The organism is Nocardioides sp. SYSU D00038, from assembly GCF_016924665.1.
Taxonomy (GTDB): domain Bacteria; phylum Actinomycetota; class Actinomycetes; order Propionibacteriales; family Nocardioidaceae; genus Nocardioides.
Genome location: NZ_JAFFJT010000014.1, coordinates 114754 through 227642 on the forward strand (window position 1 = coordinate 114754; position 112889 = coordinate 227642).

110 protein-coding genes and 2 riboswitches (2 of these 112 only partly in view) are annotated in these 112889 nt (G+C 73.3%); of the genes, 46 read left to right on the forward strand and 64 right to left on the reverse strand.

The genetic code is table 11. The annotated features are described in order from the left end of the window. The 4 genes from JT721_RS07495 to JT721_RS07510 all read right to left on the reverse strand — a co-directional run. Positions 1 to 754, reverse strand: partial view of a metalloregulator ArsR/SmtB family transcription factor gene (locus JT721_RS07495; protein ID WP_307827940.1) — the 5' portion only. The gene continues 74 nt to the left of window position 1, outside the view; 754 of the gene's 828 nt are visible here — the first part of the coding sequence; its start codon is at positions 752 to 754; its stop codon lies beyond the left edge, outside the window. Positions 755 to 1141: 387 nt separating this feature from the next. After that, the gene (locus JT721_RS07500; protein ID WP_307827941.1) at positions 1142 to 1642 is read right to left on the reverse strand and encodes a sortase domain-bontaining protein; all 501 of its coding nucleotides are present in this window, start codon (positions 1640 to 1642) and stop codon (positions 1142 to 1144) included. Positions 1643 to 1910: 268 nt separating this feature from the next. Continuing rightward, positions 1911 to 2774, reverse strand: coding sequence for an LLM class F420-dependent oxidoreductase (locus JT721_RS07505; protein ID WP_205472330.1), 864 nt, complete (start codon positions 2772 to 2774; stop codon positions 1911 to 1913). Between the two features lie 69 nt (positions 2775 to 2843). After that, a complete protein-coding gene (locus JT721_RS07510) occupies positions 2844 to 3632 on the reverse strand; it encodes a pentapeptide repeat-containing protein (RefSeq protein WP_307827942.1) in 789 nt (262 codons plus the stop codon). An 82-nt stretch (positions 3633 to 3714) separates the two neighbouring features. On the opposite strand from JT721_RS07510, the gene JT721_RS07515 reads away from it, so the two are divergent. Continuing rightward, the gene (locus JT721_RS07515) at positions 3715 to 4800 is read left to right on the forward strand and encodes an alanine racemase (RefSeq protein WP_205472331.1); all 1086 of its coding nucleotides are present in this window, start codon (positions 3715 to 3717) and stop codon (positions 4798 to 4800) included. Positions 4801 to 4823: 23 nt separating this feature from the next. Beyond that, positions 4824 to 5546, forward strand: a complete 723-nt coding sequence (locus JT721_RS07520; RefSeq protein ID WP_205472332.1) for a peptidylprolyl isomerase — start codon at positions 4824 to 4826, stop codon at positions 5544 to 5546. Here the strand turns inward: JT721_RS07520 and JT721_RS07525 are convergent. Beyond that, a complete protein-coding gene (locus tag JT721_RS07525) occupies positions 5533 to 6438 on the reverse strand; it encodes an oxidoreductase (RefSeq protein ID WP_205472333.1) in 906 nt (301 codons plus the stop codon). The genes JT721_RS07520 and JT721_RS07525 overlap by 14 nt on opposite strands. Beyond that, a complete protein-coding gene (locus tag JT721_RS07530) occupies positions 6438 to 6935 on the reverse strand; it encodes an OsmC family protein (RefSeq protein WP_205472334.1) in 498 nt (165 codons plus the stop codon). The genes JT721_RS07525 and JT721_RS07530 overlap by 1 nt, the downstream gene beginning before the upstream one ends. A 109-nt stretch (positions 6936 to 7044) precedes the next feature. Here JT721_RS07530 and JT721_RS07535 point away from each other — a divergent pair, with 109 nt between their 5' ends. The 5 genes from JT721_RS07535 (at position 7045) to JT721_RS07555 (ending at position 15322) form a co-directional block, all read left to right on the forward strand. Then, positions 7045 to 7341, forward strand: a complete 297-nt coding sequence (locus JT721_RS07535) for a Fe-S cluster assembly protein HesB (RefSeq protein ID WP_205472335.1) — start codon at positions 7045 to 7047, stop codon at positions 7339 to 7341. A 408-nt stretch (positions 7342 to 7749) separates the two neighbouring features. Next, positions 7750 to 10218: an aminopeptidase N gene (gene pepN, locus JT721_RS07540; protein ID WP_205472336.1), complete on the forward strand. Its 2469-nt coding sequence runs from the start codon at positions 7750 to 7752 to the stop codon at positions 10216 to 10218. Further along, positions 10215 to 11039 (forward strand): formate dehydrogenase accessory sulfurtransferase FdhD, encoded by an 825-nt coding sequence (locus JT721_RS07545; RefSeq protein ID WP_205472337.1) that lies wholly within the window; start codon positions 10215 to 10217, stop codon positions 11037 to 11039. The genes pepN and JT721_RS07545 overlap by 4 nt, the downstream gene beginning before the upstream one ends. Positions 11040 to 11153: 114 nt before the next feature. After that, positions 11154 to 12326, forward strand: coding sequence for an exonuclease SbcCD subunit D (locus JT721_RS07550; RefSeq protein ID WP_205472338.1), 1173 nt, complete (start codon positions 11154 to 11156; stop codon positions 12324 to 12326). Then, positions 12326 to 15322: an AAA family ATPase gene (locus JT721_RS07555; RefSeq protein WP_205472339.1), complete on the forward strand. Its 2997-nt coding sequence runs from the start codon at positions 12326 to 12328 to the stop codon at positions 15320 to 15322. Before JT721_RS07550 ends, JT721_RS07555 begins: the two co-directional genes overlap by 1 nt. Positions 15323 to 15540: 218 nt before the next feature. Here JT721_RS07555 and JT721_RS07560 read toward each other — a convergent pair whose 3' ends face one another. Then, a complete protein-coding gene (locus tag JT721_RS07560; protein ID WP_205472340.1) occupies positions 15541 to 16230 on the reverse strand; it encodes a sulfotransferase in 690 nt (229 codons plus the stop codon). A 76-nt stretch (positions 16231 to 16306) separates the two neighbouring features. Here JT721_RS07560 and JT721_RS07565 point away from each other — a divergent pair, with 76 nt between their 5' ends. Beyond that, positions 16307 to 17836, forward strand: a complete 1530-nt coding sequence (locus tag JT721_RS07565; protein ID WP_205472341.1) for a TldD/PmbA family protein — start codon at positions 16307 to 16309, stop codon at positions 17834 to 17836. Continuing rightward, positions 17836 to 19266, forward strand: a complete 1431-nt coding sequence (locus tag JT721_RS07570) for a metallopeptidase TldD-related protein (protein WP_205472342.1) — start codon at positions 17836 to 17838, stop codon at positions 19264 to 19266. The genes JT721_RS07565 and JT721_RS07570 overlap by 1 nt, the downstream gene beginning before the upstream one ends. A gap of 54 nt (positions 19267 to 19320) precedes the next feature. Here JT721_RS07570 and gcvP read toward each other — a convergent pair whose 3' ends face one another. The 12 genes from gcvP to JT721_RS07630 all read right to left on the reverse strand — a co-directional run bounded on the left by gcvP (position 19321) and on the right by JT721_RS07630 (position 31278). Beyond that, positions 19321 to 22188: an aminomethyl-transferring glycine dehydrogenase gene (gcvP, locus tag JT721_RS07575; protein WP_205472343.1), complete on the reverse strand. Its 2868-nt coding sequence runs from the start codon at positions 22186 to 22188 to the stop codon at positions 19321 to 19323. A 72-nt stretch (positions 22189 to 22260) separates the two neighbouring features. Further along, positions 22261 to 22367: riboswitch (glycine riboswitch) on the reverse strand. Positions 22368 to 22464: 97 nt separating this feature from the next. Then, positions 22465 to 23025, reverse strand: a complete 561-nt coding sequence (locus JT721_RS07580; protein ID WP_275898769.1) for a MerR family transcriptional regulator — start codon at positions 23023 to 23025, stop codon at positions 22465 to 22467. 396 nt (positions 23026 to 23421) lie between these two features. Further along, positions 23422 to 23889: a bifunctional nuclease family protein gene (locus tag JT721_RS07585; RefSeq protein ID WP_205472345.1), complete on the reverse strand. Its 468-nt coding sequence runs from the start codon at positions 23887 to 23889 to the stop codon at positions 23422 to 23424. A 427-nt stretch (positions 23890 to 24316) separates the two neighbouring features. Beyond that, positions 24317 to 25054, reverse strand: coding sequence for a MerR family transcriptional regulator (locus JT721_RS07590; protein WP_205472346.1), 738 nt, complete (start codon positions 25052 to 25054; stop codon positions 24317 to 24319). A 3-nt stretch (positions 25055 to 25057) separates the two neighbouring features. Further along, complete coding sequence (locus JT721_RS07595; RefSeq protein WP_205472347.1) at positions 25058 to 25573, reverse strand: FHA domain-containing protein; 516 nt, start codon at positions 25571 to 25573, stop codon at positions 25058 to 25060. Positions 25574 to 25695: 122 nt separating this feature from the next. After that, positions 25696 to 26082 carry a glycine cleavage system protein GcvH gene (gene gcvH / locus JT721_RS07600; RefSeq protein ID WP_205472348.1) on the reverse strand — a complete coding sequence of 129 codons (387 nt, stop codon included), beginning with the start codon at positions 26080 to 26082 and terminating at the stop codon, positions 25696 to 25698. Between the two features lie 37 nt (positions 26083 to 26119). Next, positions 26120 to 26887: a DUF881 domain-containing protein gene (locus JT721_RS07605; RefSeq protein ID WP_307827943.1), complete on the reverse strand. Its 768-nt coding sequence runs from the start codon at positions 26885 to 26887 to the stop codon at positions 26120 to 26122. Next, positions 26880 to 27212, reverse strand: a complete 333-nt coding sequence (locus tag JT721_RS07610) for a small basic family protein (RefSeq protein ID WP_205472349.1) — start codon at positions 27210 to 27212, stop codon at positions 26880 to 26882. The genes JT721_RS07605 and JT721_RS07610 overlap by 8 nt, the downstream gene beginning before the upstream one ends. Then, complete coding sequence (locus JT721_RS07615; RefSeq protein ID WP_205472350.1) at positions 27209 to 28132, reverse strand: DUF881 domain-containing protein; 924 nt, start codon at positions 28130 to 28132, stop codon at positions 27209 to 27211. The genes JT721_RS07610 and JT721_RS07615 overlap by 4 nt, the downstream gene beginning before the upstream one ends. Position 28133: 1 nt before the next feature. Next, positions 28134 to 28733, reverse strand: a complete 600-nt coding sequence (locus tag JT721_RS07620; RefSeq protein ID WP_205472351.1) for a CDP-alcohol phosphatidyltransferase family protein — start codon at positions 28731 to 28733, stop codon at positions 28134 to 28136. 80 nt (positions 28734 to 28813) lie between these two features. Further along, on the reverse strand, positions 28814 to 29884 hold the full coding sequence (locus tag JT721_RS07625; protein ID WP_205472352.1) for a hemolysin family protein: 1071 nt from the start codon (positions 29882 to 29884) through the stop codon (positions 28814 to 28816). After that, on the reverse strand, positions 29881 to 31278 hold the full coding sequence (locus JT721_RS07630) for a hemolysin family protein (RefSeq protein ID WP_240340308.1): 1398 nt from the start codon (positions 31276 to 31278) through the stop codon (positions 29881 to 29883). Before JT721_RS07630 ends, JT721_RS07625 begins: the two co-directional genes overlap by 4 nt. Positions 31279 to 31585: 307 nt before the next feature. Between JT721_RS07630 and JT721_RS07635 the strand changes: the two genes are divergently transcribed. The 3 genes from JT721_RS07635 to JT721_RS07645 all read left to right on the forward strand — a co-directional run bounded on the left by JT721_RS07635 (position 31586) and on the right by JT721_RS07645 (position 35573). Further along, positions 31586 to 33160, forward strand: coding sequence for a DUF1800 domain-containing protein (locus JT721_RS07635; RefSeq protein ID WP_205472353.1), 1575 nt, complete (start codon positions 31586 to 31588; stop codon positions 33158 to 33160). A 5-nt stretch (positions 33161 to 33165) separates the two neighbouring features. Next, entirely contained in the window at positions 33166 to 34419 is a 1254-nt protein-coding gene (locus JT721_RS07640; RefSeq protein WP_205472354.1) for a DUF1501 domain-containing protein, read from the forward strand. A gap of 98 nt (positions 34420 to 34517) precedes the next feature. Continuing rightward, a complete protein-coding gene (locus JT721_RS07645) occupies positions 34518 to 35573 on the forward strand; it encodes a dihydrodipicolinate reductase (protein ID WP_205472355.1) in 1056 nt (351 codons plus the stop codon). Between the two features lie 300 nt (positions 35574 to 35873). On the opposite strand, the gene JT721_RS07650 is transcribed toward JT721_RS07645, so the two are convergent. Next, positions 35874 to 36440, reverse strand: coding sequence for a C40 family peptidase (locus JT721_RS07650; RefSeq protein ID WP_205472356.1), 567 nt, complete (start codon positions 36438 to 36440; stop codon positions 35874 to 35876). A 608-nt stretch (positions 36441 to 37048) separates the two neighbouring features. On the opposite strand from JT721_RS07650, the gene JT721_RS07655 reads away from it, so the two are divergent. Further along, on the forward strand, positions 37049 to 37345 hold the full coding sequence (locus JT721_RS07655) for a hypothetical protein (protein ID WP_205472357.1): 297 nt from the start codon (positions 37049 to 37051) through the stop codon (positions 37343 to 37345). A gap of 87 nt (positions 37346 to 37432) precedes the next feature. Further along, positions 37433 to 37497: riboswitch (guanidine-III (ykkC-III) riboswitch) on the forward strand. A 12-nt stretch (positions 37498 to 37509) separates the two neighbouring features. Next, entirely contained in the window at positions 37510 to 37824 is a 315-nt protein-coding gene (locus JT721_RS07660; RefSeq protein WP_205472358.1) for a multidrug efflux SMR transporter, read from the forward strand. Between the two features lie 33 nt (positions 37825 to 37857). Here JT721_RS07660 and JT721_RS07665 read toward each other — a convergent pair whose 3' ends face one another. From JT721_RS07665 to JT721_RS07675, 3 genes are all read right to left on the reverse strand, one after another. After that, the gene (locus JT721_RS07665) at positions 37858 to 38379 is read right to left on the reverse strand and encodes a dual specificity protein phosphatase family protein (RefSeq protein ID WP_205472359.1); all 522 of its coding nucleotides are present in this window, start codon (positions 38377 to 38379) and stop codon (positions 37858 to 37860) included. 53 nt (positions 38380 to 38432) lie between these two features. Beyond that, positions 38433 to 39560, reverse strand: coding sequence for a hypothetical protein (locus JT721_RS07670; protein ID WP_205472360.1), 1128 nt, complete (start codon positions 39558 to 39560; stop codon positions 38433 to 38435). Between the two features lie 73 nt (positions 39561 to 39633). Further along, positions 39634 to 40197 (reverse strand): hypothetical protein, encoded by a 564-nt coding sequence (locus JT721_RS07675; protein WP_240340309.1) that lies wholly within the window; start codon positions 40195 to 40197, stop codon positions 39634 to 39636. 63 nt (positions 40198 to 40260) lie between these two features. Here JT721_RS07675 and JT721_RS07680 point away from each other — a divergent pair, with 63 nt between their 5' ends. Further along, positions 40261 to 41019, forward strand: coding sequence for an endonuclease/exonuclease/phosphatase family protein (locus tag JT721_RS07680; protein WP_205472361.1), 759 nt, complete (start codon positions 40261 to 40263; stop codon positions 41017 to 41019). Between the two features lie 295 nt (positions 41020 to 41314). Here the strand turns inward: JT721_RS07680 and JT721_RS07685 are convergent, their stop codons facing one another. Beyond that, the gene (locus tag JT721_RS07685) at positions 41315 to 41821 is read right to left on the reverse strand and encodes a DUF2243 domain-containing protein (RefSeq protein WP_205472362.1); all 507 of its coding nucleotides are present in this window, start codon (positions 41819 to 41821) and stop codon (positions 41315 to 41317) included. A 67-nt stretch (positions 41822 to 41888) separates the two neighbouring features. Between JT721_RS07685 and JT721_RS21330 the strand changes: the two genes are divergently transcribed. Beyond that, positions 41889 to 42776: a GyrI-like domain-containing protein gene (locus tag JT721_RS21330; RefSeq protein WP_307827944.1), complete on the forward strand. Its 888-nt coding sequence runs from the start codon at positions 41889 to 41891 to the stop codon at positions 42774 to 42776. A gap of 4 nt (positions 42777 to 42780) precedes the next feature. Here the strand turns inward: JT721_RS21330 and JT721_RS07695 are convergent, their stop codons facing one another. Next, positions 42781 to 43368 carry a TetR/AcrR family transcriptional regulator gene (locus JT721_RS07695; protein ID WP_205472363.1) on the reverse strand — a complete coding sequence of 196 codons (588 nt, stop codon included), beginning with the start codon at positions 43366 to 43368 and terminating at the stop codon, positions 42781 to 42783. Positions 43369 to 43448: 80 nt separating this feature from the next. Between JT721_RS07695 and JT721_RS07700 the strand changes: the two genes are divergently transcribed. Continuing rightward, on the forward strand, positions 43449 to 43820 hold the full coding sequence (locus JT721_RS07700) for a VOC family protein (RefSeq protein WP_205472364.1): 372 nt from the start codon (positions 43449 to 43451) through the stop codon (positions 43818 to 43820). 89 nt (positions 43821 to 43909) lie between these two features. Next, positions 43910 to 44398: an ATP-binding protein gene (locus JT721_RS07705; protein ID WP_205472365.1), complete on the forward strand. Its 489-nt coding sequence runs from the start codon at positions 43910 to 43912 to the stop codon at positions 44396 to 44398. Positions 44399 to 44472: 74 nt separating this feature from the next. On the opposite strand, the gene JT721_RS07710 is transcribed toward JT721_RS07705, so the two are convergent. The 3 genes from JT721_RS07710 to JT721_RS07720 are packed head-to-tail and all read right to left on the reverse strand — an operon-like array spanning position 44473 to position 47886. Next, entirely contained in the window at positions 44473 to 45903 is a 1431-nt protein-coding gene (locus tag JT721_RS07710; RefSeq protein WP_307827945.1) for an alpha-N-arabinofuranosidase, read from the reverse strand. A gap of 10 nt (positions 45904 to 45913) precedes the next feature. Further along, a complete protein-coding gene (locus tag JT721_RS07715) occupies positions 45914 to 46741 on the reverse strand; it encodes an SDR family oxidoreductase (protein WP_307827946.1) in 828 nt (275 codons plus the stop codon). Then, positions 46738 to 47886: an amidohydrolase family protein gene (locus JT721_RS07720; RefSeq protein ID WP_205472366.1), complete on the reverse strand. Its 1149-nt coding sequence runs from the start codon at positions 47884 to 47886 to the stop codon at positions 46738 to 46740. Before JT721_RS07720 ends, JT721_RS07715 begins: the two co-directional genes overlap by 4 nt. A 103-nt stretch (positions 47887 to 47989) precedes the next feature. Here JT721_RS07720 and JT721_RS07725 point away from each other — a divergent pair, with 103 nt between their 5' ends. The 4 genes from JT721_RS07725 to JT721_RS07740 all read left to right on the forward strand — a co-directional run bounded on the left by JT721_RS07725 (position 47990) and on the right by JT721_RS07740 (position 50960). Next, positions 47990 to 48340 carry a Rieske (2Fe-2S) protein gene (locus JT721_RS07725; protein WP_240340310.1) on the forward strand — a complete coding sequence of 117 codons (351 nt, stop codon included), beginning with the start codon at positions 47990 to 47992 and terminating at the stop codon, positions 48338 to 48340. A gap of 10 nt (positions 48341 to 48350) precedes the next feature. Further along, the gene (locus tag JT721_RS07730; RefSeq protein WP_205472368.1) at positions 48351 to 48776 is read left to right on the forward strand and encodes an RbsD/FucU family protein; all 426 of its coding nucleotides are present in this window, start codon (positions 48351 to 48353) and stop codon (positions 48774 to 48776) included. Between the two features lie 120 nt (positions 48777 to 48896). Continuing rightward, on the forward strand, positions 48897 to 50111 hold the full coding sequence (locus tag JT721_RS07735; RefSeq protein ID WP_205472369.1) for an endo-1,4-beta-xylanase: 1215 nt from the start codon (positions 48897 to 48899) through the stop codon (positions 50109 to 50111). A 126-nt stretch (positions 50112 to 50237) separates the two neighbouring features. Then, a complete protein-coding gene (locus JT721_RS07740; RefSeq protein WP_205472370.1) occupies positions 50238 to 50960 on the forward strand; it encodes an endonuclease domain-containing protein in 723 nt (240 codons plus the stop codon). 46 nt (positions 50961 to 51006) lie between these two features. Here the strand turns inward: JT721_RS07740 and JT721_RS07745 are convergent, their stop codons facing one another. The 9 genes from JT721_RS07745 to uvrC all read right to left on the reverse strand — a co-directional run bounded on the left by JT721_RS07745 (position 51007) and on the right by uvrC (position 59734). Then, on the reverse strand, positions 51007 to 51366 hold the full coding sequence (locus tag JT721_RS07745) for an RNA polymerase-binding protein RbpA (RefSeq protein ID WP_205472371.1): 360 nt from the start codon (positions 51364 to 51366) through the stop codon (positions 51007 to 51009). An 82-nt stretch (positions 51367 to 51448) separates the two neighbouring features. Next, complete coding sequence (secG, locus tag JT721_RS07750; RefSeq protein WP_205472372.1) at positions 51449 to 51682, reverse strand: preprotein translocase subunit SecG; 234 nt, start codon at positions 51680 to 51682, stop codon at positions 51449 to 51451. A gap of 30 nt (positions 51683 to 51712) precedes the next feature. After that, positions 51713 to 52507, reverse strand: a complete 795-nt coding sequence (tpiA, locus tag JT721_RS07755; RefSeq protein ID WP_205472373.1) for a triose-phosphate isomerase — start codon at positions 52505 to 52507, stop codon at positions 51713 to 51715. 3 nt (positions 52508 to 52510) lie between these two features. Beyond that, on the reverse strand, positions 52511 to 53710 hold the full coding sequence (pgk, locus tag JT721_RS07760) for a phosphoglycerate kinase (RefSeq protein ID WP_205472374.1): 1200 nt from the start codon (positions 53708 to 53710) through the stop codon (positions 52511 to 52513). Position 53711: 1 nt separating this feature from the next. Continuing rightward, positions 53712 to 54710 (reverse strand): type I glyceraldehyde-3-phosphate dehydrogenase, encoded by a 999-nt coding sequence (gene gap, locus JT721_RS07765; RefSeq protein ID WP_205472375.1) that lies wholly within the window; start codon positions 54708 to 54710, stop codon positions 53712 to 53714. A 100-nt stretch (positions 54711 to 54810) separates the two neighbouring features. After that, positions 54811 to 55797: a DNA-binding protein WhiA gene (gene whiA, locus JT721_RS07770; RefSeq protein WP_205472376.1), complete on the reverse strand. Its 987-nt coding sequence runs from the start codon at positions 55795 to 55797 to the stop codon at positions 54811 to 54813. 63 nt (positions 55798 to 55860) lie between these two features. Continuing rightward, a complete protein-coding gene (gene yvcK, locus JT721_RS07775) occupies positions 55861 to 56832 on the reverse strand; it encodes a uridine diphosphate-N-acetylglucosamine-binding protein YvcK (RefSeq protein ID WP_205472377.1) in 972 nt (323 codons plus the stop codon). After that, a complete protein-coding gene (gene rapZ / locus JT721_RS07780; protein WP_205472378.1) occupies positions 56829 to 57698 on the reverse strand; it encodes an RNase adapter RapZ in 870 nt (289 codons plus the stop codon). Before rapZ ends, yvcK begins: the two co-directional genes overlap by 4 nt. Further along, positions 57698 to 59734 carry an excinuclease ABC subunit UvrC gene (gene uvrC, locus JT721_RS07785; protein ID WP_205472379.1) on the reverse strand — a complete coding sequence of 679 codons (2037 nt, stop codon included), beginning with the start codon at positions 59732 to 59734 and terminating at the stop codon, positions 57698 to 57700. Before uvrC ends, rapZ begins: the two co-directional genes overlap by 1 nt. Before the next feature lie 102 nt (positions 59735 to 59836). Here uvrC and JT721_RS07790 point away from each other — a divergent pair, with 102 nt between their 5' ends. Next, the gene (locus JT721_RS07790) at positions 59837 to 61144 is read left to right on the forward strand and encodes a pyridine nucleotide-disulfide oxidoreductase (RefSeq protein ID WP_205472380.1); all 1308 of its coding nucleotides are present in this window, start codon (positions 59837 to 59839) and stop codon (positions 61142 to 61144) included. Between the two features lie 22 nt (positions 61145 to 61166). Here the strand turns inward: JT721_RS07790 and JT721_RS07795 are convergent, their stop codons facing one another. Both JT721_RS07795 and uvrA read right to left on the reverse strand, forming a co-directional pair. Next, positions 61167 to 61646 carry a ubiquinol-cytochrome c reductase iron-sulfur subunit gene (locus JT721_RS07795; protein ID WP_205472381.1) on the reverse strand — a complete coding sequence of 160 codons (480 nt, stop codon included), beginning with the start codon at positions 61644 to 61646 and terminating at the stop codon, positions 61167 to 61169. A 128-nt stretch (positions 61647 to 61774) separates the two neighbouring features. Continuing rightward, entirely contained in the window at positions 61775 to 64855 is a 3081-nt protein-coding gene (uvrA, locus tag JT721_RS07800; protein ID WP_205472382.1) for an excinuclease ABC subunit UvrA, read from the reverse strand. Between the two features lie 182 nt (positions 64856 to 65037). Here uvrA and JT721_RS07805 point away from each other — a divergent pair, with 182 nt between their 5' ends. Both JT721_RS07805 and JT721_RS07810 read left to right on the forward strand, forming a co-directional pair. After that, the gene (locus JT721_RS07805) at positions 65038 to 65781 is read left to right on the forward strand and encodes a maleylpyruvate isomerase family mycothiol-dependent enzyme (protein ID WP_205472383.1); all 744 of its coding nucleotides are present in this window, start codon (positions 65038 to 65040) and stop codon (positions 65779 to 65781) included. Then, positions 65778 to 66449 carry an MBL fold metallo-hydrolase gene (locus JT721_RS07810; protein ID WP_307827947.1) on the forward strand — a complete coding sequence of 224 codons (672 nt, stop codon included), beginning with the start codon at positions 65778 to 65780 and terminating at the stop codon, positions 66447 to 66449. The genes JT721_RS07805 and JT721_RS07810 overlap by 4 nt, the downstream gene beginning before the upstream one ends. Before the next feature lie 10 nt (positions 66450 to 66459). On the opposite strand, the gene JT721_RS07815 is transcribed toward JT721_RS07810, so the two are convergent. Next, the gene (locus tag JT721_RS07815) at positions 66460 to 67431 is read right to left on the reverse strand and encodes a hypothetical protein (RefSeq protein WP_205472384.1); all 972 of its coding nucleotides are present in this window, start codon (positions 67429 to 67431) and stop codon (positions 66460 to 66462) included. Between the two features lie 359 nt (positions 67432 to 67790). Between JT721_RS07815 and JT721_RS21670 the strand changes: the two genes are divergently transcribed. Continuing rightward, entirely contained in the window at positions 67791 to 68402 is a 612-nt protein-coding gene (locus JT721_RS21670; protein ID WP_205472385.1) for an SHOCT domain-containing protein, read from the forward strand. Between the two features lie 84 nt (positions 68403 to 68486). Here JT721_RS21670 and JT721_RS07825 read toward each other — a convergent pair whose 3' ends face one another. Further along, positions 68487 to 69041 carry an RNA polymerase sigma factor gene (locus tag JT721_RS07825; RefSeq protein WP_205472386.1) on the reverse strand — a complete coding sequence of 185 codons (555 nt, stop codon included), beginning with the start codon at positions 69039 to 69041 and terminating at the stop codon, positions 68487 to 68489. An 87-nt stretch (positions 69042 to 69128) separates the two neighbouring features. On the opposite strand from JT721_RS07825, the gene JT721_RS07830 reads away from it, so the two are divergent. Continuing rightward, positions 69129 to 69878, forward strand: a complete 750-nt coding sequence (locus tag JT721_RS07830; protein ID WP_205472387.1) for a hypothetical protein — start codon at positions 69129 to 69131, stop codon at positions 69876 to 69878. Between the two features lie 190 nt (positions 69879 to 70068). On the opposite strand, the gene JT721_RS07835 is transcribed toward JT721_RS07830, so the two are convergent. The 6 genes from JT721_RS07835 to JT721_RS07860 all read right to left on the reverse strand — a co-directional run bounded on the left by JT721_RS07835 (position 70069) and on the right by JT721_RS07860 (position 76348). Next, positions 70069 to 71943 carry a hypothetical protein gene (locus tag JT721_RS07835; protein WP_205472388.1) on the reverse strand — a complete coding sequence of 625 codons (1875 nt, stop codon included), beginning with the start codon at positions 71941 to 71943 and terminating at the stop codon, positions 70069 to 70071. A gap of 58 nt (positions 71944 to 72001) precedes the next feature. Beyond that, entirely contained in the window at positions 72002 to 72778 is a 777-nt protein-coding gene (locus tag JT721_RS07840; RefSeq protein ID WP_205472389.1) for a spermidine synthase, read from the reverse strand. A 23-nt stretch (positions 72779 to 72801) separates the two neighbouring features. Further along, on the reverse strand, positions 72802 to 73389 hold the full coding sequence (locus JT721_RS07845; RefSeq protein ID WP_205472390.1) for a dihydrofolate reductase family protein: 588 nt from the start codon (positions 73387 to 73389) through the stop codon (positions 72802 to 72804). A gap of 214 nt (positions 73390 to 73603) precedes the next feature. Next, positions 73604 to 74707, reverse strand: a complete 1104-nt coding sequence (locus tag JT721_RS07850; protein WP_205472391.1) for a ferredoxin--NADP reductase — start codon at positions 74705 to 74707, stop codon at positions 73604 to 73606. Between the two features lie 119 nt (positions 74708 to 74826). Then, positions 74827 to 75117, reverse strand: a complete 291-nt coding sequence (locus JT721_RS07855) for a hypothetical protein (protein ID WP_307827948.1) — start codon at positions 75115 to 75117, stop codon at positions 74827 to 74829. Between the two features lie 16 nt (positions 75118 to 75133). Continuing rightward, positions 75134 to 76348 carry a Rieske 2Fe-2S domain-containing protein gene (locus tag JT721_RS07860; RefSeq protein WP_205472393.1) on the reverse strand — a complete coding sequence of 405 codons (1215 nt, stop codon included), beginning with the start codon at positions 76346 to 76348 and terminating at the stop codon, positions 75134 to 75136. Between the two features lie 75 nt (positions 76349 to 76423). Between JT721_RS07860 and JT721_RS07865 the strand changes: the two genes are divergently transcribed. The 5 genes from JT721_RS07865 (at position 76424) to JT721_RS07885 (ending at position 83265) form a co-directional block, all read left to right on the forward strand. Further along, positions 76424 to 77611: an acyl-CoA dehydrogenase family protein gene (locus JT721_RS07865; RefSeq protein ID WP_205472394.1), complete on the forward strand. Its 1188-nt coding sequence runs from the start codon at positions 76424 to 76426 to the stop codon at positions 77609 to 77611. A gap of 20 nt (positions 77612 to 77631) precedes the next feature. Continuing rightward, a complete protein-coding gene (locus JT721_RS07870; RefSeq protein ID WP_205472395.1) occupies positions 77632 to 78735 on the forward strand; it encodes an acyl-CoA dehydrogenase family protein in 1104 nt (367 codons plus the stop codon). A gap of 10 nt (positions 78736 to 78745) precedes the next feature. Beyond that, positions 78746 to 80368: an AMP-binding protein gene (locus JT721_RS07875; RefSeq protein WP_205472396.1), complete on the forward strand. Its 1623-nt coding sequence runs from the start codon at positions 78746 to 78748 to the stop codon at positions 80366 to 80368. A gap of 49 nt (positions 80369 to 80417) precedes the next feature. Then, positions 80418 to 82031 carry a fatty-acid--CoA ligase FadD1 gene (gene fadD1, locus JT721_RS07880; RefSeq protein ID WP_205472397.1) on the forward strand — a complete coding sequence of 538 codons (1614 nt, stop codon included), beginning with the start codon at positions 80418 to 80420 and terminating at the stop codon, positions 82029 to 82031. 118 nt (positions 82032 to 82149) lie between these two features. Beyond that, positions 82150 to 83265, forward strand: a complete 1116-nt coding sequence (locus tag JT721_RS07885) for a glycoside hydrolase family 6 protein (RefSeq protein ID WP_205472398.1) — start codon at positions 82150 to 82152, stop codon at positions 83263 to 83265. 51 nt (positions 83266 to 83316) lie between these two features. On the opposite strand, the gene JT721_RS07890 is transcribed toward JT721_RS07885, so the two are convergent. Beyond that, positions 83317 to 84414 (reverse strand): nitronate monooxygenase family protein, encoded by a 1098-nt coding sequence (locus tag JT721_RS07890; RefSeq protein ID WP_205472399.1) that lies wholly within the window; start codon positions 84412 to 84414, stop codon positions 83317 to 83319. A 28-nt stretch (positions 84415 to 84442) separates the two neighbouring features. Next, positions 84443 to 86086, reverse strand: a complete 1644-nt coding sequence (locus JT721_RS07895) for an acyl-CoA synthetase (protein WP_205472400.1) — start codon at positions 86084 to 86086, stop codon at positions 84443 to 84445. A gap of 46 nt (positions 86087 to 86132) precedes the next feature. Between JT721_RS07895 and JT721_RS07900 the strand changes: the two genes are divergently transcribed. Then, entirely contained in the window at positions 86133 to 86984 is an 852-nt protein-coding gene (locus tag JT721_RS07900) for a crotonase/enoyl-CoA hydratase family protein (RefSeq protein WP_205472401.1), read from the forward strand. 6 nt (positions 86985 to 86990) lie between these two features. Here the strand turns inward: JT721_RS07900 and JT721_RS07905 are convergent, their stop codons facing one another. Continuing rightward, entirely contained in the window at positions 86991 to 88331 is a 1341-nt protein-coding gene (locus JT721_RS07905; protein WP_205472402.1) for a PQQ-binding-like beta-propeller repeat protein, read from the reverse strand. Positions 88332 to 88392: 61 nt separating this feature from the next. Between JT721_RS07905 and JT721_RS07910 the strand changes: the two genes are divergently transcribed. Next, positions 88393 to 89091 (forward strand): DUF3137 domain-containing protein, encoded by a 699-nt coding sequence (locus JT721_RS07910; RefSeq protein WP_205472403.1) that lies wholly within the window; start codon positions 88393 to 88395, stop codon positions 89089 to 89091. Continuing rightward, complete coding sequence (locus JT721_RS07915) at positions 89088 to 89651, forward strand: LemA family protein (protein WP_205472404.1); 564 nt, start codon at positions 89088 to 89090, stop codon at positions 89649 to 89651. The genes JT721_RS07910 and JT721_RS07915 overlap by 4 nt, the downstream gene beginning before the upstream one ends. A 20-nt stretch (positions 89652 to 89671) precedes the next feature. Here the strand turns inward: JT721_RS07915 and JT721_RS07920 are convergent, their stop codons facing one another. Genes JT721_RS07920 through JT721_RS07935 form a run of 4 tightly spaced genes read right to left on the reverse strand, consistent with a single transcriptional unit; the run spans position 89672 to position 94227 of the window. Continuing rightward, positions 89672 to 90256 carry a cytochrome b/b6 domain-containing protein gene (locus JT721_RS07920; RefSeq protein WP_205472405.1) on the reverse strand — a complete coding sequence of 195 codons (585 nt, stop codon included), beginning with the start codon at positions 90254 to 90256 and terminating at the stop codon, positions 89672 to 89674. A 46-nt stretch (positions 90257 to 90302) separates the two neighbouring features. Then, positions 90303 to 91541, reverse strand: coding sequence for a hypothetical protein (locus tag JT721_RS07925; protein WP_205472406.1), 1239 nt, complete (start codon positions 91539 to 91541; stop codon positions 90303 to 90305). A 3-nt stretch (positions 91542 to 91544) separates the two neighbouring features. Then, positions 91545 to 93134: a fatty-acid--CoA ligase FadD8 gene (fadD8, locus tag JT721_RS07930; RefSeq protein ID WP_205472407.1), complete on the reverse strand. Its 1590-nt coding sequence runs from the start codon at positions 93132 to 93134 to the stop codon at positions 91545 to 91547. 49 nt (positions 93135 to 93183) lie between these two features. Further along, entirely contained in the window at positions 93184 to 94227 is a 1044-nt protein-coding gene (locus JT721_RS07935) for an LLM class F420-dependent oxidoreductase (RefSeq protein WP_205472408.1), read from the reverse strand. A 59-nt stretch (positions 94228 to 94286) separates the two neighbouring features. Between JT721_RS07935 and JT721_RS07940 the strand changes: the two genes are divergently transcribed. The 4 genes from JT721_RS07940 (at position 94287) to JT721_RS07955 (ending at position 97901) form a co-directional block, all read left to right on the forward strand. Next, the gene (locus JT721_RS07940; RefSeq protein WP_205472409.1) at positions 94287 to 95243 is read left to right on the forward strand and encodes a Zn-ribbon domain-containing OB-fold protein; all 957 of its coding nucleotides are present in this window, start codon (positions 94287 to 94289) and stop codon (positions 95241 to 95243) included. A gap of 27 nt (positions 95244 to 95270) precedes the next feature. Next, positions 95271 to 96338 carry a thiolase domain-containing protein gene (locus tag JT721_RS07945; RefSeq protein ID WP_205472410.1) on the forward strand — a complete coding sequence of 356 codons (1068 nt, stop codon included), beginning with the start codon at positions 95271 to 95273 and terminating at the stop codon, positions 96336 to 96338. After that, positions 96338 to 97501, forward strand: coding sequence for a thiolase domain-containing protein (locus JT721_RS07950; protein WP_205472411.1), 1164 nt, complete (start codon positions 96338 to 96340; stop codon positions 97499 to 97501). The genes JT721_RS07945 and JT721_RS07950 overlap by 1 nt, the downstream gene beginning before the upstream one ends. 82 nt (positions 97502 to 97583) lie before the next feature. Continuing rightward, entirely contained in the window at positions 97584 to 97901 is a 318-nt protein-coding gene (locus JT721_RS07955; RefSeq protein WP_205472412.1) for a helix-turn-helix domain-containing protein, read from the forward strand. Between the two features lie 3 nt (positions 97902 to 97904). On the opposite strand, the gene JT721_RS07960 is transcribed toward JT721_RS07955, so the two are convergent. Genes JT721_RS07960 through JT721_RS07970 form a run of 3 tightly spaced genes read right to left on the reverse strand, consistent with a single transcriptional unit; the run spans position 97905 to position 99894 of the window. Further along, the gene (locus tag JT721_RS07960) at positions 97905 to 98687 is read right to left on the reverse strand and encodes a maleylpyruvate isomerase family mycothiol-dependent enzyme (RefSeq protein ID WP_205472413.1); all 783 of its coding nucleotides are present in this window, start codon (positions 98685 to 98687) and stop codon (positions 97905 to 97907) included. Next, positions 98684 to 99298 carry a ClpP family protease gene (locus tag JT721_RS07965; RefSeq protein WP_205472414.1) on the reverse strand — a complete coding sequence of 205 codons (615 nt, stop codon included), beginning with the start codon at positions 99296 to 99298 and terminating at the stop codon, positions 98684 to 98686. Before JT721_RS07965 ends, JT721_RS07960 begins: the two co-directional genes overlap by 4 nt. After that, on the reverse strand, positions 99295 to 99894 hold the full coding sequence (locus JT721_RS07970; RefSeq protein WP_205472415.1) for a ClpP family protease: 600 nt from the start codon (positions 99892 to 99894) through the stop codon (positions 99295 to 99297). Before JT721_RS07970 ends, JT721_RS07965 begins: the two co-directional genes overlap by 4 nt. A gap of 92 nt (positions 99895 to 99986) precedes the next feature. Between JT721_RS07970 and map the strand changes: the two genes are divergently transcribed. Continuing rightward, positions 99987 to 100754: a type I methionyl aminopeptidase gene (gene map / locus JT721_RS07975; RefSeq protein WP_205472416.1), complete on the forward strand. Its 768-nt coding sequence runs from the start codon at positions 99987 to 99989 to the stop codon at positions 100752 to 100754. A gap of 35 nt (positions 100755 to 100789) precedes the next feature. Here the strand turns inward: map and JT721_RS07980 are convergent, their stop codons facing one another. After that, a complete protein-coding gene (locus JT721_RS07980) occupies positions 100790 to 101356 on the reverse strand; it encodes a TerD family protein (protein WP_205472417.1) in 567 nt (188 codons plus the stop codon). 96 nt (positions 101357 to 101452) lie between these two features. After that, complete coding sequence (locus JT721_RS07985; protein ID WP_205472418.1) at positions 101453 to 102691, reverse strand: cytochrome P450; 1239 nt, start codon at positions 102689 to 102691, stop codon at positions 101453 to 101455. Between the two features lie 110 nt (positions 102692 to 102801). Here JT721_RS07985 and JT721_RS07990 point away from each other — a divergent pair, with 110 nt between their 5' ends. Further along, on the forward strand, positions 102802 to 103965 hold the full coding sequence (locus JT721_RS07990) for a steroid 3-ketoacyl-CoA thiolase (protein ID WP_205472419.1): 1164 nt from the start codon (positions 102802 to 102804) through the stop codon (positions 103963 to 103965). A 9-nt stretch (positions 103966 to 103974) separates the two neighbouring features. Here JT721_RS07990 and JT721_RS07995 read toward each other — a convergent pair whose 3' ends face one another. The 3 genes from JT721_RS07995 to JT721_RS08005 are packed head-to-tail and all read right to left on the reverse strand — an operon-like array spanning position 103975 to position 106852. Further along, the gene (locus tag JT721_RS07995) at positions 103975 to 105162 is read right to left on the reverse strand and encodes a serine hydrolase (RefSeq protein ID WP_205472420.1); all 1188 of its coding nucleotides are present in this window, start codon (positions 105160 to 105162) and stop codon (positions 103975 to 103977) included. A gap of 19 nt (positions 105163 to 105181) precedes the next feature. Then, the gene (locus JT721_RS08000) at positions 105182 to 106063 is read right to left on the reverse strand and encodes an SDR family oxidoreductase (RefSeq protein ID WP_205472421.1); all 882 of its coding nucleotides are present in this window, start codon (positions 106061 to 106063) and stop codon (positions 105182 to 105184) included. A 42-nt stretch (positions 106064 to 106105) separates the two neighbouring features. Beyond that, on the reverse strand, positions 106106 to 106852 hold the full coding sequence (locus JT721_RS08005) for an SDR family oxidoreductase (RefSeq protein WP_205472422.1): 747 nt from the start codon (positions 106850 to 106852) through the stop codon (positions 106106 to 106108). A gap of 38 nt (positions 106853 to 106890) precedes the next feature. Here JT721_RS08005 and JT721_RS08010 point away from each other — a divergent pair, with 38 nt between their 5' ends. Genes JT721_RS08010 through JT721_RS08025 form a run of 4 tightly spaced genes read left to right on the forward strand, consistent with a single transcriptional unit; the run spans position 106891 to position 110363 of the window. Then, a complete protein-coding gene (locus tag JT721_RS08010; RefSeq protein ID WP_205472423.1) occupies positions 106891 to 107646 on the forward strand; it encodes an enoyl-CoA hydratase family protein in 756 nt (251 codons plus the stop codon). Continuing rightward, a complete protein-coding gene (locus JT721_RS08015; RefSeq protein ID WP_205472424.1) occupies positions 107643 to 108548 on the forward strand; it encodes a CoA transferase subunit A in 906 nt (301 codons plus the stop codon). The genes JT721_RS08010 and JT721_RS08015 overlap by 4 nt, the downstream gene beginning before the upstream one ends. After that, entirely contained in the window at positions 108545 to 109303 is a 759-nt protein-coding gene (locus JT721_RS08020) for a CoA-transferase subunit beta (protein ID WP_205472425.1), read from the forward strand. Before JT721_RS08015 ends, JT721_RS08020 begins: the two co-directional genes overlap by 4 nt. Continuing rightward, positions 109296 to 110363, forward strand: coding sequence for a nitronate monooxygenase family protein (locus JT721_RS08025; protein WP_205472426.1), 1068 nt, complete (start codon positions 109296 to 109298; stop codon positions 110361 to 110363). Before JT721_RS08020 ends, JT721_RS08025 begins: the two co-directional genes overlap by 8 nt. A gap of 21 nt (positions 110364 to 110384) precedes the next feature. On the opposite strand, the gene JT721_RS08030 is transcribed toward JT721_RS08025, so the two are convergent. Both JT721_RS08030 and JT721_RS08035 read right to left on the reverse strand, forming a co-directional pair. Continuing rightward, on the reverse strand, positions 110385 to 111380 hold the full coding sequence (locus JT721_RS08030) for a GNAT family N-acetyltransferase (RefSeq protein WP_205472427.1): 996 nt from the start codon (positions 111378 to 111380) through the stop codon (positions 110385 to 110387). A 246-nt stretch (positions 111381 to 111626) separates the two neighbouring features. Continuing rightward, the gene (locus JT721_RS08035) at positions 111627 to 112739 is read right to left on the reverse strand and encodes an epoxide hydrolase family protein (protein WP_205472428.1); all 1113 of its coding nucleotides are present in this window, start codon (positions 112737 to 112739) and stop codon (positions 111627 to 111629) included. A 62-nt stretch (positions 112740 to 112801) separates the two neighbouring features. On the opposite strand from JT721_RS08035, the gene JT721_RS08040 reads away from it, so the two are divergent. Continuing rightward, a protein-coding gene (locus JT721_RS08040) for a YafY family protein (protein ID WP_205472429.1) crosses the window boundary here: on the forward strand, positions 112802 to 112889 show its 5' end (the start). The gene runs 875 nt beyond the window's last position; the window shows 88 of its 963 coding nt (coding positions 1-88); its start codon is at positions 112802 to 112804; the stop codon falls past the right edge of the window.

Here is a 112889-nt window from a genome sequence, read left to right on the forward strand (position 1 = left end):
CGAGCAGCGACTTGAGGTTGGCGAGCACGGCCGGCCAGCCCGAGGAGATCCCGTCAAGCATGGCGCGGTTGGGCAGGTTCTCGTGGGTGACGGTGAGCCGGACGATGCCTCCATGGGGGTCGACCTGGAAGGTCACGACCGACGGCCCGTCGGGGCGCTCCTCCCCCGGTGAGTCCTCAAAGGTCACGACCAGCCGGCGAGGCGGGTCGGTCTCGAGCACGGTGCCGACCACGTCGACCACGCCGCTGTCGTCGCTGCGGCGGTGCTCCCATGACGACCCGACCGCCCAGTCGGAGACGTTGCGGTGGTGCCAGTACTGAGCCGTGACGTCGGCGTCGGTGAGCGCCTGCCACACCTGCTCGGCAGTGGCGCGGATGTAGGTGACGTAGACGTAGCTGGGCACGGACCCAGTGGTGTCGTTCATGGCGAGCTCCTCTGCTGTGTGCTTGATGGCGCGGATGGCTTGCAGCCGCGGTCGGTCGAACTCCGAGATCCAGCGCTGCTCGATCTCGTGGATCGGGGCCGGGTTGAGGTGGTGCCGCCGCTCCCTCCCCCGCCGGACGACGGTGACGAGCCCCGCCCCGACCAGCAGGTCGAGGTGCTGCGTGACCGACTGCCGGGTCATGCCCAAGTGCTGGGACAGCTCGGTCAGGGTCTGGCCGTCCTGCGTGCGCAGCCGGTCGAGCAGCTGCCGCCGGGTGGGGTCGGCCAGCGCCTTGAAAGCCGCGTCCATCGATCCCGGGTCGGTGCTCACGCCACCAATATGCAGGTAAATGCCTGCATGTGCAAGACGGAAGTGTGCGGTTTGGTCACAAACCGCGCCTATTCGGCCTCGTCACGTGCGGTTGGTGACCAAACGGCGGGCCTCTCCCGGTGGTGCTGCGGCCGCGGGCGCGCCCGGCTTCCGGGTGGTCGCCGGTGCGCGGTTTGGTCACAAACGGCATGAACCCGTCCCTGGGACGTGCGGTTGGTGACCAAACCGCGGGCCCCACCCGGATCCGGCTCCGGGCGCCGGACGTGCCTGGTGCTCAGGCCGAGCGCCGCGCGGTCTGGTCACAAACCGCAGGAAATTCGCCCCGGATCACGCGGTTGGTGACCAAACCGCACCCCCACACACACAGCCCTCGCCCCCGGCCGCACCTCAACCCCGGCGAGGGAGCCGCCGCACGGCGACCAGCACGCCGACCTTGTCGATCCGGTGCTCGGGGTTCTTGAACTCGTCGGACCAATAGTTGCCCTCGGCGTGGTCCTCCGCGGTCGCGCAGGTCGAGAGCGTGATCATCGCCCGGGTGGCAGTGACCCCGGGCCGGCCGGGCACCGCCGCACGCTGCTCGCGCAGCGACCGGGCCGAGCGGAACGACGTCTCGCGGGTCCTCGTCACCCGGTAGACGTAGCGCGTGCGCCCCACGTCGACCAGCACCCGGTCACCGCGGCGCAGGTCGGGCAGGAACTCGAAGGCGCGGGTCGAGGAGGTGCGGTGGCCGGTGACCTGGTAGTTGCCGACGCCGCCCGGTCCGGTGCCGCCGCGCGGGCCGTACGGGCTGGCCAGCCGGCCGCGGTCCTGGATGGCCGTGCCGGGGGCGTCGTCGGTCCAGCCCCGGTAGGGGACGACGACCAGCCGGTCCAGACCGAGGCGCGGCACCGAGAGCAGGGCGCGCCGCGGACGACCGTCGCTCGGAGCGGGCCTGGGGGCGCGGGCCGGGGACGTGGTCGTGGACGTGGTCGTGGACGTGGTCGTGGGCGGCTCCCCCGACGCCGTCTACGCCGGGCTGCTCGATGCCGAACCCCCGCCGAGGCCCTCCTCCGGAACGGTCCCGGCCGACGACCGCTCGGTGTCGGTGCAGCCCGCCACCGCGCCGACGAGGAGCGCAAGCCCGGCGGCGACGGCGGCGAGGTTGCGCACGGTGTGCCTAGAGCCCGGCCAGGGCCGGCACGGCGCTGTCCACCGCGGCCCGGGTCCACGCGACCGGGTCGTCGGTCACCGGCGAGACCGTCACCAGCCCGATGCCCAGGTCGGCGTACGGCTTCATGGTCTCGGCGAGGCCCGCGAGCTGGTCGTCGGAGACGGTGGTGATCACGCTCTTCTCGATCGCGTCGTAGTCCGTGCCGAGCCGCTCGCAGTGTCCGCGCAGCACCTCGAGCTTGCGCCCGACGAACTCCGGGCTCTCGCCGAAGATGTTGCAGGCGTCGGCGTACTGGGCCACCATCCGCAGCGTCTTCCGCTCGCCACTGCCGCCGATCATGATCGGCAGCCGCCCCTGCACGGTGGGCGGCACGTTGACGGTCTCGGCGAGCCGGACGTGCTCCCCCTCGAACGGCCCGTCGTCGTCGCTCCACATCTGCCGGCAGATCCGCAGCGTCTCCTCCAGCCGCTCGAACCGCTCGGCCATCGGCGGGAACGGCACACCGAGGCCGAGGTGCTCGCGCTCGTACCAGGCCGCCCCGATGCCGAGCACGGCCCGGCCCCGCGACAGCACGTCGAGGGTGGTCACGGTCTTGGCCAGCAGGCCGGGGTGGCGGTACGTCGCGCCGGTGACCAGCAGCCCGAGCCGCACCCGCTCGGTGACCGCCGCCAGGTGCCCCAGCGTGGTGTAGCCCTCGAGCATCGGCTCGGGCGGCCCGCCCAGGTCCTCCATCTGGAACCAGTGGTCCATCACGGTCACGATCGAGACCCCGCCCTCGTCGGCCGTCCGCGCGGTCTCGACCAGGCGGTCGACGAGCGTGTGCTGCCAGTCGGGGTGGCTGAAGTTCGCGTAGTGCACGCCGAGTTCCATGCCCCCGAGCCTAGGCCGGGCCCGGAACGCCCACTCCAGCCCAGTGCGCCGCTCAGCCCAGTGGCCGGCTCAGGCCCAGTGCGCCGGCCGGTCCAGGTGCGCAGGCAGCACCGTGGCGTCGTCACCGCGGGCGGCGTTGACCTGCGGCTGGGTCACGAACAGCGCGTCGGCCAGGTCGGTGCCGCGGACGTCGGCGTCGCGCAGGTCCGCGCCCAGCAGGTCGGTGAGCCGCAGCGACGCCCCGCGCAGGTCGGCGGCGACGAGCAGGGCGCCGCGCAGGTCGGCGCGGTCGAGGTCGCGCCCGGACAGCTCCGCCCCGAGCAGGTCGCGGCGGGACAGGTCCTGTCCCCCGCCGCGCACCGCCCGGCTGGCCCGGCCCAGCAGGTCGCCGGCCCGACCGCGCAGCGCGTCGAGGTCCGTGGCGAGGACGACGGCGGGCGGCGCCGCGTCGAGGGCGGCCAGCTCCGCGGCCACCGCCTCGAGCTCGGCCAGCGGACCCGCACCGGCGGTGCGTACGGCGGCGGCGGCGGCCACCACCGCTGCCGCCACCTCGTGCACGCCGCGCAGCGCGCGGAACACCGCGAACACCTCGGCGGCCAGGTCGGGGTGCTCGCGCCAGGACCGCCCGGCGTAGGTGACCTGCACGACCTGCTGGCCGGCGCCGAAGCACTCGAAGACGGTGCACGACGGGTACCCCCGCTCACGCAGCTCGGCGTGGATGCCGCAGCCCGCGGCCGGCGTCAGGTGGTGGCAGGGGGTGTCGGCCGGCTTGTCGTGGCCGAACCCACCGCCGCGCGTGAACGCCATCGCCGCACAGCACAGCCCCTCGCAGCGCGCACAGTCCGAGGCCAGCTCCACGACGCCACCGTACGGCCGACCCCTCCCGCGGCGCAGGCACCGACCGGCACCGAGCCGGGCCGCGACTGGCTAGCGTGCAGCCATGCCCACGCCGGCCACCCCCTACCTCGTCGTCGACGTCGACCGCCTGCGCCGCAACGTGCGCCGCGCCGCCGACCGGGCCGCGGTCACCGGCACCGCGCTGCGTCCCCACGCCAAGACCCACAAGTCCCCCGAGATCGCCCGCCTCCAGCTCGCCTCGGGCGCGGTGGGGCTCACGGTGGCCACCCTCGGCGAGGCCGAGCTGTTCGCGCGGCAGGGCTGCACGGACCTGTTCCTCGCCTACCCGGTGTGGGTCGACGAACGATGCGCCGAGCGGCTCACCGAGCTGGCCAGGGTCACCACGCTGGCGATCGGGGTCGACTCCGTCGAGGGGGCGGCCCGCGCCGGCCGGTCGGTGGGCGGCACCGGCATCGAGGTGCTGGTCGAGGTCGACTCCGGACACCACCGCACCGGCTGCCCGCCGGAGCGGGCCGGCGAGGTCGGGGCGGTGGCGCGGCGCGCGGGCCTCGAGGTGCGGGGCGCGTTCACCTTCCCGGGGCACGCCTACGCCCGCGGGGGCGCCATCGCCGCCGCCGACGGGGAGTCGCGGGCACTCGCGGTGGCCGCCGAAGCGCTGCGCGCGGCCGGCGTGGAGCCGCGGGTGCTGAGCGGCGGCTCCACCCCCAGCCTCGAGCTAGCCGACACCGACGTCGTCACCGAGCTGCGCCCCGGGGTCTACGCCGTGGGCGACGCCCAGCAGTGGGAGCTGGGCGCGATGGACCCGGGCGACCTGGCGCTGACCTGCCGGGCCACCGTGGTCAGCCACGCCGGCGGTCGGGCCGTCCTCGACGCCGGCAGCAAGGTGCTCGGCGCCGACCGCGCGGCGTACGCCACGGGGTACGGGCGGCTGCTCGCCGAGCCGGGCGCGCGGATCGTCTCGCTCTCGGAGCACCACGCGGTGGTCGACCTCGCCGGCGCCCCGCTGCCGCCGCTCGGCAGCCAGGTCGACGTCGTGCCCAACCACTCCTGCGCCGCGGTCAACCTCGTCGACCGCCTGTGGGTGCGCGGCACGGGCGGCCCCGGCGGTGCCGGCAGTGCGGCCGGCCCGACCTGGTGGCCGGTCGCCGCCCGCGGACTCAACGGGTAGGGCCCTCCCCTACGATCGGGGTCATGCTCAAGCGCCCCCTGGCCGTCCTGACCTGCCTGCTCGCCACCTCCGTGCTCGCCGCCTGCGGCGGCGACGGCGGGGACGACGAGGCCTCCGACCCGACCACGCCGAGCGAGAGCACCTCGCAGTCGGCCGACGCCGGCGACGAGGGCACCGCGGCCGGCGGCGGCTCCTGCGACTTCGCCGAGGACCCCGCCGGGGCCGCCAAGGAGGTCGACCCGCCCGGTGACGAGGTGCTGTCGGGCACCGTCGAGGCGACGATGGCCACCAGCATCGGCGACCTCGTGCTGCAGCTCGACGCCGACGCCACCCCGTGCACGGTCACGTCGTTCGTCTCCCTCGCCGAGCAGGGCTACTTCGACGACACCACCTGCCACCGGCTCACCACCGAGGGGATCCTGGTCCTGCAGTGCGGCGACCCCACCGGCACCGGCACGGGCGGTCCGGGCTACACCGTCCCCGACGAGCTGACCGGCGCCGAGACCTACCCGCCCGGCACCCTGGCGATGGCCAACACCGGCGCACCGAACTCCGGCGGCTCGCAGTTCTTCATCGTCTACGGCGAGACCCCGCTGCCGCCCAGCTACACCGTGTTCGGCACCGTCGAGCCCGCGGGCATCAAGCTCGTCTCCCAGGCGGCCGAGGCCGGCACCGACAACGCCAACGGGCCCGGCGACGGCGCCCCCAACACCCCGGTCGACATCTCCGCGGTCACCGTCGGCTGACGGCCTCCTCCGGGAACTCCACACCGGTCAGGCGCTCCGACTCCGACCACACGGCCTTGGCCAGGTCGGGGTCGAGCGCCCGCCGGTCGCGCCCGACCGCGGTCGGCCAGCCGTTCATCTCGCGGAACCGGTGGGGACCGACGTAGGTGTTGCCGGGCACGTCCATCGTGGCCGCGAAGAGCGTGCTCAGCGCCCCCCGGGCCGGGCTCATGCCCACCAGCCTGATGCCGTGCCGTCCCACGAACGTCTTCAGCCGGCTGCCGGTGTTGGCCGTGACGTCGGTGGCGGTCGATCCGGGGTGGGCGCCGGTGGCGCGCAGCGTCGAGCCGGCAGCGGTCAGGCGCCGCTGGAGCTCGGCGAGGAAGAGCAGGTTCGCCAGCTTGGAGGCGGCGTACGCGGCGTACGGCCGGTAGGGGCGACGCTGCCAGAGCAGGTCGTCGACGTCGATGCGTGCCCCGCGGTGCGACGCCGAGCCGACCACCACCACGCGGTCGGTGATCGTGGGCAGCAGCAGGTTGGCCAGGGCGAAGTGGCCCAGGTGGTTGGTGGCGAGCTGCAGCTCAAACCCGTCTGCGCTGAGCCGGTACGGCGTCGCCAGCACCCCGGCGTTGTTGACCAGCACGTCGACCGGGCCGACCGCGGCGGCGAAGGCGCGCACCGAGGAGAGGTCGGCGAGGTCGAGCCGGCGCACCTCGGCCGAGCCGTCGAGCCCGGTCAGCGTCGCCGCGGCCTGCTCCCCCGCCTCCACCGAGCGCACCGCCAGCACGACGTGCGCGCCGGCGGTCACCAGCCCGCGCGCCGTCTCCAGGCCCAGACCTCGGGCGCCGCCGGTGACGACGAAGCGGCGGCCGTCCTGCCGCGGCACCTGCTGCCACGGCTCGACCCGCGCCATCAGGTCCCGGAGGGGGCGTGCAGCCCCGCGTCGACCGGCTCGCCGACCGCGCTCTCGACGTAGGCCACCGGCTCGCCGAGCGCCACCGTGCGGCCCACGGTGCACAGCCGGTCGCGGATCTGGTCGAGGGTGCGCGGCACCACCGCGCGGGCGGCGTCGCCGGCCTCCCCCTCGGGAAAGGTGACCTCGAAGGTGACCCGCAGGTCGACCAGGTGGTTGCCCGACCCGTCACGCACCTTGTGCCCCTCGGCGCGGGCCCGGAAGCTCTCGAACTCGGCGCGCTTGCGCGTGATCAGCTCCAGGTCGACGGCGCCGCAGCCAGCCAGCGCGACCAGCAGCAGCTCGACCGGCGTGAAGTCGGGGTCGTCGCGGGTGCCCGAGCCGACCGCGAGGTGGCCTCCGCGCCGGTTGGTGGCCTGCCAGCGATCCTCGCCGAGCTTGTGGAGGTCGATCGCGCGCAGCGTGTCCGGCCCGGTCACGGGCGTGGTGTCGGTCATGGCGCCCAGCCTGCCAGAGCCGCGACACGCCCGGGATCACCGTTTCCTTGAGCGATCGCCCATCAGCGGCAACGGTGGAGAGGTACTGACCGCGATCAGAGAGAGAGCCATGCTCACCCTCACGGACAACGCCAGCACGATCGTCAAGAACATCATCGACAGTAGGATCGACGCCGACGGCGTCGAGGCCACCACGGGGCTGCGGATCAGCTCCGACGAGGGCCCCCAGCCGGGGTTCGCCGTCCAGGCCGCCACCCAGCCCGAGCCCGGCGACCAGGTCGTCGAGCAGGCGGGCGCCACCGTCTACCTCGACGAGCAGGCCGCGGTGCAGCTCGACGACAAGGTGCTCGACGCCGCCGTCGACGAGAGCGGCCGCGTGGAGTTCGCGCTCGGCATGCAGGCCTGACGGCCCGGCCGACCCGGGCCGGCCGGCGGGCCATCCCCCCTCCCCCCCCGCCGGCCGGCCCCGCCGTCTCCCTCGGTCCCTAGGCTGCGGGGCCGACCCAGCGGTGGTTGACGAAGTTGCGGTGGCGACCCGCCGGTGGTTGAGGAAGTTGCGCTAGCAACTGTCTCGAAACCCCGTACGGCGAAAGCCCTCCGTCCCCACCGGACGGCTTGCGTCCCACCAGGTAGTGAGTGAGGACTTCGTCCTTCCTCAACCAACGAGCACCGGTGGGGAACCGGGCGGAAAAGCCCGGCGGGCCGGGAGCTGGACAGCCCCGGCCCGCCTCTCGTGGGTAGGGCCAGCGTAGCCCGCACTAGCCGGCCAGCACACCCCTGCCGAACCGTTCACGGCCCCGCCTAGGCTGGCCGGGTGGCCCCCTCGAGCTCCGACGCCCCCGTCGCTCCCGCCGCCTCGCTGCAGCACCGCGAGGCGGTCGCGCGTTTCGACCTCCTCCGCGTGACCTCCTACGACGTCGAGCTCGACCTCGCCGGGAGTCCCGAGACGTTCCGGTCGGTGACCACGATCGTCCTGGTCAGCAACGGCGGCTCGACGTTCCTCGACGTCAAGCCGGTGCAGCTGCACGCCATCTCGGTCGACGACGTCCCGCTCGACCCGGGGGCGCTCGGGCGCGGGCGCTACCCGCTCGACCTGCCGGCCGGCGAGCACCGCATCCGGGTCGAGGCGACGATGCGGTTCCGCAACGACGGCGAGGGACTGCACCGCAGCACCGACCCGGCCGACGGTCGCGACTACGTCTACGGCATGTCGTTCATGGACGCCGCGCCCAGCATCTTCGCCTGCTTCGACCAGCCGGACCTCAAGGCGCCGTACACGTTCCGGGTCACGGCGCCCGAGGACTGGACCGTGGTCGGCAACGCGCCCGCCACGAACCCCGAACCCGGCCGGTGGGAGCTGGGGCCGACCCAGCCGCTGTCGACGTACTTCGTCACCCTGGTCGCCGGGCCCTACCACGTGCTCCGCTCCGAGCACGACGGCATCGCGCTGGGCCTGAGCGCCCGGCAGAGCCTGGCCGAGGCGCTGGAGGCCGACGCCGAGGAGCTGTTCGAGATCACCGCGCAGTGCTTCGACGAGTTCCACCGCCTGTTCGGGATCCGCTACCCCTTCGGCGACTACCACCAGGCGTTCGTGCCCGAGTTCAACGCCGGCGCCATGGAGAACCCGGGTTGCGTCACGTTCCGCGACCCGCTGGTCTTCACCGACCGGGTCACCCGCGGGGCCCGGATCCTGCGCGCCACCACGGTGGCCCACGAGATGGCGCACCAGTGGTTCGGCAACATCGTCACCCCGAAGTGGTGGGACGACCTGTGGCTCAACGAGTCGTTCGCCGAGTACATGGGCAACCGGGTCACCGCCGACGTCACCGAGTACGACGACGCGTGGACCGACATGGCCTTCGCCCGCCGCCAGTGGGGGCTCACCGCCGACCTGCGACCCAGCACCCACCCGGTGGCCGGCAACGGAGCGGTCGACGCGGCCGCGGCGCTGCAGGACTTCGACGGCATCTCCTACGCCAAGGGCTCCGCGATCCTGCGCCAGCTCAACACCGCCATGGGCGACGAGGTCTTCTTCGCCGGCGTCACCGACCACCTGACCCGCCACCGGTTCGGCAACGCCACCCTCGACGACCTGTTCGCCAGCTGGGAGCGGGCTGGCTCCGGCGACCTCGGCGACGTGACGACCCACTGGCTGCGCACCGCGGGCCCCGACCGGGTCGGGCTCGACCGCACCGCGGCGTCGGTGCGCCGGGTGCCGCCAGCCGACCACCCGGCCGACCGCACCCACCACACCGCGGCGGCCGTGCTGCGCGACGGCGCGTGGGAGCTGCGCCCGCTCACCCTCGCCGGCGAGGCCACCCCCCTCGACGTCGGGGACCTGCCGGTCGTGCTCGACCCCCACCTGGAGACCTGGGCGGCGGTCGAGCTCGACCCCGCGACCCTGCGGGCGCTGCCCGGTGTGATGCCCACGGTCACCGACCCGCTGGTGCGGGCCGCGATCTGGAACAACGTCCGCACCGCCTTCCGGTTCGCCACCCTCGACCCCGCCGACGTGCTCGACCTGGCCACCGCGGCGCTACCGGTGGAGGACACCGAGGACACCGCCCGGCGCACGATGAGCTGGATCTTCTCCACCCTGCTGCCCGTGACCGCGCCGGACGCCATCCGGCGCCTGCACGCCGCCGCCCTCGACGCGCTCGCCGCGGCCGAGCCGGGCAGCGACGTCCAGCTCTCCGCGCTGCGCGCCGCCGTGCGCTCGGCGACCGACCCCGAGGAGCTGCGGACCTGGCTGGAGGTCCTGCCGGCCGGCGTCGAGGCCGACCTCGACCTGCGCTGGCGCCTGCTGGTGCGGCTCGCGGCCCTCGGCGCCACCGACCGGGCCGAGCTGCAGGCCGAGCTCGACCGCGAGCCGACGTCGGCCGCCGTCGTGCGCCACACCTCCGCGGTCGCCTCGCTCCCCGACGCGGAGGCGAAGGCGTACGCCTGGGACCGCTTCACCGGCAAGGTCGACGTGCCCAACTACGAGCTGGAGGCCGCCGGTCACGGCATGTGGCGCGGCGGGCAGGAGCACCTGCTGGCCGAGTACGTCGACCGCTACTTCGTCGACCTGCCGGCCACGGTGTCGGTGCGCAGCGGCTGGACCCTGGCCGACGCCGCCGCCCAGTTCTTCCCCGTCACCTCGCTCGACCCCGCGACGCTGGAGCGGGCCCGCGCGCTGGCCGCCGACCCGGCGCTCGACCTCTCGCTGCGCCGCCGACTCTCCGACGCCGCCGACGACCTCGCCTGCCGGCTCGCCGTCCTCGAGGCGTTCCCGCGCCCGTGACCGGCTCCCGGCCCCGACGCCCCGGGCCCACCGTCCGGACCCGGGTCACCGAGCACGCCGGCGACGGCGGGGAGCGGCGCCGCGAGGACCGGCTCGTCACCGAGGAGCCGCTGGAGGTGCGGCTGGCCTGGCCGGGAGCCACGGCCCGGCGGGTGTGGGTCACGATGCGCACGCCGGGCCACGACTTCGAGCTCGCCGCCGGCTGGGTGGTGCACGAGGGCCTGGCGACCGGGGTGCAGGGCATCGCGTACTGCACCGACGTCGACCTCTCCCCCGAGCAGGAGCTGAACGTCGTCACGGTGACCCTCGCCGGGCCGCCGCTGCGCGAGCCGGGTCACCGCCACGACGGCGCCGGCTCCTCGGCGTGCGGCGTCTGCGGCAAGGACTCGCTGGCCGAGGCGCTCGCGGTGCCGCGGGCCGCGAGCTGGGCCGGTGACCTGCCCTCCCCCGACGTGGTGCGCGCGCTGCCGCGGCTCCTCCGCGAGCACCAGCGGGTGTTCGGCAGCACCGGCGGCGCCCACGCCGCGGGCCTGGCCACGGCCGCCGGTGAGCTGGTGGTGGTGCGCGAGGACGTCGGCCGCCACAACGCCGTCGACAAGGTCACAGGCGCGCGGCTGCTCGCGGGGGCACCCGTCGCCGACGCCTGCCTGGTGGTGAGTGGCCGGGCCGGCTTCGAGCTCGTGCAGAAGGCCGTGGCGGCGGGCACGGGAGCGCTCGTCTCGGTGGGGGCACCCACCAGCCTCTCGGTCGACCTGGCCCGGTCCGCGGGGCTGGCGTTGTGGGGGTTCGCCTCCGCCGAGCGCTGCGTCCGCTACGCCTGACCAGCCCCCGCGCAGCCACCACGCAGCCACCGCCCAGCACCCGCGCCCGAGCCGCGCCGGACCGGCGCGGCGTGTGGTCGCAGTTGTGTCGGCACCGCCTCCTAGCGTGGGGGCATGCGCATCCTGCACACCTCCGACTGGCACCTGGGCCGGTCGTTCCACCGCGAGGGGATGCTCACCCACCAGGCGGCGTTCGTCGACCACCTCGTCGACGTCGTCGAGCGCGAGCGGGTCGACCTCGTGGTGGTGTCCGGCGACGTCTACGACCGCGCCCTGCCCCAGGTCGACGCCGTTCGGCTGGCCGACGAGGCGCTGGTGCGCCTCGCCCGGTCGCGGGCCCGCACGGTGATCAGCAGCGGCAACCACGACTCCGCCCAGCGGCTGGGCTTCAGCGCCCGCCTGATCGACGCCGCCGGCGTCCACCTGCGCACCGACGCCGGAGCGGTCGGCACCCCGGTCGTCGTCGACGACAAGCACGGACCGGTGGCGGTGCACGCGATCCCCTACCTCGACCCCGACGCGGTGCGCGAGCCGTGGGCGCTGCCCGCGCGCTCCCACCAGGCCGCTCTGGAGGAGGCGATGCGCCGGGTGCGCGCCGACACCGCCGCGCGCGGCCGGTCCCGCACCGTCGTGCTCGCACACGCGTTCGTGGCGGGCGGCGAGCCCAGCGACTCCGAGCGCGACATCTCGGTGGGCGGGGTCTCCCGGGTGCCGGTCTCGGTCTTCGAGGGCGTCACCTACACCGCGCTGGGTCACCTCCACGGCAGCCACGTGCTCACCGACACGGTGCGCTACAGCGGCTCCCCGCTGGCCTACTCCTTCTCCGAGGCCGCGCAGACCAAGGGCTCGTGGCTGGTCGAGCTCGACGCCACCGGGGTCAGCCACGCCGAGCTGGTGGAGGCCCCGGTCCCGCGTCCCCTGGCCCGACTGCGTGGCGACCTGGCGACGCTGCTCGACGACCCGGCCCTGTCCCGGCACGAGCAGTCGTGGGTGCAGGCCACGCTGACCGACCCGGTGCGGCCCCACCAGGCGATGGACCGGCTCCGCCGGCGGTTCCCCCACGCCCTGGTGCTCGCCTTCGAGCCCGTCGGAGCCACCCTCGACGGCGCTCCGGTCGCGGGACGGCCGGGCCGCTCCGACCACGAGCTGGCCCGCGACTTCGTCGCCGACCTGCGCGGCGTCCCCGTCACCGACGACGAGGGCGCGCTGCTCGACCGCGCGGTCGACGCCTGCTGCGACGACCGCGACCTCGACAGCCTGGTCAGCCCGGCCGAGGCGCTCTTCTGATGCGGCTGCACCACCTCGAGGTCACCGCCTTCGGCCCGTTCGCGACCACCGCCCGGGTCGACTTCGACGCGCTCTCGGAGGCCGGGCTGTTCCTGCTCTCCGGGGCCACCGGCGCGGGCAAGACCAGCGTGCTCGACGCCGTCTGCTTCGCCCTCTACGGCGAGGTCCCCGGCGACCGCAACGCCGCCAAGCGGCTGCGCAGCGACCACGCCGAGCCGCACGTCGCGCCCCGCGTGGCGCTGGAGGCGACGCTGGCCGGACGCCGGTTCCGCCTGGTCCGCTCCCCGGCCTGGGAACGACCGAAGAAGCGCGGCTCCGGCACCACCACCGAGCACGCCCACGTCACGGTCTCCGAGCGGCTCGGCGGCGACTGGGTGCCGCTGACGACCCGGCTGGACGAGGCGGGTCACCTGGTGAGCGGCCTGGTCGGCATGAACGTCACCCAGTTCACCCAGGTCGCGCTGCTGCCCCAGGGCCAGTTCCAGGCGTTCCTGCGGGCGAGCTCCAAGGACCGGCAGGCGCTGCTGCAGCGGCTGTTCCGCTCCTCGCGGTTCGAGGACGTCGAGCGCTGGCTGCGCGACCGCCGCACCTCGCTGCGCCGCGCCTCGGAGTCGGAGCAGCGGCGGGTGGCCGACCTGGTCAGCCGGGTCAGCGAGACCACCGAGACCCCCTGGCCGACGGAGTGGGACCTCGACGACCTCAGCGAGCCCGCCGGCGCCGGCGCCCTGCTGGCGTGGACCCGCGACCACGTCGCCCGGACCACGACCGCGGCGGCCGAGGTCGAGCAGCGCGACGCCGCCGCCGTGACCGCCGAGCTGGCGGCGCGCACCGCGCTCGAGGAGGCCCGATCCGACCACGAGCGGCGCGAGCGGCGCCGGCGGGCCGAGGCCGAGCAGGCCGCGCTGGCCGAGGACGAGCCGCGGCGCGCGACCGAGCGCGAGGCCCTGGCCCGGGCCCGGCGGGCCGCGGCCGTCGTACCCCTGCGCACGCTGGCGGTCGACACCGCCCGGGCCCTGGTCGAGGCCGAGGAGGCGGCCGCGGTCGCGGTGCGCGAGGCGCTGCACCACCTCGACGCCCCCGACCTGCCGAGCGTGGCCGGAAGGCTGGCCGAGGTCGGCGCCGCCGCCGAGGCGGCCCGGTCGGCGCGCCCCCGCGAGCGGCGGCTCCACGACCAGCTGGCCGCGACCCGCGAGGCCCTCGCGGGGCAGGAGCGGGCGGCGGCCGAGCTCGACCGGGTGGTCGCCGCGGCGGACGCCCTGCCCCGCGAGGTCGAGGAGCTGCGCGAGCGGCACGCCGCGGCGCGCGAGGCGGCGCCCCTGGTGGTGGTCGCTGCGGCCGAGGTGACCCGGCTGACCGAGGCGGTCGCAGCCCGCGACGAGCTGGGGGCGGTCGAGACCCGCCTCTCCGCGGCGCGCGCCGAGCACGAGGAGGCACGGCTCGCCACGCTGGCCCGACGCGAGGCCCTGCTCGACGTCCGCGAGGCGCGGCTCACCGGCATGGCCGCCGAGATCGCCGGCGCGCTGGCCGTGGGAGCGAGCTGCCCGGTGTGCGGCTCGTGCGACCACCCGCAGCCAGCGGTGCCGGCGCCCGGCGCACCGGGGGCCGACGCCGAGAAGGCGGCCCAGCGCGCCCTCGACGACGCCAACGCCACCGAGCTGGCCCGCCAGCTGGCGGTGCGCGACCTCGAGACCCGTCGCGAGTCGCTGCTCGAGCGGCTCGCGGCGACCGACCCGGCGACCCTCGACGACCGGCTCGCGGCCGGCCGCGCCGAGCACGACCGGCTGCGCACGCTCGCCGGCGACGTCGAGGCGCTGCGCGAGCGGCTCGACCGGGCGACCGCACAAGGCGAGGAGCTCGCCGCGCGACGCCGCGAGCTCGAGGCGGCACACGCACGCGGCACCGCCGAGCTCGAGGCGCGGCAGCAGGAGGTCGCGGCGCTGCGCGACGAGCTCGTCGCCGTCCTCGACGGCACCGGGGCCGCGGGCCTCGACGAGCTCCTCGAGACCCTGGAGCACCGGATCGGCTGCGGCACCGCGTGCCAGGAGGCCGTCGCCGAGCGCGACCGGGCCCGCCGCCGTGCCGAGGACGCCCGGGCGCGTCTCGAGGCGCAGGCGCGATCCGTCGGCTTCGCCTCGGCCGAGGAGGCCACGGGCGCCCACCTGCCCGACGTCGAGCAGGACCGCCTCGAGGCGGTGCTGGCCGAGCACGAGCGCCGGCGGGCGAGCGCGGCTGCGGTGCTGGCCGAGCTCGGCGACGCCCCCGACTCCGAGCCAGCCGACCTCGCTGCGCTCGAGGCCGCGCACGCCCGGGCCGCCTCCGCCCTCGCCGCGCTGCGCGCCGAGGGGCTGCGGCTGATCGGCGTGCACCGCCGGCTCACCGAGCTGGTCTCGGAGCTCGAGGAGGCCCTGCGCCGGTGGGCCCCGCTGCGGGCCGACCTGGTGCTGACCGACCGGCTGGCGTCGTTCGTCGACGGCACGTCCCCCGACAACCGATGGCGGATGCGCCTGTCGGCGTACGTGCTCTCACACCGGCTCCGGCAGGTGGTCGCGGCGGCCAACGAGCGGCTCGAGCGGATGAGTGACCAGCGCTACGAGCTCGAGCACTCGCACCAGCGCGGCGCCGGCGAGAACCGCGGCGGCCTCAGCCTCGTCGTCCGCGACGCCTGGTCGGGCGAGACCCGCGACCCGGCGACCCTGTCCGGCGGTGAGACCTTCGTGGTCTCGCTCGCCCTCGCGCTGGGCCTCGCCGACGTGATCACCCACGAGACCGGCGGCGCGGTGCTCGACACCCTGTTCGTCGACGAGGGCTTCGGCTCCCTCGACGCCGACACCCTCGACGACGTGATGGGCACCCTCGACTCCCTGCGCGACGGCGGGCGAGTGGTGGGCGTGGTCAGCCACGTCGCCGAGATGCGCGACCGGATCCCCACCCAGCTGGTGCTCACGAAGTCGCGGTCGGGGTCGTCGATCTCGCTGCGGCGGCCGGGCTTGGGCTGACGGTTGCCGTTCGGGCTGCGGTTTGGTCACCAACGGCGGCCCGAAGTGCCCGAAGGTGTGCGGTTTGGTCACAAACCGCAGCCCCAGCGGCCCACGGTGTGCGGTTTGGTCACCAACCGCAGCCCCAGCGGCCCACGGTGTGCGGTTTGGTCACCAACCGCAGCCCCAGCGGCCCACGGTGTGCGGTTTGGTCACAAACCGCAGCCCCGACCCGACCCTCAGGCCAGCTCGGTCCAGCTCGACAGGTCGAGCCCCCACTCGGCCTCGAGCCGGGCGACCTGCGGTCGGTAGAGGGCGCGGAGCGACTCGCGCAGCCCGTCGGGCCAGTCCCACTCCGCCTGGCTGGTCGAACCCGAGGCACGGGCGACGTCGGCCAGCGGCACGGGCGGGACACCGAGCAGTCCCCACACCCGGTCGACGGCCGCCTGGGCGTCGCGGCGGACCTCCTCGTAGACCATCACGTGCAGCCGATCGCGGCCGACCTGCGCGGCCCACATGGCCAGCTGGTCGGCGTACATCCCGGTCCACCCCTGCACGGTGATCGGCACCGGGTAGGGCCAGGACTTGCCGCGGGTGGCGGCGAGCCGCATCGCGGAGCGGAACCGCTCGACCGGGTCGCGCAGCAGCACCAGGACGGGTCCGTGCGGCACCAGCCGGGCGGCGGCCGCGGGGGCGGAGGCGTGACGGAGGTACTGCGGGGTCCAGTCGCCGCGCAGCAGACCGTCGTCGGGGAACAGCGCCCGGTAGTCGTCGGCCGGCACCCGGCCGTCGGCGACCTTGTGGAGGAGCTGCTGCTCCTTCTTGCCGTTGGTGCCGAGCCCCACCTGCGGGTGCTGCACGAGGAGGTCGGTGAACCACGTGGTGCCGCTGCGCTGGGCACCGATCCCGAGCCACGCCGGAGAGCTCATGGGCGTCACCCTACGAGGCCGCGGAGCCGGGGAAACCCACTGGGGCGAGCGCGTCGGGTCGGATAGGTTCGCCGACATGGTCGCAGCCGGCGCACAGCCTCCGATCGACGAGACCTTCACCGCGCTCCCCCACCGCCGGCTCGCCGAGGTCGCCCTGGGCCGGGCCCGCGAGCTCGGCGTCAGCCACGCCGACTTCCGCCTCGAGCGGGTGCGCTACCAGCACCTGCAGGTCCGCGACGGCGCCCTCCAGGGCGCCAGCGACCACGAGGACCTCGGCTTCGCGGTGCGCGTCGTCCACGGCGGGGCCTGGGGGTTCGCGTCGGGGGTGGTGCTCACCGACGCCGAGGCCCGCCGGGTCGCCGAGACCGCGGTGGCCGTCGCCACCGTCGCGGCTGGGATGACCAGCACCCCGGTCGAGCTCGCGCCCGAACCGGTGCACGCCGACGTCACGTGGGTCTCGGCGTACGACGTCAACCCGCTCGAGGTCCCGATCCCCGAGAAGGCCGCGCTGCTCGTCGACTGGACCGAGCGGCTGCGCCGGGGTGCCGCCGTCGACCACGCCTCGGCGTCGGTCGCACAGGTGCAGGAGAACAAGTTCTACGCCGACCTGGCCGGCACCGTCACCACCCAGCAGCGGGTCCGGATCCATCCCGAGTTCGAGGCGATGGGTGCCGGCGCCGACACCTTCGACTCGATGGCGAGCATCGCTCCCCCGGTCGGGCGTGGCTGGGAGTACGTCACCGGCTCGGCGCTGCACGACTGGGACGCCGAGCTCGAGGAGGTGCCCGAGCTGCTCGCCGAGAAGCTCAAGGCGCCCAGCGTCGAGGCCGGCCGCTACGACCTCGTCATCCACCCCTCGAACCTGTGGCTGACCATCCACGAGTCGATCGGACACGCCACCGAGCTCGACCGCGCGCTGGGCTACGAGGCCAACTACGCCGGCACCTCGTTCGCGACCTACGACCAGCTCGGCACCCTCCAGTACGGCTCCGGCGTCATGAACGTCACCGGCGACCGCACCGTCGAGCACGGTCTGGCCACGATCGGGTACGACGACGAGGGGGTCCAGACCCAGGCGTGGGACATCGTCCGCGACGGCGTGCTGGTCGGCTACCAGCTCGACCGCCCGATGGCCCACCTCAAGCCCGAGCTCAACGGCGGGCGGTCCAACGGCTGCGCGTACGCCGACTCCCCGGGCCACATCCCCATCCAGCGGATGGCCAACGTCAGCCTGCAGCCCGCCGACGACGGCCCGAGCACCGAGGAGCTCATCTCCCGGGTGCGGCACGGCATCTACGTCGTGGGCGACAAGTCCTGGTCGATCGACATGCAGCGGTTCAACTTCCAGTTCACGGGTCAACGGTTCTACCGGATCACCGACGGCGAGCTCACCGGCCAGGTCCGCGACGTCGCCTACCAGGCGACCACCACCGACTTCTGGGGCTCGATGGAGGCCGTGGGCGGCCCGCAGACCTGGCAGCTCGGCGGGGCGTTCAACTGCGGCAAGGCCCAACCGGGTCAGGTGGCCTCGGTCAGCCACGGCTGCCCGACCGCGCTGTTCCGCGACGTCCGGATCCTCAACACCACCCAGGAGGCGGGTCACTGATGTCCGGCGCCACCAGTCGATCGATCGGCCCGTCGACCGGCTTCCCCACCGATCCCCAAGGCCTGGTCGAGCACGCCTTGGCCACGACCGGCGCCGACGACTGCGTCGTGATCGTCACCGACCGCACCAGCGCCAACCTCCGCTGGGCCAACAACACGTTGACCACCAACGGGATGATGCACGGCGTCGACGTCACGGTCGTGTCCTTCGTGCGCGGCTCGGACGGTGTCTCGGTGGGCTCGGTCTCCGGCAGCGCCAGCACCCGGGAGCGGGTCGCCGAGCTGGTCACCGCGGCCGACGCCGCCGCCCGCGCCGCCGCGCCGGCCGAGGACGCCGCCGAACTGGTGCCGGGGCGTGACAGCCCGGACTGGGCCGAGCCGCCGGTGCCCACCGACATCCACGTCTACGACACCGTGGCACCCGCCCTGGGTGAGGCGTTCGGCACCGCCGCCGACGGCGACCGGGTGCTCTACGGGTTCGTCAACCACGAGATCGCCACCACCTACCTCGGCTCCTCCACGGGCCTCCGGCTGCGGCACGTCCAGCCCACCGGCCACTGGGCCTGCACGGGCAAGAGCGCCGATCTGACCCGCAGCGCCTGGCTCGGCGGCGCCACCCGCGACTTCACCGGCGTCGACCCGATCGGCTTCGAGCAGCAGCTGGCCACCCGGTTGGGCTGGGCCGAGCGCCGCCACGAGCTGCCCGAGGGTCGCTACGACACGATCCTGCCGCCCACGTCGGTGGCCGACCTGATGATCGACGCCTATTGGTACGCCGGCGCCCGGGTGGCCTGGGAGGGGCAGTCGGCCTACAGCCGGCGGCCCACCGGCACCCGGATCGGGGAGCGGCTGGTCCGCCCCGAGGTCAGCCTGTGGAGCGACCCGGGCGCGCCCGGACTCGAGTGCGCCCCGTTCGTGACCGCGGCGGCGTCGTCCAACGACAGCTCGGTCTTCGACAACGGCCTGCCGCTGGGACGCACCGACTGGATCCGCGACGGGGTGTTGACCTCGCTGCTGCAGACCCGCCACTCCGCGGCGATGACCTCGCAGCCGGTGACCCCGGCGATCGACAACCTCACCCTGGAGGTGGCCGGCGCCACCGGCAGCATCGACGACCTGGTGGCCGGCACCGAGCGCGGTCTGCTGGTGACCTCGCTGTGGTACATCCGGATGGTCGATCCGCAGAGCATGCTGCTGACCGGTCTCACCCGCGACGGCGTGTACCTCGTCGAGCACGGCGAGATCACCGGCGTCGTCAACAACTTCCGCTGGAACGAGAGCCCCCTCGACCTGCTGCGCCGGTTCAGCCACGCGTCGGCGACGGTGCCGGCGCTCAGCCGCGAGTGGGGCGACGACTACTTCTCCCGCACCGCCACCCCGGCGCTCCGGGTCCCGGACTTCAACATGTCGAGCGTGTCCCGGGCCCAGTAGCCCTTCCCTGCGGGCGCCGCTCCCGCTTCCGGCACAGCGTCGGGCCCGGCCGGGTCACTCGGCGAAGGCCTCCGGCGGCGGGCAGGCGCAGACCAGGTTGCGGTCGCCGTAGGCCTGGTCGATGCGCGCGACCGGGGGCCAGTACTTGTCGGGGTCGATCCCGGTCGGGAAGACCCCGAGCTCGCGCTCGTAGGGCCGGTCCCACTCGCCGACGAGCGCCCGCGAGGTGTGCGGCGCCCGGCGCAGCGGCGACTCCTCCGGGCTCCACTCCCCCGCGCCCACCCGGTCGATCTCGGCCTTGATCGCGATCATCGCGTCGCAGAACCGGTCGATCTCGGCCAGGTCCTCCGACTCCGTGGGCTCGACCATCAGCGTGCCGGCCACGGGGAACGACATGGTCGGGGCGTGGAAGCCGTAGTCGACCAGGCGCTTGGCCACGTCGTCGACGGTGACGCCGGTGGCCGTCGTCAGCCCGCGCACGTCGAGGATGCACTCGTGGGCCACCAGGCCGCCGTGGCCGCGGTAGAGCACGGGGTAGTGCTCCCCGAGCCGCTTGGCGACGTAGTTGGCCGACAGCACCGCCACCGCGGTGGCGCGGGTGAGCCCGGCAGGGCCCATCATCCGCACGTAGGCCCACGAGATCGGCAGGATCCCCGCCGAGCCGTAGGGGGCCGCGCTGATCGGGCCGATGCCCTCGCGCTTGTCGACCTCGGGGTGCAGCGCGTGGCTGGGCAGGTACGGCGCCAGGTGGGCCCGCACCGCCACCGGACCGACGCCGGGACCGCCGCCGCCGTGCGGGATGCAGAACGTCTTGTGCAGGTTGAGGTGGGAGACGTCGCCGCCGAACTCGCCGGGCTTGGCGAAGCCGAGGAGGGCGTTGAGGTTGGCGCCGTCGACGTAGACCTGGCCGCCGTGGTCGTGGACGATCCGGCAGAGCTCGGAGATGGTGTCCTCGTAGGCCCCGTGGGTGGAGGGGTAGGTGACCATGATCGCGGCCAGCTCGTCGGCGTGGGCCTCGCACTGGGCGCGCAGGTCGTCGAGGTCGACCGCGCCGTCGGCGGCGGCCTTGACCACGACCACCTTCATCCCGGCCATCACCGCCGAGGCGGCGTTGGTGCCGTGGGCCGACGACGGGATCAGGCACACGGTGCGCCCGGTGTCGCCGTTGGCCAGGTGGTAGCCGCGGATCGCCAGCAGCCCCGCGAGCTCGCCCTGCGAACCGGCGTTGGGCTGGATCGAGACCCGGTCGTAGCCGGTGACCTCGGCGAGCCAGCCCTCGAGCTGGTCGACGAGCTCGCGGTAGCCCTCGGCGTCCTCGGCGGGCGCGAACGGGTGGAGGTCGGCGAAGCCCGGCAGCGAGACCGGCTCCATCTCCGTGGTGGCGTTGAGCTTCATCGTGCACGAGCCGAGCGGGATCATGCCGCGGTCGAGGGCGTAGTCGCGCGCGGAGAGGCGGCGCAGGTAGCGCAGCATCGCGGTCTCGCTGTGGTGGCTCGAGAAGACCTCATGGGTGAGGTACGGCGTCTCGCGGCGCAGCGCGTCGGGCAGCGCGTCGCCGGTGGCCTGGTCGAGGGCGTCGAGGTCGGCCTCGACGCCGAAGGCGGCGAGCACCTTCTCCAGCGTGGTGCGGGTCGTGACCTCGGAGGTGGAGACGCGCACCGTGTCGGCGTCGACCAGCCGCAGGTGGAGGTCTCGCTCGCGGGCCGCGGCGACCACCTCGGCGGCCCGACCGGGCACGGTCAGGGTGAGGGTGTCGAAGAAGGTCTCGTTGGTGACCTCGACGCCGCCGTCGGCCAGGGCCCGGGCCAGCACCGCGGCGTAGCGGTGGGTGCGGGTGGCGATCGCGCGCAGCCCCTCGGGGCCGTGGTGCACGGCGTACATGGAGGCGACCACGGCGAGGAGCACCTGGGCGGTGCAGATGTTGGAGGTGGCCTTGTCACGGCGGATGTGCTGCTCGCGGGTCTGGAGGGCGAGGCGGTACGCCGGGCGGCCCTCGGCGTCGACCGACACCCCGACCAGGCGGCCGGGCAGGTGCCGCTCGAGCCCGGCGGCGACGGCCATGTAGCCGGCGTGCGGGCCGCCGTAGAACAGCGGGACGCCGAAGCGCTGCGAGGAGCCGACGACGACGTCGGCGCCGAGCGCGCCGGGCGCCTCCAGCACCGTGAGCGCCAGCAGGTCGGCCGCGACCACGGCCAGCGCGTTGCGCTGGTGGGCGGCCTCGATGACCGCGCGGGGGTCGAGGACCCGCCCGGAGGCCCCGGGGTACTGCACCAGTACGCCCGACAGCGGACCCTCGGGCAGGCCGTCGACCAGGTCGGTGACGACCACCTCGATGCCCATCGCCTCGGCGCGGGTGCGCACCACGTCGATGGTCTGCGGGAGCGCGTCGGCGTCGACGACGAACGGCCCCTCGGCCTTGCGGTTGCCGCGTCGTACGAGCGTCATCGCCTCGGCGGCGGCGGTGCCCTCGTCGAGGAGGCTGGCGTTGGCGGTCGGCAGGCCGGTGAGGTCGCCGACGACGGTCTGGAAGTTGAGCAGCGCCTCGAGCCGACCCTGGGAGATCTCGGGCTGGTAGGGCGTGTAGGCGGTGTACCAGCTGGGGTCCTCGAGCACGTTGCGCCGCACCACCGGCGGGGTGATCGTCGCGTGGTAGCCCAAGCCGATCATCGACTCCGCCGGACGGTTGCGCGCGGCGAGGGCGCGCAGCTCGGCGGCGGCCGAGGCCTCGGTGACGGCGGCGGGCAGCGCCAGCTCGGCGTCGGTGCGGATGCCGCCCGGCACCGCGGCGGCCATCAGTGCGTCGAGGGAGTCGAAGCCGAGGGCGGCGAGCATGGTGGTGACGTCGTCGGGGCGCGGCCCGATGTGGCGGTCGACGAACGGCAGCGCGGCGTCGAGCTCGGCGAGCGTGGGGTGGTCAGACAACGGGGGCTCCTCGAAACGGCAGGTCCGGGCGCCTCCCCCTCTGTCGGCGCGGCAGCGAGCCTCCAGAGTTGCCTGATCCGCGCGGTCCTGGGCGCCTGAGAGGTTCCGGGGAGGGATTGCCCCTTCGGCGCTCCCCCGGTCACCGTGGCGACCGGACGAGACTCTCCCGTGCGGGTTTGTCAGCGGGGCCCAACCTACCAGCCTGGACGCCGACGGCCCGCACCTTCGCGCGAAGGTGCGGGCCGTCGTTCCGTGGCCTCGGCCGACCGGTGGGGGTCAGCCGAGCTTGCGCGCGGCACGACGGGCGGCGAGCTCGTCGCCGGCGGTCGGGTCCGCCTCGTCCTCGTCAGCGGCGGTGCGCTCGCTGGGCAGCTCGGCGAGGGTGCCCTCGATCTCGCGCCAGACACCGCCGATCGCGATGCCGAACACGCCCTGCCCGCCGTGGAGCAGGTCGATGACCTCGTCGTTGCTGGTGCACTCGTAGACCGAGGCGCCGTCGCTCATCAGCGTGACCCGGGTCAGGTCGTCGGTGCCGCGCTGGCGCAGGTGCTGCACGGCGGTGCGGATCTGCTGGAGCGAGACGCCGGCATCGAGCAGGCTCTTGATCACCCGCAGGATCAGGATGTCGCGGAAGGAGTAGAGGCGCTGGGAGCCGGAGCCCGACGCTCCCCGCACGGTGGGCTCGACCAGGCCGGTGCGGGCCCAGTAGTCGAGCTGGCGGTAGGTGATGCCGGCGGCGTTGCACGCGGTCGGGCCGCGGTAGCCGAGGTCGCTGGGCAGCGGCGAGACGTCGTCGGTGAAGAGCAGCCCCTGCTCCTCGGCCGTCTCGGCGGCCAGCGACGCCTCGGGGTCTGTGCCCCGCTCCTGCTCGTGCTCGTTCACGCGGTCCTCCGTCGACTACTCCGTTGAGCGTAACCCCGAGGGGGAAGTCGTCGCGAGGGCTTCGGACGAAGCAACCACAACGGTGGAGTTACAACAGAGACAGTTCAAGGTAGGCCCCGCCCCCGGCCGGGTCAAAGACGCCACGCGGCGTGTCTCACCCTCAACGTCAGGTTGAGGGTTGGGGTTGGCTGCGGTCGCTCGTGCCTGAGTGGCGCAAAGGCGCCGTTCGTGCGCGGGGATCGGGTCGGCTGGGCGCACCCAAGCACGCAAAGGCGCCGTTCGTGCGCCGCAACAGGTCGGCCAGGCGCATCAACCACGCAAAGGTGCCGTTCGTGCGCCCGGACACCGCGCTCAGTGAGCGTCGAAGTCCTCGGGGGTGACCTGGTCGAGGAACTCGCGGAACTTCTCGACCTCGTCCTCCTGCTCGGCCGGCACCGCGAGGCCGGCCTCGTCGAGCACCTCCTCGGCGCAGACGATGCGAGTGCCGGTGCGCAGCGCGAGCGCGATGGAGTCGGACGGCCGGGCGCTCACCTCGGCCCCGGAGCCGAAGACGAGGGTCGCGAAGAAGACGCCGTCCTTGACGTCGGTGATCCTGACCTCGGTGAGCTCGTTGCCGGTCGCCTGGAGGACGTCCTTCATCAGGTCGTGGGTCAGCGGGCGCGGCGGGATCACGCCCTGCTGGGCGAAGGCGATCGCGGTGGCCTCGACGGCGCCGATCCAGATCGGCAGGTAGCGCTCCCCCGTCACCTCGCGCAGGAGCACGATCGGCTGGTTCGAGGGCATCTCGACCCGGACTCCCATGACATCGACCTCGCGCACGTCTCAACCCTACTCCGGTGCCGGATGGGCGCCAGTGGCGCGCGGGAGCGCAGCGGCTAGGGCGTGCGGATTGGTCACCAACCGCAGCTCCGCCCCGCTCCGGTGCGCGGTTTGGTCACCAACCGCAGCTCCGCCCCACTCCGGTGCGCGGTTTGGTCACCAACCGCAGCCCCCGCCCCACTCCGGTGCACGGTTTGGTCACAAACCGCGCACCCGCCCCACTCCGGTGCGCGGTCTGGTCACAAACCGCGCACCCCGGCCCGCCCCGCCCCGCTCTCGAGCAGGGACGGCGGCGACGGCCGTCGGGGTCACCGTTTGGTCACAAACCGCGCCCCAGGGCGGCCGCAACATGCGGTTGGTGACCAAACCGCACCCCTTGGGCGCGCCACGGGACCCAGCCACGCCGCCGATCCGGCAGCACCGCGTCTCAGGACCGCCGCAGGCCGACCTTCACCAGCGTGGCGTGCAGCCGGATGGCGAGGGCGGCGAACTCGGCGGCGGCGTCCTCGGTGCGGGCGCGGGCGGCGGAGTCGGTGGCCCGGCGGTGGTGGGCGGTGACCTGGTCGATCAGCCCGACCTCGCGGTCGGCGGCGGTCTTGAAGCCGCGCAGGTGCCGGGGCTCGAGGCCGAAGTCGGCGAGCTCGCGGGCGGTGGTGGCCACGACGAGGGCGTCGGTGTCGTAGTGGCGGGTGCCGGGGCGGGGGGCGAGGAGGCCGTACTGCTCGAGCTGGTCGAGCAGGTCCTCGGAGATCTCGGCGAGCTTGACCAGCTCGCGCCGCGAGAGCCGCAGGTCGTCGCGACGGCGGAACGACTCGGCGCTCGGCAGACCGTCGGGCGCGAGAGCGACCTTGGGCACGGTCGGCACCACCGACTCGATCGGCGGGGGCTCCAGGCCGCGGTCGATGGCGTCGAGGTGCTCCCCGATCACCTTCAGCGGCAGGTAGTGGTCACGCTGCATCCGCAGGATGTAGCGCAGCCGGTCGACGTCGCCCTCGCTGTACTTGCGGTAGTTCGACGGCGTCCGCTCGGGCTTGATCAGCCCCTTGTCCTCGAGGAACCGGATCTTGGGGATGCTCACGCCGGGGAAGTCCGGGACGAGGCGGTCGATGACCTCCCCGATGTTCATGGTGGCGGCGCCGCCGCCGGCCGCGGCCGAGGCCCCCATGCGTCAGGAGGCCTCGTGCCCGGCGAAGAAGACCAGCCGGTACTTGCCGATCTGCACCTCGTCGCTGTCCTTCAGCACGACCGAGTCGATCCGGTCGCGGTTGACGTAGGTGCCGTTGAGGCTGCCCGCGTCGCTCACGGTGAACGAGTCACCGGTGCGCTTGAACTCGGCGTGCCGGCGCGACACGGTCACGTCGTCGAGGAAGATCTCGCTGTCGGGGTGCCGGCCGGCCTGGACGACGTCCTGGTCGAGCAGGAACCGGCTGCCCGAACCCGGACCCCTCTGCACGACCAGCAGCGCGTGCCCCGACGGCAGGGCGTCCACGGCAGCGGCGTCGACGGGGTTGAGCTGGCGGTCGGAGGTCTCGACCCGGTCGAGGCCGATCTGGATGGTCGCCGTGGTCTCGCCGACCGGCTCGTTCGCGCCCGTGGCCTCGGCGGTCACCAGCGGCGTCCCGCACTGCGAGCAGAAGCGCGCGTCGTCGGGGTTGCTGTGGCCACAGGCCGTGCAGAACGGCATCTCATCCTCCGGGTCTTCTCCGACCGTCAACCCTCAAGCCGGGGCTGAGGTTGACGGTTGTCCGAACCTATCAGCCGGGCCCTCCCGATCAAGCGGCTTCAGGGAGTACGCCGGGTGGACGGTCAGCCGCCGAGCGTGGCCTGGTAGGCCGTGGAGTCGAGCAGCCCCTCGAGCTGCGCGGCGTCGGTCGGGACGACCTCGAAGAGCCAGCCGCCGCCGTAGGGGTCGTTGTTGACCAGGTCGGGGGTCGCCTCGAGCGCCTCGTTGCGGGCCACGACCTCGCCGGTCACCGGGGCGTACACGTCGCTGACCGACTTGGTCGACTCCAGCTCACCGCAGGTGCTGCCGGCCTCCACCGAGTCACCGACCTCGGGCAGCTGGGCGTAGACGATGTCGCCGAGCGCGTCCTGCGCGAAGTGCGTGATGCCGACCCGCACGGAGCCCTCGTGGTCGCCCGGGGTGCGGACCCACTCGTGCTCGGCGGTGTACTTCAGGTCGTCGGGGTACAAGGGGTCTCCTCCGGTGGGCGGTCGTCCGGTCGGCAGGCTACTGCCCGCCCTCCGGCTGGGCGAACTGAGGTTCGTCGGCCTCGCGCACCGACTCGATGTCGAGCGAGGAGAGCTCGTCGATCGCGACCTCGGCCCCGATGTCCTGCAGCTGGAAGCGGGGGCCCTTGGGGAAGGTGATCGCGGCGGTGAGCGCGTCGGGCTCACCGATCACGTCCACGACGTACGGCGCCTTGAGCCGCTCGCCCTCGACCGTCAGCCCGCCCACGCCCTCGTCGAAGTAGGTCTGCGCCACGACCCGGACGGTGCCGTTGAGCTGGATCGCCTCGGCACCGGCGGTGCGCAGCCCCTGCAGCATGTCGAGGAAGGTGTCGACCCGTACCGGCTCGTCGTCCGGCTCGATGGTGATCCGGATGCCGGGCCCGGTGACCGCGACCTGGCCGGCGAGCACGCTGAGCGTCTCGGCCTCGGTGCGCGCCCGGTCGAGCGCGACGCGCCGCGACTGGGTGTCGTCGCGGAGGTCGTCGCGCTCCCGCTCCAACCGCCGGATCTCCGCCTGCGCCCGCTGGGTGGTGGCCGAGAGGCCGTTGAGCACCTCGATGAGGTCCTGCTCGCGGTAGCCGGCGTACGTCGCGTCGTCGCCGGCGGTGCGCACCTGGGTCACCGCCGCGAAGCCGAGCAGGGCCAGCAGCACGCCGAGCACCACCTGGCCGCGGGAGGGCCGCAGCAGCGCGTGCCCGAGCCGCCGCAGCCCCGGGGGGCGGGCGGCCTGCTCGTCGGCGTCGACGCCGGGGCGGGGATCAGGCACCGAGCACGTGCCTCCGGATCGCGGCGACGTTGGAGAAGATCCGGATGCCGAGCACGACGATGACGCCGGTCGAGAGCTGTCCGCCGACCCCGAGCTTGTCGCCGAGGAAGACGATGCCGGCAGCGATGACGACGTTGCTGAGGAACGAGATCACGAAGACCTTGTCGGAGAAGATCTCGTCGAACCAGGCCCGGAGGCCGCCGAAGACGGCGTCGAGCGCGGCCACGACCGCGATGGGCAGGTAGGGCTCGAGGGCGAGCGGCACGTCGGGGCGCAGCACCACGCCCAGCACCACGCCCAGCAGCAGGCCGAGTGCCGCGATCATGGTCCGCCCTCCTGGGTCAGCATCGGGGTCCGCGCGTCGCGCGGCTGCAGCGAGCGCAGGCCACGCACCTGCGACGACGGAGCGCTCGGGAGCGTCAGCCGGTCGACATTCTGCCGCTCCACCACGAAACCGTACTGGTCGGCCAGCGCCTCGAAGCGCACCCCCGAGTAGGTCTGCAGGAGGTTGGCCTGAAGGTCGCGGGTGTCGCCGATCGCCGAGACGACGTACGGCGGGGTCAGCGGCGCGGCGTTGACCTGGATGGCGTCGCCGCTGTCGCTGAAGGGGCTGAGCGCGGTCAGCCGGGCGCCGTTGACCGCGATCGCCTCGGCCCCGGCCGCCCAGAGCCCGTTGACCAGCTGGTGCAGGTCGGCGGCACGCACCCGGGTGATGTCGTCGGAGCCCGGCGGGTCGTCGACGGTGAACCGCACGCCCTCGCCGCTGACGGCGACGAACCCGGTGGCGACCTGGAGCGAGCGCAGCCGGGCCCGCGCGGCCTGCAGGGCACCGGCCAGGGCGGTCGCCGTCTCGGCCGAGCTCGCGTTGCCCGATCGCAGCGTGGCGATCTCCTCCTGCTGGGCGGCCAGCGCCTCGCGGCGGGCGGTGATCCGCTCGATCAGCGCGGCGCGGCTCAGCTCGTCGGTCTCGCGGTTGGCGGTGGTCTGCAGCACCGCCATCGCCCCGAGCAGGCCGACGACGACCAGCACGGCCACCACGAGCGCCGGCCGAGCCGGTGTCCGGCCGCTCCCCGCCACGCGACCGTGCCGCTCGGCCACGACCCGGTAGTCCTGCTCGAGGGAGTCCTCGACGATCCGGTCGAGCAGCGGCATCGTCACCCGCGACGGGAGCCGCTCCCCCGCGCCGCTCCGGTCGCGGTCGGGATCGTGGCGGTCGGGATCGTGGCGGTCCCAGGGGCCCGGCACCTCAGCCGTCCTGTCCCGCGGCCCTGCGCTCGGTGGTGGCGAGCAGCTTGCGGACCTGCCAGGCGTAGAGGATGCCGGCCCACCAGTACAGGCCCAGGCCCCACAGCGCGAACGCCCAGCCGAAGACGCGCGCGAGCGTCGAGACGACGCCGTCGCCCTCTCCCAGCAGCAGCAGCGGGAAGGCGTAGAGCAGGTTGAACGTCGCCGCCTTGCCGAGGAAGTGCACCGGCAGGGCGCTGTAGCCGCGGGTGCGCAGCAGCGGCACCAGCCCCCACATCAGCAGGTCGCGCAGCGGCAGCGACACCGCCATCCACCAGGGGATCACGTCGCGCAGCGCCAGCCCGACCACGACCGCGAGGATGTAGAGCCGGTCGGCGACGGGGTCGAGGATCTGCCCAACGACGGTCTGCTGGTCGAGCCGGCGGGCCAGCCAGCCGTCGAGGAAGTCGGTGGCGCCGGAGACCATCAGCACGACGAGGGCGAGCTCGTCCTCCTCGGGGCCGAGCACCAGCCACAGGAAGAGCGGCACGCCGGCCAGCCGGAGCATGCTGAGGACGTTCGGGAGCGTCCACACGCGATGGCTGAGGTGCTGCTCGCTCACCACCACTGTCCCTGCTCTGTCCCGCCGTGTCGCACGCCCTCCCGGAGGCCCCGGGCTGCGGCAACCCTATCGGCCGCGGCTCATGCTCCCGGGACCGGCGTGGCGGCGCCGTCGTCGTGGTGCACGGCGTCCCGGATCTCCCCCACCAGGACCTCCAGCACGTCCTCGAGGGTGGCGATGCCGACGGTCCGGCCGACCTCGTCGACCACGCGCGCCATGTGGGCGCCGCGGCGCTGGAGGTGCTCCAGGGCGTCGTGGAGCAGGTCCTGCTCCCCCACCGGCGCGAACGGCCGGATCCACTTCTCCGAGATCACCCGCTGGCGGCGTTCCTCGTCGGACTCCAGCACGTCCTTGATGTGCAGGTAGCCCACGAGGTCGCCGTCGTCGCTGGCCACCGGGAACCGGCTGAAGCCGGTCGCCGCACACAGCGCCTCCACGTCGGCGGCCGTGGAGCCGCGGCTGACGGTGGTCAGGTCGCCGGTGCGCAGCAGCACCGCGCTGACGCTCTGCTCGGTGAAGCCCAGGGCGCCCGAGAGGCGGTCGTACTCGTCGTCGGCGATGAGCCCCTCGCCGCGCGACTCCTCGACCATCGCGGCGACCTCCTCGCGCGTGTAGGTCGAGCTGACCTCGTTGACCGCCTCGATCCGTAGCAGGTGCAGGGTGCCGTTGGCGAGCGCGTTGAGGCCCACGATCACCGGCCGCAGCATCGTGACGATCGCGTACATCGGCGGGCCGAGCACCAGCGCGGCCCGCTCGGGGCCGGCGATCGCGATGTTCTTGGGCACCATCTCGCCGAGCACCACGTGCAGGAAGACCACCAGGCCGAGGGCGAGCACGAGGGCGATGGGGTGCACGAAGCCGTCGGGCACGCCGAGGTCGTGGAAGACCGGCTCGAGCATGTGGGCGATCACCGGCTCGCTCACCGCGCCGAGGCCCAGCGAGCAGATCGTGATGCCGAGCTGGGCGCCGGCCATCATCAGCGAGACGTTCTCCATCGCGTGCAGCGTGGTGCGGGCCATCCGCGATCCGGCCTGGGCGCGCGGCTCGATCTGGGTGCGCCGCGCGGAGATGAGCGCGAACTCCGCGCCCACGAAGAACGCGTTGGCGGCCAGCAGGACCAGGGTCAGGACGATGCCGACGGTGCCGCTCATCGACGACCACCGCCCTCGAGGCCGGAGCGGTCGGCGGCCCGGTCGCCCCGCTCGTCGCCCTCGGCGCCGTCGAGCAGCCGCAGCGAGAGCCGGTCGATGCGCAACCCGTCCATGTGCTCGACGGTCAGCACCGCCAGCCGCTGCCGGGGCTCGTCGCCGGGGTCGGGGTCGGGCACCGGCACCTCGGCGAGCTCGCCGCGCTCCGGCACCCGCCCCAGGGTGCGCAGCACCAGGCCGGCGATCGTGTCGTAGTCCTCGCTCTCGGGGAGCGCGACGCCGGTGAGGTCCTCGACCTCGTCGGGGCGCAGCAGGCCCGACAGGCTCCAGGAGCCGTCGCGGCGCAACCGGCCCCGGGCGCCGACCCGGTCGTGCTCGTCGGCGATGTCGCCGACGATCTCCTCGACCACGTCCTCGAGCGTCACGATGCCGGCGTGGCCGCCGTACTCGTCGAGCACGACGGCGAGCTGCAGGCCCTCGGCGCGCAGCAGCGCGAGCAGGGGGTCGAGCCGCAGCGAGTCGGGTACCACCACCGGCTTCACCATGAGGTGCTTGACCTTGGTGGTGGAGCGCTCGTGCAGCGGCAGCGCCACCGCGTGCTTGACGTGCACGGTGCCGACGACCTGGTCGTCCTCGTCGAGCACCGGGAACCGGGAGTGGCCGGTCGAGCGGGTCAGCTCGATCACCGCGGCGGCCCGGTCGTTGACGTCGAGGCTGTGGGTGCGCACCCGCGGCGTCATGATCTCGCCGGCGGTGCGGGTGCCGAACTCCACCGAGCGCTCCATCAGCTCGGCGGTGTCGGCGTCGAGGGTGCCCTGGTCGGCCGAGCGCTGGATCAACGAGGCGAGCTCGGTGGAGCTGCGCGCCGAGCGCAGCTCCTCCTGCGGCTCGATGCCCAGCCGGCGCACGATGGCGTTGGCCGAGCCGTTGAGCAGCCGGATCGGCGCCCGGGTCAGCGAGGTGAAGCCGCGCTGGAACCGCTGGGTGGCGCGGGCGGTCTCGAGGGGTCGCGCGATCGCCAGGTTCTTGGGCACCAGCTCGCCGAAGATCATCGTCAGCACGGTCCCCAGCCCCAGCCCGATGCCCACCGAGACCGGACGGACGGCGCCGCCCGGCAGGCCGGCCGCCTCGAGGGGGTCGTCGACGATCTGGGCGATCGCCGGCTCGGCCAGGAAGCCGATCGCGAGGTTGGTCAGCGTGATGCCGACCTGCGCTCCCGACAGCTGGGTCGAGAGGCTGCGCAGGGCCTGCTGGACGCCCTGCGCACTGCGGTCGCCGGCGGCGGCCGCGCGGTCGATCTGGCCGCGGTCGACGGTGACCAGCGAGAACTCCGCGGCCACGAACAGGCCGCAGGCGGCGACCAGGAGGAGGGCGATGGCCAGGAACAGCCAGGACATCAGATCGGCTCTCCGCGCTGACCCGGGGCGGGCGGGGAGAGCCGGCTACTTTGGCAGCCGTCCATCGAGGTGGGCAGGCCCTTTCGTGGGTCAGGTGGTCGGTCGCGGTGCGGCACCCAGGGGCGACGCGGCCGGGCCACAGAGTCTAGCCAGAACGGGCCCCGGCGCCGAACGGGTCGACTTGGTAGTCCGAACGGGTGGTCCGACCCCAGAAACCCCTGGGGGTATCGGGGAGTCGTCCTAGTCTGCGGTCAGCGTGGCCGGTCCGGGAGGGGCCGGCTCCCCCCGACGCTCCAGGAGTACGAGCATGGCTCATGGATCTGCGGCGACCCGACGCGCACTCGTGCGCGGTGCCGGTGTCGTCGCGACCGCCGCGGCGGTCACGGTCGCGCGCCCGGGAGGAGCGGACGCCGCGGCCTACGTCCCCGGCCACTACCAGGGCGGCAACCTGCTGCCCGAGGACCAGCGCCACCTGGTGACCCGGTTCAGCTACGGACTCACCCCCGCCCTGGCCACCGAGGTTCAGGCGGCCGGCGGTGCGGTGAAGTGGTTCACCCGCCAGCTCAACCCGGCCCTGGTGACCGACACCTTCACGGCGCAGAGCGCCTCGTGGTTCCCGAGCCTGGACCGCAGCCCCGAGGAGCTGTGGAAGCGGCAGGTCGACCTCACCGAGCCCGGCTGGCAGGTGATGCAGGACTACCAGCGGCTGCTGCTGCTGCGCCGGGTGATGAGCAAGCGCCAGGTCCTCGAGGTGATGACGGAGTTCTGGGAGCACCTGCTCCACGTGCCCGTCGTCGACGACGGCGCCTTCACCCACCGGGCGTCGTACGGCGCGATGATCCGCAGCAAGGCACTGGGCCGCTACGACGCGCTGCTGCACGCCGCGATCACCCACCCCGCCATGCTCGTCTACCTCGACGGCGCGACCTCCACCAAGAGCCACCCCAACGAGAACCTCGGCCGCGAGCTGCTCGAGCTGCACACCGTCGGCAGGGGCCAGTACGACGAGGACGACGTCAAGAACTCGGCGCGCATCCTCACCGGCTACCACGTCGACAAGTGGCGCACCTGGGCCGCGTCGTACCGGACCGGCGACCACTACACCGGCGCGGTGCAGGTGATGGGCTTCCGGGCCGCCAACCTGGTCCCCGACGGGCGCGACGTCGTCAAGCGCTACCTCAGCTACCTGGCGCACCACCCCGCGACGGCGCAGCGGATCGCGCGCCGGCTGGCGGTGAAGTTCGTGCGCGACGACCCACCGACCGCGCTGGTCAACCAGCTCGCCTCGATCTACCTCAAGAACAAGACCGACATCCGCCCGGTGCTGCAGGCGCTGGTCGCCTCGAGCGCGTTCAAGACCTCCGCCGGCGCCAAGCTGCGCGACCCCGGCGAGGACGTGGTGGCGACCTACCGGGCGCTGGGCGTGACCATCGGCGCCAAGCCGACCGGGGCCCCGCTCAAGGAGTCGGCGCACGTGTCGATCCTGTGGCAGGCCATGAACCTCGGTCAGGCCCCCGGCGCGTGGCCGCAGCCCAACGGCCAGCCCCTCGACAACGAGTCGTGGAGCTCGCCGTCGCGGATGATCGCCTCGCTGGAGATGCACTACCTGATGTCCGGGGCGTGGTGGCCCAAGACCGGCATGACCTACCGGCCGCCGGCGGCCTGGCTGCCGAAGACGTCGATCCGGATGGACGAGCTCGTCGACTACCTCTCCCAGCGGCTGCTCCACCGCCGCTCGACCAGCACGCTGCTCCAGGCGTGCTGCGAGTCGGTGGGCGTCGAGCCGACCACCTGGCTGAGCCCCACCTCGGACGTCGTGCGCTGGCACCTGATGCGCGTCCTCAGCACCATCCTCGACTCCCCCGCCCACCTGACGAGGTGACCCCCGTGACCCGCACCTCCCCCCGCCCGGCCGCGTCGCCGTGCTGCGACGAGTTCGCCCGGGTGAGCCGGCGCGGTCTCTTCGGCGCGGCCGCCGTGGCCGGCCTGTCCACCACCATCGGCTCCGCGGTGCTCACCGCCGGCCCCGCCTCCGCGGCGCCCGCCGACTCGGTGCTCGTCGTGCTCTCGATGCGCGGCGCCGCCGACGGGCTCTCGCTCGTGGTGCCCTACACCGACCCGGTCTACTACCAGGCCCGCCCCGGCATCGCGGTGCCGAAGAACGCCCTGCTGGCCACCAACGGCACCTTCGGCCTGCACCCGCGGATGGAGCCACTGCTGCCGTTCTGGAACTCCGGTCGGATCGCCGCGGTCCACGCCGCCGGGCTGCCGGTGGCCAACCGCTCGCACTTCTCGGCCATGGAGGCGCTCGAGGACGCCGACCCCGGCAGCACGACCCGGGTCGGCTGGCTCAACCGCCTCCTCGGCGGCATCCCCGGCAGCTCGCCGCTGCAGGGCTTCAACATCGGCGGCGGCGTGGTGCCGACCGCGATGTTCGGCCCGCAGCCGGTGATGGCCTCCGGCGACGTCAGCCGGGTGCTGGTGGCCGGCGACGACGAGTACGACGTGGCCGCGGGTCGGCGGCGGTCGCTCGACACGCTGTGGGGCGACGTCGCGACGTCGTACGGCCGCGGCATGCGCACGGCGTTCTCGGCCGTCGACACGTTCGGGCCGGTGCGGGGCGCCGCCGACACGACCGCGGCGTACCCCGACACCGACCTCGGGAAGGCGCTGGCCCAGGCCGCGCGGGTGATCCGGGGCAACGTGGGGGTGCAGGTGCTCACGGTCGACCAGGGCGACTGGGACATGCACACCGACGTCGGCACCCTCGAGTGGGGCGCGATGATCGACAACGTCGACGAGCTGGCCCGCTCGCTGGCGGCGTTCCTCAACGACCTCGGCGACCAGACGTCCAAGGTCACGCTGGTCGCGCTCAGCGAGTTCGGCCGCCGGGTGACCGAGAACAGCAGCTGGGGCCTCGACCACGGCTACGGCAACGTGATGTTCGTGATGGGCGCCGGGGTGCGCGGCGGCTACTACGCCGACGGCTTCCCCGCGCTCAGCAACACCCTCGACGCCGACCTGCCGGTGACCACCGACTACCGCAACGTGCTGGCCGACGTCGTGACCCGGCGCTTCGACGTCTCCTCGGCCTCGGTCTTCCCGGGGCTCAGCCGCAAGAGCCTGGGGTTCATGCTCTGAGCGGTCCGCCGCACCCGTGACAAGAACACGTTCTACCTGTCACCGTGCTCCTCAGGCGGGCCGCGGACGGCGTCCCGCACCGGACGAGGGGTGGGGCGATGGCGCTGCGGGTCGTGCAGTGGGCCACCGGTGGGGTCGGCAAGGCGGCGATCGAGGCGGTCCTGGCCCATCCCGAGCTGGAGCTGGTCGGCTGCTGGGTGCACTCCGCCGACAAGCACGGCGTCGACGTCGGCACCCTGGTGGGGCGCGGGCCGATCGGCGTGCTGGCGACGTCGAGCCGCGAGGAGGTGCTGGCGCTCGAGGCCGACTGCGTGGTCTACGCGCCGCTGGTGCCCGACCACGACGAGGTCGCCGCGCTGCTGCGCTCCGGCAAGAACGTCGTGACCCCGGTGGGGTGGTTCTACCCCTCGGAGAAGGACGCCGCCCCACTGGTCGAGGCCTGCCGCGCGGGCGGCACCACCGCCCACGGCACCGGCCTCAACCCGGGCGGTATCACCGAGCTGCACCCGCTGGTGTTCTCGGCGATCTCGTCGGCGGTCACCTTCGTGCGCGGCGAGGAGTTCTCCGACATCCGCACCTATGACGCCCCCGACGTCGTGCGCCACATTATGTGCTTCGGCGCGACCCCCGAGGAGGCCCGCCAGGGCCCGATGCTGAGCCTGCTGGGCGGTGGCTTCAAGCAGTCGGTGCACATGTGCCTCGACGTGCTGGGCTTCAGCCGCGACGCCGAGCTGCGCACCTCCCACGAGGTCGCCGTCGCCACCGCCCCCATCGACTCCCCTATCGGCGTCATCGAGCCCGGGCTGGTCGCCGGGCAGCGGTTCGTGTGGGAGGCCGTGGTCGGCGACACCGTGGTGGTCCGGGTCGCGGTCAACTGGCTGATGGGCGAGGAGCACCTCGAGCCCGCGTGGGACTTCGGCCCCGAGGGCGAGCGGTTCGAGGTCGAGGTGCACGGCGACCCGAGCTCGTTCGTCACCATCAAGGGCTGGCAGCCGCAGACGGTCGAGGAGGGCCTGCTGCGCAACCCCGGCATCGTCGCCACCGCCGTGCACTGCGTGAACTCGATCCCCTACGTCGTCGCCGCCGAGCCGGGCGTCAAGACGTACGTCGACCTGCCGCTCGTCGCCGGCCGGGCGCACCCCGACCTCGCCTGACGGGGTGGTCGGTTTCCCCGGTGAACCGGGGAAACCCGCACTGGTCGGCTAGAACTTTGGCCGAGAAGTCGAGGTTCTGGCCGAGAGGTCCGGCCGTACGCCGTGCGGGTGGGGTCCCCGGTGAACCGGGGGAACCGTGACTTCTCAGCCAGAACTCTGGCCGAGAAGTCGAGGTTCTGGCCGAGAGGTCCGGCCGGGGCCGGCCGGCGGCCAACGCGGGCGGCCGGCCGACACCCACGCCCGGACGCAGCAGGGCCCGCGACACCGGACGGCGTCGCGGGCCCTGCTGCGAGGCGTGGATCAGGGACGGCCGTAGAAGACCGAGCTGGTCCAGATCCGCTCGCGCGACACGCTGCGCCCGGTGGACGGGGCGTGCCAGATCGAGTGGCCGCCGGCGTAGATGCCGACGTGGTAGACCCCGCTCCCCCCGGTGAAGAACACCAGGTCGCCGAGGCGGGGCTTGCCGACCCGTCGCACCGCGCCGGCCTGGGCCGAGGAGGTGCGGGGCAGGTGGCGACCGACCCGGGCGTAGACCCACCGGGTGAACCCGGAGCAGTCGAAGACGCCCGGCCCGTTGCCGCCGTAACGGTACGGGCTGCCGGCCTTGGAGGCGGCGATCCGGACCACGCGCTTGCCGCGCGAGGCCCGGTTCTTGTTGTCCGCGGCGCCGCCCTGGGGGACGACGCGCTCGGACGTGGCGCCCAGGGGCGCCCGGTGGGCACTGGCCGCGGGGGCCAGGGCGACGAGGCTCGCGGCCGGGAGGCCGACGAGCAGGACGAGTGCCGCAGCGAGCGAACCCAGACGGGTACGCCGCGACCGGTCACTGCGGGGGTGGGCAGACGGATGGGCAGGGTGGTACGAGCGCATGTGTGCGATCTCCGGCGGCGACGCCTTCGGAAGCTCACCTGTCGGGTTGGGACTGCCGTTGCCCCGGCCGGACCTCGTGGGCCCTGCCTTCACCCCCAGCCGCTCCGGGTCTCCCCGGGTCGGCGTACTGCTGGCTCTCCCGCGTCCGTCACCACACGCCCCTCGCGTGCTCGTCGTCACCCGGGGCCGTGACGGACTTCGGCGCGACCCGGGCGGCCCCGCCGATCCGACGGGGACTCGTCGGCACTCTGCCCCATCTGGTTCACGTTTCACCAACCGGGGCGGCGCGATCTGCGCCACATCACGAGCGCGATCCGGGTTTGTTGACCCACGACGGCGGCCGGCCGGCCGTCGCACGCAGACCGCTGGTCAGCGCCTGACCTGCATCGATGCCGGGTGCGGCGCAGGCCGGCCCGCAGCGCAGCCGTCCTGGCGGCGACCGCCGCGAATAGTCGATTATTTTACTCTTGTTTTGGCCGGTAACGCCCTGCGACCGCCGGGAACAGGTCTGGACACCGGCCCGTCGTGCTCCCGCCCGGGTTCCTGCGTGCGCTTCAATGCCGTCACGTGACGGGGCCGGTCCCGGCACCGCCTGAGAGGGGATCCCGATGTCCGACACCACCACCACCGACACCCCGGCCAGCCCGCTGGTCCGCGGGCTCGGGCTGCTCGTGATCCTGGCCGCCGGCATCGTCAGTCTGCCGCTGGCCGCGGCGCCGATGGACGGCGAGGGCTCGGAGAACTGGATCATCCCGCTCCAGCTCGTCGGCATGGCCGTGGTCGGCGCCGTGGTCGGCCGGCTGACCGGCTGGGGGCTCGCCAGGGGTGCGGCGATCGGGCTGGCCTGCGCGGTCGTGGGCGTGGCGATCTTCTTCGTCCTCCTCAACGGCTGGGACGGCGCCTGAGCTCACCCGCTCCCCCCGGCGACGCCGGTGCCGTAACCGCTGGCTGTGACGGCTGGGGCGTGACAGCTGGGCTGTGACATCCTGCGACCAGGCCTCCCGAGGAGGCCCCGGACGAGGGGTGCCGTACCCGGTCAGCGACAAGACGGCGCCGGGAGGTGCTCGTCGTGGCGTGGGTCGTGCTGGTCGTGTCCGGGGTGCTCGAGGCGGTCTGGGCCACCGCCCTGGGCCGCTCCGAGGGGCTGTCGCGTCCGTGGCCGACCACGGTGTTCGCGGTCGCCCTGCTGCTCAGCATGGGTGGGCTGGCCTGGGCGATGCGGACCCTGCCGACCGGCACGTCGTACGCCGTGTGGGTGGGCGTCGGCGCCGGGCTCACCGTCGGGTGGGGCATGGCCACCGGCACCGAGCCGGTCAGCGTCGTGCGCGTGCTGCTGATCCTCGGGCTCGTGGGCTGCATCGTCGGGCTCAAGCTCGCCCACTGAGCCGCCGGGCCCCGAGCCACGGCCGGCGCGCCGTCAGGCCAGGGCGCGGAGGTGGTGCACGAACGCGGGGTTGGTGAGCGCCCACGGCCCGCGGGCGGCGCGCACCAGCGCGATCGCGTCGTCGGGGCGGTGGCCCATCCGCACCAGCGCCGAGGCGACCACCAGCCCCGACCGGTTCAGCCCGCCCGAGCAGCGGACCAGCACCCGGCCGCCGGCGGCCACCGCCGCCTCGACCCGCTCGGCCAGCTCGGCCACCCGGGCTGCGATGCCAGGGTCGACGCCGGCGTCTGCCATCCGGGCGACCTGGTGCTCCACGCCGGCGGCGGGGCCGTAGCCCTCCCGGGTCGTCATGCTCACCACGAGGTCGAACTCGTCGGCCACCACGCACGCCGTCCGCGACTGCGAGCGCACGTCGTGCCCGCCCTGGAACAGCCCGGGCACCACCTCGTTCCACGGCTCCTCGCAGAGGGGGATCGACGTGGCCCGGCCCGAGCCGCGGCAGGCGGGGCAGTCGGGCATCGCGTCGGGCTCGGCGTAGCAGACGTGGCAGAGCACGGGTCCTCCCCTCCTTGCGTGCCGGATCGCCGGGGTCCGGCGGCCGTCGGAGTCTAGGGGGCGGGAAGGTCCACGGGACGGGTGCGCTCGAGGACGTGCACGCCGTCGGGCAGCACGTAGACCAGCGCGGGCGTCGACGAGCCGGGGGCCAGCACCAGCTGTGCGGGGCTGCCAGGGTCGGCCTCGGGGAACGGCGTGGGCAGGGCCTCGGGCTCGGCCACCCGTCCCCGGGGGTCGATGCTGGTCGCGCCCACGAGCTGCACCGACTCGTCGTCCTCGCCCACACCGGTGAGGAACACGTGCAGCACGTCGTCGGCCCCCGCCCGCACCTGCAGGCCGACGTGGGCCGGGGCGCCCGAGGCGGTCACCAGCGGCAGCGCCCGGGCCACGCCCACGTCGGGCAGGGCGAGCCGCAGCCGCCGGGCGGGGGTCAGCGTGAACGGGGTGCCGGACGGGGTGCGGTAGGCCGCCACCCGGCGCAGCGACCCGTCGGCGGGGTCGACGGCCACCGGTCGCCCCTCCGCCGACGAACCGTAGAGCAGCCGACCGTCGCTGTAGGTAGGCGCGAAGGACCCGTCGACCGCGACCTGGTCGGGCCGGCCGTCCCGAAGCCGGAGCAGCCAGGTGCGGTCCGGCTCCTGCCGGGCCGCGACCAGGGTGCCGTCGTCGAGCACGTGAGGCAGCTGCCACTGGAACAGGGTGCCGTCGACCAGCAGGTCCGGGCCGAGGCGCACGGCCCCCAGGTACCGCCCGTCGGCGTCGTGGTGGGCGAGACGCCGCTTCGCCGCATCGAGGAACCACCAGGTGCCGTCGGGCGCGGGAGCGCCGTACTCGGGGCCGAGGTCGAGGCTGCCGGAGTCGCCACCGGGGGCGGTGCCGAGCGACTCGGGTCCGGGTCCGTAGGGCACCACGAACCGCTCGCGCCATCCTGGTGGCAGCCCGGACGACGCCGCCGGCACCACGAGGCGGTCAACGTCGAGGTCCCGCTCCCCCGCCGCGGTCGCCGTGGGCGTCGCGTCCGTCGAGGCACTCGCATCCGACGAGACCGGCTGCCGGGTGGCGGTCGGGGACGACGACGGGTCCCGGTCCGACGAGCAGGCGGCGAGCAGCAGCGCCGCGAGCAGGAGCCCGGCGAGCAGGACTGCGCGGGCGGCCGGGGGGCGGTGGGGGCGACCGGCCACCGTCGTCCTCCCCTCCGACGGACGCCCTGCCCGCCTGGGTCATCGTGGTGGTCGCGGTGGGGAGTGACAAGCCTCAGCCCGCCGGGGCCACCCCTGGCACGACCTCGAGCCGGTCGAGGAGGAACAGCACGGCCTCGGCGAACGGGTGGCCCTCGGCCCGGCGCACCACCTCGGGCCAGTCGACCTGCTCGCGCAGGGCGCGGAGCACCGGCAGCACCGCGGCGACGTCGCAGTAGTGCTCGGTGAGCGCGAGCAGCTTGTCGGAGACCAGGTCGGTCACTGACACGACCGGCATCTCCACCGACAGCACGCCGCGCGACTCGGCCCGCTCGAGCTCGCCCTCGACGGTGGCGCTCAGCGAGCGGTGGATCACGTCGACGACCGACGGCCCGATCGGCACCTTGAACAGCCAGTCCTCGGGCGGCTGCACCACGGTGAGCCCGGCCGCCGCCAGCTCGGCGGCCAGCTCCTCGGCGTCCTCGGCCCGGACGAGGAAGTCGACGTCGTTGATCGACTCCGGTGCGCCGTGCGCCCAGGCGGCGTAGCCACCGGCGAGCGCGAACGGCCGGCCGGTGCCCTTCAGCACGACCGCCACGGTCTTCAAGGCCTCGCGCAGGTCGTCGCTGGTGGGATTCATGCGGGGCGGGTACCCGCTGGCCTCCGCGGGCATGACCGGCTGCCCACCGGGCAACGGGGGGTCATGCGCCTGGCGACGTTCAACATCCTCAGCGGCCGCTCCCCCGTCGACGACGTCGTGGACGAGCAGCGCTTCGCCGACGCGATCACCGCCCTCGACGCCGACCTGCTGGGCCTGCAGGAGGTCGACCGCAACCAGCCGCGCTCGCAGCACGCCGACCTCACCGCGATCGCGGCGGAGGCGATGGGGGCGCCGCACCACCTGTTCGTGGCCGCGCTGACCGGCACCCCCGGAGCGACCTGGTCGGCGGCCACCGGCGAGGAGCAGCCGGACTCCGCGGCCTACGGCGTCGCCTTCCTCAGCCGCCACCCGGTCGTCGGCTGGCAGGTGGTCCGACTGGCGCCGGCACCGGTGCCGGTGCCCCACCGGTTCCACGACCAGGTGCTGCCGGAGTGGGTGCGCGACGAGCCGCGGGTGGCCGTGGTCGCCGAGGTCGACACCCCGGCCGGGCGGATCGACGTGGTGACCACGCACCTGTCGTTCCTGCGGGCCTGGAACGGACGGCAGCTGCGCCGTCTGCTACGCGCGCTCCCCCGCTCCCGGCGGCCCCGGGTGCTGCTGGGGGACCTCAACATGGGCCGCGAGCGCGCCGAGCGGATCACCCGCATGCGCCCCCTGGCCACGGGTCCCACCTTTCCGGCCGCCGGCCCGGAGGAGCAGCTCGACCACATCCTCACCGACAGCTCGCTCACCGCGCGCCACGGCGGCCCGCAGCGGCTCCCGATGTCGGACCACCTCGCCCTGGTGGCCGAGGTCTCCTGACGGGGCCCGCCCTCGGGTGGTGGGTGGCGGGGTGGTGGGTGGCGGGTGGCGGTGCGTCAGCCCCCGTTGCGGGTCGGTGAATCGAGGCCTGCTCACCGCCGCCCGGCGCCGCGCGAGGCGGCGGTGCGTCAGCCGCTGTTGCGGGTCGGTGAATGGAGGCCTGCTCACCGCCGCCCGGCGCCGCGCGAGGCGGCGGTGCGTCAGCCGCCGTTGTGAGTCGGTGGACGGAGGCGTGCTCACCGCCGCCCGCTCGCCTGGCCCGGTGCCGGCCCGAGCGCGGCCAGCAGGACGGCCCTCAGCCCACCGTGCCACGATCCGCCGCCTCGGCGGCCATCGTCCGTTCGCCGCGGCGCTGCACCAGCAGGCCGACCACGACCAGGAGCACGCCGAGCGCCAGGAACCCGAGGTCCCAGGCCAGCGGGCCGCCGAGGTCGTCGCGGACGTGGTGGATGCCGAGCAGCTGGTGGTCGACGAGTCCCTCGACCAGGTTGAACCCGCCCCACCCGACCAGCACGCCGCCGAGGTGGAACCCCCAGCTCGGGGCCAGCCGGCCCTGCCGCCACTGCGCGAGGGTCACCAGCGATGCCCCGACGACGAACAGCCACGTGAGCACGTGGAAGAACCCGTCGGCCAGGATGTTGACCTCGAGGCCGGCGACGGTCGTGGTCGACTCCTCGCTGCTGAGCAGGTGGTGCCACTGCAGCAGCTGGTGGAGCACGATGCCGTCGACGAAGCCGCCCAGGCCGATGCCGTACATCAGCCCGGCCGCCCGTGACGGCCGCTCCCGCGCCGTGGTGCTCATGCGGGTCGGTTGCCGAGGGCCCGGCTTTCATCCCACGGCCTCCGACGGGCGTGGCTATCGTGCCGCTGTGGCCGCCCATCCGCCCTCCCCGTCCACCACCCCTCGGAGCCTGCCCCGGGTCGGGGCGCCGGCCACCCGCGCGCTCGAGGCGGCCGGCTACCGCACCCTCGACGACCTGGCCGGGGTGCCGAGCACCGAGCTCGCCGCGCTGCACGGCGTCGGGCCCACGGCGGTGCGGATCATCGAGGCGGCGCTGGCCGAGCACGCTCCAGAGCCCACCACCACACCCGCCGTCCGTGCGAAGGTCGACTTCAAGAGGACCTTCGACCCCTACCGCGCCCGGGCGGGCGAGTTCCGCACCCTCGACCTGCCGCCGCTGCAGTACCTCATGGTCGACGGGCACGGCGACCCCAACACCGCCCCGGCGTACGCCGAGGCTCTCGCGGCCCTCTACCCCGTGGCCTACAAGATCAAGTTCGCGAGCAAGCAGGAGCTGGGCCGCGACTACGTCGTGCCGCCGCTGGAGGCGCTGTGGTGGGCCGACGACATGGACGCCTTCACCACCGCGCGCGACAAGTCCGCGTGGAGCTGGACCGTGATGCTGATGGTCCCCGACTGGATCACCCGCGACCGGTACGACGGCGCGGTCGCCCGGGTGGCGGCCGCCGACCCGCCTGCCGCGCTCGCCCGGGTCCGCCTGGAGACCCTCGAGGAGGGCACGGTCGTGCAGACCCTCCACGTCGGCCCGTACGACGACGAGGCCGAGGTGCTGGCGCGCCTGCACCACGAGGTGATCCCCGCCGCCGGGCTGCGGATGACCGGCCGGCACCACGAGATCTACCTCGGCGACCCGCGTCGGGTCGCGCCCGAGCGGCTGCGCACCATCCTGCGCCAGCCGGTCGCGCCGGTCGAGCCGGCCGGGACGGTCGAGCCGGCCGGGACGGCTGGGGCCTGACCGACTACCCCGCCGACGCCGGACCGGTCGCGGGCCCGCCCAGCACGACGCCGATCAGCCGGTCAAGCTCGGCACCGGCCAGTCGCCGCGACGTCATCAGCCGGGCGTAGACCAGCGCCCCGACCAGCGCGAGCGCCGCCAGCTCCGCGTCGGTGTCGGGCCAGTCGCCGTCGTCGACGCCACGCCGGACGGCGCGCACGAGGCGGGCCCGCCGAGCGTCGTTGGCGGCGTGGTGGACGGCGCGGAACGCCGGGTCGCGCTCGGAGCCCTCGATGATCGCCGGCAGGCACTCCGCCACCAGGGAGTCGTTGAACGCCGAGTCCAGGTGGCCCAGCAGGGCCCGGACGTCCTCCCGCGAGTCGTCCCGGGCGGTTGGCTGCGGGTGCACCGCGCGCAGGGCGGCGACCACCAGGTCGGCGCGCTCGGGCCACAGCCGGTAGATGGTGCTGCGAGCGACCCCGCTGCGGGTGGCCACCCCGTCGATGGTGAAGCCGCCGTAGCCCTCCTCGGCAAGCTCGCGCACGGCCGCCTCGAGCACCGCGGCGCGGGAGCGCGTCACCCGCGGGTCCTCGCGGATCCCCTCGTCCGTCATGAATACCTCCCGCCTTTTGCAACACAACTGTTGCACAACTGTCGGAGGGTGCCTACCGTCGAAGCCGGAGGTGACCCACCATGGCCACGAGCGTGCGCTACATCGTCGACGACACCGACGACCTCTCGGTCTACGAGCTGCTCGGGTTCACCGTGCTGGCCCACCCCTCCCCCGGGTTCGCCGTGCTGGAGCGGGGCGGGACCCGCCTGCTGCTCAACGTCCCCGGTGGCGGCGGCGGAGCCGGCCGCACCACCACCGGCGCGACGCCGCGGCCCGGCGGGTGGAACCGGCTGCAGCTCGAGGTCGACTCCCTCGACGAGCTGGTCACCGACCTGGCGGCCGCGGGGGTGCGCATCCGCAGCGGCGTCGTCGACGGCCGCGGCGGCCGCCAGGCGATCGTCGAGGACACCTCGGGCAACCCCTTCGAGCTGTTCGAGCCCGCCGCCCGCTAGGGCGGCGGGCTCACGTCCGCCGGGATCCGGACAGCCACGGGCGGAGCGTTGCGGGGCCGAGGTCGGTGGTGGGCCGTAGTCTCGCCAGGGTGGCCGCGAGCAGCACACGACGACCCCGCGTCGTGATGATGTGCGGGCCAGGTGGTGCCGGCAAGACCACCTACGCCAAGCGCCTGGAGCGCCAGGGCTGGACGCGCCTGTCGTTCGAGGTCGAGTTCTGGGAGCGCGGGATCACGACGATGCCCGCCGCCGACGTCGTGGCCGAGGTAGCAGCGGACCTGAGGACGCGCCTGCTGCGCCACGTCACGGCAGGAGACGACGTCGTGCTCGACTTCGGCTTCTGGTTCCGGCGACAACGCGACGAGCTCCGCGCGCTCCTCGCACCCCGGCACATCGTGCCGGAGACCGTCTACATCGCGACGAGTCTCGAGACCATCCTGAGCCGGGTCGGTGACCGGCACGGCAGGCAGGCGGACGACTGGCCGCTCACCGTGCAGACGGCGACGGAGTACTTCCAACGGTTCGAGCCGCCGACGCCCGAGGAGGGACCGCTCGACGTGGTCCGCCAAGCCGGGTGAGCACCTAGGTCCCGCGCCCGGACCCCTGATCCTCGGACCCGGGGCCCGGCTGCCGCCCACCGCGCCCGGACGGGTCACGAGCGCCGGGCGAGCTCCACGACCGACCACGACAACGGCGGCACCACGACCTCGTGCCGCCCGGCGACGACGGGGGCCGGGAACCCGTGCAGGTCGACGGTGGTGCGCACCGGAGCCGTCTCCGACCGGTTGACCATCAGCAGCTGCAGCGCCCCCGTCTCGTCGTCCCACGTCGCGGTCGCCGCCAGCAGCGGCACGTCGCCGGCCTCGGCCTCGTAGGTCGCGACCCGGGACTCGACGCGCAGCACGTCGCCGCGCGCCGCGGCCGCGATCCGCGCGAACGGCTCGAAGATCGTCTGGGTCCAGGCCGGCCCGCCCGGCTCGGTGCGGATGGGCGCGATCACGTTGACCAGCTGGGCCAGGCAGGCGACCGAGACCCGATCGGAGTGGCGGAGCAGGGTGATCAGCAGGCTGGCGACCATGGTGGCGTCGAGGTCGTCGTAGGTGTCCTCCAGCAACGGTGGCGCCTGCGGCCAGAGGTCGGGGTCGGGGTCGACCCACCGCGACATGTACCAGACGTTCCACTCGTCGACGGCGACCCGCAGCCGCCGGCGCGACCGGAGCCGGGCGCCGACGTGGTCGGCGGTCGCGACGACGGCGTCGATGGCGCGGTCGAGGTCGTGGGCCCCGGCGAGGTACGCGGCGGGCGTGCGCCCGGTGGGGTCGTGGTAGCTGTGCAGCGAGACGTGGTCGACGACGTCGTAGCACTCCGTGAGCACCGCGGCCTCCCAGGCGGCGAAGGTCGGCGCGGCCGGGCTGGAGCTGCCGCAGACGACCAGCTCGACGTCGGGGTCGACCATCCGCATCGCGCGGCCGGTGGCCGCCGCGAGCCGGCCGTAGTCGGTCGCCGGCCGGTGCCCGATCTGCCAGGCGCCGTCCATCTCGTTGCCCAGGCACCACAGCCGCACGTCGTGGGGCTCCTCGGCGCCGTTGCTGCGGCGCAGGTCGGACAGCCGGGTGCCGCCCGGGTGGTTGCAGTACTCGAGGAGGTCGACCGCCTCCTGCACGCCCCGGGTGCCGAGGTTGACCGCCATCATCGGCTCGGTGCCCGCCGCCCGGCACCAGCGCATGAACTCGTCGGTGCCGAAGGCGTTGGTCTCGGTGCTGTGCCAGGCGAGGTCGAGCCGTGTGGGGCGCTCCTCGGGCGGGCCGACGCCGTCCTCCCAGCGGTAGCCGGAGACGAAGTTACCGCCCGGGTAGCGGACGACACCCACCCCCAGCCTGCGCACCAGGTCGAGCACGTCGGTGCGGAAGCCGTCGGGGTCGGCTGCCGGGTGCCCCGGCTCGAAGACGCCGGTGTGGACCGCGCGCCCCATGTGCTCGAGGAACGACCCGAACAGCCGTCGGTCGACGCTGCCGACCCGCAGCTCGGGCGTCAGCGTGATCGCGGCCTCGATCGGGTCGGCGTCGTGGGTGCTGGTCGTCACGGTCGGCTGGTCACACCTGCACCGGCAGACCGCCGGTGACCGCGAGCACCTCGCCGGTGACGTACGCCGACTCCGCCGAGGCGAGGTAGACGAAGGCGCCCGCGACCTCGACCGGCTGCCCGGCGCGGCCCATGGGGGTGTTCTCGCCGAACGACGCGGTCATCTCCTCGGGCATCGTCGCGCGCACCAGCGGCGTCCAGGTGGGGCCGGGCGCGACCGAGTTGACCCGGATGCCGTCCCGCGCGGCCGACCAGGCCAGCGCGCGGGTGAACGTCGCGATGCCGGCCTTCGTGGTGGCGTAGTCGAGCAGCTCCGGCGAGGGCGAGGCGGCCTGCACCGAGGAGGTGTTGATGATCGAGGAGCCACGCGGCATGTGCGGCATCGCCCCGCGGCACATCCAGAACAGCGCGTAGAGGTTGGTGCGCATGGTCCGGTCGAACTGCTCGGTGGTGATGTCGGCGATCCCGCCCGGCTGGGCCAGCTGGTAGGCGGCGTTGTTGACCAGCACGTCGATGCGCCCGTGCTCGGCGACCGTTCGGGCGACCAGGTCGCGACACGCCTCCTCGCGGGTCAGGTCGGTCGGCACCAGCGTGATCGAGCGCCCCGCCTCCTCGACCAGCCGCGCGGTCTCGCGGGCGTCCTCGTCGTCGCTCTCGAGGTAGCAGATCACCAGGTCGGCGCCCTCGCGGGCGAAGGCCAGGGCGACGGCGCGCCCGATGCCGGAGTCGCCCCCGGTCACGATCGCGACCTTGTGGCGCAGTCGCCCGTGTCCCTCGTAGGACTCCTCGCCGTGGTCGGGCCGCTCGGGCATCGACGCCGTGAGGTGGGGGTCGGTCACAGGCGGTCGCCGTAGGTCTCGATCGCGTTGGCGGCCTTGACGCGCTCGCGCACCGCGTCGGGCAGGGTGGTCAGCACGTGCCGCGGGTCGTCGAAGTCCCAGTGCGGGTAGTCGGAGCTGAACATCAGCGTGCGCTCGGCCTGCGCGATCTCGAGCAGCGTGTGCAGGTGGCTGCGCCGCCGCGGCTCGGGCATCGGCTGGGTCGTGAACCGCACGTGGTCGACCAGGTACTCGCTCGGCAGCCGCTTGACCCACGGCACCTCGTCGCGCAGGCCCTTGACGTTCTTGTCGAGGCGCCACATCACGTCGGGGATCCAGCCGAGCCCGCCCTCGGTGATGACCACCTTGAGGTTCGGGAACCGCTCGAAGACCCCGTGCACGACCAGGCTGATCACGTTCGCCTGGAAGACCTGGCTGAGGCCGGTGTGCCACTCGACGTAGTAGGTCGGCGTGCCGCCCGCCATCGGCGGCGAGGTGCGGAAGATGCCCTCGCCGGAGTTGGGGTGGACCGCGATCGGGATGCCGACCTCGGCCGCCGCCTCGTAGATCGGGTAGTAGTGCCGCTGCCCCATCAGGATGTTGGTCAGCGGCATCAGCACCCCGACGAACCGCCGGTCCGCGGCGGCCCGCCGGATCTCCGTGGCCGCCTGCTGCGGGTCCTGGGCGCCGACGACGAGGTAGCCGCGGTAGCGCTCGTCGGCGTCGAACCAGGTCGCCGCCAGCCAGTCGTTGTAGGCCGAGGCGATCATCGCGGCGGCGTCGGGGTCGGGCATCGCGCCGAGTCCGAGGACCTCGCCGCCGATCAGCACGGCGCGGTCGATCGCGTTCCCGTCGAGCAGCTGCTGCGCGGTGAACGCCGGGTCGGCGCCGGGCGCCGAGCCGTCCGGGGCGCGGGCGTCGTCGCGCAGCACCCCCGACTGGTTGACGTAGAGCATGTTCCGGGGGATCGAGACCGGCTCGCGGTGCCCGATCGTCGAGAGGCTGCGCCGCTCGTCGAGCCCCAGGCGCCGCTGGGCGGTGTGGGACAGGAACGGTCGCAGGTCGCCCATGCCGCCCTTCATGATCGGGTGCACGTCGCAGTCGACGAGGTCGTAGCGGGTCGGCGTCCCGTCGAGGGAGGCCGGCTGGTCGAGCAGTTCGGTCATGTGCGCTCCTGTGCGACAACCCGTTGCGGAAGACACCGTCGAGGCGTCAGAGTCATGAATAGCAAATCGTTTGGCATCCGCGATAGAGGCAGCGAGGAAACAAATGGAAGTTCGAGTCGGGACCGTGGACGAGGTTCGCCGCGACGGGTGCCGGGTCGTCGAGATCGACGGCCGCAGCGTCGGGATCATCAGCGTGGGCGAGGAGTTCTACGCGATCAACGACCGGTGCCCCCACATGGGGGCCTCGATGTGCACCGGGTCGCTGAGCGGGACGATGGTCGCCTCCGACCCGCACGAGTACGTCTACGGCATGGACGAGCGGGTGATCCGGTGCCCCTGGCACGGCTGGGAGTTCGACCTCGTGACCGGCCGCTCGCTGCTCGAGCCCAAGCGCAGCGGGCTGCGCACCTACCGGGTCACGACCGACGACGGCCACGTCGTCGTGCACGCCTGAGGGGACCAGGGTGCTCAAGAACATCGACCCGCTGCTCTCCGCCGACCTGCTCGGTCACCTCGCGGCGATGGGTCACGGGGACGTGCTCGCGCTCGTCGACCGCAACTACCCCGCCGCCTCGACGGCGCAGCGGCTGGTGACGCTGCCCGGGGTCGACGTGCCGCGCGCGGCCCGGGCGATCCTCTCGGTGCTGCCGGTCGACACCTTCGTCGAGCCGGCCGTGCTGAGGATGGGCGCCGTGGGCGACGAGGAGGTCGTGCAGCCGGTGCACGCCGAGCTCCAGGCGGTGGTCGACGAGGCGGAGGGCCGGGCGGTGACCTCCGCGGCGGTGGAGCGCTTCGAGTTCTACCGGCGCGCCGGCGCAGCGTACGTCGTCGTGGCGACGACCGAGGACCGCCCCTACGGCTGCTTCCTCATCACCAAGGGCGTGGTCTGAAAGTTCTCCCGCCCGGGTCTTGCCCGGCTGGGCGGAACGGCCTACGGTCCTAGCAATTCGATTTGCGTGACGCCCGTCACACGGCCGTTCCGGGACGGTCGCCGACCGTGGAGGAGCACCATGTCCGAGACCGTCCACCTCGATCGTCGTCACCTGCTGCGGGGCGCCGCAGGAGGGGCCCTGGGCCTGGCCGCCGCCGGCGCTGCGGGGGTCGCGCTGCCCAGCACCGCCGAGGCCGCGACGGCCGGGCTGATCCCTCCCACCGGGCGCTGGCCGCTGTGGAAGCAGGCCGACCGCAAGGGACTGGTCTTCGGCTCCTCGATCGCGACCTGGCAGCTCGACAAGACCTACCGGCGGCTGCACGCCCGCGAGGCCGGGCTGCTCTTCACCGAGGACGACCTGCTCTGGTACCAGCTCAAGCCCGGCCCCGACGAGCCCCTCAACTTCGGGCCCGGCGACCAGATCATCGACTTCGCCGAGCGCAACGACCAGCTCGTGATCGCCGCGCACCTCGCGTGGGACGAGGGTTTCGGCGAAGGCTGGAGCGAGGACGACCTGTGGGGGCTCGGCCGTGACGAGGCGAAGAAGCTGCTCTACGGCGTGATCCGCCGCGAGGTGAAGCACTTCCGCGGCCGCGCCGACGGCTGGATCGTCGCCAACGAGGTCACCGACCCGGAGGAGGCCGACCGGCACGGCTTCCGCAAGAACGTGCCCTGGTACCAGACCATCGGGCCCTCCTACATCGCCAAGAGCTTCCACATCGCCAAGGAGCACGACCCGAGGGCGCTGCGGATCATCAACGAGTTCGGGTTCGAGACCGTCAACGAGTGGGGCGACCGCCCCGAGCCGCGCCGCCGCGCCTACCTGAAGGCGATCGACCGGCTCCTCGACATCGGCGCGCCGGTGCAGGCGGTCGGCATCCAGGGCCACCTGCTCGCCGACGGCTTCCACCGCAAGTTCGACGAGCGCGGCTACCGCGCCTTCCTGCGCGAGATCGCCGACCGCGGACTGCCCATCCTGGTCACCGAGCTCGACGTCCTCGACGAGGGGCTGCGCAAGGCGCCCAAGGTCCGCGACCGCAAGGTGGCCGACGTCTACCGCCACTACCTCGACGTCACCCTCGACGAGCGGGCGGTCAAGGCGGTCATCGCCTTCGGCCTGACCGATCGCTACACCTGGCTCGACGAGGACCAGCCCCGCGAGGACGGCGCCCACCGGCGTCCGCTCGCCTTCGACCGGCAGCTGCGGCCCAAGCCGGCCTACCGCGCCATCAGCAACGCCTTCCGCCACGCACCGGTGCGCAAGCGGCTCTGGAAGCCCAAGAAGGGGCGCTGACCCCGGCCCGGCCCTGGGTGGCGGTGAGTCAGCCGCCGTTACGGATCGGTGGATCGGGGCCTGCTCACCGCCGCCCCGGGGCCGAGGCGAGGTGGCGGTGAGCGAGCCGCCGTTACGGGTCTCGTCGTGCCGGACGACGCCGTGGTGGTCGACCGGCACGCGGGGTGGTTGCTGGGGGCCGACATGGTGCTCGCGCCCAACGAGCACCTCGCAGCCCGTCCCGTCCGGATGTTCCTGCCGTCGGGTCGGGGGCGTCTGCGCAGCGGCCTGGCCGACAGCGGGGAGCGAGCGATGCGACCCGACGACGTCACGGAGGTGCACGGCATCCCGGTGACCACACCGCTCCGCACGGCCTGGGACCTCGGCATGGTGCGGTGGCCGGACGAGGCGGTCAGCGGCATCGACCGGATCTGCGCCCTGCGCCGCTTCACGAAGCAGGAGCTCCTGGGCGGCCTGCCGCGGTTTCGCGGCCGCCGCTGGGTGACCACGCTGCGGGCCATCGCACCCCTGGCCGACCCTCGCAGCGAGTCACCTCCTGAATCGGTGCTGCGCCTGCGTTGCCACGAGGCCGGCATGCCGGAGATGGTGCCGCAGGTCGAGGTCTGGGAGGACGGCGTCCTGCTGGCCCGGCTCGACCTCGCCGACGAGGAGCACCGCGTCGCCGTCGAGTACGACGGAGTCGAGTGGCACAGCACTCCGGAGCAGCTGGCGCACGACCGTTGGCGTCGGCTGATGCTGACCGAGGAGTTCGGCTGGACGATCGAGACGTTCACGGCGTACGACGTGTTCGGCCGACCGCGCGACTGCTTCCCGAAGCTCTACCGCCTCAAGCGGCAGCTCGGGCTCTGATCGGTCCGTCGAGTCGTCGTTACTCGTGACGAGTGACGACGACTCGTCAGAAGATGATCTCGCCGGACTTGCGGCGGGAGCGCAGGAGCTGGATGGCCTCGTCGAGGATGTCGGCCGCCTCCTGGTCGGAGCGGCGCTCCTTCACGTAGGCCAGGTGGGTCTTGTAGGGCTCGATCTTGGGGGCCGGGGGCGGGTTCTCCTGGTCGCGGCTGGCCGGCAGGCCGCACTTGGGGCAGTCCCAGGAGTCCGGGATCTGGGCCTCGACGGAGAAGGTCACCACCGAGCGGTGCTCGTGGGAGCAGAAGTAGGTGACGGCCTGCCGAGGGGCGGCTTCGCCGCGCTCGGCCTCGCCCATCGGTCCGGCGCCGACCCGGCTGCCCCGGATGGCGTTTCCTGCACCAGCCACGTGCGGTCCTCTCTCGGTCGCGCCGGCGTCGGCCGGCGCGGGGATCAGTGCGGGGGTTGCGCGGGTCGGCTGACCCGGGGGGTCACTGGTAGGCGAGCAGCAGGCCGAGCGCGATCACGCACGCGAACCAGATCGCCCCGACGCCGACGGTGAAGCGGTCGAGGTTGCGCTCGGCCACCGACGAACCGCCGAGGGAGCTCGAGACTCCACCACCGAACATGTCCGAGAGTCCGCCGCCCCGCCCCTTGTGGAGGAGGACCAGCAGGATCATGAGGCCACTGGTGATGACCAGGAGAATGGTGAAGAACAGTTCCACGGGCGAAATCCTACGTCACGCGCGCGCCGGTCAGAGGACCGGCATGTCGTAGAAGCGGCAGATGCCGCCGAACTCGTCGGCCTGCAGGCTGGCGCCGCCCACCAGGCAGCCGTCGACGTCGCCCTTGGCCATGATGCCGCCGACGTTGGCGGCCTTGACCGAGCCGCCGTAGAGGATCCGTACGCCGTCGGCGGCCGCGTCGCCGTAGGCCTCGCGGACCTGGCCGCGGATCGCCTGGCAGACCTCCTGCGCGTCGTCGGGCGTGGCGACCTCGCCGGTGCCGATCGCCCAGACCGGCTCGTAGGCGATGACCAGCCCGGCGACCTGCTCGGGGGTGAACCCGGCCAGCGAACCCTCGACCTGGGCCATCGTAAACGGCACGTGCTCGCCGGCCTGGCGCACCTCGAGCCCCTCGCCCACGCACACGATAGGCACCATCCCGGCGGCCAGCGTCTTGTGCGCCTTGGTGTTGACGACCTCGTCGCTCTCGCCGTGGTGCTCGCGGCGCTCGGAGTGCCCCACCACGACGTAGGAGCAGCCCAGCTTGGCCAGCATCGCCGCCGAGATCTCGCCGGTGTAGGCGCCGGAGTCGTGGGTGGAGACGTCCTGGGCGCCGTAGCGCACCGAGAGCCGGTCGCCGTCGACGAGCGTCTGCACGCTGCGCAGGTCGGTGAACGGCGGTACGACGACCACCTCGACCCGGCCGTAGTCGTGGCGCTTGTCCGACAGCGTCCACGCGAGCTTCTGGACCAGCACCACCGCTTCCTGGTGGTTGAGGTTCATCTTCCAGTTCCCCGCCATCAGCGGGGTGCGGGTGGTGGCCATGCGTCAGTCCTCCAGGACCTTGATGCCGGGGAGCTCCTTGCCCTCGAGGTACTCGAGGCTGGCGCCGCCGCCGGTGGAGATGTGCCCGAACGCCGCCTCGTCGAAGCCGAGCGCGCGCACCGCCGCGGCGGAGTCGCCACCGCCCACGACCGAGAGGCCGTCGACCTCGGTGAGCGCCTGCGCGACCGCGCGGGTGCCCTCGGCGAAAGCCGCGACCTCGAAGACGCCCATCGGGCCGTTCCAGAACACCGTGTGCGCGCCGGACAGCGCGGCCGCGAAGGCCTCCCCGGACGCCGGTCCGATGTCGAGGCCGAGGCTGTCGGCCGGGATCTGGTCGGCGGGTACGACGGTCGGGTGCGGCTCGCGGTCGCCGGAGGGGAACTCGGTGTCGACCACGACGTCGACCGGGAGCACGATCTCGACGCCGGTCTCGCGGGCCCGGTCGAGGTAGCCGCGCACGGTGTCGAGCTGGTCCTCCTCGAGCAGGCTCTTCCCGACCTCGAGCCCCTGGGCCCTGAGGAACGTGAACACCATGCCCCCGCCGATCAGCAGCTTGTCGGCCTTGCCGAGCAGGTTGTCGATGACGCCGAGCTTGTCGGAGACCTTGGAGCCACCGAGCACGACGACGTAGGGCCGCTCGGGCGACTCGGTGAGCCGGCGCATCACGTCGAGCTCGGCCGAGACCAGGCCGCCCATCGCGTGGGGCAGCAGCTGGGCGACGTCGTAGACGCTGGCCTGCTTGCGGTGCACGACACCGAAGCCGTCGGAGACGAACGCGTCGACGAGGCCGGCGAGGTCGGCGGCGAACGCCGCGCGCTCCTCGTCGAGCTTGCTGGTCTCGCCGGGGTTGAACCGGACGTTCTCGAGCACCGCGACGTCGCCGTCGGCGAGGCCGGCGACCGTGGCCCGGGCCGCCTCACCCACGGTGTCGGTGGCGAAGGCGACCTCCTGGCCGAGCAGCTCGCCGAGCCGCTCGGCGACCGGGCTCAGCGAGTAGCGCTCCTCGACCGCCCCCTTCGGGCGACCGAGGTGCGCGACCACCACCACCCGGGCGCCGGCGTCGGCCAGGGCCCGGATGGTGGGGACGCTGGCCCGGATCCGGCCGTCGTCGGTGATCTCGGTGCCGTCGAGCGGCACGTTGAGGTCGGAGCGGACGAGGACGCGCTTGCCGGCGACGTCGCCGAGCCCTGCGTAGTCCGACACGTCAGAGGGTCTCGCCAACGTGGGCGATCAGGTCGGCGAGGCGGTTGGAGTAGCCCCACTCGTTGTCGTACCAGCCCACGACCTTGACCTGGTTGCCGATCACCTTGGTGAGCGGCGCGTCGAAGATGCACGACGCCGGGTCGGTCACGATGTCGGAGGAGACGATCGGGTCGGTCGAGTAGCGCAGGAACCGGCCGTCGGCGGCCTTCTCGATCGCGGCGTTGACCTCCTCGACCGAGGTCTCGCGGCCGGCCTCGAAGGTCAGGTCGGTGGCCGAGCCGGTCGGGGTCGGCACCCGCAGGGCGTAGCCGTCGAGCTTGCCCTTGAGCTCGGGCAGCACCAGGCCGATGGCCTTCGCGGCACCCGTCGAGGTCGGGACGATGTTGATCGCGGCGGCCCGGGCGCGACGCAGGTCCTTGTGGATGTTGTCCTGCAGGTTCTGGTCGGCGGTGTAGGCGTGGATGGTCGTCATCAGGCCCTTGACGATGCCGAACTCGTCGTTGAGGACCTTCGCCATCGGCGCCAGGCAGTTGGTGGTGCACGACGCGTTGGAGATCACCGTGTGCGCGGCGGGGTCGTAGTCGGTGTGGTTGACGCCCATCACGACCGTGATGTCCTCGTTGGAGGCCGGCGCCGAGATGATGACCTTCTTCGCGCCGCCCTGGTCGACGTGGGCCCGCGCCTTGGTCGCATCGGTGAAGAAGCCGGTGGACTCGACGACCACGTCGACGCCCAGGTCGCCCCAGCCCAGCGCGGCGGGGTCGCGCTCGGCGAACGCCTTGATCTCGGTGCCTCCGACCACGATCGCGTCGTCGGTCGAGGAGACGTCGGCGTCGAGCCGGCCCAGGATCGAGTCGTACTTGAGCAGGTGGGCCAGCGAGGCGTTGTCGGTCAGGTCGTTGACCCCGACGATCTCGATGTCGAGGCCGGAGGCACGGACGGCGCGGAAGAAGTTGCGGCCGATCCGGCCGAATCCGTTGATGCCTACGCGAACGGTCACTGCGGCTGCTCCTGCACGTCGATGGGACTGGACTCCTCCGACCCTATCGCCCCCGCCGGTGCCGACCACCGGCCGTCCCGCGCTACGTGCGGGTAACCCCTCAGCCCTCCTCGGCGAGCATCTCCGGGGTCAGCGAGGCCTCGGTGTCGGGGATGCCGAGCTCCTCGGCGCGCTTGTCGGCCATGGCCAGCAGCCGCCGGATCCGGCCCGCGATCGCGTCCTTGGTGAGCACCGGATCGTGCAGCTGGCCGAGCTCCTCGAGCGAGGCCTGCTTGTGCTCCAGACGGAGCCGGCCGGCCATCCGCAGGTGGTCGGGGACCTCGTCGCCGAGGATCTCCATCGCCCGCTCCACGCGGGCCCCGGCGGCGACCGCGGCCCGCGCCGAGCGGCGCAGGTTGGCGTCGTCGAAGTTGGCCAGCCGGTTGGCGGTGGCCCGGACCTCGCGGCGCATCCGCCGCTCCTCCCAGGCCATCAGCGACTCGTGGGCGCCCAGCCGGGTCAGCAGCTGGCCGATCGCGTCGCCGTCGCGGATGACGACGCGCTCGACGCCGCGCACCTCGCGGGCCTTGGCCTGGATGCCGAGCCGGCGGGCGACGCCGACCAGCGCCAGGCCGGCCTCGGGTCCGGGGCAGGTGACCTCGAGGGACGACGAGCGCCCCGGCTCGGTGAGCGAGCCGTGGGCCAGGAACGCGCCGCGCCACGCGGCGACGGCGTCGCAGCCGCCGCCCGAGACCACGGCGGGCGGGAGACCGCGCACCGGGAAGCCGCGCTGGTCGAGCAGCCCGGTCTGGCGGGCCAGCGCCTCGCCGTCCTTGATCACCCGCACGATGTAGCGGGTGCCCTTGCGGATGCCGTTGCCCTGCACCATCACGACGTCGGACTTGTGGCCGTAGACCTCGGCGATGTCGGTGCGCAGCCGCCGGGCCGCGGCACCGGTGTCGAGCTCGGCCTCGACGACGACCTTGCCGCTGACGATGTGGAGCCCGCCGGCGAAGCGGAGCATCGAGGCGACCTCGGCCTTGCGACAGCAGGTCTTGGTGATCTGGGTGTTGGCCAGCTCCGCCTTCACCTGTGCCGTCATCGCCATGCTGCAGATCCTCGCACGCGAGTCAATCACCTGACGGACGGTCTGCCAGGCCTGCGACCGGGGTCACGCCCGCTCCAGGATCCGGGCGTACGCCGCCGCCAGCCGCCCCACGTCGTGGCGGGGCGAGCCGGGTGCCTCGGCGACGTCGTCGACCACCAGTCGGGCGCCGAGCGCCTCGACCGTGTGGGCGAGCTGCTCGAGGTCGTCGACCGTGCCGTCGCGGTCGGCCAGCACCGTGTGGATGCGCAGCTCGGGGGCGTGGGACAGCAGCACCGCCAGGTGGTCGGCCGGGCCGAAGCCCTGGGTCTCCCCCGGCTGCTCGGTGAGGTTGAGCACCACGACGACCTTGGCCGGGGTGTCGACCAGCCCCTGGCGCAGCGCGGGCACCAGCACGTGCGGGATCACCGAGGTGAACCACGAGCCCGGCCCGAGCACCACCCAGTCGGCCTCGGCGATCGCGGCCAGTGCCTCGGGCGAGACCGGCGGGTCGGCGGGGTCGAGGGCGATCGAGTCGATGATGCCGTTGGTGCTGGCCACCTCGACCTGGCCGCGCACCGCGGTGAGGGCGTCGGGGTCGGCGGGGTCGAGCCCGCGCACCTCGGCGGTGATGTCCATCGGGCACAGCGCCATGGGCAGCACCCGGCCGGTGGCGCCGAGCAATCGGCCGACGTAGTCGAGGGCGTCGACGTGGTCGCCGAGCAGTTCCCACAGCCCCACGATGAGCAGGTTGCCGATCACGTGGTCGCGCATCTCGCCGTCGCCGGCGAACCGGTGCTGGAGCACCCGCGCCCACAGGTCACCCCACTGGTCGGTGCCGCACAGCGCCGCCAGCGCCATCCGCAGGTCGCCGGGCGGCAGCACGCCGAACTCGCCGCGCAGGCGGCCCGAGGAGCCGCCGTTGTCGGCGACGGTGACGATCGCGGTGAGGTCGTCGACGACGAGCTCGTCGACCAGGCGGCGCAGGGCGCTCAGCGATGCGTGCAGGCCGTGGCCGCCGCCGAACGCCACGACCGCCTGGGCGCGGTCGGCGGTCATTCGCGGCCCAGGTCGCGGTGGACCGCGCGGGTCTCGATGCCCTCGGCGGCGAGCCGCCGGGCGATCTCCTCCGACATCGCGACGCTGCGGTGCTTGCCGCCGGTGCAGCCCACGGCGACCTGGACGAAGCGCTTGCCCTCGCGCAGGTAGCCGGCCGCGACGCCGCGCAGCAGCTCGACGTAGCGCTCGAGGAACTCCTCGGCGCCCGGCTGGCGCTTGACGTAGTCGGCGACCGCTGCGTCCATGCCGGTGCCGGGCCGCAGCTCGGGCACCCAGTAGGGGTTGGGCAGGAAGCGCATGTCGGCCACGAAGTCGGCGTCCACCGGGATGCCGTACTTGAAGCCGAAGCTCACCACCGAGACCTTGAGCCGGATCGCCTCGGGCGAGCCGAACGCCTCGGCGATCCGGTCGGTGAGCTGGTGGACGTTGAGCGCGGTGGTGTCGATGACCAGGTCGGCCGCGCCGCGCAGGCCGGCGAGCACCTCGCGCTCGCGCTGGAGCCCGTCGAGCAGCCGGCCGCCGGCCTGCAGCGGGTGCGGGCGGCGGGCGGCCTCCTGGCGGCGCACCAGCACCTCGTCGGTGGCCTCGAGGAACAGCAGGGTGGCCCGGCGCCCGGTCGCGCCCTTGGCGAGGTTGGCCTGCAGGGTCTGGAAGAACGAGCCCGAGCGCACGTCGACCACCACCGCGACCGGCTGCTCGGTGCCGCGACTCTCGTCGACCAGCCGGACGACGTCGCCCAGCAGGCTGGGCGGGAGGTTGTCGACGACGTAGAACCCGAGGTCCTCGAGCTCCTTGGCGGCGGTGCTGCGGCCGGCGCCGGTCATGCCGGTGACGACCACCATCTCACCGGACTGCGCGGTGCCCATCAGGCCTCGCCCTCCCCTTCAGCCTCGATGATCTCGCCGGTGGCGGTGTTGACGGTGATGCCCACGTCGCCAGTCTTGCGGCTCGGGGCGGCGACCGTGACGGCTTCCTTGATCGCGGTCGCCGTGCGGGCGCCGATGCCCGGCACCTGGGCCAGCTCCTCGACGCTGGCCTCGCGCAGCTTCTTCAGCGACCCGAAGTGCTTCATCAGCGTCCGGCGGCGCACCTCGCCCAGCCCCGGCACGTCGTCGAGCACGCTCTCGACCATCGACTTCGAGCGTCGCGACCGGTGGTGGGTGATCGCGAACCGGTGGGCCTCGTCGCGGATCCGCTGCAGCAGGTAGAGACCCTCGGACGAGCGGGCCAGGATCACGGGGTCCTCCTCCCCCGGCAGCCAGACCTCCTCGAGCCGCTTGGCCAGGCCGCACACCGGGACGTCGTCGATGCCGAGCTCGTCGAGCGCCCGCTGCGCCGCCGCGACCTGCGGCGGGCCGCCGTCGACGACCACCAGGCCGGGCGCGTAGGCGAACTTGCGCGGTCGCCCGGTCTCGGGGTCGACCAGCATCGGTCCGTTCTCGGTCGACACCTCCGTCGAGCGCGCCTGCTCGTCGAGCAGCCGCCGGAACCGACGGGTGATCACCTCGTGCATCGAGGCGACGTCGTTCTGCCCGTCGACGCCGCGGATCACGAACCGGCGGTACTCGCTCTTGCGGGCCAGCCCGTCCTCGAAGACCACCATCGAGGCGACTACCTCGGTGCCCTGGAGGTTGGAGACGTCGTAGCACTCGATGCGCAGCGGCACCTCCTCGAGCGCGAGCGCCTCCTGGATCTCCTCGAGGGCCTGGTTGCGGGTGGTGAGGTCGCTGGCGCGGCGGGTCTTGTGGAGCATCAGGGTCTGCGCGGCATTGCGGGCCACAGTCTCCATCAACGACCGCTTGTCGCCGCGCTGCGGCACCCGCACCTGCACCTTGGCGCCGCGCAGGTCGCCGAGGAGCTGCTCGAACGTCGACGCGTCGGGCGGCAGCTCGGGCACCAGGATCTCGCGCGGGATGGAGTCGGAGGCCTGGTCGCGGTCGATGCCGGCGTAGAGCTGGAGCAGGAAGTCGTCGACCAGCTCGGCGGTGCCGCCCTCGTCGACCCGGTCGGCCACCCACCCGCGCTGGCCGCGGATCCGGCCACCGCGCACGTGGAAGATCTGCACCGCCACCTCGAGCGGGTCCTCGGCCAGCGCGATCACGTCGGCGTCGGCGCCGTCGGAGAGCACGACGGTCTGCTTCTCCAGCGCCCGGTTCATCGCGCCGAGGTCGTCGCGGAGCCGCGCCGCCTTCTCGAAGTCGAGCGCCTCGGAGGCGGCGTACATTTCCTGCTCGATGCGGCGCGTGAACGGCCGGGTGCGACCGGCCATGAACTCGCAGAAGTCGTCGACGATCGCCCGGTGGTCCTCGGCGCTGATGTTGCCCACGCACGGCGCGGAGCACTTGTCGATGTAGCCGAGCAGGCAGGGCCGGCCGATCTGGCTCGACCGCTTGAACACGCCGTTGCTGCACGAGCGCATCGGGAAGACGCGCAGCAGGATGTCGACGGTCTCGCGGATCGCCCAGGCGTGGGAGTAGGGGCCGAAGTAGCGGGTGCCGCGCCGCTTGGCGCCGCGCCCGACCATCACCCGGGGGTAGTCCTCGCCGACGGTCACCGCGAGCCAGGGGTAGGACTTGTCGTCGCGGTACTTGACGTTGAACCGCGGGTCGTACTCCTTGATCCAGGAGTACTCCAGCTGGAGCGCCTCGACCTCGGTCTTGACCACGGTCCACTCCACGCTGGTCGCGGTGGTGACCATGGTGGCGGTGCGCGGGTGGAGGTTGCCGACGTCCTGGAAGTACGACGACAGCCGGGCCCGCAGGTTCTTCGCCTTGCCGACGTAGACCACCCGGCCGCGGGCGTCGCGGAACCGGTAGACGCCCGGCTGGGTGGGGATCGAGCCGGGCTCGGGACGGTAGGACGACGGCCCGCGGGAGCTCCGGGAGGGACGGGTCGCAGGCACGGGACAACCCTACGGTCCGCCGGGGACGGCCCCCACGCCAGCGGGCCGCGGGCGGTGCGTGTCCGGCTATGCCGCGTTAGTCGTGTGGTTTAGTCTGGTTTCATGCCCAGCCGCGATCCCTACGGGTATCCGCTCACGACCTCCCCCGAGGCGGCCGCGACGTACGCCGCCGGGCTGCTCGACGTGCTGCGGCTGCGCCGGGGCGGCGTCGAGCGGATCGCTGCCGCGGTCGCCCTCGACCCGACGTTCGCGGTCGCCCACGCCGACCTCGCCCTCCTCGGTCACGAGCTCTGCGCCCAGGTCGACGTGCTCGCCCGGCTGCGCGACGCCCGGCTGCACGCCGCCCGGGCCACCGAGCGCGAGCGCAGCCACGTGCACGCCGTGCTGGCCCACGTGGTGCACGGCGACCCCGGCCCCCTCACCGCCCACCTCTCCGCCTGGCCGCGCGACGCGCTGCTGCTGTCGACCGCCGTGCCGACCATCGCCTTCGCCGGCGTGACCGAGGTGCCCGAGGAGGCCTGGCAGATCGTCGAGCGGGCCGCCCCGGCCTACGGCGACGACTGGTGGTTCACCGGCCTGCTCGCCTTCGTGCGCCAGGAGCAGCTCCGCTTCGACGAGGCGATGGAGCTCTCGCACCGGTCACTGGCGGTCGAGCCGGGCGCCGGGCACTCCGCCCACGCGCGCGCCCACGCCCACTACGAGACGGGCGACCACGCGGCCGGCCTGGCCTGGATGGACGGCTGGGTGACCGGCGACGGGGCCGGCACGGACAGCATCAGCCACTTCTCGTGGCACGCCGCGCTGCACGAGCTCTCGCTGGGCGACCTCGACGCGGTCCGTCGGCGCTACGAGGCCCAGCTGCTGCCCTCCCACGGGCTCGGCTGCCGGGCACTGGTCGATACCGGCTCGCTGCTCTTCCGCTGGGCGCTGACCCCCGGCGCCACCGACGTCCCGGGGCTGGACGCGGTGGTCGCCGCCACCGGGCCGGACGTGCTCGCGCGGCCCGCGACGCCGTTCCTCGCCCTGCACGCCGCGGTCGCCCTGCTCGCGCTCGACGACGCCGCGGGCCTGAGCGCACTGGCTCGCTGGGCCGCCGACCACGACCACCCGGTGCAGCGCGGCGTGGTGGCGCCGCTGGCCCGGGCGTTCGGGCAGCTGCAGGCCGGGCGGTGCTCGGCCGCCGCCGACGCGCTAGCCCGCCTCGAGCAGGGGGTACGCCGGCTCGGCGGGTCGGACGCGCAGCGCGAGGTGGTCGAGGAGGCGCGGATCGCCGCGCTGCTCCGGGCCGGGCGCTGGGACGAGGCGCGGATCGTGCTCGACCGTCGGCTCGACCGGCGGCCGTCGCCCCGCGACGCCGCCTGGCGGAACGCGGCGCGGCCACCGGCCGGGTCGCTGACGCCGACGACCTGACGCCGACGACCTGACGCCGGGCTCAGGCCAGGCTGATCTGGTCGCCCTCGACCTTGAGCGGGATCTCCTCGAGCGGCTCGGTGGCCGGTCCGGCGGTGGGCGCGCCGTCCTCGATCGAGAACGAGCTGCCGTGGCAGGTGCAGTTGATGCTGCCCTCGGCGATCTCGGTGACCGGGCACCCCTGGTGGGTGCAGGTGCTGCTGAAGCCCTTGAAGGCGCCCTCGGTCGGCTGGGTGATCACCAGGCCTTCGTCGGGGAGGATGGTGCCGCCGCCGACCTCGATCTCCGAGGTGCCGACCAGGCCGGGGGCCGCAGCCCCGGTGCCGGGGCTCGGCGCCGCGTCGGGGGTCGACGTTCCGGACGACGAGCCCCCGCCCGAGGGAGCGGTCTCGGGCCCGGCGTCGTCGCCCCCGCAGGCGGCGAGCAACGGCAGGCCGAGGCCGGCGGTGACCAGGCCTCCGGTCAGGGAGCGGCGGCTGATGAGGTCGAGGCGCTCGGTCACGGTGTGGTTCCTCTCGGTGCCCGGGACAAGTTGAAACTCACACTACGTGGCTCGGGCCGCCCCGCGGGAGGTAGCGAACCTGAGGGATTGCTGTGAACTCGGGCCGCCGCCCGTGCCGGTGCAATGCCTCAGGCAGACCGTCGCGACCGACTCGTCGCGGCCGTCTTGCGCGCGGCCGTCTTCCGGGTCGGTGCCTTCTTCGCCGCGGCCGTCGTCGTGGCGCTGGTCTTCGCGGCCGACTTCGTGGTGGTCGTCTTGGTGGTCTTCGTGGTGGTCTTCTTGGTGCTCGCCCGCGCCCCAGGGGCCGGCTCGGCCGCTGCCGAGGCGCGCCGCTTCGGCTGGGCCGCCTCGCGGCCCTCGAGCAGCGGCGCCAGGAAGCGGCCGGTGTGGCTGTCGGGGTGGGCCGCCACCTGCTCGGGGGTGCCCTCGGCGACCACGGTGCCGCCGCGCGAGCCACCCTCCGGCCCCATGTCGACGATCCAGTCGGCGGTCTTGATGACGTCGAGGTTGTGCTCGATCACCAGCACCGTGTTGCCCTGGTCGACCAGTCGGCCGAGCACCAGGAGCAGCCTGCGGATGTCCTCGAAGTGGAGGCCGGTGGTCGGCTCGTCGAGGACGTAGACGGTGCGGCCGGTGGAGCGCTTCTGCAGCTCGGAGGAGAGCTTGACCCGCTGGGCCTCGCCGCCCGACAGCGTCGTGGCCGGCTGGCCGAGCCGGACGTAGCCCAGCCCCACCTCGACCAGCGTCTTCATATGCCGGGCGATGGCCGGGACCGCGGCGAAGAAGTCGAGCGCCTCCTCGATCGGCATGTCGAGGACCTCGGCGATGGTCTTGCCCTTGTAGTGGACCTCCAGCGTCTCGCGGTTGTAGCGCGCCCCGTGGCACACCTCGCACGGGACGTAGACGTCGGGCAGGAAGTTCATCTCGATCTTGATGGTGCCGTCGCCGGAGCAGGCCTCGCAGCGGCCGCCCTTGACGTTGAACGAGAAGCGCCCCTGCTGGTAGCCGCGCATCTTGGCCTCCGGCGTCGAGGCGAACAGCTTGCGCACGTGGTCGAAGACGCCGGTGTAGGTGGCCGGGTTGGAGCGCGGGGTGCGGCCGATGGGCGACTGGTCGACGTGGATCACCTTGTCGACGTGCTCGAGGCCGGTGATCGTGCGGTGCCGGCCGGGCACGGTGCGGGCGTTGTAGATCTGCTTGGCCAGCGAGGTGTAGAGGATGTCGTTGACCAGCGTCGACTTTCCGGACCCGGAGACGCCGGTGACCGCGACGAACAGGCCGAGCGGGAAGTGCACGTCGACGTTGCGGAGGTTGTGCTCCTTGGCACCGAGCACCGCCAGCTCGCGGCCCTTGGTGCGCGGACGCCGCACCTCCGGCACCGGGATCTCGCGGCGACCGGAGAGGTACTGCCCGGTGACCGAGTCGGGGTGGGTCCAGAGGTCGGCCACGGTGCCGCTGTGGACCACCTGGCCGCCGTGCTCGCCGGCGCCGGGGCCGATGTCGACCACCCAGTCGGCGGTCTTGATGGTGTCCTCGTCGTGCTCGACGACGATCAGGGTGTTGCCGAGGTCCTTGAGCCGCACGAGGGTCTCGATCAGCCGCTGGTTGTCGCGCTGGTGGAGGCCGATCGACGGCTCGTCGAGGACGTAGAGGACGCCGACCAGGCCGGCGCCGATCTGGGTGGCGAGCCGGATCCGCTGCGCCTCGCCGCCGGACAGCGAGCCGGAGGGCCGGTCGAGCGAGAGGTAGTCGAGGCCGACGTCGAGCAGGAAGTTGAGCCGTTCCTGGATCTCCTTGAGCACCCGCTCGCCGATCTGGCGCTCGCGGGCGGAGAGCCGGACCCCGCGCAGGAACTCGGCGGTCTCGTTGATCGGGAGCGCGCAGACCTCGGCGATGTTCTTGCCGCCGGCGTCCTTGGGGCCGAGCGTCACCGACATCGAGACCGGCTTGAGCCGGCTGCCGCGGCAGACCGGGCAGGGCACCTCGCGCATGTAGCCCTCGAACCGCTCCCGGCTGGTGTCGGACTCCGCCTCGCGGTGCCGCCGCTCGACGTAGGTGCGCACCCCCTCGAACTCCGCGTAGTAGGCGCGCTGGCGGCCGTAGCGGTTGCGGGTGACGACGTGGACCTTGGTGGAGTGGCCGTCGAGCACCGACTTCTGCTGCTTGGGGGTCAGCTGCTCCCACGGGGTGTTGAGGTCGAAGCCGAGCTCGTCACCGAGGGCCCCGAGCAGGCGCAGGAAGTAGTCGGAGACGTGGGCGCCGCTCCACGGCGAGATCGCGCCCTCGCCGAGGGTGGCCGAGGGGTCGGGCACGACCAGCTCGGGGTCGACCTCCATCCGGGTGCCGAGACCCGAGCACTCCGGGCAGGCGCCGAACGGGGAGTTGAACGAGAACGAGCGGGGCTCGAGCTCGTCGGTGTCGATGGTGTGCTCGTTGGGGCAGGCCATCTTCTCGCTGAACCGCAGCTCGCGACCGGGGTCCTTGTCCGGCAGGTCGACGAAGTCGAAGAGCACCAGGCCGCCGGCGAGGTTGAGCGCGGTCTCCACCGAGTCGGTGAGCCGGCGCTTCGACGACTCCTTGACCGCCAGCCGGTCGACGACCACCTCGATGGTGTGCTTCTTCTGCTTGTCCAGCTTGGGCGGGTCGTCGAGGGTGTGGGTCTCGCCGTTGACCCGGGCCCGCGAGAAGCCTTGGGCCTGGAGCTGGCGGAACAGCTCGACGTACTCGCCCTTGCGGCCGCGGATCACCGGCGCCAGCACCTGGAAGCGGGCCCCCTCCTCGAGGGCGAGCACCCGGTCGACGATCTGCTGGGGGGTCTGCCGCTCGATGGGGGCGCCGCACACCGGGCAGTGCGGCCGGCCGGCGCGGGCGTAGAGCAGCCGGAGGTAGTCGTAGACCTCGGTGATGGTGCCGACCGTGGAGCGGGGGTTCTTCGACGTGGACTTCTGGTCGATCGACACCGCCGGCGAGAGGCCCTCGATGAAGTCGACGTCCGGCTTGTCCATCTGGCCGAGGAACTGGCGCGCGTACGCCGACAGCGACTCGACGTAGCGGCGCTGCCCCTCGGCGAAGATCGTGTCGAACGCCAGCGACGACTTGCCGGACCCCGAGAGGCCGGTGAAGACGATGAGGGAGTCGCGCGGCAGGTCGAGCGAGACGTCCTTGAGGTTGTGCTCCCGGGCGCCCCGGATGATGAGCTTCTCCTGCACTGTTTGCGTCCCCTGTGTCGCGTGGTGGTGGCTGGTCCGAGCGTGGTGGCCGGTTCGAACACGTGTTCGCCATCGTAGCGACGTGCACCAGCCCGACACGCCGTCGCTGCACGATCTCACGGGCCGCCGACACCCGGCCCCCGAGGCTGGCGGGCCCCCGGCCCAGCCGCGAGGATGGTCACATGACTCCCCCCGACCAGCAGGACGGTCCCGGGTCCCGGTCCCCCGAGGCGCGGCCGGCAGACCACCGGCAGCTGCTCCAGGAGGCGACCGCGCGGCTGGTCCGCACCGTGGACTCGATGCCCGACGACTCCTTCGCCGCCGACACCATCCTGCCCGGCTGGTCCCGGGCCCACGTGGTGGCCCACGTCGCGCTCAACTCCGAGGCGCTCGCCGGCGTGCTCGAGGGTGTCGTGACCAGGCAGCCGACCACCATGTACGCCTCGCAGGAGCGCCGCGACGCCGACATCGTGGCCCTCGCCGAGGCCGGCCCGCGGGCGCTGCGCGACCGGCTGCTCGCCGGGGCCACCCGGTACGCCGAGGCCCTCGACCTGGTCGGCCCCGAGCACGAGGAGACGACGTTCGAGCGGACGCCCGGCGGCCGGGTGATCCGGGTCGGGGCGGTGCCGCTGATGCGGCTCACCGAGGTGGAGGTCCACCACGCCGACCTCGGCGCCGGCTACGCGGCCCACGACTGGCCGACCGAGTTCGTCGTGCTGCTGCTCGACCGCTGCGCCCGCCGCTACGACGCCAGCCGCGGTTTCACCGCCCGGGCCACCGACCTCGACCGCTCCTGGACCTTCGGCGCGCCGGGGCCGACGGTGACCGGGCCCGCCGCCGACCTGGCCTGGTGGGCCACCGGGCGCGGCGCCGGGGAGGGACTCACCAGCGACGACGGCCTGCTGCCGGGGATCGAGGCGATGTGAGCTACACGGGCGAGGTCGCGCCGGGCGGACCGGCCGACGTGCGCGAGACGTCGGCGTTGCGGATCAGCAAGGTGGCCGTCGACGAGCAGATGTCGAACAACTGCTACCTGCTGACCTGCCGGACGACCGGCGAGCAGGTGCTGGTCGACGCGGCGGCGCAGCCGGAGGTGCTGCTCCCACTGGTGGGCGACGCCGGCCTGGCGGCCGTGGTGACCACCCACCAGCACTGGGACCACCACCGGGCGCTGTCCGACGTCGTGGCCGCCACGGGTGCCGACGTGGTGGCCGGTGAGCCGGACGCCGACGCGATCACCGAGCAGACCGGGGTGCCAGTCACCCGACGGGTCCTCGACGGCGACCTGGTCGAGGTCGGCGCCTGCCGCCTGGAGGTGATCGCCCTCGCCGGCCACACCCCCGGCTCGATCGCGCTGCTGCACGACGACCCGGACGGCCACCCCCACCTGTTCACCGGTGACTCGCTGTTCCCGGGCGGGGTCGGCAACACCTTCGGCGACGAGGCGGCGTTCCGCCGGCTGCTGGGCGAGGTCTCGACCAAGCTCTTCGACCGGCTGCCCGACGACACCTGGTTCTACCCCGGTCACGGCAACGACTCGACGCTGGGCGCGGAGCGACCCCAGCTCGCTGAGTGGCGCGCTAGGGGCTGGTAGCCACGGGCGATCAGCCGGGCCGAGCGGTCTCGGTAGCGACCTGCCAGCGCCAAGACTCGACGCTGCCGCTTCGCGGGAACGTACGGAGCTGATCGATGCCCTCGTCGGTTACGAGATGCACTCCTCCGCCAGGTAGTGCCTCGCCGAGATAGCGACAGCGTGCGACGGTCCACAGCGCCTCCATCTGGATGGTCGCGAGCTGAGTCAGGTACGCGGACTTCTCCGGGTTCACCCACTTCGTCTTGTGGTACCAGACGCCCTTGTTTCGGGTGCCTTCTCTTTCGAGGTACGCCACGTTCACCCCATCCGCACCCAGCCATGCTTCGCGGTTGAGGAGGTCTTCCGTCAACTCTGGCGGCGGCTGGTCAGTGTCTGCTGGCAAGAAGTGGAGGGAGCCCGTGCCCCCGAGCGCGGTGAACCCGTGCTTCACACCGTTGTAGAGCTGGCTGTCGCCATTCACCGTTTGGGCGAGGATGCGGAGCAGGCGCACAGCTGCGTCCCGGTGTGCGATCCAGTCGGCGGACGGCTCGTCGGGCACGTCGCCCAGGAAAACCCAGCCCGCTGCGTTCATCCGGTCCTTAGGCCAGCTGCTGCGTGCGAGTTCATCGAGTTCGTCACGGAACTGGCCGGGGCCCTTCAACGCGGCAATCGTTAGCCAAGGGCACTCGGATTGCGCCTCGTGCGCGAGGTACATGCGCAAGAACGCTTCGGCCACGTGGTGTAGAAGGATCTGCGATTCGGTCACGACGAACCGGGTGTGTGCCGCCTCTCGCTCGACAGCAGCCTCAACGGACTCGTCGGGCTCATCCCGAGCGAGCACCCGGAGGGTGCCCCAGACGGTCTCCTCGCTGATGTTGTCGTCGATGAGGTTCGGGTTCGCCGCGCGCAGGATGAGCATCTGTAGTCGGTCACGAAAGTACGTGCTCGGGTTGGTGGCGTAGAACTCTCGGTTCAGCCGCTCGAAGGGGTCAGAGTGCGACATACGCGGACCCTACGAAGGGCCGCCGACAGGCCAGGCGAACCGCAGTGGAGTGGCCCGGCGCGGTTCCGGCGCGGCGGCGTGGTCCGACGGACGGCTTGCTCACCAGCTCAGGTCGCTGGGAGCGCTCGGCCCTCTTCAGGCGGATCATCGACCGGCTGGCCTCAATGGAGTCCTCGACTGCTTGTCCGGCGCAGCCCTCGATCTTGGCCTCGTGAGGCTCCTCGATTTTGACCGCCCCGACTGAGGCTCGGCGGCAATGTCTAGTGCGGCAGTCAGCTTTGCCCAGCGAAAGGCCCCAAGCCCGCCAATCACAGGTAACGTGCGAGCGTCAGCAACCCACCCGCGGGAAGGGCACCGTCGTGGCCGAGGAACGCAAGGGATTCTGGAAGTCGCTCGCCGACGGGCTCGCGCCAGACCCCGACGTGCTGGCCTCGGGGCAGATCGACAAGGCGGGCACCGTGTTGCGCATCTACCGAGACGGCACGTTCACGACGAAGCGACTGATCGGCGGCACCGAGTCTCCGCGTGAGCGTCTGCTCAGCATCGAGCACGACGCCGACTCGATGCGTCGCAAGTCAATGACCGGGCGGGGCACTGCGGCGGTCTTCACGGGTGGAATGTCGCTCTTCGCAGCGAACAACCGAGGGGTGATCTATGTGACCGTCGTCGGGGATAAGACCGGCGTGCGCACCTACACGACGCGCAATCCCGACGGTCACGTGCTCACCGCGATCCGCTCGCTGAAGGTCGCTGGCGACGCCGTGATCGCTCAGACGAACGCCGCCCCCGCGCCGCCGCCCGCCGCCCCTGCACCAGGACCGAGCACTACTGCTGCGGCGCCAGCGCCGCCAGCGTCGAGCAGCGAGCCGACTCTCCCCGCGCAGCTCCGGCAGCTCGCAGAACTGCTCGAAGCCGGGGTGCTGACCCGCGAAGAGTTCGACGCAGCGAAGGCCCGCCTGCTCGCGGAGTGACCTCCCCTGGGCGATGGGGCGGGGGGTACTAAAGAGAGATGATCGACTAACGGGGAATGTCCGCGCCGTGCGCGGCTGGTGAGCTCAGGCCTCCTCGGCCAGCACCTTGCGGAGCCGGCCGAGCGCACGGTGCCGGGCGACCCGCACCGCGGTGGGGGTCATGCCGAGCGCCGTCGCGGTGGTGGCGACGTCGAGGCCGACCACGTCGACGCAGGCCACCACCTCGGCCTCCCGCGGGCTGAGGTGGGCGAGCAGGAGGCGGGTGGCGTCCTGGTCGTGCACCGCGCCCTCCGGCGACGGGCTGGTGCCCCAAACCGGGTCGGTGCCGTCGACCGCGGTGGCGTCGGTGCGGCGGCGCTGGGCGGTGCGGCGCCGGTTGCTCAACACGTTGCGGGCGATCGTGAACAGCCAGCCGGCGAAGTCGTCGTCGGAGCCGGCGAACTCCCCCAGCTTGGTCGCGGCGGTCAGCCACGCGTCGGCGGCGACGTCCTCGGGGGACGCCGCGGGGTCGCCACTGGGCAGCGACGCGAGCCAGACCACCAGCCGGCGGGCATGGGCCCGGTGCAGCTCGCGCCAGGCGTCCTCGTCGCCCGTGCGGGCGCGGGCGACCAGCGGGCCGTCCTCCCGCGACCGCGCCACGACGCCCTCCGTCCCGCCGGCGGTCCCGCGCGGGACCGATGTGGGCGTGACAGTAACGATCCCGGGGCCCCGTGACATGTTGGAGGCGTGAAGTCCCGTCCGAGCCGCGCCGAGGTGTCGCGCCGCCTGCGTGCCGACCAGGGCACCGGCGTCACCACCGACCACGCTGCCGAGGAGGCCCTCGTGGCCAGGCTGGCGGCCTCCGCTGCCGCCGCCTCGACGGCCGCGCCCCGACGGCCGGCCCGCGCCCGGTCGGCGGTCGTGGCGGTGCTGCTCTCGGGTGCCACGGTCGCGGCCGGCGTCGGCGTGTCGTACGCCGCCGGCATCGTCGAGGCGCCGTGGACCCCCGACACCCCGCCGTCCCGCGAGCGGCCGGTGTCGCCCGACGTCACCGACGGGAACGGCAGCCCGTCGGGTCCCACGTCACCCGGCGACGGGACAGGGCTGCCCGGGCGACCCACCGACGCCACGGCGCCGGGCCGGCCCGAGACCCGTCCCGGCCAGGCCGACCCGGACCACCGGCCCAGCCAGCATCCCGGCCAGGGCGACGACCACCGGCCCAGCGAGCACCCCGGCCAGGGCAACGGCCAGGGGAACGATCCAGGGAACGGCCACCGACCCAGCGAGCATCCCGGCCAGGGCGACGACCACCGGCCGACCGAGCACCCCGGCCAGGGCGGTGGCCCGAAGGATCCGCGGCCGACCCGGTCGCCCGGCCCCGGCGACCGGCCGAGCGAGCACCCCGGCCAGGGCAGCGGCAGTGGCAACGGCGCCGGGCACCGTCCCACGACCCCGCCCGGACAGGCCGCGGACGAGAAAGTCCGGCCAGGGCTGTAACGCCCGGCGCGGGTCGTGACATGACCCCAGTGACCGCTTCGGCGGTCTCCGGGACGCCCGCTGCTCGACCCCCGATTCCTGCAGCGGGCGGCCCCGGGTCGCACCCGCTGCTCGACCCCCCGATTCCGCAGCGGGTCCGGGGCCCGTCCGCGGCCACCACGGGTGGCTGCGGACGGGCCCCGCGTCTCCCTCAGGCGGGCGGGTCGGCCCCGGGGTCGACCAACGGATCGCTGGCGGGGTCGACGACGACCGGCCCGATCCGGGCGTCCCGCGGCGCACCGGTCGTGAACCTCGCCACCGCCTCCGGCGTGACCCGCGCGAGCAGGTCCTGCGCCTCGCGGGACCGGACCCCCGACCAGCCCCGCCGGTAGGACTGCCACGGCTGCCGGACCGCCTGGTCGCCGAGCTCGGCGTACGTCGGCCGCAGGGGGGCCCGCATGCCGCGCGCGGCGTCGGCGACGTAGGAGGCGGTGCCGGCCAGGAAGGCGCGGTAGCGCACGAACCGGTGCCGCTCCCACTGGTGGTCGAGCGGGTCCGGCGAGGCGGCGCGCTCCTCGGGGGTGGCGGCGGGATCGGTGCCCCGCCGGATCGAGGCGAGGTCGGCCCCCGCGGCGTGACCCCGCGCGGCGACCCGCTGGATCTCGGCCGGGCCCATGTCGAGGTTCAGGCCGCCCTCGCCGTCGGCGAGGCGCACGGTGCAGATCCGGTCGCGCTGGCCGACGACCCGGGACCGGGCGTTGTCGCTCCAGCTCTGCATGGTGTTGAGCACGGCGACCAGCAGCTGCCCGACGGTCGACACCTCGGTCACGGGCGGCAGCCGCCCGCGGGTGGGGTCGAGCGGGCGGACGACGTTGTCCTCCGGGGGTGCGGCCGGGTCGGCGCCGCTGGCGAGGTTGATGGCGTAGGTGGGCCGGGTCGGCAGCGGCCGGTCGAAGAGGTGGACCGGGAGGTTGGAGGCGATGCCGCCGTCGGAGAACCAGCAGCGCACCCACCGCAGCTCCCAGCCGCCGTCCGGACCGGGCACCGGCAGCCAGGCGTGCAGCGGCAGCGCCGAGACCAGCAGTGGGAAGGAGAGGCTGATCCGCGCGCCGAGCAGGATCGGCAGGTCCTCCGGGGCGGGCAGGCACACCAGCCCGGCCGCCTCGGCGGCGAGGGCGCGCTCCGAGCCCGGTTCGGGCCGCTCGGCGTGGTCGACGAGGTGCTGCAGGACGTCGGGCGGGAGCAGCGGCTCGAGCTCGGAGCGGCGGAACGCCCACGCGTCAGCGCGCTGGGGGAAGTTGGTGCTGGTGCCGAGCGTGAGGTTGGTCGTGGTGGTGACCAGGTCGACGCCGATCCGGCCGAGGTCGCCGTAGGTGACCGGCGGGCCGTCCGGCCGCCCGGCGAGCTCCTGCACGGTGGCGTGCAGCCAGGCGGTCAGCCCGCCCTGGGCGCCCGGCCGGTCGCTCAGGCCGCTCACGACGCCGAAGGAGTTGTCGCGGACGACGTCCGGTGCGTCGGCCAGCACGCTGCCGACCCGGATCGCCACCAGGAGGACCGCTGCCGCCGCCAGCCCGACGACGACCAGCGGCCCGGCGGCGAGCAGCGCCCCCGGACCGGCGACCGCGACCGCCCCGGCTGCCAGGGCCAGCAGCACGCCGACGGCCGCCAGCACCAGCACGGCGGTGCGCGAGACCCCACCGCGGTCGCGCCACAGCACCCCGACCACCCGTCGCACCCGCGCCGCTGGCGACCCCGGCTGCCGGGCCGACCAGAAGGCGTCGTAGAGCGTGCGGGTCGACTCGGCGGGGGCGAACAGCCGCTCGAGCAGGGTGCGCCCCGCGGTGTCGGTGGCGGCCAGCCGCCCCGGCAGGTCGGCCAGCGTCTCGAACCCGCCGGTCTCACGGCCGAGCTCGGCCGCGGCCGCCGCGACCGCGCCGATCGCGCCCGCCGAGGAGCCGCCCACCGATCGCAGCCGGTGGTCGCGGGCGATCTCGACGATCGCGGGCGGGTAGACGATGCCGCTGGTCACCCCGCCCTTCAGCACCAGGTCGCACTCGAACGGGAGCCGAGACCTCACGTCGCTCATGCGCCGACCGTAGGCGGCGACGCCGACTCCCGCCACGGCCGGCGCGATCGGGCTGCGGTCAGGGTGCGGGCGAGGGCTGGGCGTCGGCGTCGGTGAACGGCGTGCCGCCGCCGAGCGAGTCGCTGACCGCCCCCGGCTCCAGCACCCGGTACGGCGCCGCCGAGGCGACCGCGCGGCCCTGCAGCGCGGCCACCGGGAGGCCGACCCGCGACGCGACCAGCAGCAGGTTGCCGCCGCGGCGGCCGCGCAGGGTCGCCGGCTCGGCGCTCACGACCAGCTCGGGCAGCCGCTCCCGCACCCCGGCCACCACCCGGCGGGTCCAGGCGAACGGCGCCCGGTCGGCCAGGTTGGCCAGCAGCAGCCCGTCGGGGGCCAGCGCCGCGGCCCACCCGGCCACCGCCTCGGCGGTCACCAGGTCGGCCGGGACCCGGCCCTCGTCGTAGGCGTCGAGCACCAGCACGTCGGCGGCGCCCGGACGCAGCCCGGCCTGCCCCGACCGCCCGTCGACCGGGCGGACCTTGATGCCGGCCCCGCGCGGCAGGGGCAACCGGTCGCGGACCAGGGCGGTGAGCTCCTCGTCGGGCTCGAGCACCACCTGGTGGGAGCGCGGCCGGGTGGCGGCGACGTAGCGCGGGAGGGTCAGCCCGGCGCCGCCGACGTGCACGAGGTGCACCGGCTCCCCCGGCGGCCGGCACAGGTCGACCACGTCGGCCATCCGGCGCACGTAGTCGAAGACGATCCGGGTCGGCCGCTCGAGGTCGACGTGGGACTGGTCGCGGCCGTCGCGGCGGACGACGTACCCGGCGAGGTCGGCGACGATCTCGACCCGCGGCACCCGGTGAGGCTACCGGCCGGGCGTCAGCCGCCGTGCGGCGTCGGGCGGTAGACCAGCTCCTGGATCCGCCCGTCGAGGAGCCGGCTGTCGAGCAGCTCGAGGTCCAGGTCGCCGAACCCGTCGAAGACCGGGCGGTCCCCCGTGCGGCCCGAGACGACCGGGAACACCGAGACCTGCACCCGGTCGACCAGGCCGGCGGCGACCAGGGACCGGTTCATCGAGAGGCTGCCGTGGGAGCGCAGCGGCACGGACGACGAGGCCTTCAGCCGGGCGACCACGTCGACCGCGTCGCCGTGCTCGAGGGTGACGTCGGGCCAGTCGAGGTCGTCGGGACCGAGGCTGGTCGACACGACCGTGGTGGGCTGGTCTCGCATCAGCGCGTTGACGTCGTCGAGCTCGGCGAGCTCGCCGGTGCGCGGCCCCATGAAGCGCACGAACTGCCGGAAGGTCCGCGCACCCAGCACCATCCGCTGCCCGGGGTCGTAGGCGGCCCGGCGCCGGTCGAGGAACTCGGGGCCCTGCTTGCCCCAGTAGCCGCCCCAGTCACCGTGCTCGTCGTAGGAGCCGTAGCCATCGAGGGTGCAGAACACGTCCCAGGTGTAGTCGCTCATGCCGGGATGGACCGGACCTGGGCCCGGGAGTCATCGCCGGACCCGGCGGCGGTGAGCCAGCCCCCGTTCCCACGCCACGAACGGCGGCCCACCCACCGCCGCCCGGGGCGGCCAGCGGGCAGCGGTGACCCAGCCCCCGTCCCCACGACGCGGACGGCGGCCCACGCACCGCCGCCCGGTACGCACGCGGCCGGACCGCGCGGCCCGGGCCGGCTCAGTGGTAGGTGACCTTGACCGTGTCGGTCACCGGCACCGACTGACAGCCCAGCCTGATGCCGTCGGCCAGGTCCTCGTCGTCGAGGACGTCGTTGTGCAGCATCTTCACCTCGCCCTCCAGCAGGCGGACGGCGCACGCCGAGCACTCGCCCTCGCGGCAGGAGTACGGCGCCTTCACGCCCTTGGCCTCGAGGTGCTCGAGCATCGTGGTGCCGGGCGCCCAGTCGTCGAAGGTGTGCTCCTGGCCGTCGAGCTCGACCTCGAGCCGCACCGGGCCCTGTGGCTGGTCGGCGTCGCCGGCGGGGTCCTGGGCGGTGTCGTCGGCGTCCGACTCCGCCGCCTCGATCTCGTGCTCGGCCTGCTCCTGCTGCCCGGCGTCGCCGAACGGGTTGCCGCCCAGGGAGACGAACTTCTCCTGGTGCCGGCGCTCGCGCGGGAGGCCCAGCTCCTTGAGCGCCGCGACCGTCAGCTTCATGAACGGTGCCGGGCCGCAGACAAACGCGTCGTAGGAGGCGTACGGCGCCGCGAACGCCCTGACCTGCTCCTGGCTCGGCAGCCCCTGCACCGACTCCAGCCAGTGCACGACGAGCAGCCGGTCCGGGTGGTCGGCGGCGAGCCGGCGGAGCTCGTCGGCGAAGATCACCGACCGCTCGTCGCGGTTGGCGTAGAAGACCACGATCCGCCCGGTGCCCTGCTGGAGCGCGGTGCGGGTGATGGAGATGACGGGGGTGATACCGCTGCCGCCGGCGAACAGCAGCAGGTCGGCGCTGAGCGAGGCCGGGGTGAAGATGCCGCTCGGTGGGAGCGACCGGATGGTGTCGCCGACCCGGAGGTGGTCGCAGATCCAGTTCGAGGCGTAGCCGTCGGCGGTGCGCTTGACCGTGACCGTGAGGTCGCCGCCGCCGACCGGGCTGCTCGACAGCGAGTAGCAGCGCGCGGCCACCCCCGTCCGGTCGCTCGGCACGGCCAGGGTGAGGAACTGCCCCGGCTTGTAGGCGAACGCTTCCTCGGCGCCCTCGGGCACGGCGAACGACACCGAGTGGGCGTCGGCGGTCTCCTCGACGACGTCGACGACCGTCAGGACGTAGGACTCAGGATCCACGGGAACGGGCTCCGCTGGCTCGGGCGACAAGGACTGAGGGTTGGGACGGGGACTGGGGCGGGACTGCGGGGAGCGGCTGGAGGACCCTACGGGGGCGGGCCCGGGAGCGGCCCGGCGGCCTAGTAGCCGTCCTCGGCGCCGATCGGGATGCGTCCCTCGCCCGCGGCCGCGTCGATGCTGGCCACCAGCCGGGGGCAGGCGGCGTGCACCGGCCGGCCCTCGGGCCGCCGGTCCATCCGCGAGAACTCGGGGCAGTGGCCCAGCGCCTCCTCGTTCCACTGGATCGAGGTGTGGTGCTCGCTGTTCTTCTTCACCGCGACCCGCGCCAGGCAGTCGAGGCACTCGACCTCGGTGAGCCGCGCGGAGGTGTAGAGCCGCTGGTCCTCGAGGGTCTCGGGACTCGTCGGCACGAAGGACGCCATCGGCCTAGGTGCCCGTCATCGCCGAGTCGGGCGCGACGTCGTCGGAGGCCTCGGCACTCCTGCCGGCGGCGTCGCCGTCCTCCTCCGCCTTGCGGCGCAGGTTCTCGGCGACCTCCTCCTGCCAGTACTCGTTGGCCTTGGTGGTGTCGACCTCGAACTCGAAGCGGTCGGTCATCTCGGCGGTGACGTCGGCGCGGTCGACGTAGAACTGCTCGTACCAGCGGCGCAGCTGGTAGACCGGCCCGTCCTCCTCGCACAGCAGCGGGTTCTGCACCGGTGCCTTGTTGAGCCAGATGTGCACGTCCTGCTCGAAGCCCTCCTTGAAGGTCTCCGAGTAGCGGCGCCCGATGTACTGCGCGGTCTCCTCGTCGACGCCCTCGGGCTTCTTGACGCACACGCCGTACTGGAGCTTGAAGGAGTTGTGGCTCGTCGGCACGTGGCAGTTGATCAGGATGACCTCGGTCTCGAAGCCCTTGTAGTCGACGTTGAGCCAGTTGATCATGTACGACGGCCCGTAGTAGCTGGCCTCCGACTTCAGCACCAGGTCGGCGTCACCGTAGCCGCTGCCGCCGACGTCGGGCCGGCCCTTGGACTCCATGAACTGGGTGGCGACGTGACCCTCGAACACGTTGCGGAAGCTCGTCGGGAACGCGAAGTGGATGTAGAAGAAGTGCGCCATGTCGACGACGTTGTCGATGATCTCGCGGCAGTGCGCGGTCGGCACGTCGAGCACCTCCCACGTCCAGTCGGTGTAGGCGTCGGTGCCGACACCGGGCAGCTCGGGGGGCAGCACGTCGAGGTCGGGCTCGGAGCCCTCGTGGTCGTGCCAGACGAGCACCTGGTCGTTGCGGATCACGACGGGGTAGCGCTGGGTGCGGGCGCGCAGCGGCACCCGACGGGCGTAGGGGATCGACTTGCACCTGCCGTCGCCGCCCCACCGCCAGTCGTGGAAGGGGCAGGCGATCTCGTCGCCCTTGACGGTGCCCTGGGTCAGGTCGCCGCCCATGTGGCGGCAGTAGCCGTCGAGCACGTTGATCTCGCCCCGGGAGTCGGCCCAGACGACGAGCTTCCCGCCGAACGCCTCCACGGCGTGGGGCTTGCCGTCGGTGAACATCGACCTCAGGCCCAGGCAGTGCCAGCCGCGGGCGAACCGCTCCGGAGGCGCGCCCTGGTCGAGGGCCCGGGCGCCGCTGCCGACGCCGGTGCTGGTCTGGCTCATCGCATGCCTCTCTCCCGCACGGGTGCGTACCCGACGACAGTAGCCGAAAACGAGAACACGTTCTAGTCTGACGCCATGCGCGTAGCCCTGGATCCCGAGCACCTCGCCCTGCGGGCCGAGCTGCAGGAGTACTTCGCACAGCTGGTCACCCCCGAGCGTAGGGCCGGCCTGGCCTCCGCGACCGGGGAGTTCGGCGAGGCGGGTGTCTACAAGGAGGTGATCCGCCAGATCGGGGCCGACGGCTGGCTGGGCATCGGCTGGCCGAAGGAGTACGGCGGCCAGGACCGCTCGATGGTCGAGCAGCTGATCTTCACCGACGCCGCCGCGGTCGCCGGCGTGCCGATCCCCTACCTGACGCTCAACACCGTGGGGCCGACGATCATGCGCTACGGCACCGAGGAGCAGAAGGAGTACTTCCTCCCCCGCATCCTGGCCGGCGACCTGCACTTCTCGATCGGCTACTCCGAGCCCGGCTCGGGCACCGACCTCGCCTCGCTGCGCACCCGGGCGGTCCGCGAGGGCGACGAGTGGGTGATCAACGGCCAGAAGATGTGGACCTCGCTCATCCAGTACGCCGACTGGATCTGGCTCGCCTGCCGCACCGACCCCGACCTACCCCGCCACAAGGGGCTGTCGATGATCCTGGTGCCGGCGCAGGCCGACGGCGTCTCCTACACCCCGGTGCACACCGTCGCCGGGGTCGGCACCTCGGCGACGTACTACGAGGACGTGCGGGTGCCGGCCGAGAACCTGGTCGGCGAGCTCAACGGCGGCTGGTCGCTGATGACCAACCAGCTCAACCACGAGCGGGTCTCGCTGACCTCCGCCGCGCCGACCATCCACTCCCTGCGCCTGGTGCGCGAGTGGGCCCAGCAGACCAAGAACCCCGACGGCCAGCGGGTGATCGACACCGAGTGGGTGCAGGTCGCGCTGGGCCGGGTGCACGCGCGGGTCGAGGCGCTCTCGCTGCTGAACTGGAAGCTGGCCGCCGACGCCGACGCCGGGGTGGCGCTGTCGCCGGCCGAGGCGTCCGCGATCAAGATCTACGGCTCCGAGCTCAACACCGAGGTCTACCGCACCCTGATGGAGGTCGTCGGCCCGCACGCCGGGCTGACCGCCGACTCCCCCGGCGCCGCGCTCGCGGGCCGGCTCGAGCGGTTCCACCGCGCCTCGCTGGTGATGACCTTCGGCGGCGGCACCAACGAGATCCAGCGCGACATCATCGGCTACGTCGGACTTGGCCTGCCGGCCGCGAAGCGCTGACGCGCACGGAGGAGACGACCATGGACTTCAGCTTCACCCCCGAGCAGGACGAGGCGGCCGCGCTCGCCGCCCGGATCCTGGGCGACCGGGCCACCAACGAGCGGATGCAGGTAGTCGAGGCCGCGGGCTCGCGGTTCGACGCCGACCTGTGGCAGGAGCTCGCGGGCGCCGGGCTGCTCTCGCTCGCGGTGCCCGAGGAGCACGGCGGCGCCGGGCTCGGCCTGGTCGAGCTGGCCCGGGTGCTGGTCGAGGTCGGCCGCGTGGTCGCGCCGGTGCCGCTCGCCGTGCACGGCCCGGCCGCGCTGCTGCTGGCCGAGCTCGCCGGTGACGAGGAGAAGGAGCAGTGGCTGGTGGGCGCGGCGACGGGTGAGCGGATCCTGACCGCCGCGGTCGCCGAGGAGCGCTCCCACCTGCCGGCCCGGCCCACCGTGACCGCCCGCGGCGAGGGCGACGGCTGGCGGCTGACCGGGTCGAAGTCGATCGTCCGCGCCGGCACCGTGGCCGCGCTCTTCCTCGTCACCGCCACCACCGACGAGGGCGTCGGCGTCTTCCTCGTCGAGCCGGGGCAGCCCGGGGTGGCCACCACCGAGGGCCGCACCAGCGACCGCGACGTCGTGGTCCGGCTCGACCTCACCGAGGCGCCCGGCCGGCTCGTGGGCGGGCTCGACGGTGCCGCCGCGGCGCGCCTGGGCCAGCTGCTCGTCGCGTGCTCGTGCGCCGAGCAGCTCGGCGTCACCGAGGGGGCGCTGCGGCTGACCTCGGCGTACGCCGGAAGCCGCGAGCAGTTCGGCCGCCCGATCGGCACCTTCCAGGCGGTCTCGCAGCGGCTGGCCGACGGCTTCATCGACGTGCTCGCCCAGCGGCTCACGCTGTGGCAGGCGGTCTGGCGGCTGGCCGAGGGCCTGCCCGCCGAGACCGAGGTCGCGAGCGCCAAGCTGTGGGCCGCCGACGCCGGCCACCGGCTCGCCCACACCACGGTGCACGTGCACGGCGGGGTCGGCATCGACCTCGACGGCGAGGCCCACCGCTACTTCACCTCCGCCAAGAGGTTCGAGTTCCTGTTCGGCGGCGCCACCGAGCAGGCGCTGGCGATCGGCCGCAGCCTGGCCACCGAGCCGGCCTGACCCCGGCCCGGTGAGCGCGCCGACCGTCCGCGACCACCTGCTCGCCCGGCGCGGCGACCGCAGCCCCGGGCTGCTGGCCGGCGACCGCACCTGGACCTGGGACGAGGTGGTCGCCGCGTCGGCGGTCCGCGCCGCCGTGGTCGCCGACCTGCTCGCCCCGGACCGGCCGCCGCACGTCGGCGTGCTGCTCGACAACGTCCCGGAGCACCTGCTGCTCCTCGGCGGCGCGGCGCTGGGCGGCTACGTCGTCGTCGGTCTCAACCCCACGCGCCGCGGCCCCGCGCTCGCGGCCGACGTGGCCCGCTCCGACTGCCAGGTGGTGGTCACCGACGCAGCCCACCTGCGGCTGCTCGACTGCCTCGACTACCCCGACACCCCCGACACCCCCGACACCCCCAAGGTCCGGGTGCCGGTGCTGCTCGTCGACGGCGACGACTGGGCGGGCCGGCTGCGGCGCCACCACGGCGCCTCCGTGCCGGACGCCGACGTCCGGCCCGACACGCTGCTGATGCTGATCTTCACCTCCGGCACCTCCGGCGAGCCCAAGGCGGTCAACGTCACCCACGCCAAGGTGGCCGGGCCCGGAGTGCTGCTGGCGGAGCGCTTCGGCCTCACCACCGACGACGTCGCCTACGTCGCGATGCCGCTGTTCCACTCGAACGCGGTGATGGCCGGCTGGGCACCCGCGCTCGCCGCTGGCGCCGCGGTCGCCCTGGCGCCGCGGTTCTCGGCCAGCGGGTTCCTGCCCGACGTGCGGCGCTACGGCGCGACGTACGCCAACTACGTCGGCAAGCCGCTGGCCCACGTGCTGGCCACCCCGGCGGCGCCCGACGACGCCGACAACCCGCTGCGGCTGGTCTTCGGCAACGAGGCCAACGAGCGCGACATCGCGGCGTTCGGGGAGCGGTTCGGCTGCACGGTCGTCGACTCGTACTCCTCCACCGAGAACGCCGTCATCGTCCAGCGGGTGCCCGGCATGCCGCCGGGGAGCCTGGGCCGGCCGCTGCCCGGGGTGAAGGTGCTCGACCCGGTGACGACGGCCGAGACGCCGGACGCCCGGTTCGGGCCGGGCGGCGAGCTGCTCAACGCCGACGAGGCGACCGGCGAGCTGGTCAACACCACCGGCGCGGGGGCGTTCGCCGGCTACTACCGCGACCCGGACGCCGAGGCCGAGCGGATGCGCGGCGGCATGTACTGGTCGGGCGACCTGGCCTACCGGGACGCCGAGGGCTTCGTGTACTTCGCCGGCCGCACGAGCGAGTGGCTGCGCGTCGACGGCGAGAACCTCGGCGCCGCCACCGTCGAGCGGGTGCTGCTGCGGCACCCGGCGGTCTCGGAGGCCGCGGTCTACGCCGTGCCCGACCCGTCCAGCGGGGACATGGTGGTGGCCGCGCTCTTCACGACCGCTCCCCTGGCCCCGGAGGAGCTGGAGCGCTTCCTCGACGAGCAGCCGGACCTCTCCACCAAGGGTCGGCCGCGCTGGGTGCGCCTGCTCGACACGCTGCCGCGCACCGCGACCACCAAGGTGCTCAAGGGCGAGCTGGCGGCCGAGGGCGTGACCGGCCGGGGCGGGACGCTGTGGGAGCGCGACGAGCGCGGCACGGCGTACCGCGAGGTGCTTGACCGCCTGTGACGCCGATCACTAGTTTGACGCGTGTCAACTAGGGAGCCAGGGAGGGCCGATGGCCGAGAACGTCCAGCAGGCACTGCGCGAGCGCAGCGGCGACGACGCGGTCGCCGTCGACGACGGCGAGCGGCGGTGGACCTGGCGCGAGCACCTGCGCGAGGCGGCCACCGAGGCGGCGGCGGTCGTCGCCGGTGCCGAGGCCGACCGCCCGCTCCACGTGGGCGTGCTGCTCGGCAACTCCGCCGACATGCTGCGCTCGATGGCCGCCGCCGCCCTGGGCGGCTACGTGCTCGCCGGCATCAACACCACCCGTCGCGGCGACTCGCTGCTGGCCGACGTGCTCCGCGCGGAGTGCCAGGTGCTGCTGGTCAACGCCGACCACCGCGACCTGCTCGAGGGGCTCCACGACCGGCTGGCCGAGGCCGGTGTCCGCGTGGTCGACACCGACGGGCCGGAGTGGGCCGACCGACTGGCGGCGGCCACCACCGAGGTCGCCGACCTGGTGCCCCACCGCGAGGTGACCGCGACGGACACCTTCATGCTGATCTTCACCTCCGGCACCAGCGGCGAGCCCAAGGCCGTGCAGGTGCCCCACCTGATGGTGCTGTTCTCGGGGCTCAACCTGGTCGAGCGCTTCGCGATGACCGCCGACGACGTCGTCTACATCTCGATGCCGTTGTTCCACTCCAACGCGGTGGCCGCCGGCTACGCCGTGGCCGTCTGCTCCGGGGCCCGGATGGTGCCGGCCAGGTTCTCGGCGTCCAGGTTCCTCGACGACGTGCGCCGGTTCGGCGTGACCTACATGAACTACGTCGGCAAGCCGCTCGCCTACGTGCTGGCCACCCCCGAGCGCGACGACGACGCCGACAACCCGCTGCGGGTCGCCTTCGGCAACGAGGCCAGCGACCGCGACATCGACGAGTTCGCGCGCCGGTTCGGCTGCCGCGTGGTCGACGGCTTCGGCTCCACCGAGCTCGCGGTGATCATCACCCGCGAGGACGGCACCCCGCCCGGCTCGATCGGCAAGGGCTTCCCCGGGGTCGCGATCTACGACGCCGAGACGCTCACGGAGTGCCCGGTGGCGCGGTTCGACCAGCACGGTGCGCTCGTCAACGCCGACGAGGCGATCGGCGAGCTGGTCAACACCGAGGGCGCCGGCTACTTCCAGGGCTACTACAACGACCCGGCCGCCGACGAGGAGCGGCTGCGGCACGGCATGTACTGGTCGGGCGACCTCGCCTACAAGGACGCCGACGACTGGATCTACCTCGCCGGCCGCACCGCCGACTGGATGCGCGTCGATGGCGAGAACCTCGCTGCCGGACCGGTCGAGCGGGTGCTGATGCGGCTCGACGCGCTGAGCCGGGTCGCGGTCTACGCCGTCCCCGACCCGCTGGTGGGCGACCAGGTGATGGCGGCGATCGTGCTCCGCGACGACGCGACCCTCACTCCGGCGGAGCTCGAGGCGTTCCTCGACGACCAGCCCGACCTCTCACCCAAGGCCCGGCCGCGCTACGTGCGGATCGCCCCCGACCTGCCGTCGACGGCCACCAACAAGGTGCTCAAGCGCGAGCTGATCGCGCAGGGCCCGACGGCCGGCGACGGCGTGCTGTGGGTGCGCGAGGAGCGCGGCACGGCGTACGCCGTGGCTGTGGCTGCCGACGCGTGAGCCGGAGGCCGACCCGTCGGCCGCGGGGCATGGCCCGCCCGGGTGGTGCCCGACCGCCGGTCGGACCGTCCTGGGCCGAACGCGCGCACAGCGGCGGGCGGGTGCCTAGCGTGGCCCGGTGACCAGACCCGCCCGAGCCGCCCTCGCCGCCGTCGCCGCCGTCGTCGCTGCCCTGGGGCTCCCGCTCCTCGTCGCCGCGACCCCCGCCGGCGGCGCCGACCATGCGCGGCCCGCGACGACCCGCACCGCCGTCGACAACCCGCTGGCCGACCGCCCGTGGGGCGTCTACCGCGGCGGCGCGGAGATGGCGTGGACGCCGTACGTGCGCGCGACCGGCGAGCGCAAGCGGCTGCTGGGCAAGATCGCGCTGCGGCCGAAGGCGAAGTGGTTCGGCGACTGGATCGGCGACGACGCGATCGCCGGCAAGGTCCGCGAGTACGTCCGCAACGCCCAGGCCGGCGACCCCGAGACGCTGGTGCAGATGACGGTGTTCCGGATGATGCCGTGGGAGCAGGAGGCCTGCCGCCGGCTGCCGACTGCGGCCGAGCAGGCGAGCTACCGGCGCTGGATCGACCGCTTCGCCGGCGCGGTCGGCGACGCCCACGTCGCCCTGGTGCTCCAGCCCGACGGGCCCTTCGCCCTCTGCGCCCCCGGCGGGTCGAGGCTGCCCTCGTCGCTGGTGGCGTACGCCGCGCGGGTCTTCTCGGCGCTCCCCCACACCAGCGTCTACATCGAGGCCGGCGCGGCCGACTGGCACCGCGACGACGTCCGGCCCGCGGTGCAGCTGCTGCTCGACGGCGGGATCGCCGTGACCCGCGGCTTCGCGCTCAACACCACCCACTACGACTCGACCCCGCGCCAGGTCCGCTACGGCGCCCGGGTGGTCGCCGAGCTCGCCCGCCGCGGCGTGCCCGGCGTGCACTTCGTCGTCGACACCGCCGAGAACGGTCGGGCGTTCACCGGCGAGCAGTGGCGTGCGGCCGGCCGGCCCGGCGGTCGCTTCGACAACGCCCGCACCTGCCGCACCCGCGCCGAGCGGCGGTGCGTCACCCTCGGCATCCCGCCCACCTGGCGGGTCGGCGACCCCCGGTGGCGGCTGCCGGCCGACGTCCGCGCCCTCGCCGAGCAGCACGTCGACGCGTTCCTGTGGGCGGGCCGACCCTGGCTGCGCAACCAGAACAGCCCGTTCTCGATGAGCCGCGGCCTCGCGGTCGCCCGCACGACCCGCTGGTAGCCGCCGAGCCGTCGTTACTGCACTGCAGAAACGACGACTCGGCGCGGGGGGTCAGAGCTTGCCGAGCCGGGCGACGGTGTCGTCGAACTCCGCGACCAGGTCGGCCATCACGTCGGCGACCGGGCGCACCTCGTTCATCCGCCCGACGATCTGGCCGACCGGCATCGAGATCACGTCGGGGTTGTGGGAGGCGTTGATCCGGTTGTGCGCCTCGGCCACCAGGAGGTTCTGCAGCGGCATCGGCAGCGGCTGCGGGGCGCCCTCCTCGGCCCAGGCCTCGGTCCACTTCGTCTTGAGCAGCCGCGCGGGCTTGCCGGTGTAGATCCGGGTGCGCACGGTGTCGCTCGAGGTGGCCCGGGTGAACGCCGTCTCCCAGCCCTCGTTGCTCGCGAGGTTGCGGTACTCCTCGGTGCCGAGCCAGATCGAGCCGGTCCACACGCCCTGGGCGCCCAGGGCCAGCGAGGCCGCGACCTGCCGGCCGGACCCGATGCCGCCCGCTCCCAGCACGGGCACATCGGGGCCGACCGCGTCGACGATGTCGGGGGTGAGCACCATGCTGGCGATCTCACCGGTGTGCCCGCCGGCCTCGTAGCCCTGGGCGACGATGATGTCGACGCCGTTGGCGACGTGGCTCAGGGCGTGCTTGGCGGCGCCCGCCAGCGCGGCGACCTTGATGCCGTGCTCGTGGCACTTCTCGATGACGTCGACCGGCGGTGAGCCCAGCGCGTTGGCGATCAGCACCGGTCGGTGCTGCAGCGCGACGTCGAGGTGGGACCGGGCCACCGAGTGCAGCCACCCCAGCACGCCCTCGCGGCCCTCGCCCTCGGGCAGCGGCGGCACGCCCAGCTTGAGCAGCGTCTCGTCGACGAACCTCCGGTGCTCCTCGGGGATGTACGACGACAGGTCGGCCGAGGTCCCCTCGGTGGGGATCTTCATCGGCATCACGATGTCGACGCCGTAGGGCTTGCCGTCGGTGTTGTCGTCGAGCCAGCTCAGCGTGCGCTCGAGCTCCTCGGTGTCGTTGAACCGGACGCAGCCGAGCACGCCCAGGCCGCCGGCCCGCGAGACCGCCGCGGCGACGTGCTCGGAGGGCGTGAAGGCGAAGATCGGGTGCTCGATGCCGAAGGCGTCGCAGAGTGGGGTGCGCATGGGTCCTTCCCGGGCGGGTGGGTGGGCGTCAGACCGAGGTGGCCTCGGTGGTGCCGGCCAGCGCCAGCTCCTTGGCGGCGGGGTACTGCGCCTTGCCCGTGGCGTTGCGCGGCACCCGGTCGACCACGGTCATCGCCCGGGGCAGCTTGTAGCCCGAGAGGTGGACGCGCAGGTAGGTGCGCAGCTCCTCCAGCTCGAGGCTGGCGCCCTCACGCAGCTCGACGACGGCGGTGACCGCCTGGCCGTACCTCTCGTCGGGCAGGCCGACCACCAGCACGTCGTAGACGGCCGGGTGGCCCTTGATCGCCATCTCCACCTCCTCGGGGTAGACCTTCTCGCCCCCGGTGTTGACGCAGTTGGAGCCGCGGCCCAGCAGCGTGACCCGGCCGTCGGTCTCGATCCGGGCGTTGTCGCCGGGCACCGAGTAGCGCTTGCCGTCGATCTCGAGGAACGTCCTGGCCGACTTCTCGGGGTCCTTGTAGTAGCCGACCGGCACGTTGCCGCCGCGACCCAGGCGCCCGATCTTCCCGACGTCGGCCACCGGGTCGAGCACCCGGTTGTCGTCGTCGAGCACCACGCTGTTGGGGCCGAGACCGACGATCGGACCGTCGGGGCTGATGTTGTTGGGGTCCTGCATGCCCATGCCCTGGAAACCCGTCTCGGTAGCACCCACCGAGTCGGTGAAGACGGCGTTGGGGAACGCCGTGATCCAGCGCTGCTTGACCGGCGGGCTGAAGATCGCCGCGCTGCTGCTGATCGCGAACAGGCTGCTGCCGTCGTACGGCGTGCCGGTGGCGGCCTTGGCCTCGTAGGCCTCGATCAGCGGCCGGGCCATCGCGTCGCCGGTCATGAAGATCAGCTGGACCTTCTCGCGCTCGATGACCTCCCAGGTGCGCACGGGGTCGAACTTCGGCTCCAGCACCGTGAGGTGTCCGGCGAACAGATGCATCAGCAGCCCGGCCTGCGCGCCGCCGTGCATGAGCGGGCTGAGCGGGAAGGTGACCATCCGCGGGTCGGTGGCCTGCCGCGACTGGGCGAACTCGTCGAGCGGCTCGCCGGTGTAGAAGTCGATGCCACCGCCGAGCACCCGCCAGAAGTCCTCGTGGCGCCACATCACGCCCTTGGGGAACCCGGTGGTGCCGCCGGTGTAGATGATGTGGATGTCGTCGTTGGAGCGCTCCGGGAAGTCGCGCTCGGCGCTCTGGCCGGCGAGGGCGTCGGCCCACAGCACGCCGCCGTAGGACGACACGTCGGAGTCGTCGTCGGGCTCGAGCGCGTCGGGCACCACGACGGCGAGCCGGAGCTTCTCGTGCTTGGGGAAGGTGGCGGCCACCAGCGGCGCGTAGGTGCGCTCGTGGATCACCGCGACGACGTCGGCGTTGTCGAAGAGGTAGTTGAGCTCGCCCTCGACGTAGCGGTAGTTGACGTTGATCGTGACCGCGCGGATCTTGACCACCGCGAGCACCGCGACGACGTGCTCGACGCTGTTCTTGGCGTAGATCGCGACGTGGTCCCCCGCGCTCACGCCCTGGCCGGCCAGGTAGTGCGCGAGGCGGTTGGCGTCGGCCTCGAGCTCGGCGTAGGTGACCGTGCGGTCGCCCACCTTCAGGGCCGGATTCTCGGGGACGGCGTCGACGGCGTGCTCGAAGAGATCAGCGATGTTGAGGGCCACGCCGCGAGACTAGAACACGTTCTCATTCTTGGCTAGCATCCGCTCCATGACCACCAGCGCCGACGCCGCGACCGGCTCCGAGAGCGGCCCGCCGACCGACCCGCCGGCCGACCCCGCACCCCACTGCCTCGTCGAGCAGGACGGCCACAAGCTGGTCGTCACCATGAACCGGCCCGAGGCCCGCAACGCGCTGTCGGGCGAGATGCTGGCGATCATGTCGGACGCCTGGGACCGGGTGAACGCCGACGACTCGATCCGGGTCTGCATCCTCACCGGCGCCGGTGGCTACTTCTGCGCCGGCATGGACCTCAAGGCGGCGAACAAGAAGCCGCCGAGCGAGAGCTTCGAGTCCGGCGAGTTCGACCCCTCGGTCATCAAGTCGCTGCTCAAGGGGTTCCGGCTGACCAAGCCGCTCATCGCGGCCGTCGAGGGCCCGGCGATCGCGGGCGGCACCGAGATCCTCCAGGGCACCGACATCCGGGTCGCCGGCGAGTCGGCGAAGTTCGGCATCAGCGAGGCCCGGTGGTCGCTGTACCCGATGGGCGGCTCCGCCGTCCGCCTGGTGCGGCAGATCCCCTACACGGTCGCCGCCGACCTCCTGCTCACCGGCCGCCACATCCTGGCCCCGGAGGCCAAGGAGCTCGGGCTGGTCGGCCACGTGGTCCCCGACGGGCAGGCGCTGGCCAAGGCCCACGAGCTCGCCGACCAGGTCGCGGCCAACGGGCCGCTCGCGGTGCAGGCGATCCTCAAGACGATGCGCGACTCCGAGGGCAAGCACGAGGACGACTGCTGGCGCGACGACGCCCGCATCGGCGCGGCGGTCTTCGCCTCCAACGACGCCAAGGAGGGCCCCCGCGCGTTCGCGGAGAAGCGCAAGCCGGAGTTCACCGGCAGCTGATCGGGCCTACTCGCCGACGGGGTGCACCTCGTCGTCGGCGACGAGCAGTCCCCCGGCGACCCGGCAGTCGCTCCCCGGGACGGGGTCGGACACCCACCCCTCCGGCGAGACGGCCCAGCACCGGTCGGACTCGGCGCCGGTCAGGTCGCGGGTGGTGCCGCTGAGCGCCAGCCAGCCCGACCCGACGTCGGCGTCGGCGACCGTGGCGGTGACGGCGTCCGGTACGTCGGCGACCTTCCCCGAGATCGGGTCCCACACGGCGGCCCGGTCGCCGCGGTCGACGAGGAGCCACACCCGATCCGAGCGCAGCACCTCCGTGGTCGCCAGCACGCGCTGCACCCCGGTCGGCAGGGGCACCTTGGAGAGCCGCCCGGTCGTGGTGTCGATCGTGGTCACGTCGTCGCCGCCCCCGGCGGCGACCAGGGTGGGGCCCCCGCCCAGCAGGCCGGAGGGCTCGGCGACCGGGACGGCCCAGAGGCGCCTGCCGTCGCCCGCCGAGCGGCCCACCAGCCGGACGTCGCGACCGGTGACCTCGACCAGCACGTCGCCGACGACGCGCGCGGCGACCAGGCAGTCGACGTCCGCGGCCGTGACCGCACCGTCGGAGACGCGCAGCAGGCCGGCGCGGCCGGAGCGCTCCTCGTCGGGGACGACGAGCACGTGCGCCTGCTCGCGGGCCGGTGTGAACCGGTCGGCCGGTCCGAGGTCGCACTCCATCACCGGTCGCCCCCGCCGCCGCCACTCGACCTCGCCGGTCGCGAGGCTGAGACCCACCGCCTCGGTGGCCCCGCCGGACGGGGTGCTGGCGACGACGAGGGTCACGTCGTCGTGGGCGATGCCACGGCCGGCGACGGGTGCACTCCAGAGCTCGCGCCCCGACCCGGGGTCGACCGCGAGTGAGCCGTCCGCCGTGCCGAGCACCACCAGGTCGGCGGTGACCAGCAGCGGCTCTGCGTCGGGGCCGCCGTGCGACCAGGCCTCCTCGCCGGTCTCGACGTCGCGGGCGGTGCCACCCGTGACCACGAGGCCTCCGGTCGTCGCCGACCGGTCGTCGAGGGCACCGGCATCCGCGTCGTCCCACGTGGGGCGGTCCGACGGCAGGCCCACCACCGCGAGCACGGCCACCACGACGCCCGCCGACAACGCGGCCACGCCGAGCAGCACCCGCCAGAGCACGGGGCGGACGGAGGTCGCGACCAGCCACACCAGCCCGACCGCGGCGAGGGCGGCCCCGCCGGCGTAGGGGATGCGCCCCCAGTCCCAGCCGGTGGTGGCCGCCACGAGGGCGAGGCCGACGAGGACGAGAGGGGCGCCGAGAGCGGGTCCGGACCTCCGAGATCTGGTCACCGCGTCACCGTAGCGAGCGGCGTCCGGCCTCCCCGGCAACGGCACCCCTATCCTGTCCGGCGTGGAGGGCGGGGTCTTCGGAGGTGCTGTGGTGCTGCTGGTGGTCGGGTTCGTCGGGCTGATGGTCGTGCTGGTGGTCTTCTCCTACCTGCAGGCCAAGAAGCGCCGTGAGGAGCTCGCGGCGTTCGCCGCGTCGCGCGGGTGGACCTACGCCGCGTCCGACCAGCGGCTGGTCGACCGGTTCGAGGGGGCGCCGTTCGGCCGCGGCGACGACCGCCGGGCGACCAACGTCGTCTACGGCCACCACGCGGACCGGCCGTTCGTCGCCTTCGACTACCAGTACGAGACCACGTCGGGCACCGGCGAGGACCGGCGCACCACCACCCACACCTACTCGGTGGTGTGCCTGGCCCTGGGCGTGACCGTGCCGTCGCTGTCGGTGAGCCCCGAGAACGTCTTCGGCCGCTTCTTCGGCCGGCTCACCAACTCCGACATCGAGCTGGAGCTCGAGGACTTCAACCGGGCCTTCACCGTGACCTCGACCGACCGCAAGTTCGCCTCCGACGTGCTGCACCCGCAGATGATGGAGATGCTGCTGCAGTGGCCGGACCTGGCCTGGCGGCTGGAGCGCGACTCGATCCTGGTCTTCCGCACCGGGCGCCACGCGATCCCCGAGATCGACGGCAAGCTGGCGGTGATGGACCAGATCCTGGCCGCGGTGCCCGAGTTCGTCTGGCAGTCGCTGGGCGGCCGGTCGTGACGGTCGTGCTCGCGGTGGTGGGCGGCGTCGTCCTGCTGCTCCTGCTGTCGGTCGTGGTGATGTACAACCGCTTCGTGCGCCAGCGCACGCTCGTCGACGAGGCCTGGGGCGGCATCGACGTCGAGCTGAGCCGCCGGCACGCGCTGATCCCCAACCTGGTCGAGGCGGTGAAGGGGTACGCCGCGCACGAGCAGGCGGTGCTCCAGTCGCTGGTGGCGGCCCGGGAGGCCGCGACCGCCCACCGCCAGGACGCGCCCAAGACCCGCGAGGCCTACGAGGACGAGGTCGGCCGGGCGCTGGCGCAGGTGCTGGCGCGGGTCGAGGCCCACCCCGAGCTGCGCGCCAGCGCGCACTTCCTCGACCTCCAGCGCGAGCTCACGCTCACCGAGGACCGGATCGCCGCCGCCCGACGCTTCCACAACGGCAACGTGCGCGCCCTCAACACCCGGGTGCGCACCTTCCCCTCCAACCTGGTGGCCGCCGTCTTCGGCTTCCGCACCCGCGAGTTCTTCGAGCTCCACGACCCGGCGCAGCGCGCCGTCCCCGACGTCGCACCCTGACCCGTCGCGCCGAGTCGTCGTTACTCGTGCCGAGTAACGACGGCTCGGCCGAGCATCCGGGGCAGCAGGCGGGCGCGGACGACGATGCCGAGGTGGGCGGCCAGCGCGACGTAGAAGAGCACGTGGGCCGCGACGTGGAGCGGCACGACGTCGTCGTCGCCGGCCACGACGAGCACCAGTCCGGTGAGCGGCATGGCGTAGAGGCTGGTCAGCAGTCCCACCTCGCTCGCGTGCAGCCAGCGGCGGCCACCGGCGGTGAGCGTGGGCGACCACGGCGGCAGCGGGGTGGTCAGCCGCCAGAGGGTCCGCACCACCGCGAGGGCGAGCAGGGTCAGCCCGAGCAGCACGTGGAGGTCGAGCAGGTCGAACGAGCCGTCGAGCACGTCGTAGCCGTCGTCGCGGTCTCCCCCGCGCCCGCGCCCCCGGCCCCGCCCTCCGGAGTCGCCGCCGGAGTCGCCGCCGCGGCCCCGGCCGCGCCCGTGCCCGGAGTCGTCGGGGTCCATGGTCCAGCCCACGACGAGCTGGGCGAGGACGAGCAGCACCGTCGCCCAGTGCAGGGTCCGGGTGACCACGCCGTAGCCGTGCTCGCCGTTGCGCAGGTGCATGGCCGGACCGTACCCGGGCCCTCGGCCCAGTCGGACCCGGGCCCGCTCAGACCGGAGTGATCGGCAGCGAGCGGCGCGGCTCGAACGCGAACGACGACCCGGTGCTGAACCGGGTCACGGCCACCTCGCCGGCCTCCGGCGCCGCCTCCTCGCGACGTACGACGAGCACGCTCCAGCCGTCGGGCCCGTCGGAGGTGGTCTCGACGTCGAGGTGGGGGTCGACCGCGCGGACCAGCGCGCGGAGCGGACCGAGTTCGCCCGGGCCGCACAGCGAGATCCACGCGCCGTCGCGCGCGGCGGCGTCGGGCCGCACCGTGAGGGCGGTGCCCTCGACGGTCGCGTCGACGTAGGCCGCGGGGTTGAGCAGCGGGTGCAGGGCGAGCACCCGCGCCGCGCCCGCCGCGTCGCGGGGCAGGTCGAGGCAGCGCCGGACCCGCTCGGCGGCGATCCCTGCGATGCCGGTGAGCTGCTTGACGCAGATCTCGCGGGCGGCGTCCGCCTCGGCACGTGCGCCGACCGCGTGGGTGAACGACAGGTGCAGCAGGTGCATCTGCAGGCACACCTCGTCGGCGATCCGCACCAGGGCGGAGTGCGACCACTCGGAGAAGTCGAGGTCGGCGAGCAGGGGCCCGGTGTAGTCGTCGCGCCCGCCACCGCCCGGCACCACCGGGTCGAGCTCGAGCGAGGCCGCCTCGGTCGCCATCACGTGGGCGTACGCCGGCAGCGGCTCGACGGGCGGATGGGCCGGGTGGATCACCACCGTCCACGCGCAGTGCGGGTGGCGGTCGGCGGGCAGCCGGGGCGGTCGGTGCACCGGGCGCACCTGGGCGCGCGGGTTGGTGGCGACCGCCGTGGCGTCGAACGTGGGGTCCTCGATGTCGTGGCACATCGAGCGCACGTAGTCGGGGCCCATCGGCTCGACGTCCATCAGCGCCCCGCAGTGGTCGAGGTGAAACCCGCCGCGCCAGCGGTCCTCGACGGTGTAGCGGAAGTCCATGAACTGCGGCGGCGCCCCGATATCGAGCTGGAGCCCCTTGAAGATCGTGACCACGTCGCCCTCGCCCTCGACCTCCGGGGCGTAGCCCAGGGCGCGCTGCATCCGCCGGGTGTAGACCGGGCTGGCCCCGGCCCACTCCTCGATCGCGACCTGCGCCATCCCCTCGCGGCCGAAGGCCTGGATGCACCAGGCCATCCCGCTGCGGTCGATCAGCTGGCCGATGAGCAGCAGCTCGGGCACCAGCGCGGCCAGCTGCTCCCGGGTCAGGTCGGCGTAGCGGCTGCTCACACCTCAGCCGACCGCCCGGTCGCCGGTCCAGTACTGCGCCCGCAGCGCCTTCTTGTCGGGCTTGCCGAGACCGGTGAGCGGCAGCGCGTCGGTGGCTATCACCTGCTTGGGCGCCTGCACCGACCCCTTGCGCTCCTTGACCATCTGCTGGATCTCGGCCACCACGTCGTCGTTGAGCTCGTGACCCTCGCGCAGCACGACGATCGCGGTGACCGCCTCGCCCCACTTCTCGTCCGGCGTGCCGATCACGCCGACCTGCGCGATCGCGGGGTGCTCGGCGACGACGTCCTCGACCTCGCGCGGGAACACGTTGAAGCCGCCGGTGACGATCATGTCCTTGGTGCGGTCGACGATGTACCAGAAGCCGTCCTCGTCCTCGCGCGCGACGTCGCCGGTGTGCATCCAGCCGTCGCGGAAGGTCTCGGCGGTCTCGTCGGGGAGCTTCCAGTAGCCGCCGGCCAGCAGCGGCCCGGAGACGCAGATCTCGCCCGGCTCGCCGGTCGGCACCGGCTCGCCGTCCTCGCCGAGCAGCGCCGCCCGGATGAACGCCGACGGCCGGCCGCACGACGCGAGGCGCTCGGGGTGGCCGACCGGGTCGTGGTCGGCCCGGGACAGGTAGGTGATCACCATCGGGGCCTCGGACTGACCGTAGTACTGGGCGAAGATCGGGCCGAACCGCTCGATGGCCTCCTTGAGCCGCACCGGGTTGATCGCCGAGGCGCCGTAGTAGACGGTCTCGAGCGAGGACAGGTCGCGGGTGCGGCTGTCGGGGTGGTCCATCAGCGCGTAGAGCATCGAGGGCACCAGCATGGTGGCGGTGATCTTCTCCTCCTCGATGGTGCGCAGCACCTCCGCGGGGTCGAAGCGCGACAGGACGTGCAGCGAACCGCCCTTGATCACCGTCGGCACGAAGAACGCCGCGCCGGCGTGCGACAGCGGGGTGCACATGAGGAACCGCGGGTTCTCCGGCCACTCCCACTCGGCGAGCTGGATCTGGGTCATCGTCGCCATCGTCTGCGACAGGCCGATCACGCCCTTGGGCTTGCCGGTGGTGCCGCCGGTGTAGGTGATCGACACGACGTGGTCGGGGGGCAGCGTGGCGGCCACGAGCTCCTGCGGCTCGAACGTCGCCGCGGCCGCGACCAGGTCGGTGCCGACGTGCGCGAGGGCCTCGGGCACCGGCCCGATCGTCAGCACCTGGGTCAGGCCCGGGCACTTCTCGAGCAGCTCGAGGGCGCGCTCGGTGAAGTAGGGGTCGATCACCAGCGTGGTGATCTCGGCGTCGTTGATGACGTAGGCGTGGTCGTCGGCCGAGCCGAGCGGGTGCAGGGAGGTGCGCCGGTAGCCCTGCGTCTGCCCGGCGCCGAGGATGAACAGCACCTCGGGCCGGTTGAGCGCCAGCAGCGCGCCCGCCGTGCCGGAGCCGGCGCCGAGGGACTCGAAGGCCTGGACGTAGCGGCTCATCTGCTCGGCCACCTCGCCGCCGGTGAGCGTGGTGCCGCCGAGGTGCATCACCGGCTTGTCGCGGTGCCGCTTGAGGGCGGCCACCATCAGGTTGCCGTTGTGGGTGCCGGTGCGCAGGTCGTCACTCATGGGGGCGAGACTAGAACGTGTTCCAGTTCCTGTCACGGTCCGGCACGGCTCAGGCCAGCAGCGCGGCGATCCGCCGGATCTCCTCGGGCGAGCGCAGCGACAGCATCAGGGTGGTCACGCCGGTCTCCTCCCACTGCGCGACTCGCTCTCGGACCTCCCCCTCGGTGCCGACGATGTGCATGTCGTCGACCAGCTCGTCGGGGATCAGCGCCGTGGCGCGGTCCTTCTCGCCGTCGAGGTAGAGCTTCTGCACCTCCGCGGCCAGCTCCTCGTAGCCCATCCGCTGGAAGACCTGGTTGTGGAAGTTGGCCTCCTTGGCCCCCATCCCACCCATGTAGAGCGCCACGAACGGCTTCATCGAGTCGAGCACCGCCTGCTTCTCGGCGCCGTCGGCCACCACCTGGAGGTGGCAGGTCGCGGCGATCTCGAAGTCGGCGCGGGTCCGGCGCGCTCCCGGGCGGGCGAAGCCCTCGTCGAGCCAGGGCTGGTACATCCCGGCCGAGCGCGGCGTGTAGAAGATCGGGATCCAGCCGTCGGCGATCTCGGCGGTCTGCGCGACGTTCTTGGGGCCCTCCGCCCCCAGCCAGATCGGGATGTCGGCGCGCAGCGGGTGCACGATCGGCTTGAGCGGCTTGCCCAGCCCGACCGACCCCTCCCCGGCGTAGGGCAGCGGGTGGTGGGGCCCGGCGTTGGTCACCGGCGCCTCGCGGGCCAGCACCTGGCGGATGATGTCGACGACCTCACGGGTGCGGGCCAGCGGCTTGGCGAACGGCTGGCCGTACCAGCCCTCGACGACCTGCGGGCCGCTGACGCCCATGCCGAGCACGACCCGGCCGCCGCTGAGGTGGTCGAGGGTGAGCGCGTGCATGGCGATCGAGGTCGGGGCGCGGCCCGACATCTGGACGATCGAGGTGCCGAGGCGGATCCGGCTGGTCTCGCGACCCCACCACGCCAGCGGGGTGAACGCGTCGCTCCCCCAGGCCTCGGCGGTGAAGACCGCGTCGAAGCCGGCCTCCTCGGCCGCGGCCACCAGCTCGCCCACCCCGGCGGGGGGCTGCGCGCCCCAGTAGCCCAGCTGCAGTCCCAGCTTCATCGTCCGTCTCCTTCGTCGGTGCTTGCCCGAACTGTAGAACGTGTTCTAGTTTCGGGTCCATGGCACGCACACTGTCGGCACCGGTCACCGTAGCGTTCGACTACACCAGGTCGACGGGACCGGTCCTCGGCCGCTTCCTGACCGGGTTGCGCGACGGGGTGCTCGTCGCCGGCCGGACCTCCGAGGGAGAGGTCGTCGTCCCCCCGCTCGAGTTCGACCCGGTCACGCACCAGGCCACGTCGGACTTCGTGGAGGTCGCCCCGGTCGGCACGGTCACGTCGTGGACCTGGGTCCCCGAGCCGGTGAAGGGGCAGCCGCTCGACCGGCCGTTCGCCTTCGCGCTGGTGACCCTCGACGGCGCCACCCGCCCGCTCCTGCACGCCGTCGACGTCTCCTCCCCCGAGGAGATGTCGACCGGCATGCGGGTGCGGGTGCGCTGGGCCGAGGAGCGGCAGGGTGCGATCACCGACATCGCGGCGTTCGAGCCCGACCCCGGCGGCGACGGGGTGGCGACGACGGCACCCGGCACCGACGAGCCGGTGACCGGCGTGGTCACGCCCGTCGCCCTCGACTACAACTACGCCGCCTCGCCGGAGGAGTCGGCGTTCTACCGCGGGCTCAACGAGGGCCGGATCGTCGGCCAGCGCTGCCCCGCCTGCCAGAAGGTCTACATCCCGCCGCGCAGCGCCTGCCCCGCCGACGGCACGCCGACCGCCGAGGAGGTCGAGCTCTCCCAGACCGGCACCGTCACAACGTTCTGCATCGTCAACGTGCCGTTCCTGGGCCAGAAGATCACCCCGCCGTACGTCTCGGCGTACGTGCTCCTCGACGGCGCCGACATCGCGGTGCTCCACCTGATCCTGGGCATCCCTGCCGAGGAGGTCCGGATGGGCATGCGGGTCAAGGCGGTCTGGAAGCCGCGGGAGGAGTGGGCGTTCTCGCTCGAGAACATCGACCACTTCGCACCCACCGGCGAGCCGGACGCCGACTACGACACCTACAAGCAGCACCTGTGATCAGGACGAGCGTGAGAGAGGCAACGCATGCGTGACGTCGCCGTCGTGGGGTTCGCCCAGCGACAGATGCCGGAGTTCGACGGGTCCCCGACCTGCGTGGAGCTCCTCGTGCCGCTGTTCGCCGAGTGCTACGAGCAGACCGGCTGGACGCGCCGGGACGTGGGGTTCTGGTGCTCCGGCTCCTCCGACTACCTCGCCGGGCGGTCGTTCTCCTTCGTGCAGGCCGTCGACGCGATCGGGGTGATCCCGCCGGTCAACGAGTCGCACGTGGAGATGGACCTCGCCTGGGCGATGTACGAAGCCTGGCTGAAGATCCAGACCGGCGAGGTCGACACCGCGCTGGTCTACGCCTTCGGCAAGAGCTCGGCCGGCGTGCTGCGCCGCACCCTCGCCCTGCAGCTCGAGCCCTACACCATGACGCCGCTGTGGCCCGACACCGTGTCGCTGGCCGGGCTGCAGGCCCGGGCCGGCATCGACGCCGGGCTGTGGGACGAGACGGCGATGGCCGAGGTGGCCAACCGATCGCTCACCGACGCGGAGAAGAACGAGTGGTCGATCCGCAAGGGCGGCTCGTCGGTGGCCGAGCTGCTGGCGCGCCCGGTCTACGCCGACCCGCTGCGCAAGCACGACTGCTCCCCCGTCACCGACGGCGCCGCGGCGCTCGTGCTGGCGGCCGGCGACCGCGCTCGGGAGGTGCGCGACCGACCGGCCTGGATCACCGGCATCAGCCACTACATCGACCCGATGGGCATGGGCACCCGCGACCTCACCCGCTCGCCCTCGGCCCAGCGCGCCGGCGCCGCCCTCGACCTGGGCGGGGTGGAGGTGGCCGAGCTGCACGCGCCGTTCAGCCACCAGGAGCTGATCCTGCGCCGCGAGCTCGGGCTGGCCGACGACGTGACGATCAACCCCTCGGGCGGGGCGCTCACGAGCAACCCGATGTTCTCCGGCGGCGGGATCCGCGTGGGTGAGGCCGCCAGCCGGATCTGGTCCGGCGAGGCGGGCAAGGTGCTCGGCCACGCGACCAGCGGGCCGGCGCTCCAGCAGAACCTCGTGTGCACGATGGCCGCCGATGTCGAAGGGGCAGCGAACTGATGGGCAAGCAACCCGCCGCGATCGTCGGCGTCGGCCAGACGCACCACAAGGCCAAGCGCACCGACGTCTCCATGGCCGGCCTGTGCCGGGAGGCGATCGACCGCGCGCTCGCCGATGCCGGGATGGGGCTCGACGACATCGACGCGATCGTCGTCGGCAAGGCGCCGGACCTGTTCGAGGGCGTGATGATGCCCGAGCTGTTCCTCGCCGAGGCGCTCGGCGCGGCCGGCAAGCCGCTGCTGCGCGTCCACACCGCCGGGTCGGTGGGCGGCTCGACCGCGATCGTCGCCTCGTCGCTGGTGCAGGCCGGCGTGCACAAGCGGGTGCTGACCGTGGCCTACGAAAAGCAGTCGGAGTCGAACGCGATGTGGGCGCTCTCGGTGCCGCTGCCGTTCAACATGCCCGTCCACGCGGGCGCCGGCGGCTACTTCGCCCCCCACGTGCGGTCCTACATCCGGCGTTCGAACGCACCCACCCACGTGGGCGCGATCGTGGCCGCCAAGGACCGCAACAACGCACTGAAGAACCCCTACGCCCACCTGCACAACGAAGGCACCACCGTCGAGTCGGTGCTCGCCTCGCAGATGCTGTGGGACCCGATCCGCTACGACGAGACCTGCCCGTCAAGCGACGGTGCGTGCGCGCTGGTGATCGTCGACGAGGACACCGCGGCCGCCTCGCCCAACCCGGCGTGGATCCACGGCACCGTGATGCGCTCGGAGGCCACCACCGCCGCCGAGCGCGACCAGGTCAACCCGCAGGCCTCCCGCGACGCCGCGGCCGCGCTGTGGAAGCAGGCCGGCATCACCAGCCCGATCGACGAGATCGACGCCGCCGAGATCTACGTGCCGTTCTCGTGGTTCGAGCCGATGTGGCTGGAGTCGCTGGGCTTCGCGGCCGAGGGCGACGGGTGGCGGCTGACCGAGTCGGGCGCCACCGCGATGGACGGCCGGATCCCGGTGAACTGCTCCGGCGGCGTGCTGTCGTCGAACCCCATCGGCGCCTCCGGCATGCTCCGCTTCGGCGAGGCCGCCCTCCAGGTCCGGGGCGCCGCCGGCGAGCACCAGGTCGACGGCGCCCGCAAGGCGCTCGGCCACGCCTACGGCGGCGGCTCCCAGTTCTTCGCCATGTGGGTCGTGGGGTCCGAGAAGCCCTCCAGCTGAGCCGCGGGGGCACGCGTTCGCCCAGGGTGAACACCCGGTCGGGGCCGGGACGCGGTGGGGTGGCAGGACCTATCGTCGGGTCATGGGTGACCTCGTCGCATTCCCCCGGCCGTTGTCCGACCGCCCCCCGGCCGAGCCGGAGCCGCTGTGGCGCGAGGCGGTGGGTCGCGAGCTGCGGGAGGCGCGGCACGACGCGGAGCGGACGCTGGCCGACGTCGCCGAGCGGGCCGGGGTCTCGACCCAGTACCTCTCCGAGGTCGAGCGCGGGCTGAAGGAGCCCAGCTCGGAGATCCTCGAGGCGGTCGGAGGAGCGCTCGGGCTGCGCCTGGTCGACCTCACCGGCCGGGTGGCCCGGCGGCTCTCGACCGGGGTCTCCGGCCCGGTCTGCCTGGCCGCCTGAGGCTCAGAAGCCGGGGAACACCGCGCGCAGGTCGTCGAGCGTGACCTGCCCCTCGACCCGCACGTCGGCCGGCGTGCGCTCGGGCCCGAGCCGACCGCCGATGAGACGCACCAACGCCCCCGGACGGCCGAAGAAGGTGGCGGTCGCCGCGTCGGTGCCGGGACGCACCGACACCGTCTCGTCGACGATCGCGATGCTGTGGGTGCCGGCCCCGACCACCGCGGACGTCGCCAGCCGGTCGGGCTTGGCGGTGAAGCCGAGCAGGAACGCCAGCGGGCCGGCGAGGTGGTCGAGCACCGCCACCGCCGCCGCGTCGTCGACCTCGGCGTCGGGGTCGAGCCCCACCCGGACGTCCCAGGCGTGCTGGGCGACCTCGTTGAGCCGCATGCCGAGCGGCACGATGACCGGCACCGGCTGGGGCAGGAAGCCGAGGTCGACCTGGACCGAGGCGACCTGCTCGGCGGTGAGCACCTCGACCGCCTCGACGTAGCGCTGGTCGTGCTCGACGAACCCCTCGGCCTGCTCGCGCGGCGAGGCGGCGTCCCAGCGGTCCCAGACGGCCTGGTTGTCGGCCTCCCCCGGCTCCTCGCCGGCCACGGCGGCGGCGAGCCGCGGGAGCATGATCTCGGCCTGGCTGCCCAGGTGGGAGAGCACGTCGGCGAGCGTCCAGTCCTCGGCACCCGACGGCGCAGCGAGCTGGTCGTCGGAGAGCTGCTGCACCAGGTCGGTGAGCGCGTCGTGGTGGGTGCGCAGGGCGGAGACGGTGCGGGAGGCGAGGTCGGTCACGCCCCGATCATGGCAGCCGGTGTCTTGCGCGAGTCGAGCACGCCGTCCGCGACGCCGTAGGCCACCGCCTGCGCGGCGTCGAGCACCAGGTCGCGGTCGGTGTCGGCGCGGAGCCGCTCGACGGGCTGCCCGGTGTGCCGCACCAGGATCTCCTCCATCTGCGCCCGCAGGCGGACGATCTCCTTCGCCTGCAGGGCCAGGTCGGGCAGCGTGCCCTGCCCACCACCCGACGGCTGGTGGAGCACCACCCGCGAGTGCGGCAGCACCATCCGGCTACCCGGCTCGCCCGCCGCCAGCAGCACGGCCGCCGACGACCCCGCCTGCCCGATGCAGGTGGTGCCGACCGTGGGCCGGATGAACTGCAGGGTGTCGTAGATCGCGAGCATCGCCGTCACCGAGCCGCCGGGTGAGTTGAGGTAGAGGTTGATGTGGCCCTCGGGGTTCTCCGACTCCAGGTGCAGGAGCTGGGCGATCACGACGTTGGCGACGCCGTCGTCGATCTCGGTGCCGATGTAGACGATCCGGTCGGTGAGCAGCCGGCTGTAGATGTCGACCGCCCGCTCGCCGCGCACGGTCTTCTCCACGACGCTGGGGATCGTGTAGGTGCTCATCGGGCCACCGTCTCGAACGCCGCGCCCACCCGGGCCGGCGTCACCGACGCCACGTCGCTGATCACCGCGTCGACGAAGCCGTAGTCGCGGGCCTCCTCGGCGGTGAACCACTTGTCGCGCAGGGCGTCGCGCTCCACCTTCTCGACCGGCTGCCCGGTGTGGTGGGCCGTGAGCCGCATCATCACGTCCTTGACGTGCTCGAGGTTCTCGGCCTGGATCTCGATGTCGATGGCGGTCCCGCCGATGCCGGCCGAGCCCTGGTGGAGCAGCACCCGCGCGTGGGGCAGGGCGAACCGCTTGCCGGGCGTGCCCGCCGTCAGGAGGAACTGGCCCATGCTCGCGGCCAGCCCCATCGCCAGCGTGCTCACGTCGTTGGGGATCAGCTGCATGGTGTCGTAGATGGCCAGCCCGGCGCTGACCGAGCCACCGGGCGAGTTGATGTAGAGGCTGATGTCGCGGTGGGGGTCCTCGGCCGACAGGAGCAGGAGCTCGGCGCAGAGCCGGTTCGCGATCTCGTCGTCGACCTCCTGCCCCAGCACGAGGATGCGCTGGTGGAGCAGCCGGTCGGCCGCGGAGAGGTGTGCTGTCTGGGTCATGCCTCCAGCGTGCAGCGGGCCTCGCCCGCCGGACCAGCGGATCTGCCGTGGGCGGTTCTGCTGTCGGCGGAACCACTGCCTAGGCTGCTCCCATGATCGAGCTCAGGACGCCGGCCCAGATCGAGCAGATGCGACCCGCGGGTCGCTTCGTGGCCGAGGTGATCACTGCCCTGGGCGAGGCCGCGGACGTCGGCGTGAACCTGCTCGACCTCGACGCCCTGGCGCACCGGATGATCAAGGAGCGCGGCGCGGAGTCGTGCTACATCGACTACCACCCGTCGTTCGGCGCGATGCCGTTCGGCAAGGTGCTGTGCACGTCGGTCAACGACGCGGTGCTGCACGGGCTGCCCCACGACTACACGCTGCGCGACGGCGACCTGCTCTCGGTCGACTTCGCCGCCAGCGTCGACGGCTGGGTGGCCGACTCGGCGCTCAGCGTCGTCGTCGGCACCCCGCGCGAGGAGGACCTGCGGCTGATCGACACCACGGCCCGCGCCCTCGACGCCGCGATCGCCCAGGCCCGCCCCGGCAACCGGGTGGGCGACATCTCGGCCGCGATCGGTGCCGTCGCGCGCGAGGCGGGGCTGTCGGTCAACCTCCAGTTCGGCGGGCACGGGGTGGGGCGCACCATGCACGGCGACCCGCACATCTCCAACGACGGCCGCCCGGGTCGCGGGCTCAAGCTCCGCCCGGGCCTGGTCATCGCGATCGAGCCGTGGTTCCTGCACACCACCGACGAGATCTTCACCGACCCCGACGGCTGGACCCTGCGCAGCGCCGACGGCTCGCGCGGCGCGCACATGGAGCACACGGTGGCGATCACCGCCGACGGACCGCTGGTGCTCACCGCCCGCGACTGAGCCTGGCCAGGCCGACGCCGGTCGGCTGGGGAGGCTCAGAGGAAGCGGGCCAGCTTCGACACGGCCTGGGTGGGGTCGGTGGCCGCGATCCCCTCGCCGATGGCCTCGATCGTCCAGCCGGCACCGGCGCGCACGAGCTTGCAGAGCACCAGCCCGGTCTCCGGCACGCCGAGGGAGAGGGTGTAGCGGGCCAGCTCCTCGTCGGTCTCGTCGTCGACGACCCGGCAGTAGGCGTTGTGGACCCACTCCAAGCCATGTCCCTGGAAGCTGCTCACCATCATGAAGATGACGTCGACGGGCCCGTGCACGCGGTCGAGGTCGATGACCACCACCTCGTCGTCGCCCTCGCCGGAGCCGCTGCGGTTGTCGCCCTGGTGGACGACGGACCCGTCGCGGGTCGCGAGGTGGTTGAAGAACGCGAGGTCGAACAGCGCGCCGCCGGAGAACTGGACCGCCGAGGCGTCGAGGTCGATCTCGGGGGCCCCGGTGCCGATGAAGCCGGCGGTGCGGGACTTGTCCCAGCCCACGCCCATCCGCACCCGGGTCAGCGCCCGGCCCCCGGCCTCCAGCGCCAGCTCCTGCCCCACCACCAGCTCGGTCATCGCGGCCCTCCCGTCGTCGTGCGTCGCGAGGCCGAACCTACCCCCGCCCGGGTCGACGGACCCGCGCGCCGGGTGCGGGTCAGCGACGACGGCGGGTCAGTAGGTGACCTGGAGCTCCTTGATGCCGTTGATCCAGGAGTGCCGCAGCCGGCGGGGGTCGCCGGCCTTGGCGATGTCGGGGGCGTGCTCGGCGAGGGCCTCGAAGATCAGCCGGATCTCCTGGCGGGCCAGGTTGGCGCCCACGCAGTAGTGGGCGCCGTGCCCGCCGAAGCCCACGTGGGGGTTGTGGTCGCGGGTGATGTCGAAGCGGAACGGGTCCTCGAAGACGTCCTCGTCGAAGTTCGCGCTGGCGTACCAGAGCGCGACCCGCTGCCCCTTGCGCACCGGCACCCCGCCGACCTCGGTGTCGGTCAGCGCGGTGCGCTGGAAGACGCTCACCGGGGTGGCCCAGCGGACGACCTCGTCGACCATGGTCGCCGGGCGCTCCTTCTTCCACAGCTCCCACTGGTCGGGATTGTCGAGGAAGGCGTTCATCCCGTGGCTGATCGCGTTGCGGGTGGTCTCGTTGCCGGCCACCGCGAGCAGGATCACGAAGTAGCCGAACTCGTCGTCGGTGAGGCCGCGACCGTCCTTGTCGGCGTGGACGAGCTTGCTGACGATGTCGTCGCGCGGGTTGGCCTGGCGGTCGGCCGACATCACCATCGAGTAGCCCAGCAGCTCGGCGGCGGCCACGTCGGGCTCGCCCTCGATCTCGGGGTCGTCGGAGGCGAGCATCTGGTTGGACCAGTCGAAGATCTTGTGCCGGTCCTCCTGCGGGATGCCGATCAGCTCGGCGATCGCCTGCAGCGGCAGCTCGGCGGCGACGTCCTCGACGAAGTTGCCCCGGCCGCGGGCGACGGCAGCCTTGACGATCTCCTGGGCCCGCAGGGTCATCACCTCCTCGAGCGCGTTGATCGCTCGGGGGGTGAACCCGCGGGAGATGATGCCCCGGGTGTGGGTGTGCTCGGGCGGGTCCTGGTTGATCAGGATCATCCGCTGGAGCTCGACCTGCTCGCGCGTCATCCCCTCGGAGAACCGGATGATCGCGCCGTTCTCGTAGGTCGACCAGTCCTTGGAGTTCTTGGAGATCGCGGCGACGTCGGCGTGCTTGGTCACCGCGAAGTAGCCGGGACCGCACTCCTCCGCCATGCCGTCGTAGCTGCCGGGTGCCTGCTCGATCCACTTCACCGGCTCGCTGCGGCGCAGCGCCCGGAACTCGTCGTGAGGGATCGCGACCTCGTTGACGAAGGGATCGGTGAAGTCGAACCCGTCCGGGATCAGGTCGGTCTGCGTCACTGGCTGCTCTCCCTCGCGAAGACTGGAACACGTTCTAGTGAGAGAGGTTACATACTCACGGTAGGTATTGGAAGGTTGTCGCCAGCGAGAACGTGTTCTAGTTTTGCGTCATGGGCAACCCCGTGATCGTCGACGCCGTCCGCACCCCCCTCGGCAAGCGCAACGGCTGGCTCGCCGGGGTCCACCCGGCCACGCTGCTCGGCTTCGTGCAGACCGAGGTGCTGCGCCGCGCCGCTGTCGACCCGGCGCTGGTGGAGCAGGTGGTCGGCGGCTGCGTGACCCAGGCCGGAGAGCAGTCCAACGGGATGGTGCGCCGCGCCTGGCTGCACGCCGGGCTCCCCCAGCACACCGGCGCCACGGTCGTCGACGCCCAGTGCGGCTCGGGCCAGCAGGCCGCGCACCTCGTGCACGACATGGTCGCCGCCGGCAGCATCGAGGTCGGCATCGCCTGCGGGGTCGAGTCGATGTCGCGCATCCCGCTCGGCGCCAACGTCCCCCCGGGCTCGGGCGACCCGCGCCCCGACGACTGGGACATCGACATGCCGAACCAGTTCGAGGCCGCCGACCGGATCGCCCGCAACCGGGGCCTGACCCGCGCAGACCTCGAGGCCTTCGGCCTGGCCTCGCAGCAGAAGGCGAGGGTGGCCGTCGACGAGGGCCGGTTCAAGCGCGAGATCGCCGCCGTCACCGCGCCGGTGCTCGGCGAGGACGGCCAGCCCACCGGTGAGACCCGGGTGGTCGACACCGACCAGGGCCTGCGCGACACCACGCTCGAGGGGCTGGCCCAGCTCAAGGCGGTGCTGCCCGACGGCCTGCACACCGCCGGCACCTCCTCGCAGATCTCCGACGGCGCCTCGGCGGTGCTGATCATGGACGAGGACCGCGCCCGCTCGCTCGGGCTCACCCCGCGGGCCCGGATCGCCGCGCACACGCTGGTCGGCTCCGACCCCTACTACCACCTCGACGGGCCCATCGACGCGACCCGCCGGATCCTTGAGCGCACCGGCCGCACCATCGACGACTTCGACCTGTTCGAGGTCAACGAGGCCTTCGCCTCGGTGGTGCTCTCCTGGGCCGGTCAGCACCGGGTGGACCTCGACCGGGTGAACGTCAACGGCGGCGCGATCGCCATCGGTCACCCGGTCGGCTCGACCGGCACCCGCCTGATCACCACCGCCCTGCACGAGCTCGAGCGCCGCGACCAGGCCTCGGCCCTGATCTCGATGTGCGCCGGCGGCGCGATGGCGACCGGCACGGTGCTCGAGCGCATCTGAGGCCCGACCTCAGCCGGCACCCGGCTCGGTCAGCGCGTAGGTGAGCGCCGGTGCGGCGTGCCGCATGGAGTACTGCGGCGGCGGCCCCGGGTCGCCCAGGCGCACCACGACCGTGTGCGTCCGCGGGTCGACCATCACCACCTGCCCGCCGAGGCCGAGCATCGCGAAGAACCGCTCGGGCGAGTCGGGAGCGAGCTGCTCGTCGGTCGCCTCGACGGTGCCGGAGGCCCCGACCAACGGGCCCTTGCGGTTGAGCCACCACAGGTAGCCGTAGCCGGCGTTGAGGCGGGGGGCGGACTGGCGGGTCGAGGCGGTCACCCACGACCGGGGCACGACCTGCTCGCCGTACCAGGACCCGCCGTCGGCGTAGAGCTGGCCGAGTCGGGCCAGGTCGAGGCAGGTGCTGGTCATGCCGAAGAACAGGTTCGTCGACCGGCCGCTGTCGTCGTGGCTGAGCTCGGTGTCGAGCATGCCCAGGGGTGCGAACAGCCGCTTGCGGGCGAAGTCGGCAGGGTCCTCGCCGGTGGCCTCGCGCAGCACCCGGTCGAGGACCTGGATGGCGGCGTTGTTGTAGATCCACTCCTCGCCGGGCTCGGTGGCCTGGCCGAGCCCGACGGCGTAGCGGGTGCGGTCGGGGGCGGCGAACAGGTCCTCGTAGTCGCTCTTGGGCGTCCAGAACCGGCCGCTGGTGTTGGTGAGCAGGTCGCGGATCGTGACCTCGGCGGAGTCGGTGCCGCGCCACTCGCTGACGTAGTCGGAGACCGGGTCGGAGATGTCGAGGTCGCCGTCGGCCTGCGCGATGCCGACCAGGATGCCGGCGACGGTCTTGGTGACGGAGTAGACGTCGCGCGGGTCGGAGCCCAGCACGTCGCCGTCGTCCCAGTTCCACTCCCCCACGACCGAGCCCTTGCGGGTGACCACGAAGCAGGACGAGCCGAACCGGTTGGCCTCGTCGGCGACCTCGTCCAGCCGGCCGGCGTCGAACCCGAGGTCCTCCGGTTCCGCGCGTGGCCACTCGCCGGTGGGTGAGGCGCCGCCCGACGGGTCTGCCGACGCCGACGGGTCGTCGGTGGCCGAGGGCGACTCGCTCGCGTCGAGGTCGGCCGCGGGCGGGTCGTCGCTGCAGGCGGCGAACAGGCCGAGCGCGAGCAGGAGGCCGGTGGCCCCGGCGAGGCGGCGGGCGGAGGGGCTCGTCACGCTGCCCAAGGTACCGGCGTCAGGCGCCGTAGACCGGCTCCGGGGTCGGCGCCTCGGCGAGCAGGTCGCGCAGGGCCGGCCCGACCTCGGCCGCCTCCCACCGACGGCCGAGGTCGCGCGCGGGTCCGTGGGACCAGCCGTTCTCGACGGTGACCTTGCCGCCGTCGATCTCGATCACCCGGCCGGTCACGTCGCCGGCCTCCTCCGAGGCCAGCCACGCCACGACCGGGGAGTTGTCCTCGGGCAGCGCCATCTGCGAGGTGTCGAAGGCGCCCTCGGTCATCCGGGTGCGCGCCACCGGGGCGATGGCGTTGACGGTCACGCCGTAGCGGCCCAGCTCCTGGGCGGCGACGAGCGTGAGCCCGGCGATGCCCGCCTTGGCCGCCGAGTACGTCGCCTGGCCCACCGAGCCCTGCAGCCCCGCGCCGGAGGAGGTGTTGACCACCCGGGCCGCGCGCTGGCGACCGGCCTTGGCCTCGGCCCGCCAGTAGGCGCCCGCGTGGCGCAGCGGGGCGAAGTGGCCCTTGAGGTGCACCCGGACCACGGCGTCCCACTCCTCCTCGGAGGTGTTGACCAGCATCCGGTCGCGCACGAAGCCGGCGTTGTTGACCAGCACGTCGAGCCCGCCCCACTCCTCGATCGCCTGCTGCACCATGGCCGCGGCCTGCTCGAAGTCGGCGACGTCGGCACCGTTGGCGGCAGCCCGGCCGCCCGCCGCGCGGATCTCGGCGACCACCTCGTCGGCGGGCGACTCGCCGGTGCCCTCGCCGGCGAGCGAGACGCCGTAGTCGTTGACGAGCACGGCCGCGCCGTGGCGGGCCAGCTCGAGGGCGTGGGCGCGGCCGATGCCGCGGCCGGCTCCGGTGACGATGGCGACGCGGCCGTCCAGCAGTCCGGTCACAGTGGCTCCTCGGGGTCGGGGGTGGGCTGGTGCAGGGGCAGGTCAGATGTGCAGGAAGACCGGCGGCTCGCCGCCGCCGTCGCAGGCCACCCGGGCCCCCGAGACGTACGACGCCAGGTCGCTCGCCAGGAACGCCGCGACGTGGCCGACCTCCTCGGCACGGGCCATCCGGCCGAGCGGGATGGTCCGCTCGATCCGGGCCACCGACTCGTCGCCGCCGTAGTGGTCGTCGGTGTGCTCGGTGCGGCAAAGGCCGACGTCGATGGCGTTGACCCGCACCCGCGGCCCCCACTCCATCGCCAGCGACCGGGTGAGCGAGTCGAGCCCGGCCTTGGCGGCAGCGTAGGCCGCGATGGTGGGCGCGGGGCGCGAGGCGGAGATGGAGGAGATGTTGACGATCGAGCCACCGCCGGCCTGGCCCTGCATGACCGCGTTGGCGGCCTGGGAGACCAGCAGGGGGCTGAGCAGGTTGAGCCCGACGATCTTCTCGTGGAAGCGCGGCGAGGCGGTCGCGGCCTCGGCGCTCGGGGCGCCGCCGGCGTTGTTGACCAGCACGTCGAGCCGGGTGTGCTCGCCGACCACGGTGGCCACGAGCGCCGAGACGGCCTCGGGGTCGCGCACGTCGCAGAGCAGGTGGGTGGTGCCGGGCACCGGCTCGGCGGCCGAGCGCGAGCAGGTCACCACGGTGGCGCCGGCGGCCACGAGCGCCTCGGTCACGCCCCGGCCCAGGCCCTTGGCGCCCCCGGTCACGAGGGCCACCCGGCCGGTCAGGTCGAGGGCGAGAGGCATGCTGCGCAGCCTACCAAGCAAATGTTAGGTTGGCACTCATGGGCACCTCCTCCGAGCTGCGTCCCGACGGCGTCCGGGTCGTCACCATGGACGCGCCACCGGTCAACGCACTCACCGTGGAGGGCTGGTTCGACCTGGCCCGCACGCTCGACGCGGCGAGCGCCGATCCCGACACCCGGGTGGTGGTGCTGCGGGCCGAGGGCCGGGGCTTCAACGCCGGCGTCGACATCAAGGAGATGCAGCACACCCCGGGCTTCGACGCGCTCCTCGGCGCCAACCGGGGCTGCTACGCGGCGTTCAAGGCGGTCTACGAGTGCACGGTGCCCGTGGTGGCCGCGGTGCACGGCTTCTGCCTCGGCGGCGGTGTGGGGCTGGTCGGCAACGCCGACTGCGTGGTGGCCAGCGAGGACGCCTACTTCGGCGTCCCCGAGGTCAAGCAGGGCGCCCTCGGGGCCGCGACCCACATGGCCCGGCTGGTGCCCCAGCACATGATGCGCACCCTCTACTTCACCGCCCGCACCATCAGGGCGGCCGACCTCGTGCAGTTCGGCTCGGTGCTCGAGGTGGTGCCGCGCGACCGGCTCGACGACGCGGCGCTGGCCGTCGCCACCGACATCGCCGCCCACGACACCCGGGTGATCCGCGCCGCCAAGGCCGCGCTCAACGGCATCGACCCCGTCGACGTCAACAAGAGCTACCGGTTTGAGCAGGGCTTCACCTACGAGCTCAACCTGATGGGCGTCAGCGACGAGCTGCGCGACACCTTCGCCGGCACCGAGAAGGGCAAGCGATGACCTCCGCGACTCACCGGGGACCCCGCGACAAGCGGATGAGCATCGACGACGTGGTCTCGCGGCTGCGCAGCGGGATGACGATCGGTATCGGGGGCTGGGGTCCCCGGCGCAAGCCGATGGCGCTGGTGCGCGCGATGCTGCGCTCCGACCTCACCGACCTGACGCTGGTCAGCTGGGGCGGCGCCGACGTCGGCCTCCTGGTGCGGGCCGGCAAGGTCCGCAAGCTGGTCTACGCGTTCGTCTCGCTCGACTCGATCCCCCTCGAACCCAACTTCCAGCGGGCCCGCCAGGCCGGCACCATCCCGGAGATCGTCGAGCTCGACGAGGGGATGTTCCAGACCGGACTGCGGGCCGCGGCCCAGCGGCTGCCGTTCCTGCCCGCCCGAGCCGGGCTCGGCTCCGACGTGCTGGTCAACAACCCGTGGCTGGCCACGGTCACCAGCCCCTACGACGAGGGCCACGGCCACGAGGAGCTGGTGGCCGTGCCGGCCCTGCGGCTGGACGCCGCGCTGGTGCACCTCAACCGTGCCGACCCCCACGGCAACGCGACCTACCTCGGCCCCGACCCCTACTTCGACGACCTGTTCGCGATGGCGGCCGACGAGGTCTACGTCAGCGTCGAGCAGGTGGTCGACACCGCCGGGCTCACCGTCGACACCCCCGTTCAGCGGCTGCTGCTCAGCCGGATGCTGGTCACGGGTGTGGTCGAGACGCCCCACGGCGCGCACTTCACCACCTGCACCCCCGACTACGAGCGCGACGAGGCCTTCCAGAAGGCCTACGTCGCGGCGGCCTCGGGCAGCGACGACGAGTGGGCGGAGTTCGAGCAGCGGTTCCTGGCCGGCGACGAGGACGCCTACCAGGCCGCGGTCCGGGCCTTCCACGAGGAGGAGCAGAAGTGAGCGAGCCGACCCGCGCCGACGTCTGCGCCGCCGCGATCGCCGACGCGTTCCGCGACGACGGCGAGATCTTCGCCAGCCCGATGGGGATGCTCCCCACGCTCGGCGTCCGGCTGGCCAAGCTGACCACCAACCCCGAGCTGGTGATCTCCGACGGCGAGTCGCTGTTCCTCGCCGGGGTGCCGCCGCTGTTCGCCAAGGCCGACGTGGTCGAGGGCTGGATCCCGTTCCGCAAGGTCTTCGACGTCGTGGCCAACGGGCCGCGGCACGTGATGATGGGCGCCACCCAGGTCGACCGCGACGGCAACCAGAACATCTCGGCGATCGGCCCGTTCGCCCAGCCCAGGCGCCAGCTGCTCGGCTCGCGCGGGGCGCCCGGCAACACCGTCAACAACCGCACGTCCTACTGGGTGCCCAAGCACTCGACCCGGGTCTTCGTCGAGCGCGTCGACGTCGTCTCCGGCGTCGGCCCCCGTCGGGCCCGCGAGGCCGGGGCGGCAGCCGCCCGGTTCAACGACATCCACCGGATCGTCACCAACCTCGCCGTGCTCGACCTCGGCGGACCCGACGACACGGTGCGGCTGCGCAGCGTGCATCCCGGGGTCACCGTCGCCGAGGTGCAGGAGGCGACCGGCTTCCAGCTGGCCGTCGAGGGCGAGGTGCCGACCACCCGCGAGCCGACCGTGGAGGAGCTGGTGATCATCCGCGAGGTGCTCGACCCGCGCTCGCTGCGGCACCGCGAGGTCCCCGATGCGTGAGCAGCTGCTGCGCACGCCGCTGACCGACCTGGTCGGCGTCCGGCACCCGGTCGTGCAGACCGGCATGGGCTGGGTCGCCGGGCCCCGCCTGGTGAGCGGCACCGCCAACGCCGGAGGCCTCGGCATCCTGGCCAGCGCCACGATGACGATCGCCGAGCTCGAGGCCGCGATCGTCGAGGTCAAGGGTCGCACCGACCAGCCGTTCGGCGTCAACCTGCGCGCCGACGCCGGCGACGCCGCCGACCGCTGCCGGCTGCTGGTCGACCACGGCGTCAGGGTGGCGTCGTTCGCCCTGGCCCCCAAGCCGGAGCTGATCGCGATGCTCAAGGAGCACGACGTCGTGGTCGTGCCCTCGGTCGGGGCGCCCAAGCACGCCGTCAAGGTCGCCGGCTGGGGCGCGGACGCGGTGATGATCCAGGGCGGCGAGGGCGGCGGCCACACCGGCCCGGTGCCGACCACGCTGCTGCTGCCCACCGTGCTCGACGCCGTCGACATCCCGGTGATCGCCGCGGGCGGGTTCTTCGACGGCCGCGGCCTCGCCGCCGCGCTGTCCTACGGCGCCGCCGGCATCGGCATGGGCACCCGGTTCCTGCTCACCCGCGACAGTGCCGTGCCCGACCCGGTCAAGCAGCTCTACCTCGAGCACGGCCTCGACGGCACGGTCGTCACCGACAAGGTCGACGGCATGCCGCACCGGATGCTGCGCACCGCGCTGGTCCGGGAGCTGGAGGAGACCAGCGCCGTGCGGCGACTCGGCCCCACCGTGCGCCGGACCCTCGCCTTCAAGCGGATGAGCGGGATGTCGTGGCGCCGGCTCGCCGCCGACGGCCGCGCGATGAAGCACGGCGGCGACCGGTCCTGGGCGCAGATGGTGCTGGCCGCCAACACCCCGATGATGCTGCGCGCCGGGCTGGTCGAGGGCGACACGAACGCCGGCGTGCTGGCCTCCGGCCAGGTGGTGGGCGTGCTCGACGACCTGCCGTCGTGCGAGGAGCTCGTCGACCGGGTCGTCGACCAGGCCGTCGCCGAGCTGCGGCGGGCGGCGTCGTACGTCGGCTGAGGCGAGCCGCGGGGTGGCGCCTCAGAGCGCCTTCTGCAGCTCCAGCTCGCGGCCGAGGGCGACGTAGCCCAGCCGCTCGTTGACCGCGATCATGTGCTCGTTGGACCCGGCGTTCCAGGTGTCGAGGCTCTCCAGGCGCGGCTCGGTCTCGCGCAGCCACCGGACCATCTCGGTCTTGAGCAGCAGTCCCAGCCGGTGGCCGCGGTGGGCCCGCGCGACGGAGGTGTCGTGCTGGCTGGCCTGCTCGGGGCGCTCGCCGTCGACGACCACCACGCTCTGCCCGGCCAGCTCGCCGGTGGCTCGGTGTCGCGCGAGCAGCCGGTACATCCGGTCGCCGCGGTCGGCCCAGGCGCGCTCGTAGGCCCGGATCCGCTCCGGGGTGTAGACCTCGTCCTCGATGTCGAGGTCGTCGGTGGGCGCGTCGTTGATGGCGGCGGTGAGCTCGGCGAGGGCGGCGAGCTCGTCGTCGGGGGTGGGTCCGTCGCGGTGCACCAGCTCGTAGTCGGCGGCCGCCGACCACGCCTCGGCGGCGAGCGCGTCGAGCCGGCTGGGGCTCAGGTCCGCCGGCCGCTGCCGGCGCAGCACGGCGGCCGAGCGCACCTCCAGCCCGTGCCGGGCACCGAACTCGCGGGTGGCCGGCGAGTCCCAGCCGTCGGTGCCGAGGGAGGTGCAGCCCGCGGCCCGGGCCCGCTCCTCGTGCCAGCCCAGCAGCTCCGACCCCAGCCCCCGCCGGCGGTGGTCGGGGTGCACGAGCACCTGCACCCAGGCCAGGTGGCGGTTGTCCCACGTGCCGACGTCGTGCTCCCCGGCCGCCACCGGCTCACCGCCGAGGCGGGCCAGCACCGGCACCGCGGCGTCGTCGTCCCACCCGTGCCGGTAGATCCCCTCGGCCTGGCGCAGCGTCCGCTCCCGGGTCCACGGCGCGTCGTGGCGGCGGACGGTGTTGACGACCTCGACGTGGTGCGCGAGGAGCTCGGTGTCGTCGGGACCGAACGCGATGATCTCGAGGTCGCTCACGCCGCCACCCTCACCCGGTCCGCCCCGCCGGTGCCACCCGATTTCTGCTCTGGTCGAGGTGCGAGGAGCCTCGGACGAGCCTCGAGACCCGTACGCCGAACGCCCCCCGGTGGGACCGGAGGGCGTTCGGGTGCGGGGGTTTCGAGGCTCGCTCCGCTCGCACCTCGATCAGCGCGCGGGGCGGGAGGGCTCTCGGCCGGCGAGGGATTCGAGGCTCGGCTTCGCTCGCACCTCGACCAGCGCTGGCTAGGCGAAGAAGACCCGCAGGTCCTCGGCGAGCAGCTCGGGCACCTCCATCGCGGCGAAGTGGCCGCCGCGGTCGTGCTCGGTCCAGTGCACGATGTTGGTGTTGTCGCGCTCGGCCAGCGGCCGGATGGTCTGGAAGTCGTCCTTGAAGACCGCGACCCCGATCCGCCCCTCGCTGACCACGGTCTCGCGCGGGGGGTGCTGCTCGGCGTAGTGGTAGCGGACGGCGCCCGAGGAGGTGTTGGTCAGCCAGTAGAGGGAGACCTGGGTGAGCACCTGCTCGGGCGTGACCAGGCTGGTGCCGTTGCCGAAGTTCTCGAACAGCTCGTTGTAGGCCAGCTGACCCACGGGCGAGTCCGACAGCGCCGCAGCGATCGTCTGCGGCCGGGTGCCGTTCATCGAGTTGTAGCCGCCGACGGACTGGAACCAACCCATGAACTCCAGCGCGGCGTACTCCTTGGGCCCGAACGACTCGAACTCGCTCGGGTCGCCCGAGGGGAAGGAGAACAGCTGCAGGACGTGGGCGCCGAGGAATCCCGTCGGGTTCAGCACCGCCAGCTCGCGGCCGACCATCGCGCCCCCGTCGCTGCCGTGGGCGCCGTAGGACTCGTAGCCGAGGCGCCGCATCAGCGCGTCGTACGTCCGCGCGACGCGGTCCATCGTCCAGCCCTCGTCGACGACCGGGGTGCTGAAGCCGAAGCCCGGCATCGACGGGACCACGAGGTGGAAGTCGTCGGTGAGCAGCGGGACGACGTCGAGGAACTCCGCGAAGGAGCCGGGGTAGGTGTGGAGCAGGAGCAGCGGCGTCGCGTCCTCGTTGGCCGAGCGGACGTGGACGAAGTGGATGGTCTGCCCGTCGATCTCGGTGGTGAAGTTCGGGACCGCGTTGATCCGGGCCTCGGCGGCGCGCCAGTCGAACGCCTTCCAGCGCTCGACCATGTCGGCCAGGTAGCCGGTCGGCGTGCCGTAGTCCCAGGAGTCGCCGGGGGCCGGCTGCGGGAGGCGGGTGTTGGCCAGCCGGGCCCGGAGGTCGGCCAGGGCCTCCTCGGGCACGGAGACGGTGAAGGGGCGGATCGAGGTGTCGGCGGTGGCGCCGTTCTGGGTGGTGTTCATGACCGCTACGCTAGGAGCAGTTCAGGAACACTTCGTTCCTACAAATCAAGGAAACTTCGACCATGTTGGAGACCTCCGCACGCCTGCTCGCCTTGCTCGGCCTCCTCCAGTCGCGCGCCGACTGGACCGGGGCCGAGCTGGCCCGACGCC

Coding starts and splice junctions, on each gene's coding strand:
- JT721_RS07505 (WP_205472330.1), bottom strand. CDS start 2,774: ATGGAACTCGGCGTGCACTACGCGAACTTCAGCCACCCCGACTGGCAG.
- JT721_RS07515 (WP_205472331.1), top strand. CDS start 3,715: ATGCCCACGCCGGCCACCCCCTACCTCGTCGTCGACGTCGACCGCCTG.
- JT721_RS07520 (WP_205472332.1), top strand. CDS start 4,824: ATGCTCAAGCGCCCCCTGGCCGTCCTGACCTGCCTGCTCGCCACCTCC.
- JT721_RS07525 (WP_205472333.1), bottom strand. CDS start 6,438: ATGGCGCGGGTCGAGCCGTGGCAGCAGGTGCCGCGGCAGGACGGCCGC.
- JT721_RS07530 (WP_205472334.1), bottom strand. CDS start 6,935: ATGACCGACACCACGCCCGTGACCGGGCCGGACACGCTGCGCGCGATC.
- JT721_RS07535 (WP_205472335.1), top strand. CDS start 7,045: ATGCTCACCCTCACGGACAACGCCAGCACGATCGTCAAGAACATCATC.
- JT721_RS07550 (WP_205472338.1), top strand. CDS start 11,154: ATGCGCATCCTGCACACCTCCGACTGGCACCTGGGCCGGTCGTTCCAC.
- JT721_RS07555 (WP_205472339.1), top strand. CDS start 12,326: ATGCGGCTGCACCACCTCGAGGTCACCGCCTTCGGCCCGTTCGCGACC.
- JT721_RS07560 (WP_205472340.1), bottom strand. CDS start 16,230: ATGAGCTCTCCGGCGTGGCTCGGGATCGGTGCCCAGCGCAGCGGCACC.
- JT721_RS07565 (WP_205472341.1), top strand. CDS start 16,307: ATGGTCGCAGCCGGCGCACAGCCTCCGATCGACGAGACCTTCACCGCG.
- JT721_RS07570 (WP_205472342.1), top strand. CDS start 17,836: ATGTCCGGCGCCACCAGTCGATCGATCGGCCCGTCGACCGGCTTCCCC.
- JT721_RS07590 (WP_205472346.1), bottom strand. CDS start 25,054: ATGGGGGCCTCGGCCGCGGCCGGCGGCGGCGCCGCCACCATGAACATC.
- JT721_RS07595 (WP_205472347.1), bottom strand. CDS start 25,573: ATGCCGTTCTGCACGGCCTGTGGCCACAGCAACCCCGACGACGCGCGC.
- JT721_RS07610 (WP_205472349.1), bottom strand. CDS start 27,212: ATGATCGCGGCACTCGGCCTGCTGCTGGGCGTGGTGCTGGGCGTGGTG.
- JT721_RS07625 (WP_205472352.1), bottom strand. CDS start 29,884: ATGAGCGGCACCGTCGGCATCGTCCTGACCCTGGTCCTGCTGGCCGCC.
- JT721_RS07630 (WP_240340308.1), bottom strand. CDS start 31,278: ATGTCCTGGCTGTTCCTGGCCATCGCCCTCCTCCTGGTCGCCGCCTGC.
- JT721_RS07635 (WP_205472353.1), top strand. CDS start 31,586: ATGGCTCATGGATCTGCGGCGACCCGACGCGCACTCGTGCGCGGTGCC.
- JT721_RS07645 (WP_205472355.1), top strand. CDS start 34,518: ATGGCGCTGCGGGTCGTGCAGTGGGCCACCGGTGGGGTCGGCAAGGCG.
- JT721_RS07650 (WP_205472356.1), bottom strand. CDS start 36,440: ATGCGCTCGTACCACCCTGCCCATCCGTCTGCCCACCCCCGCAGTGAC.
- JT721_RS07655 (WP_205472357.1), top strand. CDS start 37,049: ATGTCCGACACCACCACCACCGACACCCCGGCCAGCCCGCTGGTCCGC.
- JT721_RS07675 (WP_240340309.1), bottom strand. CDS start 40,197: ATGAATCCCACCAGCGACGACCTGCGCGAGGCCTTGAAGACCGTGGCG.
- JT721_RS07680 (WP_205472361.1), top strand. CDS start 40,261: ATGCGCCTGGCGACGTTCAACATCCTCAGCGGCCGCTCCCCCGTCGAC.
- JT721_RS07685 (WP_205472362.1), bottom strand. CDS start 41,821: ATGAGCACCACGGCGCGGGAGCGGCCGTCACGGGCGGCCGGGCTGATG.
- JT721_RS07695 (WP_205472363.1), bottom strand. CDS start 43,368: ATGACGGACGAGGGGATCCGCGAGGACCCGCGGGTGACGCGCTCCCGC.
- JT721_RS07700 (WP_205472364.1), top strand. CDS start 43,449: ATGGCCACGAGCGTGCGCTACATCGTCGACGACACCGACGACCTCTCG.
- JT721_RS07720 (WP_205472366.1), bottom strand. CDS start 47,886: ATGACCGAACTGCTCGACCAGCCGGCCTCCCTCGACGGGACGCCGACC.
- JT721_RS07725 (WP_240340310.1), top strand. CDS start 47,990: ATGGAAGTTCGAGTCGGGACCGTGGACGAGGTTCGCCGCGACGGGTGC.
- JT721_RS07735 (WP_205472369.1), top strand. CDS start 48,897: ATGTCCGAGACCGTCCACCTCGATCGTCGTCACCTGCTGCGGGGCGCC.
- tpiA (WP_205472373.1), bottom strand. CDS start 52,507: ATGGCCACCACCCGCACCCCGCTGATGGCGGGGAACTGGAAGATGAAC.
- whiA (WP_205472376.1), bottom strand. CDS start 55,797: ATGGCGATGACGGCACAGGTGAAGGCGGAGCTGGCCAACACCCAGATC.
- yvcK (WP_205472377.1), bottom strand. CDS start 56,832: ATGACCGCCGACCGCGCCCAGGCGGTCGTGGCGTTCGGCGGCGGCCAC.
- rapZ (WP_205472378.1), bottom strand. CDS start 57,698: ATGGGCACCGCGCAGTCCGGTGAGATGGTGGTCGTCACCGGCATGACC.
- JT721_RS07790 (WP_205472380.1), top strand. CDS start 59,837: ATGCCCAGCCGCGATCCCTACGGGTATCCGCTCACGACCTCCCCCGAG.
- JT721_RS07805 (WP_205472383.1), top strand. CDS start 65,038: ATGACTCCCCCCGACCAGCAGGACGGTCCCGGGTCCCGGTCCCCCGAG.
- JT721_RS07815 (WP_205472384.1), bottom strand. CDS start 67,431: ATGTCGCACTCTGACCCCTTCGAGCGGCTGAACCGAGAGTTCTACGCC.
- JT721_RS07835 (WP_205472388.1), bottom strand. CDS start 71,943: ATGAGCGACGTGAGGTCTCGGCTCCCGTTCGAGTGCGACCTGGTGCTG.
- JT721_RS07845 (WP_205472390.1), bottom strand. CDS start 73,389: ATGAGCGACTACACCTGGGACGTGTTCTGCACCCTCGATGGCTACGGC.
- JT721_RS07860 (WP_205472393.1), bottom strand. CDS start 76,348: ATGAGCCAGACCAGCACCGGCGTCGGCAGCGGCGCCCGGGCCCTCGAC.
- JT721_RS07865 (WP_205472394.1), top strand. CDS start 76,424: ATGCGCGTAGCCCTGGATCCCGAGCACCTCGCCCTGCGGGCCGAGCTG.
- JT721_RS07870 (WP_205472395.1), top strand. CDS start 77,632: ATGGACTTCAGCTTCACCCCCGAGCAGGACGAGGCGGCCGCGCTCGCC.
- fadD1 (WP_205472397.1), top strand. CDS start 80,418: ATGGCCGAGAACGTCCAGCAGGCACTGCGCGAGCGCAGCGGCGACGAC.
- JT721_RS07890 (WP_205472399.1), bottom strand. CDS start 84,414: ATGCGCACCCCACTCTGCGACGCCTTCGGCATCGAGCACCCGATCTTC.
- JT721_RS07900 (WP_205472401.1), top strand. CDS start 86,133: ATGACCACCAGCGCCGACGCCGCGACCGGCTCCGAGAGCGGCCCGCCG.
- JT721_RS07920 (WP_205472405.1), bottom strand. CDS start 90,256: ATGCACCTGCGCAACGGCGAGCACGGCTACGGCGTGGTCACCCGGACC.
- fadD8 (WP_205472407.1), bottom strand. CDS start 93,134: ATGAGTGACGACCTGCGCACCGGCACCCACAACGGCAACCTGATGGTG.
- JT721_RS07935 (WP_205472408.1), bottom strand. CDS start 94,227: ATGAAGCTGGGACTGCAGCTGGGCTACTGGGGCGCGCAGCCCCCCGCC.
- JT721_RS07940 (WP_205472409.1), top strand. CDS start 94,287: ATGGCACGCACACTGTCGGCACCGGTCACCGTAGCGTTCGACTACACC.
- JT721_RS07945 (WP_205472410.1), top strand. CDS start 95,271: ATGCGTGACGTCGCCGTCGTGGGGTTCGCCCAGCGACAGATGCCGGAG.
- JT721_RS07950 (WP_205472411.1), top strand. CDS start 96,338: ATGGGCAAGCAACCCGCCGCGATCGTCGGCGTCGGCCAGACGCACCAC.
- JT721_RS07955 (WP_205472412.1), top strand. CDS start 97,584: ATGGGTGACCTCGTCGCATTCCCCCGGCCGTTGTCCGACCGCCCCCCG.
- JT721_RS07965 (WP_205472414.1), bottom strand. CDS start 99,298: ATGAGCACCTACACGATCCCCAGCGTCGTGGAGAAGACCGTGCGCGGC.
- JT721_RS07970 (WP_205472415.1), bottom strand. CDS start 99,894: ATGACCCAGACAGCACACCTCTCCGCGGCCGACCGGCTGCTCCACCAG.
- map (WP_205472416.1), top strand. CDS start 99,987: ATGATCGAGCTCAGGACGCCGGCCCAGATCGAGCAGATGCGACCCGCG.
- JT721_RS07980 (WP_205472417.1), bottom strand. CDS start 101,356: ATGACCGAGCTGGTGGTGGGGCAGGAGCTGGCGCTGGAGGCCGGGGGC.
- JT721_RS07990 (WP_205472419.1), top strand. CDS start 102,802: ATGGGCAACCCCGTGATCGTCGACGCCGTCCGCACCCCCCTCGGCAAG.
- JT721_RS08005 (WP_205472422.1), bottom strand. CDS start 106,852: ATGCCTCTCGCCCTCGACCTGACCGGCCGGGTGGCCCTCGTGACCGGG.
- JT721_RS08010 (WP_205472423.1), top strand. CDS start 106,891: ATGGGCACCTCCTCCGAGCTGCGTCCCGACGGCGTCCGGGTCGTCACC.
- JT721_RS08015 (WP_205472424.1), top strand. CDS start 107,643: ATGACCTCCGCGACTCACCGGGGACCCCGCGACAAGCGGATGAGCATC.
- JT721_RS08025 (WP_205472426.1), top strand. CDS start 109,296: ATGCGTGAGCAGCTGCTGCGCACGCCGCTGACCGACCTGGTCGGCGTC.
- JT721_RS08035 (WP_205472428.1), bottom strand. CDS start 112,739: ATGAACACCACCCAGAACGGCGCCACCGCCGACACCTCGATCCGCCCC.